The organism is Spiroplasma endosymbiont of Cleonymus obscurus (assembly GCF_964273375.1).
GTDB lineage: Bacteria > Bacillota_I > Bacilli_A > Mycoplasmatales > VBWQ01 > Spiroplasma_E.
The window spans coordinates 980,414-1,066,981 of record NZ_CAXWWA010000002.1; the positions used below are offsets into that span (position 1 = coordinate 980,414).

90 protein-coding genes and 6 pseudogenes are annotated in these 86,568 nt (G+C 23.9%); 62 read left to right on the forward strand and 34 right to left on the reverse strand.

The features are described from left to right. Nucleotides 1-45: 45 nt before the first annotated feature. The 5 genes from ACI2WJ_RS06235 to ACI2WJ_RS06255 all read right to left on the reverse strand — a co-directional run bounded on the left by ACI2WJ_RS06235 (nt 46) and on the right by ACI2WJ_RS06255 (nt 5,646). On the reverse strand, nt 46-2,232 hold the full coding sequence (locus tag ACI2WJ_RS06235) for an ATP-dependent helicase (RefSeq protein WP_400255166.1): 2,187 nt from the start codon (nt 2,230-2,232) through the stop codon (nt 46-48). A gap of 35 nt (nt 2,233-2,267) precedes the next feature. After that, nucleotides 2,268-2,963, reverse strand: coding sequence for an RDD family protein (locus ACI2WJ_RS06240; RefSeq protein WP_400255167.1), 696 nt, complete (start codon nt 2,961-2,963; stop codon nt 2,268-2,270). A gap of 4 nt (nt 2,964-2,967) precedes the next feature. After that, entirely contained in the window at nt 2,968-3,966 is a 999-nt protein-coding gene (locus ACI2WJ_RS06245) for a glycosyltransferase family A protein (protein WP_338956955.1), read from the reverse strand. Between the two features lie 73 nt (nt 3,967-4,039). Then, on the reverse strand, nt 4,040-4,855 hold the full coding sequence (locus tag ACI2WJ_RS06250; protein ID WP_252320214.1) for a hypothetical protein: 816 nt from the start codon (nt 4,853-4,855) through the stop codon (nt 4,040-4,042). Between the two features lie 440 nt (nt 4,856-5,295). Continuing rightward, a complete protein-coding gene (locus ACI2WJ_RS06255; RefSeq protein WP_338956959.1) occupies nt 5,296-5,646 on the reverse strand; it encodes a beta propeller repeat protein in 351 nt (116 codons plus the stop codon). 25 nt (nt 5,647-5,671) lie between these two features. Between ACI2WJ_RS06255 and ACI2WJ_RS06260 the strand changes: the two genes are divergently transcribed. The 14 genes from ACI2WJ_RS06260 to ACI2WJ_RS06325 all read left to right on the forward strand — a co-directional run bounded on the left by ACI2WJ_RS06260 (nt 5,672) and on the right by ACI2WJ_RS06325 (nt 17,378). Continuing rightward, nucleotides 5,672-6,169 (forward strand): ATP-binding cassette domain-containing protein, encoded by a 498-nt coding sequence (locus tag ACI2WJ_RS06260; RefSeq protein ID WP_400255168.1) that lies wholly within the window; start codon nt 5,672-5,674, stop codon nt 6,167-6,169. Nucleotides 6,170-6,265: 96 nt separating this feature from the next. Continuing rightward, a complete protein-coding gene (locus ACI2WJ_RS06265; RefSeq protein WP_400255169.1) occupies nt 6,266-6,577 on the forward strand; it encodes a hypothetical protein in 312 nt (103 codons plus the stop codon). 46 nt (nt 6,578-6,623) lie between these two features. Further along, nucleotides 6,624-7,094: an rRNA maturation RNase YbeY gene (gene ybeY / locus ACI2WJ_RS06270; RefSeq protein ID WP_400255170.1), complete on the forward strand. Its 471-nt coding sequence runs from the start codon at nt 6,624-6,626 to the stop codon at nt 7,092-7,094. Nucleotides 7,095-7,105: 11 nt separating this feature from the next. Continuing rightward, entirely contained in the window at nt 7,106-7,537 is a 432-nt protein-coding gene (gene cdd, locus ACI2WJ_RS06275) for a cytidine deaminase (protein ID WP_400255171.1), read from the forward strand. A 3-nt stretch (nt 7,538-7,540) separates the two neighbouring features. Beyond that, nucleotides 7,541-8,437 carry a GTPase Era gene (gene era / locus ACI2WJ_RS06280; RefSeq protein WP_252320259.1) on the forward strand — a complete coding sequence of 299 codons (897 nt, stop codon included), beginning with the start codon at nt 7,541-7,543 and terminating at the stop codon, nt 8,435-8,437. A 3-nt stretch (nt 8,438-8,440) separates the two neighbouring features. After that, nucleotides 8,441-9,133 (forward strand): DNA repair protein RecO, encoded by a 693-nt coding sequence (locus ACI2WJ_RS06285; RefSeq protein WP_400255172.1) that lies wholly within the window; start codon nt 8,441-8,443, stop codon nt 9,131-9,133. A 164-nt stretch (nt 9,134-9,297) separates the two neighbouring features. Continuing rightward, entirely contained in the window at nt 9,298-10,713 is a 1,416-nt protein-coding gene (locus ACI2WJ_RS06290; RefSeq protein ID WP_400255173.1) for a glycine--tRNA ligase, read from the forward strand. Between the two features lie 16 nt (nt 10,714-10,729). Further along, on the forward strand, nt 10,730-12,505 hold the full coding sequence (gene dnaG / locus ACI2WJ_RS06295; RefSeq protein WP_400255174.1) for a DNA primase: 1,776 nt from the start codon (nt 10,730-10,732) through the stop codon (nt 12,503-12,505). Between the two features lie 32 nt (nt 12,506-12,537). Next, nucleotides 12,538-13,890 carry a sigma-70 family RNA polymerase sigma factor gene (locus ACI2WJ_RS06300; RefSeq protein ID WP_400255175.1) on the forward strand — a complete coding sequence of 451 codons (1,353 nt, stop codon included), beginning with the start codon at nt 12,538-12,540 and terminating at the stop codon, nt 13,888-13,890. An 8-nt stretch (nt 13,891-13,898) separates the two neighbouring features. After that, on the forward strand, nt 13,899-14,675 hold the full coding sequence (locus ACI2WJ_RS06305; RefSeq protein ID WP_400255176.1) for a Nif3-like dinuclear metal center hexameric protein: 777 nt from the start codon (nt 13,899-13,901) through the stop codon (nt 14,673-14,675). 67 nt (nt 14,676-14,742) lie between these two features. Further along, nucleotides 14,743-15,024, forward strand: coding sequence for a hypothetical protein (locus ACI2WJ_RS06310; RefSeq protein ID WP_338979794.1), 282 nt, complete (start codon nt 14,743-14,745; stop codon nt 15,022-15,024). Continuing rightward, the gene (radC, locus tag ACI2WJ_RS06315; RefSeq protein ID WP_400255177.1) at nt 15,014-15,628 is read left to right on the forward strand and encodes a RadC family protein; all 615 of its coding nucleotides are present in this window, start codon (nt 15,014-15,016) and stop codon (nt 15,626-15,628) included. Before ACI2WJ_RS06310 ends, radC begins: the two co-directional genes overlap by 11 nt. A gap of 217 nt (nt 15,629-15,845) precedes the next feature. Next, complete coding sequence (locus ACI2WJ_RS06320; protein ID WP_400255178.1) at nt 15,846-16,445, forward strand: LemA family protein; 600 nt, start codon at nt 15,846-15,848, stop codon at nt 16,443-16,445. Nucleotides 16,446-16,697: 252 nt separating this feature from the next. Then, on the forward strand, nt 16,698-17,378 hold the full coding sequence (locus tag ACI2WJ_RS06325; protein WP_400255179.1) for a hypothetical protein: 681 nt from the start codon (nt 16,698-16,700) through the stop codon (nt 17,376-17,378). A 71-nt stretch (nt 17,379-17,449) separates the two neighbouring features. On the opposite strand, the gene ACI2WJ_RS06330 is transcribed toward ACI2WJ_RS06325, so the two are convergent. Continuing rightward, the gene (locus tag ACI2WJ_RS06330; RefSeq protein ID WP_400255180.1) at nt 17,450-17,938 is read right to left on the reverse strand and encodes a hypothetical protein; all 489 of its coding nucleotides are present in this window, start codon (nt 17,936-17,938) and stop codon (nt 17,450-17,452) included. A 404-nt stretch (nt 17,939-18,342) separates the two neighbouring features. On the opposite strand from ACI2WJ_RS06330, the gene rpsB reads away from it, so the two are divergent. The 14 genes from rpsB to ACI2WJ_RS06400 all read left to right on the forward strand — a co-directional run bounded on the left by rpsB (nt 18,343) and on the right by ACI2WJ_RS06400 (nt 30,465). Continuing rightward, nucleotides 18,343-19,119: a 30S ribosomal protein S2 gene (rpsB, locus tag ACI2WJ_RS06335; RefSeq protein ID WP_400255181.1), complete on the forward strand. Its 777-nt coding sequence runs from the start codon at nt 18,343-18,345 to the stop codon at nt 19,117-19,119. Nucleotides 19,120-19,134: 15 nt separating this feature from the next. Then, a complete protein-coding gene (gene tsf, locus ACI2WJ_RS06340) occupies nt 19,135-20,013 on the forward strand; it encodes a translation elongation factor Ts (protein WP_400255182.1) in 879 nt (292 codons plus the stop codon). 20 nt (nt 20,014-20,033) lie between these two features. Then, the gene (locus ACI2WJ_RS06345) at nt 20,034-20,615 is read left to right on the forward strand and encodes a hypothetical protein (protein ID WP_400255183.1); all 582 of its coding nucleotides are present in this window, start codon (nt 20,034-20,036) and stop codon (nt 20,613-20,615) included. 63 nt (nt 20,616-20,678) lie between these two features. Next, nucleotides 20,679-21,407, forward strand: coding sequence for a UMP kinase (gene pyrH / locus ACI2WJ_RS06350; protein WP_338957346.1), 729 nt, complete (start codon nt 20,679-20,681; stop codon nt 21,405-21,407). A 23-nt stretch (nt 21,408-21,430) separates the two neighbouring features. Next, nucleotides 21,431-22,423 carry a phosphate acetyltransferase gene (gene pta, locus ACI2WJ_RS06355; RefSeq protein WP_400255184.1) on the forward strand — a complete coding sequence of 331 codons (993 nt, stop codon included), beginning with the start codon at nt 21,431-21,433 and terminating at the stop codon, nt 22,421-22,423. An 18-nt stretch (nt 22,424-22,441) separates the two neighbouring features. Next, nucleotides 22,442-23,695: an acetate kinase gene (locus tag ACI2WJ_RS06360; RefSeq protein WP_252319743.1), complete on the forward strand. Its 1,254-nt coding sequence runs from the start codon at nt 22,442-22,444 to the stop codon at nt 23,693-23,695. A gap of 124 nt (nt 23,696-23,819) precedes the next feature. After that, nucleotides 23,820-24,035 carry a hypothetical protein gene (locus ACI2WJ_RS06365; RefSeq protein WP_174481599.1) on the forward strand — a complete coding sequence of 72 codons (216 nt, stop codon included), beginning with the start codon at nt 23,820-23,822 and terminating at the stop codon, nt 24,033-24,035. 136 nt (nt 24,036-24,171) lie between these two features. Then, nucleotides 24,172-25,722, forward strand: coding sequence for an FAD-dependent oxidoreductase (locus ACI2WJ_RS06370; protein ID WP_400255185.1), 1,551 nt, complete (start codon nt 24,172-24,174; stop codon nt 25,720-25,722). Next, entirely contained in the window at nt 25,715-26,851 is a 1,137-nt protein-coding gene (locus tag ACI2WJ_RS06375; RefSeq protein WP_338957284.1) for an alpha/beta hydrolase, read from the forward strand. The genes ACI2WJ_RS06370 and ACI2WJ_RS06375 overlap by 8 nt, the downstream gene beginning before the upstream one ends. 7 nt (nt 26,852-26,858) lie before the next feature. Continuing rightward, the gene (locus ACI2WJ_RS06380; RefSeq protein WP_338957282.1) at nt 26,859-27,851 is read left to right on the forward strand and encodes a lipoate--protein ligase; all 993 of its coding nucleotides are present in this window, start codon (nt 26,859-26,861) and stop codon (nt 27,849-27,851) included. 58 nt (nt 27,852-27,909) lie between these two features. Beyond that, entirely contained in the window at nt 27,910-28,578 is a 669-nt protein-coding gene (locus ACI2WJ_RS06385; RefSeq protein ID WP_400255186.1) for a hypothetical protein, read from the forward strand. Nucleotides 28,579-28,580: 2 nt separating this feature from the next. Beyond that, on the forward strand, nt 28,581-29,285 hold the full coding sequence (locus ACI2WJ_RS06390; protein WP_400255187.1) for an ATP-binding cassette domain-containing protein: 705 nt from the start codon (nt 28,581-28,583) through the stop codon (nt 29,283-29,285). Further along, the gene (locus ACI2WJ_RS06395; protein ID WP_400255188.1) at nt 29,266-30,144 is read left to right on the forward strand and encodes a hypothetical protein; all 879 of its coding nucleotides are present in this window, start codon (nt 29,266-29,268) and stop codon (nt 30,142-30,144) included. The genes ACI2WJ_RS06390 and ACI2WJ_RS06395 overlap by 20 nt, the downstream gene beginning before the upstream one ends. Before the next feature lie 6 nt (nt 30,145-30,150). Next, nucleotides 30,151-30,465, forward strand: a complete 315-nt coding sequence (locus ACI2WJ_RS06400) for a lipoprotein (protein ID WP_400255189.1) — start codon at nt 30,151-30,153, stop codon at nt 30,463-30,465. A 2-nt stretch (nt 30,466-30,467) separates the two neighbouring features. On the opposite strand, the pseudogene ACI2WJ_RS06405 reads toward ACI2WJ_RS06400, so the two are convergent. Beyond that, a pseudogene (locus tag ACI2WJ_RS06405) lies at nt 30,468-31,590 on the reverse strand (IS3 family transposase). 88 nt (nt 31,591-31,678) lie between these two features. Then, nucleotides 31,679-32,802, reverse strand: a pseudogene (locus ACI2WJ_RS06410) (IS3 family transposase). Nucleotides 32,803-32,905: 103 nt separating this feature from the next. On the opposite strand from ACI2WJ_RS06410, the gene ACI2WJ_RS06415 reads away from it, so the two are divergent. Next, nucleotides 32,906-33,241 carry an ankyrin repeat domain-containing protein gene (locus ACI2WJ_RS06415; RefSeq protein WP_400255258.1) on the forward strand — a complete coding sequence of 112 codons (336 nt, stop codon included), beginning with the start codon at nt 32,906-32,908 and terminating at the stop codon, nt 33,239-33,241. On the opposite strand, the gene ACI2WJ_RS06420 is transcribed toward ACI2WJ_RS06415, so the two are convergent. The 8 genes from ACI2WJ_RS06420 to ACI2WJ_RS06455 form a co-directional block, all read right to left on the reverse strand. Beyond that, the gene (locus tag ACI2WJ_RS06420) at nt 33,205-33,873 is read right to left on the reverse strand and encodes a copper homeostasis protein CutC (RefSeq protein ID WP_339039785.1); all 669 of its coding nucleotides are present in this window, start codon (nt 33,871-33,873) and stop codon (nt 33,205-33,207) included. The genes ACI2WJ_RS06415 and ACI2WJ_RS06420 overlap by 37 nt on opposite strands. A gap of 18 nt (nt 33,874-33,891) precedes the next feature. After that, nucleotides 33,892-35,067, reverse strand: a complete 1,176-nt coding sequence (gene metK, locus ACI2WJ_RS06425) for a methionine adenosyltransferase (RefSeq protein ID WP_400255259.1) — start codon at nt 35,065-35,067, stop codon at nt 33,892-33,894. A gap of 11 nt (nt 35,068-35,078) precedes the next feature. Next, complete coding sequence (locus ACI2WJ_RS06430; protein ID WP_338957768.1) at nt 35,079-36,065, reverse strand: alpha/beta fold hydrolase; 987 nt, start codon at nt 36,063-36,065, stop codon at nt 35,079-35,081. Nucleotides 36,066-36,095: 30 nt separating this feature from the next. Beyond that, a complete protein-coding gene (locus ACI2WJ_RS06435; RefSeq protein ID WP_174480992.1) occupies nt 36,096-36,923 on the reverse strand; it encodes a TIGR00282 family metallophosphoesterase in 828 nt (275 codons plus the stop codon). Nucleotides 36,924-36,938: 15 nt separating this feature from the next. Then, nucleotides 36,939-37,253: a YlxM family DNA-binding protein gene (gene ylxM / locus ACI2WJ_RS06440; protein WP_174481096.1), complete on the reverse strand. Its 315-nt coding sequence runs from the start codon at nt 37,251-37,253 to the stop codon at nt 36,939-36,941. Then, complete coding sequence (ftsY, locus tag ACI2WJ_RS06445) at nt 37,246-38,229, reverse strand: signal recognition particle-docking protein FtsY (RefSeq protein ID WP_400255190.1); 984 nt, start codon at nt 38,227-38,229, stop codon at nt 37,246-37,248. Before ftsY ends, ylxM begins: the two co-directional genes overlap by 8 nt. Nucleotides 38,230-38,448: 219 nt before the next feature. Continuing rightward, on the reverse strand, nt 38,449-39,426 hold the full coding sequence (locus ACI2WJ_RS06450) for a DnaJ domain-containing protein (protein WP_338957772.1): 978 nt from the start codon (nt 39,424-39,426) through the stop codon (nt 38,449-38,451). A gap of 162 nt (nt 39,427-39,588) precedes the next feature. Then, nucleotides 39,589-44,316 carry an ABC transporter permease gene (locus ACI2WJ_RS06455; RefSeq protein WP_400255191.1) on the reverse strand — a complete coding sequence of 1,576 codons (4,728 nt, stop codon included), beginning with the start codon at nt 44,314-44,316 and terminating at the stop codon, nt 39,589-39,591. A gap of 324 nt (nt 44,317-44,640) precedes the next feature. Between ACI2WJ_RS06455 and ACI2WJ_RS06460 the strand changes: the two genes are divergently transcribed. Continuing rightward, nucleotides 44,641-46,776, forward strand: a complete 2,136-nt coding sequence (locus ACI2WJ_RS06460) for a hypothetical protein (protein ID WP_400255192.1) — start codon at nt 44,641-44,643, stop codon at nt 46,774-46,776. 210 nt (nt 46,777-46,986) lie between these two features. After that, nucleotides 46,987-47,259 carry a hypothetical protein gene (locus ACI2WJ_RS06465; protein WP_174480642.1) on the forward strand — a complete coding sequence of 91 codons (273 nt, stop codon included), beginning with the start codon at nt 46,987-46,989 and terminating at the stop codon, nt 47,257-47,259. Between the two features lie 100 nt (nt 47,260-47,359). On the opposite strand, the gene ACI2WJ_RS06470 is transcribed toward ACI2WJ_RS06465, so the two are convergent. From ACI2WJ_RS06470 to ACI2WJ_RS06490, 5 genes and pseudogenes are all read right to left on the reverse strand, one after another. After that, nucleotides 47,360-48,895, reverse strand: coding sequence for an ABC-F family ATP-binding cassette domain-containing protein (locus ACI2WJ_RS06470; protein ID WP_338957779.1), 1,536 nt, complete (start codon nt 48,893-48,895; stop codon nt 47,360-47,362). A gap of 135 nt (nt 48,896-49,030) precedes the next feature. Then, the gene (locus tag ACI2WJ_RS06475) at nt 49,031-49,555 is read right to left on the reverse strand and encodes a hypothetical protein (RefSeq protein WP_400255193.1); all 525 of its coding nucleotides are present in this window, start codon (nt 49,553-49,555) and stop codon (nt 49,031-49,033) included. Further along, the gene (locus ACI2WJ_RS06480) at nt 49,479-50,075 is read right to left on the reverse strand and encodes a hypothetical protein (protein WP_400255194.1); all 597 of its coding nucleotides are present in this window, start codon (nt 50,073-50,075) and stop codon (nt 49,479-49,481) included. The genes ACI2WJ_RS06475 and ACI2WJ_RS06480 overlap by 77 nt, the downstream gene beginning before the upstream one ends. 129 nt (nt 50,076-50,204) lie before the next feature. Then, entirely contained in the window at nt 50,205-50,375 is a 171-nt protein-coding gene (locus ACI2WJ_RS06485) for a hypothetical protein (RefSeq protein ID WP_400255195.1), read from the reverse strand. Nucleotides 50,376-50,721: 346 nt separating this feature from the next. Further along, nucleotides 50,722-51,845: pseudogene (locus ACI2WJ_RS06490) on the reverse strand (IS3 family transposase). A gap of 727 nt (nt 51,846-52,572) precedes the next feature. Between ACI2WJ_RS06490 and polA the strand changes: the two are divergent. From polA to ACI2WJ_RS06595, 21 genes are all read left to right on the forward strand, one after another. Next, nucleotides 52,573-55,197: a DNA polymerase I gene (gene polA / locus ACI2WJ_RS06495; RefSeq protein ID WP_400255196.1), complete on the forward strand. Its 2,625-nt coding sequence runs from the start codon at nt 52,573-52,575 to the stop codon at nt 55,195-55,197. A gap of 67 nt (nt 55,198-55,264) precedes the next feature. Then, on the forward strand, nt 55,265-56,095 hold the full coding sequence (gene mutM, locus ACI2WJ_RS06500) for a DNA-formamidopyrimidine glycosylase (RefSeq protein ID WP_252319020.1): 831 nt from the start codon (nt 55,265-55,267) through the stop codon (nt 56,093-56,095). 172 nt (nt 56,096-56,267) lie between these two features. Next, the gene (locus tag ACI2WJ_RS06505) at nt 56,268-57,386 is read left to right on the forward strand and encodes a DnaD domain protein (RefSeq protein ID WP_400255197.1); all 1,119 of its coding nucleotides are present in this window, start codon (nt 56,268-56,270) and stop codon (nt 57,384-57,386) included. A gap of 45 nt (nt 57,387-57,431) precedes the next feature. Beyond that, nucleotides 57,432-58,364: an ATP-binding protein gene (locus tag ACI2WJ_RS06510; protein WP_342266894.1), complete on the forward strand. Its 933-nt coding sequence runs from the start codon at nt 57,432-57,434 to the stop codon at nt 58,362-58,364. Between the two features lie 180 nt (nt 58,365-58,544). Continuing rightward, nucleotides 58,545-59,552: a type I glyceraldehyde-3-phosphate dehydrogenase gene (gap, locus tag ACI2WJ_RS06515; protein WP_342266864.1), complete on the forward strand. Its 1,008-nt coding sequence runs from the start codon at nt 58,545-58,547 to the stop codon at nt 59,550-59,552. Nucleotides 59,553-59,678: 126 nt separating this feature from the next. Next, nucleotides 59,679-60,869 (forward strand): phosphoglycerate kinase, encoded by a 1,191-nt coding sequence (locus ACI2WJ_RS06520; protein ID WP_400255198.1) that lies wholly within the window; start codon nt 59,679-59,681, stop codon nt 60,867-60,869. A 9-nt stretch (nt 60,870-60,878) separates the two neighbouring features. After that, nucleotides 60,879-61,535 (forward strand): hypothetical protein, encoded by a 657-nt coding sequence (locus tag ACI2WJ_RS06525; RefSeq protein ID WP_342257985.1) that lies wholly within the window; start codon nt 60,879-60,881, stop codon nt 61,533-61,535. A gap of 346 nt (nt 61,536-61,881) precedes the next feature. Beyond that, a protein-coding gene (locus ACI2WJ_RS06530; RefSeq protein WP_400254701.1) for an IS5 family transposase occupies nt 61,882-62,671 on the forward strand; the annotation gives its coding sequence in 2 pieces (ribosomal slippage) (nt 61,882-62,142 and nt 62,144-62,671; 789 coding nt in all). Between the two features lie 93 nt (nt 62,672-62,764). Then, nucleotides 62,765-62,992, forward strand: coding sequence for a hypothetical protein (locus ACI2WJ_RS06535; protein WP_400255199.1), 228 nt, complete (start codon nt 62,765-62,767; stop codon nt 62,990-62,992). 280 nt (nt 62,993-63,272) lie between these two features. Then, the gene (locus ACI2WJ_RS06540; protein WP_338957798.1) at nt 63,273-63,650 is read left to right on the forward strand and encodes a hypothetical protein; all 378 of its coding nucleotides are present in this window, start codon (nt 63,273-63,275) and stop codon (nt 63,648-63,650) included. A 161-nt stretch (nt 63,651-63,811) separates the two neighbouring features. Next, on the forward strand, nt 63,812-64,054 hold the full coding sequence (locus tag ACI2WJ_RS06545; protein WP_400255200.1) for a hypothetical protein: 243 nt from the start codon (nt 63,812-63,814) through the stop codon (nt 64,052-64,054). A gap of 511 nt (nt 64,055-64,565) precedes the next feature. Further along, a complete protein-coding gene (locus tag ACI2WJ_RS06550; RefSeq protein ID WP_338958814.1) occupies nt 64,566-65,084 on the forward strand; it encodes a hypothetical protein in 519 nt (172 codons plus the stop codon). A 134-nt stretch (nt 65,085-65,218) separates the two neighbouring features. Next, the gene (locus tag ACI2WJ_RS06555; RefSeq protein WP_400255201.1) at nt 65,219-65,362 is read left to right on the forward strand and encodes a hypothetical protein; all 144 of its coding nucleotides are present in this window, start codon (nt 65,219-65,221) and stop codon (nt 65,360-65,362) included. 21 nt (nt 65,363-65,383) lie between these two features. Then, nucleotides 65,384-65,857, forward strand: a complete 474-nt coding sequence (locus ACI2WJ_RS06560) for a hypothetical protein (RefSeq protein WP_338957806.1) — start codon at nt 65,384-65,386, stop codon at nt 65,855-65,857. Further along, the gene (locus ACI2WJ_RS06565; protein WP_338957808.1) at nt 65,811-66,104 is read left to right on the forward strand and encodes a hypothetical protein; all 294 of its coding nucleotides are present in this window, start codon (nt 65,811-65,813) and stop codon (nt 66,102-66,104) included. The genes ACI2WJ_RS06560 and ACI2WJ_RS06565 overlap by 47 nt, the downstream gene beginning before the upstream one ends. A gap of 3 nt (nt 66,105-66,107) precedes the next feature. Continuing rightward, entirely contained in the window at nt 66,108-66,269 is a 162-nt protein-coding gene (locus ACI2WJ_RS06570) for a hypothetical protein (RefSeq protein WP_338957563.1), read from the forward strand. Nucleotides 66,270-66,316: 47 nt separating this feature from the next. After that, nucleotides 66,317-66,493: a hypothetical protein gene (locus ACI2WJ_RS06575; RefSeq protein WP_400255202.1), complete on the forward strand. Its 177-nt coding sequence runs from the start codon at nt 66,317-66,319 to the stop codon at nt 66,491-66,493. Then, nucleotides 66,493-66,636, forward strand: a complete 144-nt coding sequence (locus tag ACI2WJ_RS06580; protein WP_338957559.1) for a hypothetical protein — start codon at nt 66,493-66,495, stop codon at nt 66,634-66,636. Before ACI2WJ_RS06575 ends, ACI2WJ_RS06580 begins: the two co-directional genes overlap by 1 nt. Next, nucleotides 66,629-66,904, forward strand: a complete 276-nt coding sequence (locus ACI2WJ_RS06585; RefSeq protein WP_339039747.1) for a hypothetical protein — start codon at nt 66,629-66,631, stop codon at nt 66,902-66,904. Before ACI2WJ_RS06580 ends, ACI2WJ_RS06585 begins: the two co-directional genes overlap by 8 nt. Further along, on the forward strand, nt 66,873-67,463 hold the full coding sequence (locus ACI2WJ_RS06590; protein WP_400255203.1) for a hypothetical protein: 591 nt from the start codon (nt 66,873-66,875) through the stop codon (nt 67,461-67,463). The genes ACI2WJ_RS06585 and ACI2WJ_RS06590 overlap by 32 nt, the downstream gene beginning before the upstream one ends. A 39-nt stretch (nt 67,464-67,502) precedes the next feature. Next, nucleotides 67,503-68,623, forward strand: a protein-coding gene (locus ACI2WJ_RS06595) for an IS3 family transposase (RefSeq protein ID WP_400254545.1) whose coding sequence is annotated in 2 segments (ribosomal slippage) — nt 67,503-67,746 and nt 67,746-68,623 — 1,122 coding nt in all. Because the reading frame shifts where the segments join, the coding sequence is not laid out codon by codon here. Between the two features lie 51 nt (nt 68,624-68,674). Here the strand turns inward: ACI2WJ_RS06595 and ACI2WJ_RS06600 are convergent. The 6 genes from ACI2WJ_RS06600 to ACI2WJ_RS06625 all read right to left on the reverse strand — a co-directional run bounded on the left by ACI2WJ_RS06600 (nt 68,675) and on the right by ACI2WJ_RS06625 (nt 74,163). Beyond that, on the reverse strand, nt 68,675-69,313 hold the full coding sequence (locus ACI2WJ_RS06600) for a hypothetical protein (protein WP_400255204.1): 639 nt from the start codon (nt 69,311-69,313) through the stop codon (nt 68,675-68,677). 205 nt (nt 69,314-69,518) lie between these two features. After that, a complete protein-coding gene (gene argF / locus ACI2WJ_RS06605) occupies nt 69,519-70,523 on the reverse strand; it encodes an ornithine carbamoyltransferase (protein WP_400255205.1) in 1,005 nt (334 codons plus the stop codon). Nucleotides 70,524-70,705: 182 nt separating this feature from the next. After that, nucleotides 70,706-70,954, reverse strand: coding sequence for a hypothetical protein (locus ACI2WJ_RS06610; protein ID WP_174481147.1), 249 nt, complete (start codon nt 70,952-70,954; stop codon nt 70,706-70,708). A gap of 364 nt (nt 70,955-71,318) precedes the next feature. Then, on the reverse strand, nt 71,319-72,134 hold the full coding sequence (locus ACI2WJ_RS06615) for a hypothetical protein (RefSeq protein ID WP_400255206.1): 816 nt from the start codon (nt 72,132-72,134) through the stop codon (nt 71,319-71,321). A 53-nt stretch (nt 72,135-72,187) separates the two neighbouring features. Further along, nucleotides 72,188-73,846: a DAK2 domain-containing protein gene (locus tag ACI2WJ_RS06620; RefSeq protein WP_400255207.1), complete on the reverse strand. Its 1,659-nt coding sequence runs from the start codon at nt 73,844-73,846 to the stop codon at nt 72,188-72,190. 23 nt (nt 73,847-73,869) lie between these two features. Then, nucleotides 73,870-74,163, reverse strand: a complete 294-nt coding sequence (locus ACI2WJ_RS06625; protein WP_174481144.1) for a hypothetical protein — start codon at nt 74,161-74,163, stop codon at nt 73,870-73,872. Between the two features lie 742 nt (nt 74,164-74,905). On the opposite strand from ACI2WJ_RS06625, the gene ACI2WJ_RS06630 reads away from it, so the two are divergent. The 4 genes and pseudogenes from ACI2WJ_RS06630 to ACI2WJ_RS08135 form a co-directional block, all read left to right on the forward strand. Then, nucleotides 74,906-75,445: a hypothetical protein gene (locus ACI2WJ_RS06630; RefSeq protein WP_400255208.1), complete on the forward strand. Its 540-nt coding sequence runs from the start codon at nt 74,906-74,908 to the stop codon at nt 75,443-75,445. Between the two features lie 189 nt (nt 75,446-75,634). Further along, a complete protein-coding gene (locus ACI2WJ_RS08125) occupies nt 75,635-75,913 on the forward strand; it encodes a transposase (RefSeq protein ID WP_450097636.1) in 279 nt (92 codons plus the stop codon). A 7-nt stretch (nt 75,914-75,920) separates the two neighbouring features. After that, the gene (locus ACI2WJ_RS08130) at nt 75,921-76,124 is read left to right on the forward strand and encodes a transposase (RefSeq protein WP_450097637.1); all 204 of its coding nucleotides are present in this window, start codon (nt 75,921-75,923) and stop codon (nt 76,122-76,124) included. Then, nucleotides 76,070-76,306: pseudogene (locus ACI2WJ_RS08135) on the forward strand (transposase); the annotation flags it as partial. The gene ACI2WJ_RS08130 and the pseudogene ACI2WJ_RS08135, both read left to right, overlap by 55 nt. A gap of 55 nt (nt 76,307-76,361) precedes the next feature. Here the strand turns inward: ACI2WJ_RS08135 and hpf are convergent. Next, nucleotides 76,362-76,754 carry a ribosome hibernation-promoting factor, HPF/YfiA family gene (hpf, locus tag ACI2WJ_RS06640; protein ID WP_400255209.1) on the reverse strand — a complete coding sequence of 131 codons (393 nt, stop codon included), beginning with the start codon at nt 76,752-76,754 and terminating at the stop codon, nt 76,362-76,364. Nucleotides 76,755-76,920: 166 nt separating this feature from the next. Then, nucleotides 76,921-78,075 (reverse strand): hypothetical protein, encoded by a 1,155-nt coding sequence (locus ACI2WJ_RS06645; protein ID WP_400255210.1) that lies wholly within the window; start codon nt 78,073-78,075, stop codon nt 76,921-76,923. A 192-nt stretch (nt 78,076-78,267) separates the two neighbouring features. Between ACI2WJ_RS06645 and ACI2WJ_RS06650 the strand changes: the two are divergent. Then, nucleotides 78,268-79,392 (forward strand): annotated as a pseudogene (locus tag ACI2WJ_RS06650) (IS3 family transposase). A gap of 85 nt (nt 79,393-79,477) precedes the next feature. Here ACI2WJ_RS06650 and ACI2WJ_RS06655 read toward each other — a convergent pair. Both ACI2WJ_RS06655 and ACI2WJ_RS06660 read right to left on the reverse strand, forming a co-directional pair. Beyond that, complete coding sequence (locus ACI2WJ_RS06655; protein ID WP_339039704.1) at nt 79,478-79,822, reverse strand: hypothetical protein; 345 nt, start codon at nt 79,820-79,822, stop codon at nt 79,478-79,480. A 119-nt stretch (nt 79,823-79,941) separates the two neighbouring features. Beyond that, nucleotides 79,942-80,067 (reverse strand): hypothetical protein, encoded by a 126-nt coding sequence (locus tag ACI2WJ_RS06660; protein ID WP_338958999.1) that lies wholly within the window; start codon nt 80,065-80,067, stop codon nt 79,942-79,944. Nucleotides 80,068-80,282: 215 nt separating this feature from the next. Here ACI2WJ_RS06660 and ACI2WJ_RS06665 point away from each other — a divergent pair. From ACI2WJ_RS06665 to ACI2WJ_RS06675, 3 genes and pseudogenes are all read left to right on the forward strand, one after another. Next, nucleotides 80,283-80,946: pseudogene (locus ACI2WJ_RS06665) on the forward strand (IS5 family transposase). Between the two features lie 135 nt (nt 80,947-81,081). Then, nucleotides 81,082-81,405, forward strand: a complete 324-nt coding sequence (locus ACI2WJ_RS06670) for a hypothetical protein (protein ID WP_400255211.1) — start codon at nt 81,082-81,084, stop codon at nt 81,403-81,405. 203 nt (nt 81,406-81,608) lie between these two features. After that, nucleotides 81,609-82,007 (forward strand): hypothetical protein, encoded by a 399-nt coding sequence (locus tag ACI2WJ_RS06675; RefSeq protein ID WP_400255212.1) that lies wholly within the window; start codon nt 81,609-81,611, stop codon nt 82,005-82,007. 13 nt (nt 82,008-82,020) lie between these two features. On the opposite strand, the gene ACI2WJ_RS06680 is transcribed toward ACI2WJ_RS06675, so the two are convergent. Together ACI2WJ_RS06680 and ACI2WJ_RS06685 are read right to left on the reverse strand one after the other, a co-directional pair. Beyond that, on the reverse strand, nt 82,021-83,844 hold the full coding sequence (locus ACI2WJ_RS06680; RefSeq protein ID WP_400255213.1) for an MATE family efflux transporter: 1,824 nt from the start codon (nt 83,842-83,844) through the stop codon (nt 82,021-82,023). Nucleotides 83,845-83,944: 100 nt separating this feature from the next. Next, on the reverse strand, nt 83,945-84,793 hold the full coding sequence (locus tag ACI2WJ_RS06685; protein ID WP_400255214.1) for a hypothetical protein: 849 nt from the start codon (nt 84,791-84,793) through the stop codon (nt 83,945-83,947). On the opposite strand from ACI2WJ_RS06685, the gene ACI2WJ_RS06690 reads away from it, so the two are divergent. Both ACI2WJ_RS06690 and ACI2WJ_RS06695 read left to right on the forward strand, forming a co-directional pair. Then, nucleotides 84,777-84,905, forward strand: a complete 129-nt coding sequence (locus tag ACI2WJ_RS06690; protein ID WP_400255215.1) for a hypothetical protein — start codon at nt 84,777-84,779, stop codon at nt 84,903-84,905. The two genes, ACI2WJ_RS06685 and ACI2WJ_RS06690, sit on opposite strands and share 17 nt — an antisense overlap. Before the next feature lie 89 nt (nt 84,906-84,994). Beyond that, on the forward strand, nt 84,995-86,233 hold the full coding sequence (locus ACI2WJ_RS06695) for an IS256 family transposase (protein ID WP_400255219.1): 1,239 nt from the start codon (nt 84,995-84,997) through the stop codon (nt 86,231-86,233). A 26-nt stretch (nt 86,234-86,259) separates the two neighbouring features. On the opposite strand, the gene ACI2WJ_RS06700 is transcribed toward ACI2WJ_RS06695, so the two are convergent. Continuing rightward, on the reverse strand, nt 86,260-86,568 hold a 309-nt coding region (locus ACI2WJ_RS06700; RefSeq protein WP_400255216.1), incomplete at its 5' end, for an ABC transporter permease.

Below are 86,568 nucleotides of genomic sequence, written 5' to 3' on the forward strand. Positions count from 1 at the left end.
ATACTTAAAAATGTCCAAAAAATAGACATTTTTAATAAAAAAAATTTATACAAATTTTTTAATAGCAATATGATTAGAACTAATAATTCTAATACCACCATGATTTTTATGAAAAGCAACTTGAATTTTATCACCAATTAATTTAGTAATAATACCTTTTCCAAAAATTTCATGAATAATTATATCTCCAACATTTCAATTATTAGTTATTTCAACCTTATCTTTATTATCAGCTTTATAGTAATTAAATTTAGAATGATTACGATTTTGATAAGTTGCTGCCATTTCTTGGTGTTCGTTATTAATGATTTTTAAATATTTAAGATCTAAATCTTTTAAGAAACGAGATGGTTGTTTCATACGATCCAAGATATATGAATATCCACTGGCACTAGATAAAAATAATCATTTTTTTGCCCTAGTAATTGAAACATAAAAAAGTCGTCGTTCTTCTTCAATTTTATCTAAGTTTTCTATACTAAATTTACCTATTCCAGGTAAAATACCTTCATTAATGCCAACTATAAAAACAACATCAAATTCTAGACCTTTAGCACTGTGAATTGTCATTAAGTTAACGGCTTTATTAGTACTATTTTCATCTAAATCAGTATATAAACTTACTTCTTGTAAAAATGACGTTAATAATTCTTCGCCTTGTAATTCATTATTACTACTATCATATTCAAGCAATTGTTCTAATAATTGTTGAACATTTTCAATTCTTTCTTTTTCAAGATTATCTTCTAGTTTTTTTAAATAATTAGTTTTATTTAATAAATTTTCAACCATGTTATGTAAAGAGGTAACATCTTTGATATTAGTTTGCATCTCATTAATTAAATTAATTAAAGGTTGTAAATGTTGACGATAATTTTTTGGTAATCCATACTGAAATTTAAATAAGTATTCATTTAAAGTTAGTAATTGTTCATTAGCAAGTAATAATAAGTTATCAATAGTTTTTGGTCCAATTTTAGGTGTTGCATTTAAAATTCTAATCATTGATATATTATCATTTCAAACAATAATTTTTAAATATGCCAAAATGTCTTTAATCTCTTTACGTTCAAAAAATTTATAACCACCAAAAATTTTATAATTTATATTATTATTAATCAAAGCTTGTTCTAAATCTTTTGATAAATAATTATTACGATAAAGAATAGCAATTTTATTCAAATCTAAATGATATTTTAAATGAATTTTTTTAACAGTTGTTGCAACTCAATGTGCTTCTTGATCACTACTACTAGCATGATACATAACAATATCATTACCAAGATCATTTTTAGTAAACAGTTCTTTTTCAATACGTTGAACATTATTTTTAATTAAACTATTAGCTGTATTTAAAATCTTAGTTGTTGAACGATAATTTTGATTTAAAATAAATGTTTGTGTATTAGGAAATTGTTTAGTAAAATTCAATTTTAAATTAATATTTGCTCCTCTTCAACTATAAATAGTTTGATCAGGATCACCAACTACAGTAATATTTTTATGATTTTTAGCAAGTGATAATAAAATATTATATTGAATATCATTAGTGTCTTGAAATTCATCAACTAAAATAAAATCAAATTTCTTTTCTCATTTTGTTAAAATATGTGGAAATTCTTTAAATAGACGTTCAACTAATAATAATAAATCATCAAAATCTAAACATGAATTAATAAATTGATATTTTTTATACGATTCAAAAACTTTGATACGTAAAATTCACTCATCTTGATTTTGATAATCAGCTAATAATTGATCTTGAGAAAGATAATTATTTTTTCAGTTAGAAATATTAGAACTTAATAATCTTAACTCCTGCAATTCAGCTTTATGTGAAAATTCTTTTTGAAAAATATCTTTTAATATTTTTCGTTGATCTTCTTGATCAATAATATTAAAATTATTATTAATATTTAAATGATGAATATCTCTTCTTAATATTTTGGCACATAATGCATGATAAGTAACAATATTAACATTAATGTTAGTATCATTTAAAAGTTGCATTATTCGTTCTTTCATTTCACGTGCTGCTTTATTAGTAAAAGTTAATGCCAATATTTTTTCACTAGCAATTTTAATTACATTAATTAAGTAAGCAATCTTATATGTTATAACCCGCGTCTTTCCAACTCCAGCCCCCGCAATAATACGACATGGGCCATCAACATTAATAATTGCTTGTAGTTGTTGTTCATTTAGATTTTCTAAAAGTTTTGTTTTATCCATGTTATTTATCCTTAAGTTAGTAAGAGTATATACTATTAAAGACTATTTATATTTTCTAATTCGTCATCATTAATATTTCCTGGTTGAGAATAAACTAAATGAATATGTGGATCATTAACGTTAGTTGATATCTTCCTTTTATTAGTTGCAAGTGGTTTCTTGTTAATGACAAAAGTTTTATGATAACGATCAAAGAATAGCTGATGATATTTATCAATTTTAGTGACGATCATAATCCCACAATACCAAGCAAAATCAAAACTAACTACAGAACGAATAAGAATATTTAATCAAGAATTTAAAGTACTATTACTATTAATAGTAGCAATGTTTTCATTAAAAGTCAATTTCATAAAAAGAATTATTGAAGTGGTTAATAATAGAGGAATAAAAACTAAAAATAGTTCACGATAAAAAAAATGTTTTAACTTTAAATCTTGATTTTTTTCATTTACTAATCTTATTTGAAAAATTAATTTTCCCAAAGTTTGACCCTTACATTTTCATGGGATAATAACAAAATATATAATGACAACAATTATATTAATAATAAAAATAATTATTAATTGTCATGATTCTTGATTACCTTTATTATCAAAATAATGGATTGCTAATCCAATTATTAATGGGATTAAACTAACAAAAATCACGTCAAAAATACGTGCAATAATACGTTTTCATGTTTTAGCTATTATATATGTTTCGGTTGTATCTAATTTTTTAATATTCATTTTTTTACTCTCAATATTTTGAATCATCTCTAATATTATTATCTTTAAAATATTTCTTAAAATAAGTACTTAGATCAGGAGCATAAGTGGTAAATTTATCATTTGGATTAATAGTATTAAAATAAGAATTTTTTTTAAAATTTTTAAATTTAAATTCAATAATTTCTTTGACACGATTATATGTTTTTTCAATTAATGCAGGTTTTTTAGAAATACTAATAAATCTTAAAAGAGTATATAGATAGTATCTAACAAAAGCATATTCCAACTCTTCATATAAAACTTTTTTAATTTTATAATTATTATAATAGTTTAAAATATGTATTCATTGATGCATTAGTTCAAAAATATTATCATTTTCCAATGTGTTATTTTTAGACGTTAATAATGTTTCATTAATTGCATAATATGTTTTACAATGTGCTAAAAATGAGTATAAAAATAAACTATCAAATTGGATTTCTTTACGAAATTGTAAATTATATTCATTAATAATACTAACTTTCATGATTTTTGTTGTTAAAACTGGTGTTGTTAAAGCAAAGACTATTTTTCCTTGTGTTGTATTTAAATTATATATTTTATTAACTTCAGTTCTAATTGTTGAATGAAAAACATTATTTATATCAAATTCATAACGAACACAATATTCAATACAATCTAAATCCTTATTATTATCTAAAATTTTATTAACTGTTTCAACAAAATTAACGCTAAGAATTTCAGTTGGATTTAAAATAACTACATATTGTCCGGAAATATATTTAAGGCCAAGATTACGACTAATGGCAATACCTGATACTTGATAATTAGTAATCATTTTTAAATTTTGTGGATATAATTTAAAATATTTACTAAATATCTCCAAATTTTCATTGTTAATGCCATCATCAACAACAACAACTTCAAAATTAGTTTTTTTATTTACAAAAATCTTTGCTAAAAAAGAATCTAAGTGCTCGGATTCAAATGAAGTTGTATATAAAATAAAACTTAGTAGCATAATAAATATTTCCTCTCTTTTATAAATAATTATAACACTTCTTTAACAATTTTAAGTGAAGGTTTATCAACATTTATTTTTTATTTTTTTGATTACTATTTTTAAGTTTATTTTTAGATACTAAAGTAGATTTTTCTATATTATCTGTTTCTTTAATAACTTTAACAGTCATATTTTTATGATCAAAAATAGTTTTTAAATTACCTTCAATAATAACAGTTTCAGTATTATTAGGTTTAATAACGTTTCGTTTTGCGGGCTTGCTAACTTTTTTCTTTTTTTGTCCTTTTAATATTTCTGCTCTTAATAAAGCACGTGTTTTTCTAATTTCAAATTTTTCAAATTTAAAAAGAAATGATTTAATAAACTTTTTATACGAATTAACAAAATATCGAAGTCTTTTCTTGCTTCGAGCATGATTATCATATTTTAATAAAATACAAACATAGTTTAATTCATTTCTTGCTTCTGATTCAATTAATGAATTAAAAAAACTGTGATAATTATGACTTAAGTTATATGGTTGACCAGATATTGGGCTTTTATAAGGAGTAAAACCTAGATTACCAGTAGTTTTATAATACTTAAAATCAGCAACTCGTGTTGTCATTTGTCCCTTAGGATGCTCTGGTGATTTAATTTCTGATATTTTAAAAATATTATTTGTATCAAATTCTAAAAAATAGCAATATACCTTATGAACAAAGTTACCTGCAGTTTTAAAAGCAATATATAAATCTACTTTTGCTTCATAATTTAAATTATCAAAAATACTAACGTATGGTTGATAAAAATCATATTTTTTATCAATAATTTCTCATCCTTGTTTTTTAATAGTAAGTTCAATCTCATCAGCACAAATATTTGGATTTAAAATAATTTTCTTCATTTTCTACTCCTAACTCTAATATTTTCTAAGTCTATTTTATCAAATTATATATAAAGTGTGGTCTAAGAAAATTTTTCACTTTGATTAATAATTAAAGTACTTTTATTTTTACTATTAAACAACTAACAATACATCATAAAATTATCTTTAAACTATATGAATATATCATATATTTCTACACATATTAAAGTTATTCTTTTTTAAAAACTTTTAGCAAAAATTATATTAAACTTTATTTATTACTTTTTCTAAAATAATATAGAAATGATGAATATATTATTAATAAATAAATAAAATACTAGAAAACTATATATTAATTAAAAAAGAATACTAACATTAATATTAGTATTCTTTTTTAATTAATAATTTTTCTTCATCTATAACTTATTTCTTTTATTTTTTTGCAAAAATAATAGTAATAATAAAAATATCTAATTTACTTAATCTGAAAAATAAACACCATTACTACTTCCAATATATATTTTTTTAGTTGCACAATTGAATATTAATTTTTTAATACTAATATTAACTTTAAATTGAAGTTTATCAAAGGTTGATGATCCATAACTTTTTCAAAGATTACCAGTATTATCACCAACATATATACAGTTATCATTATTAATGACAATAGATGTTAAACAATTTGATAATGGATGTAATTGAAATCTAAAAAAAGAATTCTTATTATTATCTTTTTTTCAAACTTGCCCTGACATCTCAGTAGCATAAACATTACCTAAATTATCAAATGTTAAATCAGTAATTTTACTACCAGTAGTAAGAAGTTCCACAAATTTTTGATCACCACTGAAATATGTGCCTTTTAAAGGTAAAATTTTAATTAATAATGAAATTGGATTAGATAATATTTCATATGAATTTTGACAAAAAAAATGTATTTATTTACATTCAAATTCTATTATTCATAACGGTACAGTTTTAGAAAATATTTTATCATTTAATATTACAAAAGAAAAATTAATAAATTTTCAAAAATTAGGATTTAATGATCTCTTGGGCAGTTTAGGTTTAACAACATTTTATTATTGTCAAGAATATGGGGCTAATCTTAGTCAAGGTCAAAAACAAATAATTATTTTCTTAAGTTTATTTTTTTATGATTGAAAAGTAATTTTATTAGATGAAATTTTGAGTAACATCAATAATGATTTAATAATAAAGTTAATAACTTTATTATTAAATCATTATAAAAAAATAATTATTATTTATGCAGGTCATGATTTAACACTAGTAAAATTATTTAAAAATGTAATTGATTTAAATAATTATAAAAGTATAGATGGTAATGAATAATGATTTTTTTTAGAAAAAGTACTTATTTATTAGGAAGTAGTTCAATTTTTCTTTTTTTAGGACTCTTATTAGGTTTAAAAATTATCAATATTCCTCATGTTTGTTTATGCTGTTAATGGTCAAACTATTTTTATAAGTGAGACAAGATATGAAAATAAGGGACACTTTGCTTATTTATTAGATTTTAAAAGAGAAGAATGTTTAAAGTTTAATAGTTTTAATCAAATTACTATTTTTTTCTCTATTAATAAATGTTATTTAACAATTTTTTTTCCAAAATGAAATGATAATAATCAACTTTTAATTGAAGAAAACATTAATTCTAATACATATTTAAATCAAATGGTATTAATAATTATTGGTAAAGAAAGTTTGTTAACATTTATTTGAAATAATATTACAACATAAATGTAAATATTGATATAATTTAATCAAAAAGAAGTTAGGTAGATAAATGCCAACAAAAATTAATATTGTAAATATTTACAATGATCATAACTATGACATTAAAAATTTTAATATTTTATCAGAAAATATTTTAAATGCAGTAGCTATTAAGTTAAAACAGAAAATTACATGGTGTATTGCTGTTATTTTTAATGACGAACAGACTAGTATTGAATTAAATAAAATGTATCGTCATAAAGATTATGTTCCTGATGTTTTATCATTTGGAAATAATGATGATGATTTTCCAAATATTAATATTGATATTAGAGATTTAGGCGATGTTTATATTTGTTATTCAAAGGCAGTAGCGCAAGCACAAGAATATGGTCATAGTTTAATTAGAGAATTATCATTTCTTTTTATTCATGGATTACTTCATACATTAGGATATGATCATCAAAATAGCGTAGAAGAAAAGGTTATGTTTGATTTACAAGATGAAATTTTAAATATTCTTGGTATTACTAGAAAATAAGGAGTGGTATAATGGAACAAGATATAGATTTATTAGTATTATTGAAAAAAGCAAAAGTAATACAAAAAAATGCTTATGCGCCTTATTCTTTATTTAGAGTTGCTGCAATAGTAATTTTGAAAAATAGTAAAGAAGTGTTAGGAGTAAATGTTGAAAATGCTGCATACTCAGTAGGTATTTGTGCTGAAAGAGCAGCTTTGTCACAAGTTATTGCTCAAGGTTATAAAGAAGATATTATTAGTCTATTTTTAATTACTGATAGTGAAACGGTTGGTTCTCCTTGTGGTATGTGTCGTCAATTTATGATTGAAATTATGCCAGAAACATGCCCTGTTTATATTAGTAATAAAAATGAAAATAATGATACTAAAACAATTTGTAAAATATTAGTAAAAGACTTATTACCTTTAGCGTTTAAACCAAGTTCATTGAAAGGGAATTAATTTATGACTAATAATTTTAAATCAGGTTTTGTTAGTTTTATTGGTAGAAGTAATGTTGGAAAATCAACTTTATTAAATACCATTCTTCAAGAAAAAAAGGCAATTGTGTCTAATAAACCACAAACAACCAGAAATCAAATTCAAGGTATTTATAATAGTGATGATATGCAAATCATATTTTTTGATACTCCCGGCATTCATAAACATAATAACCAACTTGGACGAATGATGAATCGCGATGCTAACCGTGCCACTAAAGAAACTAACATTATTTGTTTATTAGCGCCATGTAATGAATACATTGGAAATAGCGATAAACATATTATTAAATTATTATCAGAAAGGGTAAATACAACTATTCTACTTTTATTAACTAAGGTTGATTTAGTAACAAAAGAAAAATTAATGGATAAAATTAATGAGTGAAAAGATTTATTACCATTTAAAGAAATAATTCCAATTTCTGCTATAAAAGAAATGAACTTAGATATATTATTGAAAAAACTATATGAGTATTTACCAATTGGTGAAAAGAATTATTTAATTGAAAATAACGATGATGTTTCAGATAATACTTTAATTAAGGAAATTATTCGTGAAAAAATTTTAAATTTAACAGAAGAAGAAATTCCTTATAGTGTAGCAGTATTAATTGAAAGTATTAATTATAATCCAAATACTAATATTACTGATATTAATGCTGTTATTGTTGTTGAACGCGACTCACAAAAAGGAATTATTATTGGTAAAGGAGGTAGTATGATTAAAGAAATTGGAATAAGAGCTAGAACAGATTTAGAAAGTATTTTTGATTCTCATATTATATTAAAAACTTTTGTAAAAGTAATACCTGATTGAAGAAATAATCCTAGAAAATTAAAAGAGTTAGGTTATAGTTAAAATATGTTTAATATTGATACTGGTTTGATTTTAAACATTAACTACATTAAATCAATAAATAATGTTACCATTTTAACATCAAATTATGGTGTTAAAATAGTTTCTTTACCAGAAATAAAAATCAATTTAAATAAATATAGTCTTTTAGATTGTTGAATTTTTATTTTTAATCAAAATTATGATTGTTCAAACTTATGTATAACATATAAAAAAATAAAAAGTTTTAATAGTTTTATAAATGAAAAAAGTTATCAATTGATTAAAAGTTTTAACAAGATAATTATTAATTATTTAGAAAAAATTAGTATTAATAAAAATATCTTTTCTTTTTTATTTAATTTATATGAACAGTTAATGATAAATAGTAACTTTAAGAAAGTTTATGTTTTTTTCTTATTTCATAGTTTAATATTTCAAGGAATTCAGTTTAACTTTACTAATTGTATTAATTGTAATCAAATAACTAATTTGTATTTAATTAATTATGATTTGGGTGGTATTTTTTGTAAAAATTGTTCTTTAGAATTAGCTATAATTAATTTTGACATTGTTTTGTTTAAAAAAATATATCAACTTTATTTATTAAATTATCAAGATATTAATAAATGAAAAGTTGAAAAAGAAGAACTTAATAAAATTCTTAATATTTTAGAAAACCACTGTCAAAAATATAATAATAAATTAATAATTACATAAATATTTTAATAATTAGTTGTTATATTGTTTTTGATAATATATAACACTTATAATAGGTTGACAAAACCTATCTATGAACATATTATTAACAAGATTATTCTTTTTAGAGATTTTATGTATTATTTAAGATATTTAAGAAAATTTTTATGATTAATGGAGGGGCAATGATTAATAAAATTATCAATGATAAGTCAATGAAGGAAATAATTACTCATTTAAAAGAAAATGGTTTTATTTTTCAAGGATCAGAAATTTATTCAGGTCTTGCTAATAGTTGAGATTATGGTCCGCTTGGTGTAGCACTTAAAAATAATATTAAGAAAAGTTGATGAGTTTTTTTTGTCGAAAAAAATCCATACAATGTTGGGTTAGATAGTTCAATTATTATGAAATCTAAAGTTTGAGAAGCTTCAGGGCATTTGAGTAATTTTAGTGATCCATTAATTGATTGTAAAAAATGTAAGTCTCGATTTCGAGTTGATAATTTAATTAATCATTATTTTCCTAGTATTAATTGTGATAATTGAAGTAATGAAAAATTAGAAACATATATTAATCAAAATCATATTAAATGTATTAAATGCAATAATGAAGATTGAACTAAAGTTAGACAATTTCAATTAATGTTTGAAACATATCAAGGTGTTTTAAAAGAAGATAAAAATAAAATTTATTTAAGACCTGAAACTGCACAAGGAATATTTATAAATTTTAATAATGTAAGAAATAGTTGTAATAAAAAAGTACCATTTGGTATTGGTCAAATTGGTAAAAGTTTTAGAAATGAGATAACTCCTGGTAATTTTATTTTTCGTACTAGAGAATTTGAACAAATGGAATTAGAATTTTTCTTTATTCCAAAGGATAAAAATGATAACACTTGATTTAATTATTGAGTTGATCAATGTAAAGAATTTCTCTCTCTAGTAGGTTTATTGAATTCAAAAAATATAAAATTTAAAAATCATGAACAAAATCAACTAGCACATTATGCATTAGCAACTACTGATATTGAATATAATTTTCCTTTTGGTATGAGTGAATTATGTGGTATAGCTAATCGTGGGAATTATGATTTAACAAAACATAGTGAGAATTCTGGTGTAAATTTTGAAATTCAAGATCCTAATGTTACAGTAAAAAGAATGGTTATTCCTTCAGTTATTGAACCTTCAATTGGTGTTGAAAGGCTTTTATTAGCTTTAGTTTGTGAAGCATTTACAAAAGAAGTTTTAAAAGACGATAAAGAACGGTTAGTGTTAAAATTAAATAAGAGTATTTGCCCTTATCAAGTAGCTGTTATGTCTTTAAATAAAACAAAATTGGGTAAAGAGGCATATGAAATTTTTGAAATGTTAAATAAAACACAATTAAGAGTAATTTATGAAGCATCATCAAGTGTTGGTAAATCTTATCGTTATCAAGATGGTATTGGTACTATGTATTGTGTAACAATTGATTATGACACAAAAACTAAAGGTACTGTTACAATTAGAGATCGTGATACTACAAATCAAGTTATAGTTAAAGTTGATCAACTTAAAGAAAATTTATATGACAAATTAGACATTATTTGTTAGAATTGTGTGAAAAAATATGGATATCGAGTTTAATAAAAAAATTAATGAAGTTAAAGCAAAAATTAATATTGTTGAAGTTATGGGTAAATATTTAAATTTGATCCGTAAAGGCAATAATTTTTGAGCTATCTGTCCTTTTCACGAAGACTCTACTCCTTCATTATCAATTTCACAAGAAAAACAAATTTATAAATGTTTTTCTTGTGGTGAACAAGGAAACGTTTTTATTTTTTTACAAAAATATAAAAATATTAATTTTATTAATGCTCTTAAAGAAGCAGCAGATAATGCTAATTTAAATTTAAAAGAGTTTGATATTAATTTATCTGAATTTAATGTTGAAACTAAAAAAAATCCACTAAAAATTTTAAATAATATTACAATGAATTTTTTTAGTTATCAGTTACTAACTGATATTGGTCAAGAAGCAATGAAATATTTACAAAATCGTAATATTACTACTGAAAATATTAAATATTTTAATATTGGTTATGCACCTATTAATAATGAATTAATAGATTATCTTAATGCACAAGGTTATAAAGATAATATTGAATTTGTAAAATTAGGACTTATGAAAATTAATAATAAGGATCAACTTCTTCCTACCTTTTCAAATCGAATTATGTTTGCTATTAAAGATGAAGATGGAGATTGTGTTGGTTTTTCTGCAAGAAATTATAATAGAGAAGATAAAAGTTATAAATATATTAATAGTCCAGAAACAGATTTTTTTAAGAAAAGTAAAATTTTATATAACTTTAATAATGTTAAAAATTATATTAAAAAAAATGAAGTTATTTATTTGACTGAAGGTTTTATGGATGTTATTGCTCTAAATAATCAAAATATTAAAAATGTTGTTGCTTTAATGGGAACAAATTTAACAAAAGAACATATTTTACTTTTAAAAAAAATTACTATTAATATTATTATTTTTTTAGATGGTGATTTACCAGGAAAAATAGCATCTTTAAAAATAGCTAGTGTTTTATTATCAAATAATTTTAAAGTACAAATTATCAATAATGATACTAAATTTGATCCTGATGAATTAATAAATAAATTTCCTCAAAAATTTTATGAAATAATAAAAAAAACCATTCATCCTTTTGAATTTGCAATTAATTTATCATTAACTAAATATAACATTAAAAAAGATAGTTATGAACTTAATGAATTTTTAAAATCATTAGTTCCAATTTGAACAAAAATCAATGATGTTATTACTAAAAAGTTTTACTTAAATATGTTAGCAAAAATAACTAATTTATCCACTGAAGACTTAATACAAATTTTAAATATTGATAATAATTTAGTAACTACAACTTTTAGTATCAAAAATAAATCTAAAATAGAAGTAAAAAATATTTTTTTTGAAGCACAAGAACAACTTATTTTTTTAGTAATGTTATCAAAAAATGTTTATTTAATTTTAGAAAAAGAAAAATTTATTTTTCCAAATCAAGATTTTATGAATTTATACTTTTTAATTAGTCAAAAATATCAAAATAATCAAATAGAAGCAATTAATTTTGATTTAATTTTAGAAGAACTTAAAGGTAATTCACTTTTAAATATTTTAGAAAAACTTCTTGATAAGTATAAAAATAAAAAGTTTGATTTAAAACCTCAAATTATTAATGATTACTTAAAAATTATTAATAATCAACTAATTGATTATGAAATAAAAATGATCAATGATAAATTGAAATCTGAAAAAAATATTGAAAAACAAATATTGTTATTAAAAGAAATATCAGTATTAAAAAATAAAATAAAGAAAAAATAAGTATGATGATAAATTAAGGATAAGGTGAAAATATGGCTGTTATACAACAAAAAACAAAATTGAAAAAACTTTTAACTTTAGAGGAAGTAGAAAATAATTTAATTAAAAAATTAGAAAAGAGTCAAACAAAAGAATTAAAACAAGAAGATGTCATTAAAGAGTTTGCACATTTAAAATTAGATGATGATACGATTGAGGAAATTTTTGATCGGTTAGAAAAAGAAGGAGTAGTCTTTACTGATATTTTGATGGATGAAGTTGAAGATGATGCTAATTTTACCGATATTGATGATGAACAATTACCTGATGATTTAGATATTGATATTTTAGTTAGTGATTTGAATTTTAAAAATACAATGGGGATCTCTAATGATACAAGAAGAAAAGATGGAATTAAGTCTTATTTTAATATTTTGGGAACGAGTCAAATATTGAGTCAAGGTGAGGAAATTAAATATGCTAAAATGTTAGAATCAAAAGATGTTGAGGAAAGAACATATGGTCGTGAGCAATTAATTAAATCAAATTTAAAATTAGTAGTTTCTGTTGCTAGAAAACATTTAAATCGTGGTTTAGATTTTGCTGATTTAATTGAAGAAGGTAATATTGGTCTTATTAAAGCAGTTGATAAATTTGATTATCGCCGTGGTTTTAAATTTTCAACTTATGCTACTTGATGAATTAGACAATCAATTACACGAAGTTTAGCTGATCAAGGTAAAATGGTTCGTGTACCTGTTCATATGGTTGAAAGAATTAATAAATTAACAAGAATTGAAAGAAACTTAACACAAGAATTAGGTCGTGATCCTACTCATGAGGAAATTGCCAATAAAATGGGACAAAACATGACAGCCGATCGTGTTCGTGAAATTAAAAAACTTGCTATTGAACCAGTATCTTTAGAAAAACCAATTGGTGAAGAAGATGATACACATTTTGGTGATTTTATTAAAGATAAAAATATGCTATCTCCCGATGAATATGCTGAAAGACATTGATTAAGAGAACAATTGGATCGTGTTTTTGCTGAAGTATTAACAAAACGAGAAGAAAAAGTTATTAGAATGCGTTTTGGAATTTTACCAACAAAATTAAGAAGATTATTAGAACTTTGTGAAGATGAAAAAGAAATTACTGAATTAAAAACAGTAGTTAATAATTTACAGTTACACTATGATACTAGTTTAGATAAAACAGAATTGTTAAGTGATAAGGTTGTTCATCGTCATATTACTAAGTACGATTCTCCAAAAACTCTAGAAGAAGTTGGTAAAGAATTTATTGTTACAAGAGAAAGAATTAGACAAATAGAAGCAAAGGCAATTAGAAAATTAAAACATCCGTCTAAATCTAAACATATTAAAGAATTTTATAAAGGATAATAGTTAAAATGTTAACTATCAATAATATAATTAATGTTTTAGAAACATATTTTCCTTTAAAAGATGTTTGTGAATGAGATTTTTCAGGAATACAAATTAAATCAAAAACAAAGACCAATATTAATAAAATTTTAGTTTGTTTGGATGTTACTAATGAAGTTTTAACTGAGGCCATTAATAATAATATTGATTTAATAATTTCTCATCATCCATTAATTTTTGCCAAAGATATTAATCAATCTAATATTTCAAATTGAAAAAAAGAATTATATAGTAAAATACTAATAGCAGATATTAATGTATATTCATTACATACTAATTTTGATATATCATTAGTAGGTATGAATATGTTGATGGCTAAAGAATTAAAAATTAAAAATATTCATTTTATTAATGAAGAAAAGTTGGCAATAGTTGGTAAATTTGATAGACAAATGCCATTAAAAGAATTGATTAATAACTTAAAAAAATATTTTAATGTTGCAAATATACAATTGGTTAATAATAAATTGAGTGATAACAATATAGTGACTGTTGCTTTATCTGCTGGTGCTGGTGGTGATATTATTAGTAATTTATCTAACAATATTGATTTATTAATTACTGGAGAAATGAAATGAAACTATATTATGGAAGCTAAAGATAGAAAAATTAATGTTATTTTGGTTGGTCATTATATGGAGCAAAAATTTGTTGATTTTCTTTTTCAATTACTTATTGAAAAATTATCAACAAAAGTTAAAGTTTTTAAATATAATCTAGAAAATCCTATTACTTTTTTTTAAACTTATAAAATTTAAAAAGGAAAAAACTATTTTTTAAATAAAAATAAGTTTTAGGGGGTTGATAAATATGATTTTAGAAGATTTAGAACCAATGACTGATCAAGAGTGTCAGGCAGTTAGTGGTGGTTTTGCTCAATTTTTAATGGGTGCCATGTTAGCAGGGATAGCAATTCCTGTTATTAAAAATTTATGAAATAGTGTTTCAGGAAGTATTAAGTTACCAGGTGGTATTGAAAGTAAATGAGATAGTTCTAAAGATGAAAGTAAAGATTTAACAAAAATTAAAGATGAATTTAATAAATTTCAAGAAAAATTAACACATTTAATACCGCCTTTTTATGAATTTTAAAGAACTTAATAATACAAAAAAACCAAGAGAAAAAGCCATTAAATATGGCTTTGACGCTCTTAGTGATAATGAATTATTAGCAATTATTTTGCGAACAGGAACTAAAGAAAAAAATGTATTATTTTTAGCGCAAGAAATAATTACTAATTTTAATGGTCTTGAAAATTTAAATAAAGTAACTATTAAATCTTTGATGAGTATTAAAGGTATTGGTGTTAGTAAGGCTTTAGAAATTTTAAGTTGTTTAGAAATAGTAAAAAGAATAAGAACTATTGAAAGTCAAAAAAAATATTTTAAAATTATTATTCCTGAAGATGTTTTTAATTTAGTTAATGCATATTATCAAAATTTAACGCAAGAACATTTTTATTTATTATTATTAAATAATCAAAATAAATTAATTCATCAAAATTTATTATATAAGGGTACTAATGATACTATGAAAATTGATGTTAAAGATATGTTGCATCTGGCACTTATTCATAAATCAAGTAAAGTAATTTGTATTCATAATCATCCTAGTGGTAATAGTGAACCCTCACTATCTGATTTATATATCACCGAAGAAATTAAAAAAATTTTCAGGTTTTTAATATTACCTTAGTTGATCATATTATTATTGGCAAAGGTAATTATTTTAGTATAAATTTAAATAAAAAATATTATAAGTTTAAATAAAAACCTAAAAAAATACATTACTTAAATTTAAAAATATAGTAAAATTATTATGGTTTAGTGTGTAAATAATATTTAACTTACCAAGAATGGACTAGTTATTAAACAAAGTTTGTTATTAGATATTGATAAGAAAGGAGAAAATTATGTCAACAATTAAACCAAGCAATGAATCATTTACTGCCCAACCGTCACTATTTGGAAAAATTATGGTTTATTTATCTTTTGTTTTAATATTTCCAATAATTTTATTTATTGTTTCTCGTAATAATTTTCTAAGATTACAACAATCAATTGAAGAAACTTCTTCTGATATTGATGTGCAATTAAAGCGTCGTTTTGATTTATTAACAAAATTAGTAGATGCTACTAAAGGTTATATGAAATTTGAAAAAAGTACATTAACAGATGTTGTATCTTTACGAAGTGGAAAAATGGAAACAATGAGTGATCTTTCAAAAGCAGATAGTGGACTTAATGCAGCTTTTGGAAAATTTAATGCTTTATTAGAAAATTATCCTGATTTAAAAGCAAATACTACTGTTTTACAATTACAATCAGGTGCCAAAGATTGTGAAGATAATATTGCTGCTGCTAGAAGATTTTATAATGCTAATGTTAAGGTGTTCAATAGTAAAATTAAAACCTTTCCAAGTAATGTTGTAGCATCAACATTAAATTTAGTTTCAAAAGATTACTTTCTTGCATCAGATAGCGATCGTCAAGATATTAAAATTGATTTATAAAATTAAATTTATTTTTGAAAATATATTTAAATTAGTTATTTACCCCTTTCTTTAGACAAATAAATTGTTTTGAATAAACATTTATGATTTGTTTAAAGAAAGGGTATTTTATTTAAAATTAAAATTTATATTAATTAGATTTAATTCTTTTATTATTTATTTCATTTTTTATTTAAGAAAAATTATATTTTGGTATAATCTAACTCATTAAGTAAGTTCTTAATAAATACAAATGCTAATTCACTAGTTAAATTGAGTATTGATATTAATGCAACTAGTAAATTAGCATCATGAAAATCTGAACAATTAGCAATTACTGCGACAGCTTTATTAAAAGGTAATACTGGTGAGCAAAAAGCTAAGTCAAATGATGCTGCGAATTTTTTAGTTAATGTTTTAAAAATTGAAGCAAAAACCGGTGAAGGTGAAAACAGAATATTTGAGGTTAAAAAAACAAATGAAATTAGTATCAATGTTCAATCATATTCACCTGCAATTTCTAAGAAGGCAGGTAATGCTGATTATGTAGTTACTGATGGAACACTAATTTTTAATTTTCAAAAAAATGATAAATCATTAGGTGATAATTTCTCATTAGATATTTTGGGTCAATCAGATCAAGGATTAGTTACATCAATTTTACCAACTACAATATCAAATGCTAATTTTGAATCTATTCCTGGATTTGTAGCTGGGGAACCAAAATCAAAATTTCCAGTTGGTACAGATTTAACACAATATTTTAAAACTACTGAACTTGAAGGTAAAACAGTAAAAAGTATTGCTGACCTTATTAAACAAGGTGCTTTAAAAATTAAAGTTAGTGAAGCTGCAGAAGGTACAGGAAATTTTGTTAAAGGAAATACCATAAAAGTAAAAATATCAATTGGTGATATTCAATTTGCTACTGAAGAGACTTTATTTATATCTTAATTATTAAAATTAATAAATATAACAAAGAAGAGTGAAATTTCACTCTTCTTTTTATATAGTTATATTTAATTTTATTTAAATGGAGAACTAAAAGGATTACTATTTTGTTTTCTATCTCAATGAGAACTTCCAGCATCTTGATTACTTTTATTTTTCATTTCTTCATTTCATTGTCTAACTTGTTTTTTAGGGCTTCACATTGAATGTGTAGAAGGTGGAGCATAATAAACAGTTCTTATGTTTTGTGCTATTTTACTTTTACTTGCTTTTATTTCTTTATCATATAAAACATCACTAGAACAAATGCCAGCATTTGTTGTTCCTTTAGTCTTTGTTTCTATGGCAAATCTATTTCTTAATCTTTGATCTATTTCTAAATTAGTTATCTCATTTCTATTAGCATAGTTGTGCTTTTTTAATTGTTGTTCAGTAAGTTTCACAAATGATTCTGTAACTCCACATATTGTTTGTTCTTTTAGTACAGTTTCTTTTAATCTATTTTGTTGATTTTGCAAATGATATTTAAGTTGTTGTCTTTCTTGAGTTTTAGATTTAAACATTTTTCTTTCATCTTCCCTTTTAAATATAAAAAAACTATTTACTTTTAAAATTAAAGTAATTAGTTTAAAAAAACTTAATATTAAGTTTTTAGTATTTTATATCATAAATGAATATTTTATATGTGTAATTTACTTTTTATTTTTATAATATATTGTGTGTTTTTATTGGTATTATTTTTTTAAGAAAACTAAAAAATATTTTTATAATATAGTTTATTAAAATACAATTCTATTTTTATGTTTAAAAATAATTTGTTTAAAATATAAAAAATATGCTACAATATACAGGCTTAATTTAATGAAAATAAGCAACACATTTGTGAATTCATTGCCTAGTGCTTTTTAATTAAAAAGTGGCCAATGTTAGAAATAAATGGAAGAAAAACAAATTAGAAGGAGACAATATGTCAGTTGTAACACGTGAACAACTCCTTGAAGCGGGAGTTCAGTTTGGTCACCAAACTAAAAGATGAGATCCAAAGATGCGTAAATATATTTTTGGTCAAAGAAATGGTATTCATATTATTGATTTACAAAAATCAATGTGTAAATTAGATGAAGCTTGTCACTTTGTTAAAGAAACTAGTGAAAATGGTGGAAAAGTTTTATTTGTAGGTACAAAAAAACAAGCCAAAGAAGCTGTGCAAGAACTTGCAATTAGTTGTAATTCACCTTATGTAACAGAACGTTGATTAGGTGGTAATTTAACTAATTTTAAAACTATTAAATCAAGTATTAAAAAGTTAATTGATATTGAAAATAAAAAAAAAAGTGGAGAAATTAAACTTTTAACAAAAAAAGAGCAAATGCTAGTAATTAAAGAAAAAGCACGTTTAGAACGTAATCTTGGTGGTATTAGAAATATGTATAAATTACCAGAAGCTATTTTTGTTACTGATACTATTACTAATAAAATTGCTGTCGAAGAAGCAGTTAAACTTGGTATCAAAATTATTGCGATTTGTGATAGTAATTCAAATCCAGATAATATTGATTATATTATTCCTGGTAATGATGATGCTACAAAATCAATTACTTTAATTACAAAGAAAATTGCTGAAGCTATTAATGAAGGACAAAGTGTAAAACCAGTTATTGATAAAAAAGAAATAGTAGTAGAAGAAACTATTAGTCTTGATGAAAATAAAACTGAAAATGTAATTGAAAAAAATAAAGAATAAAGGAGAATAGTTTATATGTCAGAAGTTAAAGTAGATGTTAAATTATTGAAAAGATTAAGAGATACAACCGATTTACCAATTACTGATTGTAAAGAAGCTTTGATGGAAAAAAATAATATTTTTGAAGCAGCACTTTCCCTATTAAAAATTAAAGGTTTAGCAAAAGCAGAGAAAAAAAGTATTAATAAAGCTACTGAAGGGGTTACTAAAGTTGTTATTAGTGGTAATAATGCAATTATTGGTGAATTAAATTGTCAAACTGAACAAGTTGCTGATTTAGAAGATTTTAATGATTTATTTACTAAGATTTTAGAAACAATTTTAAAACATCAACCTAAAACTATTGAAGAAGCTTTAATGTTAAAAGCTGATGGAAGTAGTGAAAGTTTAAATGATGAGATAAGATTTGCTATCGCTAAATTAGGTGAAAATATTGTTTTAAATCGTTTTCAATATTTAAGTAAAAATAGTGATGAAGTTTTTGGTTCATATGTCCATGGTGGTGGTAAATATAGTGGTTTAGTTATTATCAAAGGTGTTGATAAGGAAAGTGATATTCCAAATAATGTTGCTATGCAATTAGTATCAGCAGATGCTAAATACATTGATATTGATCACATACCTGCAACAGTTCGTGATAAAGAATTATCAATTATTAGTGAAAAAACAAAAGAAGAAGAAAAATTGAAAGCAAAAAAACGTCCTGATAATATTCTTGAAAATATTATAAGAGGTCGTTTTGAAAAAGTATTATCTGAATTAACTATTGTTGATCAACTTTATATTAAAGATAATACAATTAAGGTTAAAGAGTATTTAACTAAAAATCATGCTACAATTATAGCTATGATACGTTATCAATTAGGTGAAAAAATTGATAGTTCTGCCAAATAAACATTTAGGAGGTAAATAAAGTGAATTTTCAAATTATATATTATATTGCATTAGTAATGTTTATATTATTATTAGTTATTCTTTGTTGAGGATGATATAGTTTTAATAAACCAAAAACAACTATTAAATTTTTGAATTTAAAATTATTAGTAGCAACATTAATAGTTGGTGTAATTGGTTTAGTTATCTCGATTGTTCCAATTGGAATGCAAGTTTGAACATTTGAACCAGAATATATTAAATCTGATCCTGCTTTTTTAACTTTATTAATAGTAGAGTATATATTTTTAGTTATCATGTTAGGATTAGCATATATTTTTAGTTTTGATTTTGGTATCGCAGTTGATGAACATAATATTTATTTCTTTGGACAAAGCGTTAATACTAGTAAAATTGTTGCATTGGAACAAAAGAAAAATGTTTTAAAAATTGTTTATGAACAGGGTATTAAAAAAATTAAAAAACGTTTAACAATTATTACTCCACAAGCACAACTTTTTGTTAAAGATCATTTAGCACAAAAAGTTATTGCTAACGTTGAATTAGAAACCGTCGCTGAAAGCGCAAATAATGATTCATTATCTAGTGATAACAGTAAATAAATAAGAAGCCACAAAGCAATCTGTGGCTTTTTATAATATTAAATTTAAGGAGGATGATCAAAAATGGAACAATTTAAATATAAACGAATATTATTAAAAATTAGTGGTGAAGCTTTAGGTGATGGTAGTAATGAATTATATAATAATGAAAGTATTGATAATGTTTGTCAACAAATTCAAACCCTAGTTAAGGCAAAAGTAGAAGTTGGTTTAGTAGTTGGCGGTGGTAATATTTGACGTGGTGCTAAACAAGGAGAAAAGATTGGTTTAAAAAGAATTAATGCTGATTATATGGGAATGTTAGCGACTATTATGAATGCTTTGGTAATTGAATCAAAGTTAAAAGCGCTTAACGTAAAAGTTATTGTGCAAACATCATTAGAGATTAATCAAGTTGCTGAACCTTTTTATTACAAAAAAGCTATTAGTAGTTTTGAAAAAGGCTATGTTTGTATTTTTGCTGGTGGTACTGGTTCACCATACTTTACAACGGATACTGCAGCAGCACTTCGTGCTACTGAAATTAATGCGGATATATTATTAATGGCAAAAAATGGCGTTGATGGTGTTTATGATAAAGATCCAAACATTAACAAAAATGCTATTCGTTATTCACATTTATCATATCAAGATATTACTAATAAACAATTAAAAGTAATGGATTTAACTGCTTCAACAATGTGCATGGAAGCTAACTTGAAAATTATGGTATTTGATATTAAGGTTGAAAACAATATCATTAAAGCAGTACAAAATAAAGCAATTGCAACTATTATTAGCAATCAAAATTAACAAATTAAAGGAGAGAAGATAATATGAAACTATTAGATTTTATTTTATCTATTTTACAAAAAAGCAAAACACCAATCAGAATTTTATTTCCAGAAGGAGATAATGAAAAAGTACAGGCAATAGCTTTAAAAATTATTAATGATAATTCACCTGTTAAAAATTTTATTACACCGGTTTTATTATTTAATAATGATAAAGAAATTCCTAGTAATATTAAAAATTCTAATATTAAAACATTATCTATTGAAGAAAATCAAGTAACAAATTTTACTAATCAATTATATGAATTAAGAAAAGCAAAGGGTTTAACTTTAGAAGCAGCTAATAAATTGGTATTAAGTCGTAATTACTATGGAATGATGTTATTAAATAATAAAGAGGTTAATGGTTTTGTTGGTGGTATTACTTTTACTACTGCTGATATTTTACGTCCAGCTTTGCAAATTATTGGACCAAAAGCAGGTACTAAAACTGTTTCAAGTACATTTATTATGAATAAAAATGAAGAAATATTTTTATTTAGTGATGGTTCAATTAATTTAAATCCAACAGCTGAACAATTAGCAGATATTGCAAAATCTACAATTCACTTTGGTGAACTTTTAGAATTTAATCCAATTAAATTAGCAATGTTATCTTATTCTACTAATACTAGTGGTAGTGGTGAAAGTGTTGATAAAGTACGTAATGCTACTAACTTTGTTCAACAATTAAAATTAAAAAACGTGCAAGTAGCAGGACCAATTCAATTTGATGCTGCTTGAGATCAAGAAGTGCGAAATAAAAAATTCCCAGAATTAACAATTAAAAATCATTGTAATGCATTTATTTTCCCAACTTTAGATGCTGCTAATATTGGTTATAAAATTGCCCAAAGATTAGGTGATTATAAAGCTATTGGTCCTATTGTTTTGGGTTTAAATCAGCCAGTTAATGATCTTTCTCGTGGTGCTACTATTGATGACATTTATTACACAGCATTGATCACTGCTATTCAAACATTAATTAAGAATTAATAAGGAGATAAAACAAATATGTCAGAACAAAATAAAATTTTAGTTATTAATGCCGGAAGTAGTTCTATTAAATTTCAACTTTTTAATGCTATTAATAATGATAAACAACCTCATTTTACTATTCTTTGTAAAGGTTTAGTTGAAAGGATAGCTATTAAAAATAGTAATTTTATTATTGAAATTGCTAATGGTGATAACTTTATTAAACATGAAGTAACAAAAGATATTGCTGATCATGTTATAGGAGCGCAAACAGTAATTGATGCATTAATTGAGTATAAGGTCATTAATAATTTTGATGATATTAAACGAATTGGTCATCGTATGGTTCACGGTGGTCAAAAATTTAATAACTCAATTGTTATTGATGAGAAAGTCATTGCTGGTATCAAAGCATGTATTCCTTTAGCACCATTACATAATCCACCAGCTTTAAAAGGATTATCATCTTTCCAAAAATTAGTTCCACATGCTAAACATGTGGCAGTATTTGATACTTCATTTCATAGTACTATTCCTGAAGAAAAATATCTTTACTCAGTTCCATATGATTGATATAAAACATATGAGGTAAGAAGATATGGATTTCATGGTACTAGTTATCGTTATATTTTAGATAAATTAACTAATATTTTAAATAAACCAAAAGATAAGATTAATGCTATTATTTGTCATTTAGGTAATGGTGCTAGTATTTGTGCTATTAAAAATGGTAAAAGTTTTAATACTAGCATGGGATTAACACCGTTAGATGGTTTAATTATGGGTTCTAGAAGTGGTATCATTGACCCTTCTATTCATGGTTATATGTGTAATGTTAAAGCAGAAGCAACTATTGAAACTGTTACTAATGATTTAAATAAAAGTTCGGGTTTATTAGGAATTAGTGGACATTCTTCTGATTTACGTGATGTTCTTGCAAGTAGTAATGATAAAAACCATAAGTATCATTTACAATCACAATTAGCAATAAAAATGTTTGTGCAAAGAATTGCTAATTATATTGTTCAATATGGTAATGATTTAGATAGTAATATTGATGCATTAGTATTTACTGCAGGTATTGGTGAAAATTCTGCAATTATTCGTCAATTAGTTATTGAGGAAATTAAAGTGTTTACTTTAAAATTAGTAACTAATAAAAATAATGATAAGTATAATGATTACTTAGAAATTAGTGATAAACAATCAGAAGTTCCTATTTTTAAAATTAGAACAAATGAAGAATTAATGATTTGTCAAGATACATATAATTTATTAAAAAATATTTAAAAAATAAAAAAATATATTAAGGTTTTTTATTTTGATATATAATGTTTAAATTAAGTGAAAATACTTAATAATTATCAAATTTTAATTAAAAATAAATACTTTAAAGATTCAAGGAGAAAAAAGTATGGAATTTAAATACATTAAAGAAAAAAATAATCATAAAATTAGTGAGGAAAATCAATATAAAAATTTTGATAAAAATATGATAAATGAAATTAATAAATTAACTAAGAAGTCATCATCAAGTCGTAGTAGGGTTACTTGTCGTGATTGAAAAGAAGAAAGTAATAAAGATAATTATCATGATGGAAATTGACCAATTGCAATTTTAGGTTTTTAAAATGAATGGTATATTGTCTACCGAAAGAAAGAGTTGTAACTATTAAATAAAAAGTGATAAAATAATATATATTTGTATTTGTGATTACACAATAAAAGAAATTGAAAAAAAGTAATAAGTAAGAGAGGATTTTAGCATGGAAAGAAAACAAAAGATAGTTGTTATAGGTGTTAATCATGCCGGAACAACAGCACTAAAGGCAATTATGAGGTCTAATCCAAATAGTGAAGTAGTAGCATATGATCGTAATGATAATATTTCATTTTTAGGATGTGGAATTGCGCTTTGAGTTGGTAAAGAATTTACTGATCCAAAAGGATTATTTTATGCCACAATTGAAAAGTTAAGAGCATTAGGTGTTAAAATTAAAGAAAAACATGAAATGATTAAATATGATAGTAAAGCTAAAATTGTTACTATTAAAAATTTAGATACTAATGAAGTATTTACTGAAAGTTATGATAAGTTAGTATTAGGGATTGGTTCATGACCAATCTTAAATCCAGGTGGTAAAGAAATTCCCGGTTTAATTGCTCATAAAGATGGCGTAGTTGTTAAAGATACTTTAAATGGTGTTAAATTAACAAATGGCATTCATTTATCAAAACTATACCAACATGCTCAAGAAATTATTTCTGATTTGAGTAAACCAGAAGTAAAAAAAGTAGTAGTAATTGGTGCAGGTTATATTGGTATTGAATTAGTAGAAGCTTTTTATAAAGATAAAAAAGAAGTTACTTTAATTGATTTTGAAAATCGTATTATGCCTCGTTATTATGATGAAGAATTTACAAATGATGTTGAAGCAGATATGAAAAAAGTAGGAGTAAAATTACAATTAGGAGAAACTTTACAAGAATTTATTATTAAAGATGATAAAGTGAGTGAAGTAAAAACTAATAAAGGAACATATAAAGCTGATTTAGTAATTATGGCTGTTGGTTTCTTACCAAATACTGCTATCTTGAAAGATGAGAATGGTAAAGTTCAACTTAGCTTAGATCCCCGTGGTGCAATTGAAGTTAATGAATATTTTCAAACTTCAGATCCTAATGTTTATGCAATTGGTGATTGTATTAATATTCGTTCAAATGCTTGAAATAAAAATGTTAATATTGCCTTAGCAACTAATGCTGTACGTAGTGGTTTAATTGCTGGATTAAATGTTGCAAAAACAGATCCTAAAACAAGAATCGCCTTTCCTGGTGTTCAAGGAACAAATGCAATTGCTGTTTTTGGTTGAAAACTATGTGCTACTGGTTTATCAGAAGTTTCTGCAAAAGCAATTTTAGGATCTAATAATGTAGAAGCATATTTTTATCAAGATACAGTGTTTCCACCTTTTATGAGTGAAAATCATGAAGTAAAAATTAAAATTATATGAGAAAAGAGTTCTCGTCGTATTGTTGGAGCTGAAATTGGTTCAACTCATGATCATACAGAAACAATTGCAATGTTTTCATTAGCAATATTGAAAAAGGTTACTATTGATGAAATTCCATTAATTGATATGTATTTCTTACCACACTTTAATAAGCCTTATAACTTTGTTACTGCGGCAGCACTTTTAGCAACAGGAATTTTAACAAAAGAAGATGTTACATATCCAGATCCATATTTAAAAGGTAAGAAAAAAATAGATTGCCTTATCAAATTAATTTTGAGAGGAATAAAATATAATGGTTAGTAATGAAAAATATTTAAAACTTAGAGCAAGAATGACTTTACCAGTTAAAGAAAGTAAATATAAAATTGCTTGATGATTAAAAATTATTTTGATATTTACTTTTCCATTATGGATTATTCCTTTTTTAATTACTAATTTTTTTATTGGTTTGATGATGCGAAATGTTATGGAAAATTTTCAACGAATTGGACGAAGTACTAATCCAAATTTTGCTAAAATTGATCTCAATACTTTGAGTTTTTATAATCGAGATATGGAATTACAAAATGCTCTACAACTAATGATTGATGATAGTAATTGGGATATGATGGAAGCACAAGATATGACGATAACTACTTATGATAATCGCTTGTTATCAGCTTTTTTCATTAATAATCATCAATCTAATAAAAATCATAAATGAATAATTGCAACTCATGGTTGACAACAAAATCGCTATAGCATTTTATATTTAGTTAAACATTTTTATGAACAAGGATATAGTATTGTTACTTATGATACAAGAGGTCATGGTAGTAATAATATCCATGATGCAATTACTTTTGGTAATAAAGAAGCAGATGATTTATATGCTGTTATTTTAAGTCTTAATAATTATTTAGCAGAAACAGATTTTAAACAACCTCCTAATATTACTTTAATTGGTAATAGTATGGGTGCCAGTACTGTTTTGGAAACAATATCTCGATTTGATACTGGTAAATTTGGTGTTAAATGTGCAATTTCTGATTGTGGATTTGATAGTTTTAGTCATATTATTAAAATTATGGGTAAACAATACTTTAACCTTCATTGATTTTGATTTTATTATGGTGTTAAATTTTTCTTTAGGTTAAAAGATAAATTTAATATTAATAGTATTGATCCTATTAATAAATTAAAATATTGTTCTTCAATTCCTGTATTATTTATTCATGGTAATGATGATGAAACTGTACCAGCAACAATGGCACAAAAAATGTATGAAGAGAAAATAAATTATGAAGAAGAAACAATAAGTGAATTATTAATTATGCCATCTGCTAAACATATAAGAGCCGTCACTACCGATTATGATACATATTGCAAAACTACTTTAAAATTTGTTAATAAATGAACAAATTTTAAAACCGAAGATAAAGGAGATTAAATTAATAATGATTTATTATATTAATAATAGCAAAGACCCATATTTTAATTTAGCAGCCGAAGAATATTTGATTACTAATCCTTATATAACTGATGAAATCTTATTATTATGACAAAATAATAATACTATTGTTGTTGGTAGAAACCAAAATACAATTGAAGAAATTAATAATGAATATGTAAGAACAAAAAAAGTTAATGTTGTACGAAGATTATCTGGTGGTGGAGCTGTTTATCAAGATTTAGGAAATTTAAATTTTACTTTTATTCTTGATAAAAATAAAGATAATGCTCGTAATTATGCTCTTTTTACAAAACCAATAGTTAATGTTTTACAAAATCTAGGTTTAAATGCTCAATTTAGTGGTAAAAATGATATTTTAGTTGATGATAAAAAAATATCGGGTAATGCCCAATATACATATAAAAATCGAATTTTACATCATGGTACTATTCTTTTTAATGTTGATATGCAAATGTTACCAAAAGTATTAAAACCTGATTTGGATAAATTAAAATCAAAAGGTATTAAATCAGTACAAGCACGAGTAACAAATATTTTACCATTATTAAATCCACCAATAACAATTGAAGAATTTCAAAATTTAATTATTGAACAATTAAAAAGTACAAAAAATACAAAGATTATGGAATTTTCTGAAAAAATGATTGCTGATATTGAATCATTAGCAAATACTAAATATCGAACTTGAGATTGAGTTTATGGTAAATCTCCAGATTTTGATTTAAAACATAAAACACTTTTTCCTAGTAAAGGAACTATTCACGTTTGAATGAATGTTAAGGCAGGAATTATTGAAAATATTAAAATATATGGTGATTTCCTAGGCTCAGCAGGTACTACTAGTTTAGAAAAAAAACTAGAAAAACAAAAATATAATGTAGCAACTATTACTAATATCATTGAAAATGCTAATATTAACGAAATTTTTGGTGAAAATTTTCTTGCTGAAGAAATCATAAAAAGTATCATAAAATAATGAATAAAATTCTTATTTATGATATCCTTACTTTTATAACTAATATTAAAGAGGAAATATGAAGAAATATTTATGGATTTTATTTATAATGTTTATTTTTATAACACCAATTAGCAATGTTATTACATTTTTAGTAAATAATAGTTTTGATCAAACAAATAGTATAAATGATATTCTTTATCCAACACGTGGTTGACCAAAAAAAGATAGAAATCAATTAAATGTTTGACAATTTTTATATCAAGATGCTATTGATAAAGTAGGTAAACCTGGCTATGATGAAATTGGTATACCAACAGCAGATATTAATGATTATATTAATAATAAAATTATTCATTCACAATCAATGCAAATATACATGGCCTTAACATTGCGAACATATTTTATTGAGTTTACTATTAATAAAATTAATGATCCAAGTAGTAATTATATTAATGCAAATGAATATTTAAACTTATGAGTTATGAAGTATTTTGAAGCTGGTTTTTATTTTCAATGAGTAAAAATTTGAATTCAAGATTTAGGTAGAACAATTGAAAAATCAATTGATATTGATTTTTATACTTTTGATAAATATGTGGAACGAAATAACAAAGGTGAATATATGTGAAATAAACCACCCAGTGACAATACAGTAAAGCCACTATTAATTTTGGATTCTGATATGAAAAAAATGTTTAATCAATTATATGAAGAAATTTTAAATAATAATTTACAAGGAAAATAAAAATGATTATTCTAGAAAATATAAGTAAAAATTATGGTAAAAATCAGGTTTTAAAAAATATTAATTTAGAGATACCTGCTTCACAATCGCTTGCTATTTTAGGTGCTAATGGTTCTGGCAAAACTACTTTGGTTGAAATTATTTCACAAGTTTTAAAATCAACATCAGGTAAAGTATTATTTCTTGATGATGTTGGTAAAAAGGTTAGTCGGAAAATTGGTGTTCAATTTCAAGAAGGTTATTGACCAGTTGGTACACGAATTATTGATTTAATTAAATTTTATAAAAATAAAAAATATATTAAAAGTGAAGAAGGCAAAGGATTAATTGATGTTTTTGAGTTAAATGATATTTTGAAAAAAGAAATTTCTTTACTTTCGGGTGGTCAAAGACAAAGATTTAATTGTTTTTTATCAATTTTAAATGATCCTGAAATTTTAATTTTAGATGAGTTAGTTACTGGTTTAGATTTAAAAATGCAAATTAAACTTGTTAATTTTATTAAGTCATGAAAAGAAATTAAAAAAATTAATTTATTAATTGTTTCACACACACCAGAAGAAGTTGAATTACTTTGTGATCGGGTAGTAATTTTAAAAAATGGTGAAATTTATCAAGACCAAAGTATTGATGCAATTATAAAAAAATATGGTAGTTTACGTAAAATGATGGTGGAGTATTATCAAAATGAAGTTAATGGTAACTAAAGAATTATTCAAACAAAGTACTGTTTCTAAATTTTCAAGACTTTTTTCTTTAATTTCAAAAGTAATTTTTGGAAATCCTAGAACTTATATTTTTGTATTTTTATTAGGTTTTTTAATTTCTGCATTATCATCGTGATTATGAAATAATTATAGTTATTATCAAATTTTACCCCCCATTTTGTTAAATTTTTTATCAATATCAGTTTTTATTTCATCTTTTTATTTAGGAATATTTATGATTGAATGGCGAAAGAAAAACTTTTTAAAAAGAATAAAAATAATTGGTATTAATGAATATTATATTATTTTAACAATTTTTTTATCAAATTTAATAATGGTATCATTATCAGTAAGTATTAATATTATTTGTTATAATATTTATTCTTTAATTTCAATATTTAATTTTCATCTAAATTTACTTTCTAATATTAGATGATTTATTTGAATTTTCTATATATTTGTTATGATATTATTAACATTTTTTTTAACAGTTGCTAACATATTTATTACAACATTTTTTTCTAAGTTTAATTTATCATTTGTAATGCTTGCTATTTTTACCATATTTTTCATTATTTTTTCGGATGTTTTAATTCAACCAACAGTAACTAACAATAATTTAATATTTATTGTTATTGGTTATTTGTGTCCAACTAAATATTTTATTTGGTTTAATATGTTGATTACTTCATATCAATTTTTAGATTCACTAGGAATAAGTCAAATTATTCAAAATTATAATGAAATATCATTTGTTGTTTTTACTAGTATTTGGCAAACATTAATTGGAATCTTGATATTTACTATGTTGTTTTCTTATTTATCAAAAAGATTTTTTAATTGAGGAATGAAAGGATAAAAATTGATGAAAAAAATATTATTACTTTTTAGTGTTTTTAGTTTAATTTCTGCTCCTGCTAGTTTAGTAGTTGCTTGTAATATTGGTAGTTTAGATGGTAGTGATTATTTAAATGGTTTACCAAATTTTGACTGAACAAATTCAGATTATGGAGATGGTATTAATTTTGATAATACTAACTCGCAAAATGTTATTAATAATATTGGTAATATTAATGATTTGGGAAATGTTAAACCAAGCAATACTGGTCATTATTTAAATTATTCAAAATTTAATACTGGTTTTCAATGAACACAAAACTGGAATGGCAACCCTTTTTAGGACTATTTTTTGGTAGACATTTTTTCATGATATTTAACTGGAGTTAGGTAGTTTAAAGTGCTGTGGATTCGTATGTTGTTGTATCAATTGATATAATCAAATAATTCTAATTTTAATTGGATTAATGATGTAAAATTTTTATCATTAATAAATTCAGTTTTGAAAGTTTTGAAAGTTGCTTCAGCAACAGCATTATCATAAGGACAACCTTTTTTGCTTAAAGAACGGGTAATATTGAATGCTAATAAAAGTTTATCAATAGTTTTATTATTGAATTCATTACCGCGATCACTATGAAATATTTGAATATCTTTTAAATAGCGATTTGATTGCATAAATGCTTGATATACTAATGATGCATCTTTTTTAGTACCTACACACTATGTCCAATAATTTCGCGGTTAAATAGGTCGATTAATAAGCAAATATAGTTTCACTTACCATTAACTTGAACATAAGTTAAATCACTAACAATAACTTCATTTTTAAGCCTATTATTAAAGTTTCTATTCACAAGATTGCTTATTTGGCTATCATTGACTTTGTTATGATGATTTTTAAATGATAATTTAGTGTATTTTGATATTAAATTATGCTGATTCATAATTTCTTTAATTTTTTTGCGTGATAAATAAATTTCTTTATTTTCTAGACTGACTTTTAATCTTCTTGTTCCATAAACTTCTTTATTTTGTTTAAAAGCACTAATAACAGCTTCATCATACATATTATTTTTGATTTTATCTTCTTTTTTCTTTAAATTAAAATAATATGTTGATTTAGAAAGTTTTAAAAAACGACAAATTGGACGAATTTTATATTTAGATTTATTATTTGTAATAATCTCTACTTTCTGCCTATTATTAGTGCTGCTTGCTTTAAAATATCATTCTCCATTCTTAATTGTTTTAATTCTTTATTTGCTTGAATTAATTGTTTTTCTAAATCCGAAAGATTATCTTTAGTTTTAAAACTGCCTGAATTTGTAAATTGCTTAATTCATTTATAAGTAGCTGCTCTTGTAACGTTGTATTCTTTAGCAAGGCAAGATACTGATTTGCCATTTTGATATAAAGATACTATTTGTTTTTTAAATTCATCATTATATGAGTTAATATTGGCCATAATTATATTTCCTTTCTTTTAACTAATTTGTTCACTTGTCTACGTAATTAGTGTCCAATAAAGTGTAACCCATCCACCCTTTTTAGGACTATTTTTTGGTAGACATTTTTTCATGATATTTAACTGGAGTTAGGTAGTTTAAAGTGCTGTGGATTCGTATGTTGTTGTATCAATTGATATAATCAAATAATTCTAATTTTAATTGGATTAATGATGTAAAATTTTTATCATTAATAAATTCAGTTTTGAAAGTTTTGAAAGTTGCTTCAGCAACAGCATTATCATAAGGACAACCTTTTTTGCTTAAAGAACGGGTAATATTGAATGCTAATAAAAGTTTATCAATAGTTTTATTATTGAATTCATTACCGCGATCACTATGAAATATTTGAATATCTTTTAAACAGCGATTTGATTGCATAAATGCTTGATATACTAATGATGCATCTTTTTTAGTACACCTACACTATGTCCAATAATTTCGCGGTTAAATAGGTCGATTAATAAGCAAATATAGTTTCACTTACCATTAACTTGAACATAAGTTAAATCACTAACAATAACTTCATTTTTAAGCCTATTATTAAAGTTTCTATTCACAAGATTGCTTATTTGGCTATCATTGACTTTGTTATGATGATTTTTAAATGATAATTTAGTGTATTTTGATATTAAATTATGCTGATTCATAATTTCTTTAATTTTTTTTGCGTGATAAATAAATTTCTTTATTTTCTAGACTGACTTTTAATCTTCTTGTTCCATAAACTTCTTTATTTTGTTTAAAAGCACTAATAACAGCTTCATCATACATATTATTTTTGATTTTATCTTCTTTTTTCTTTAAATTAAAATAATATGTTGATTTAGAAAGTTTTAAAAAACGACAAATTGGACGAATTTTATATTTAGATTTATTATTTGTAATAATCTCTACTTTCTGCCTATTATTAGTGCTGCTTGCTTTAAAATATCATTCTCCATTCTTAATTGTTTTAATTCTTTATTTGCTTGAATTAATTGTTTTTCTAAATCCGAAAGATTATCTTTAGTTTTAAAACTGCCTGAATTTGTAAATTGCTTAATTCATTTATAAGTAGCTGCTCTTGTAACGTTGTATTCTTTAGCAAGGCAAGATACTGATTTGCCATTTTGATATAAAGATACTATTTGTTTTTTAAATTCATCATTATATGAGTTAATATTGGCCATAATTATATTTCCTTTCTTTTAACTAATTTGTTCACTTGTCTACGTAATTAGTGTCCAATAAAGTGTAACCCATCCACATAAAACAAAATTTGGCAATACTGCTTTAACAAAGGCCGCTAAAAATGGCCATTTAAATGTAGTTGATTTATTAATAGCCAATGGTGCTGATATTAATCAAATAAATTTACGTGGTGAAACTGCTTTAATAAGAGCACAAAAACAAAAACATACAAAAGTAGAAAAAATTTTAACAAAACAATGTTCTTTAGAATCTAATAAAAATGAAATCAATGCAACTAATTATAATAATAAACCATCAATAAAGGTTACTGTTCTTTTAAAACAAAAGAACAGTAACCTTGTTAAATGTTTAATCTTATCTATTATAAAACTTTTTATTATTTATGCCATATTTTTAATATTATTAATTAATTGATAATTAATAGGATTATTAAAATTATTATCTTCGTGCACACATTTTCCAACGTGAATATCATTAATACCATTTTTTAATAAAACATTAACATTTTCTAAATTAACTCCACCACCAGCAAGAATTTTTATTGGTAAATTTAATTTCTTTAATTCTTTAAATTTATTAATATTATTTACAATATTATCTTGACCACCAGAAGTTAAAACTGTAGTAACACCTAATTTTACTAACTGTTCTAAAGCTTGTTTTTTATTAAAAATTTCATCAAAAGCACGATGAAAAGTTATTTTTAAAGGCTTTGCTAATTTAATAATTTCACTCATTCTTTCAACATCAATATTATTATCTTTAGTTAAAATACCACAAACAATACCTGATGCATGAGTTGTTTTAATAAATTCAATATCTCTTTTAAAGATTTTAAAATCATTATCAGTAATATTAAAACCATTATTATTATTTCTAACCATAACCATTACTGGTTTCAATGAAATTTTACATGCTTCAGCAATCAATTCATAATTTGGAGTATAACCACCAAATTCCATAGCAGTACAAAGTTCAACTTGATTAGCTAAAGAATTATTAATTTTTTCTATATCTTTTAAAGATGTAGCTATTACTTCTAAAAACATAAAATATCTCTCCCCATCTTATTTTTTTGATAAATAAGTTTTCAATAAACTAACTTTATCTAATTTCTCTCAAGGTAATTGTAAATCATTTCTACCAAAATGACCATAAGTTGATAATTGTTGATAATTTTGTTTAAATAACTCTAATTTATCAATCATAGCACTAGCAGAACAATCAAAGACTTGATAAATTATTTCTGTTAATTTTGCCTCTGTTAAACCGGAAATAATAGTTTGATGAGTATTAACAAATATTGCAATTGGTTCAGGAGTTCCAATTGCATAAGCTAATTGTACTTCACAAATCTTTGCTAAGTTAGCAGCAACAATATTTTTAGCAATATACCTAGCATAATAAGCACCCGTTCTATCAACTTTAGTGGGATCTTTTCCTGAAAAAGCTCCCCCGCCATGACAAGCAGCTCCACCATAAGTATCAACCATTAATTTTCTTCCTGTTAAACCAGTATCACCAGCAGGTCCACCAATTACAAATTTACCAGTTGGATTAATTAAATATTTAAAATCAAAATTTAAATGATATTTATTAACAATATATTGCATAATTTCTTTATGAATAAATGTTTTAAATTGTTTTTCATCATAATTTGCTTGATGTTGAATGCTCATTAAAATAGTATGTATTTTTAAATTTTTAGGGTCTTCTTGATCAATAGTAACTTGCGCTTTCATATCAAGAAGTGCATACTTAAATTTTTTTTCCTTTCGTAATTTTGTAGCTCGTTTAATTAATTCATGTGCTAAAACAATTGCTAATGGCATATATTCTGATGTTTGCTGACATGCATAACCAAACATTATTCCTTGATCACCAGCACCAATTTGATGATTTTTTAATTCAACACCTTGTAAAATATCAGGTGATTGTTCATGAATTAACACTTTAATTTCACAAGTAAAACCATTAAATCCAATTTCATCATTTATATAACCAATTTCAGTAATAACTTTTCGCGCAATTGCTTGATAATCAACTTGAGCATGACTATGAACTTCACCACCAATTAAAACAAAATTTGTAGTAATAAAAACCTCACATGCTACTTTGGCATGTGGATCTTGTTTTAAAAAAGCATCTAAAATTGCATCAGCAATTTGATCGCAAATCTTATCAGGATGACCAGGAGCAACAGACTCACTAGTAAAAAGAGGATGGGTAATATTAGGTATTAATTTCATATTTTTTAACCTTTCTCAAGTAAAATTTTTTTTGTAATTCATGGCATAATTTCATTATCAAATATATCTTTAATATTAGGTTCATTAATTAAAGCATGTTTACCATCAAAAATAAAAACATAACTATGATGTTTCTTCCAATATTTTTTATTAATTTTAAGTTGATGAAAATCACTAAATACATCATCAGCACTTTGCAAGATTAACGTTGGAAGTTTTGAATTACTAATTTCCATTATACTTTTTTTATTAATTTTTTTAAATTGTAGTAAAAAACGTAATGATCAATTTTGACGATTACTATATCTTTGATTTATATTAGTAATATGAGCATTATTACTAGAAATATCTTGATTTTCAACATAGATTGGCATTTGAATATTAGAATTAAAAATAAAAGCAAAACAAAAACAAATAATAAAACTTAATGAAAATTGATAAAGATTTTTTTTAGTTACTAAATTACTAGTAATTAATGCTGATACTTGTGAATTATTTTTAACAGCATGACTAGCAATAGCTGCGCCTAATGATTCACCAAAAATAATAATTTTTTGATTAGGATATTTAGATTTTACTGCACTTATTATATCTTTTAAATCATTAATATCAGTACCTAATGATTTAAATTTTCAATCTTGTCCATTTTTACCATTACCTCTTCGATCATAAGTAATTAAAGATAGTTGTGATTTTTTACAAAAAGAACTTAATAATTTAAAATCATCTTTTTGACCTTGCAAGCCATGAGCACCAATAATAATGACTGTACTTTTATCAACCATTTGTTTAAATAATTTTACTTCATAACCATCACGTAAAATAATTACCTTTTCTCGTATTTCAGCAGCTTGTTGTACATGAACATTATCTTTAATTTTTGCCATTAATAAAATTCTTAAAATTATTAAAATAATTAATATACTAATCCCAATTAAAATCGAATATAAACCATTTTTATCAGTAAAAAAATTAGCATTGTTTCATATCATGTTAAAGTTAGTCCCTTCCTATATTTGTAATTATTCGTAAATTTTAAAATTAGGTGCTTGTGGATGAATAAAAATACGTTCAATTTTTTGTGCTTTATTTGTCTCATCATTAATAGTTAATAAAACAGCTGAAAATTGACCTTCACCATCAGCTGGACTAAATTTTGCCGGCATACTTTTTTTATCACGAATAATAACTTCTTCAGCTTTAGCACCAATAATAGAATAAAACGGACCTGTCATTCCAACATCACTAATAAAAGCAGTACCTTTTGGTAATAAACGATTATCTGCTGTTTGAACATGAGTATGAGTTCCTACCACACAAGTAACTTGACCATCAAAATTTCAAGCAAAAGATAACTTTTCCGCTGTTGCTTCAGCATGAAAATCAATAATATGAATGTCACTTTTTTCTTCACTATTTTGTTTATCAATCGTAATAAGTTGTTCAAGAGCAAAATAAGGATTATCAGATTTATCCATGAAAGTACGACCAATTAAGTTTGTTACACGTACTTTTTTATTACCAACTTTAACTAAAATTGTACCATTACCTGGATGATAAGGATTATAATTTAAAGGACGCAATAAATCGGGAGTTGTATTAATATACTTAGCAACATCAGGATGACCAAAAATATGATTACCGGTAGTAATAATATCAATACCAGCATTTTTTAATTCATCATAGTGTTTTTTACATAATGATTTACCATGAGTAGTATTTTCACCATTCGCAACTACTAAATCAATCTTAAATTGATTTTCATATTCCTTTTTTATTTTAGGAATTCAATATTTAACCATTTGTCTACCAACAATACTGTAAATATCACCAATTATTAAAATCTTCATTAATTTCCACTTGCTTTATTCTATTTTATCAATTTCTTGTAAAACTTTAATAAAATTATACTTTTCTGTATATTTTTCATATATTACTTGTCGTTGTTTATATTTTTCATAAAGATGCAACTTACTTTCATATTTATTTAATAAAATAATAACTTTTTGTAGACTATCATGAACAGCCGTTCGTGATACTTTTTGTAAATCAGCGATTTCTTGTAAAGATAAATTCTCAATAAAGTAATTTGTAAAATATTGTTTTTGTTTTGCTGTTAATAATGTATTATAAAAAGCAAATAAACTATAATATAAAACTTGTTTTTCTAAACTATTCATTTTCATACTCCACAAACAAATTACTTGTTAAACTAAAAATATACTTATCTAAATCAAACTCTTCCAAGTCATTAATACCTTCACCAAAACCCATTAATTTAACAGGAATATCTAATTCTTCCTTAATAGCAAGAATAATGCCACCTTTAGCAGTGCCATCCATTTTTGTTAAAATAATGCCAGTCAAAGAAACAATTTTCATAAATTCTTGCGCTTGATTAATACCATTTTGTCCAGTTGTACCATCAATTACAAACAATGTTTCATTAGCTTCATGTCCTAATTTCTGAGTAATAATTTTATTAATCTTTTTTAACTCCTGCATCAAATTAACTTTATTTTCTAATCTCCCTGCTGTATCAACAATAATAACATCACAACCTTCAGATTTAGCTGCTTCAATTCCAGCATAAACAACACTAGCTGGATCTTGCTTTGGTGTTCCTAAATAACAAGGAATACCAATTCTTTCTGCTCAAATTTGCAATTGTTCAACTGCACCAGCACGAAAAGTATCAGCAGCAACTAGAATTGGTTTTTTACCTTGTGTTTTTAATTTAGCTGCTAATTTAGCTGCTGATGTTGTCTTACCATTACCATTAACACCAACAACTAAAAATAACGAAATATTATTACTACTAAAATTTAATCTTGTAGAAACCAACTGACCATCAGTATAAATAACAAACATTTTATCAATAATAATATCATTAATATCTTTTGGTTTTGTTAATTTTTGGATTTTAGCTTCATGACGAATTTCATCAGTAATAGTTTCTGCCATTTTGTATCCAACATCTGCTAAAATTAATACTTCAGTTAATTCTTCAAAATATTGTTCATCAAGTTGATGATAACGCGCTGCTAATGCTTTAATTTTAGATGCAAATAATGTTCTTGACTTTTTAAGGCCCTGATCATATTTAGTTGTCTTTTGACCAAATAATTTTGTCTTTAAATTTTTAAAAAATGCCATATTTTCACCTACATTGTTTATTATACCAATAAATAACTAGTTATTTATGACATTAATACTTTAATTTTATTAAAATATTAATAGTACGATTTAAAAGTTTTATTTAATAAGTAATTTATTATATTTTAATTTAATAATAAATCCAAAAAATATCAATCATTTTTTCTTGATTTTAGCTAAAAATAAAAGATTGCTTTTGCAATCTTTTAACTTGTTTTATTAAATACATGATGAATTTGATGGGTTATATCCACTTGTTGAAGGTTGATTTTGTAAATCCATTGCATTTATTTTTTTAGTTTTATTAAAATTTAATCGGTTTATTTTTTCTTTAAATACATGTTTCTCATTATTAACAATTTCTTTTTCTAATAATAAATTTTTAAGTTGATCAGTCTTAATTAAAATATCCTTATTTATATCTTTGTTCTTATTAACACAACCAAAAGTAAAAATAATAATAATATAATTTAATAGTGAATTTATTTTTTTCTGTTCAAAATGTGCAATATCTCTTTCAATATTGGTAATTTCTCTTTCAATATTAGTAATTCTTTTAGTTATATTTAATAAGATTTGTTGATTTTGTTTTATTCTTAATTTTTTCATTTTTTTTAAAAAAAATTTAGAAACTTTCTTATCTTTTGAAAAATCTTTGGCAAAAGATAAACTATCATTACCCATTTTATCTTTCTCAATAAAATTAGCACCTTTATCAATTAATAAATTAATAAATTTTAAATCAGCATTACCCATTATAGCATAATGTAAAGGAGTATTATCTCTATTATTTTTGGCATTTATATTAACGCCATATTTAATTAATAGATCTGCAGCTTCTAAAAAATTATGAAAACATGCATAATGTAAAGGAGTATTACCAGAATTATCTTTTTCATTTATATTTAAATTATTTATTTTATTAGTAAGAAAATAAATAACTTCCTTATTATTACCATTTTGTAAAAAGTAAATAAAAAGTTTTTGATCAAAAACTTTTCTTAAGTTTTCATCCGTTAATATTCTTTTTGCTTCATTCAATTCTTGCATTTTAAGTTTTGATTGAGGATTATTATTTTTATCTGGGTGAGTTTTTAGAGCAGTCTGTTTGAATTTTTTTTTAATTTCTGCTACTGATGCTGTTGGTAATACATTTAATATATCATAATAATTAGAAATTAATGATTCATCTTTCAAAATTCTTTTTTTCTCCTTTCAAAATAAAAAACCCATTTACTTTAAAATAAAGTAATGAGTTAAAAACTATATTTAGTTTTCAAATAAAGTATACATATTTGACTATTAATTTGGTAAATTTAAATATTTAAATTTACCAAACATTCTTTAGTGAACTTTATTTTATTCATCAGATTTTAATAATTCAATTAAATTCATTTTATTTAATTCATGATTATTGATAATAAATGTTGATATATATATACCACCAATTATGGTAAAACTTACTGGTAATATTCATCATGTTATTGTAAATGGTAAAGCCACACCAACAAAACTAGTAAGAATAGAAATTAAACCATAAATTGCAAGGAAACCTAGGGCAAATCCTACAATATAACCAAGTAATGCTCAAGGTGTAAAAATACCTAAAGTAAAAGAATTAATTTCTCAATTAGTATATCCTTCTGCTTTCATATGAGCCATAAAACGACGAAATTGATCGGTAAATAAATCAGTAATCATAATAACAATTAATATTGAACAAATAATCGTTGTCACAATAAATAAAGCACTAGCACTGAAAGCAATATCTGACATTTTAGTAAGCATTGCTTGTTGTTTTGATAATAAATAATTTTTTTTGACCATTGGTATATTTTGATTACCACTTAAACTAGTGGTTGCATAAATAGTATAATCATCTAAATTTGATTTAAAACTCATTCTTCCAATTAAATCAAAAACATTAGCATTAGCACTTAACTTACCATTAAATCATTGAAATACATCCGTTCCTGAATAATAAGGATTATCATCAATATAACTATAACCCATAATTTCATTAGCTCATTTTTGATCAACATAGGCTTTAGGAGTATCATAAGAATCTTGAATTCCCACAACTTGATATGTATGAAGTGGATTATCATTACCCGTAATATTTTTTCATCATGTTGGCATATTATTTTTAATATCTGCTTGTAAACTATCAGCATTAATATTATTTTCTTTAGTTAAAATATTATTATTAACCATTCCCATAAATCATTCTGCTGGACGGTTTAATAAAATACTTAATGGATCTTTAGGATCAAATCCATTATATGGCTTTACCAAATCATATGAAAAAGGTCTAATTCATTCACCTGTTGAATCGGAAATACGTGATAAATCAAAATCAATAGTTTTAGCATTATCAGCTGTTGGAATTTTACCCTTTATAGCATGATGATCAATATCAGAAGGCAATTTTAATCAAATATCATTAACATTATTTCAAGTACTAGGTTCATTATTTATAATTGGTTGTCCTTTTTCATCATACATACCATTATACCTAGTGCCGTGGATATCACTATATTCTTTACTATTATCAGATAATTTTATTTTTTGATCACCACGATAATTTCATTTTGTTCCACTTTTTGATCAAATGCCACCATTTGTAGTATAAGAATCTGTTGGTGGTGTTTCACCGTAATATCAATTTTCTTTTGGTAAAGGAATACTTTTACCATCAATATTTTTATAACATAGAGTATTAACTTGTGGTACACCACTAAATTGTGAACCAACATCTAATCCAAATTTAGATTGAAAAGCACGATTGATAACCATTGGAATAGCATTAGCATTAGCATTATATTTTAAAGCTTTAACTTCATCATTTTTTAATACCAACATCGCAGTATTGGGATTAATACCAATAACATCCATTAGTTCTTTTTTAGCAATTTTTGTACTTTCATCAACACCAACTTTAAACTGTGTTACTAATTCTTCATCTGGTCCATTAATATCACCATTATTAGTAGTTTTTGGATTAAAAGCAATAGTATTATGACCAATACTAAAATAATCATAAGGATCTTCTTTAATATTAGTTCTTGGCAAACTATCAATACTCTGACGAACAAAGCCTGGTAATACTTGCTTTAAAATTTCTTTAATTGCCTCTGGACCAGGTGGCACTCCAGGATTGGGAACTTGCAAAATATTAGGTAATTGGCCACTTGCAAAATTAACAATATTATATGAAAATATTTTTGATGGTGTATTATCTTCTTTACTTAAATCAGTTATTAACTGATTACTAAAATCTTTGCCACCTAATCAACTATATGATCAAACTAAATCATTAAGATCTAATGTCCCTGTTGATTGTTCTTGATAATAAGAGGACATTTTTTTTATAAACTCTGCTCTTTCAGATTCAGGAAAAGATGAATCAAAAGTAAAAATATCAGCAAAATTATTAGTTAATTTTTCTTTTTTAAACAATAATGGATTATATCATCCAACACGTGCCTTTTTCTCATCATAAACAATTTTATCTTCAGGTCAAGGCATAGCACCATAAGTTGGATAATATTTCTCACCGCTTGGTCGATTAAAAAAATCTCATGAATATAATCCATATTTACTCATTGGCATATTCGGCATTGGTGTTTGATACTCATAATAATTTTTATATTTTTGAGTTTTGAAATAATTAACTTTTAAACTATTAATAGTGGCAGGAACTAGTGTTGTTGCTACAATTGAAAGTGAAGCTAAAGTAATAACTCCTGAAGTAACTAAAATTTTTTTTCAACTAGTTTTTGATAACGATAATAAAAAGCGAAGACGAAAATTATTTTGTAAAAACTTGCTAGTTCTACTTTTAGGAACACCTAAAGCTAAATCACTATCTTTTTTAATTAAAAATAAAGGATCACGTTTTAAAAGACGAAAGGCAGTTAATAAAGTAACAATTGAAATAAAACCAATAATTAAAACAATTGAAATAAATAATGGAACAACATCAAAGTTAAAAACATTATATGGTAAAACAAATAAAGTATTAAAAATCTCAGTTAAATATACCTGAATTACAAGACCAACAATTCAGCCAATTGGAATTGCAATTAATAGTGTTAATAATGGATATGCCAAATAAGAAATCGTAATTTGTCATGTTTTATAACCTATTGATTTTAAAATACCCATTGAAACTTGTCCATGTTGGATTGCTTTTTTAACAATTAAAGTAGTAATAAAAATAACAACCGTTAGTAAAAATAATACTCCTGCTATTGCTGCAAATAAAAATCCAATTATTGCTGAATTAAATATCTTTTCTTTACTATTATAAAGCGAAAACTGACTATTACTACTTGTAACTACAGGATTTGGATTAATAAGGTATGTAGAAGACGATTGTGGTATTGGAACTGTATTACCATATTTCTCAACTAAATACTTATTATAATCATATTGATTTAAATCACTAACACCATTATCACTAAATATTGTTTTTTGAAAAAAATCATTAAATAAATCAACATCAAATTCATGAATACTATTTTTAGGAACATTATTTCATTTTGTAAAATACATTAAAGTATTATCAGTTTTATCTGCTGTCTTATATCAATTTCCATCATTTCATGCTGAAGGTATAACATAAGCAATAAATTCAGTTCTTGTATTGGGAATTGGATCTAAGTCACTAATCGTTGGATAAATATCATAAGCATCACCACCAATACCACTAACAATAAAGTCAGTACCATTAATATTAATATGATCGCCTGGTTTATACGCTTTATTACTTTTATTTTTTCTTGCATATTGTGGCGTAATAACTATTTCATTTTTACTTGTTGGTGCAACACCTTCAAATACTTTTAGATTAGTATGATTTAAAGCATTAGGTAAACCAATATCAATAATTTTAGTATTAATTTGAGTATTATTAATTACTCCAGCACTGGCAGTAAATTGATTACGAACATATAAATCACGCATTTGTAATGCTGCAACCGCACGAATTAAATATGAAGAAAAAGCGTCTCTTTCAGTGCCATCACTAATCATATTATAGTTAAAAGGTGAATGATAACCAATAGAAGTATTAGTAAAATTAGTATAAATGTTACTATCTGATTCTGTTGCAGAAAAATTACGATAAATTCTCATTCATTGACCATTCATACCATAATCATTATCTAATCTTGGATCAGGTTCAGTTTCCTTAACTACTTTAATAAAAAGTTCATTTCTTTCTGTTTGATCTTGTAAATTAACACTATAAGGAATAGTAGCATCATTAGAAGAAGATCTAAAATTTATTTTATTTTCTAAAATTCAAGTGGTAACTTTATCATTATCAGTCTCCTTTAATATCGGATCTGTTGAATGTTTTGTAATCCATTCCTTAATAAAAGTATTAATAGATTGAAGAATATTGGGTGCTGTTTTTTTTAAAAAAACATCACGATATAAATCATCTGCTGCTGTTTTAAAATGGTTTTTTAAATTCTCATTAGCAGCATTTTTTGACTTTAATAATAATTGACCATAGATGCTTGCTTTAACATTATTATTATTCAAATTAAAAATTAAAGGATTATCTGGGTTTGTTCATCTTATATCATTAAACCCAGTAATATTACCTATATTATCACGAGTATAATCAATAGTTAAGTTATCTTTAGTGATTGGTAGGATTTCTTGATCTGTCCCTATTTTTGTATCATCAAAATAAAGAACTTTAATACTTTTACTATTAGTTCCATCTTGAACATAAAATCGACCTAACTTTAAACTAAAAGCTTGATTAGCAATTTGTTTAATACCTTGCGACACTGGTGAATAAGGTAAAACAGCATCAAACTTAAGATCATTTAATCCTAATTGATTGCTTCCTTCAATCATTCTAACGTACGAAATTCAAGTTCCAGTAACCAACGAAGTTGCAAAAGCAGTAAGTAATAATAAAATAACTAATTGTAATTTACTTTTTCATGTAGCAACTAAAGTCTGCTTTAATAGTAACGCATTCTTAAATAAACTTTTTTTTGTTTTTTTATTAGTAGACACCATTTTTTTATTATTCGCTTTTTCGCGTTTATTTAACCTTGCCATTACAGTTCTCCCTAATTCCTGAAATTAAAATTTTACATTTAATTTTAATTATTAAGTTCACATATGGATTAATAATATCACACTTATACAAAATTAATATATAGGATAATTTTAAAATAAATAATAGATAGTTTTTATAATGTTTAATTTTTCTCTGTTTGATATATTACCATATTTAAATTGTTTATTTAAATAAATTTTAAAATTAAAATAACTAATGATACAATTTGTAAGAAATGAATTTAATTATTTTCAGAGTTAAATGTATTAAATTTTAGTAAAATAAAATTGACAAAAATAACACTTTATTTAAGGAGAACTGCTATGAAAAAAGTATTTACCAAGTTAGGAATTATCTTAATAGCAAGTGCCACTATTTTACCTCTATCAGCTTGTACCTTTAATTTTTATGTTAACCGTGTAACTAATAGTATCGCTAAAAGTTTTGCTGACCAAACTTCTGCTTTAATTAAAAGTATGGTTATGTCAAAAGAGTTAGGTGCTGATACTAGTAGTACTAATGATGATATTATGGGAAAAATTAAAAATAATAGTATTAATAATTTAACTAAAAATACTAGTTTAGATAATTGAGGTGATTTACAAACACGTTGAGGGGAAAATGGAAAAATTGATGTAAATAATTTTGATCGTGATAATTTTTTTAAAGCTTCTGGAACAGGTGAATTAACTAAAACCATCAATAGTAAAAAACAAGTTAATGATGTTTTTTCATCACTTGATTATATTAGAACTATATCAATTATGGCTAACCCACAATTAGAAAATATAGTTGTAGGTGCTGGTATGGACCCCATTTCTAGTTTTTTAAAATCATTACAAGGTGACTTAAGCACTTTACCAGCTGGATTACAATTAGTTGCTAATTTAATTAATAACTATGGTCCTAATTTTTTAAATCCGCTAACTAGAATATTTGGTAATTTAGTCAATGGCAGTTGATCTGATCAACAAACTTCTACACCCACTGATGAAGAAACATTAATTAAATTTATGAATAATTGAAAAGATGATAGTGGTCAACCTTATAGCGCTTGAAATAATGGAGAAAGATGAAAAATAAGTCCAACTTTAGGTAAACTTCCTGATCACAAAGTAAGTGTTTGAAAGTCAAAACAAGATTATGATTTATATCATGGTGGCACTTTAATTAATTACTTGTTTTGAAAAATGAGTGAAGACAATAAAATTTTTGGTAAAGATGGTAAAAGTCCACGATATTTAGGTGGCGTTCTTTCAGAACATATAACACTTGATGGAAGTTTACTGGATAGAGGTAACATAAAAGTTCATTTTGATGATAAAGGTTTTTTTGCTGATATAGAAGGATACCTTCCCTATCTTTTAACTAACCCACTTTATATCTTAACAATTATTGAAGCAATTATTCCTGTTATTAAAAAATGAATATTAGATATGCCAGATATTACTGAAGGTGTTAAAAACTTAACAATTGGTAATGGTTATCCATCAAAGCCAAGTGCTGGTAGCTATAATTTACTTGATATTATTAATACTATAAAATCTTTAATTAGCCAACCAGAAAAATTAAAACAAATACTTCTAACCGTATTTGGTAAAACTACAGCAGAAACTCGTGGTTTTGATACATTTCTTTATGATCTTAAACTTAATTTAACAATACCAAAACCACCAAATTCTTTACCGGTAAATTTATCTTTAGGAGGACTGATTGGTGATGAAATATATAAACCTGATGACTTAATTGATACCATTATTAAAGCAATTAATACAGATAGTGTTAAAAATACTATTGATAGCATTACTGATCTAATTACCAAAATTTCAGAACAATATCCAGGTAATGAAGGTATTAATATTGATTTACAAGATTTAGAGAATTTTTTATTTAATAATACTACTGGTCTCTTAATAATTTTTAAAAATGATACTATTGTTACTCTAAAAAACATAATTAATAAAAGTGATGTAACAGCAACCGATGTCGAAGAATTATATAAATCATTAGGTGGGCACATTAATAAAGATGATCCAGAATATCCAACTTTTACTCAAGGTTCAATACTGGATATTTTACAAAAAACTATGCTTGAACCACACAGTCAACTAAATAATATTTTAAATTTATTACTTGGTACTACTGATGAAAGTCATAAATTAGGAATTAAAAATATTATTACTGCTAATAATAATCAATGAATTAAAGATAACTATGAAGTTTATTTTGATGCTGATAACACAACCGGCATTAATAAAAAAATAGGTAATACTTCTAATATTACTATGACTAAAACTACCATCAATAATATTGAAACAATTAATTTAAAATATGATTTTACATATAAAATTAAAAACACTACATATCATTTTATTATCACTGCTATTGATATTGAAAATTTAATTGATTTTCAAGGTATACGTACTTTTAAATTTAAAAGTATTACTTTAGTAAAATAAAAAACTAATTTTAATAATATTATTTACTAGATATTTAATAAAAAATAATAGTTATCATAATAATAATTATTTTTAACTATAAAATATATGACTATATACTATACAATTTTAATTTTAATGCTATACTTAATTAAGTGCTTATTAATCTCATTATATCAGATATTATTATCAGATTTATCAATTAGGCGCCAGAAAGAAGAGGCATTGTTAATGGAAAACAATCAAACAATCGAAGCATTATTAGAAGAAATTAAAGTTTTAAAAGAAACAGTAATTACTATTAATGCAAGTTTAACAACACTTGTAAAAATCACAGAAGAACGTGAAAAACGTTTTGCTGAACGTGGAGCAAGAACACAAGGGGATAGAAATTCTTCTGATCGTGGAAACTTTAGACCACGTTCTGACCGTGGTGATTCTAGTTGAGGAAACAGTGGTGGATTTAGCAGACGAGACCGTGACGACCGTAATCGTAAAGGATAATTTAAACAAATAAAAAAACTTATAACTAAATCTTAGTTATAAGTTTTTTTATTTGTTTAAATGTATAAATTAAATATTAAAAATAACTATTTTAATTTCACTAATTTGTTAATTTTTCAAAATCTAAAACACCATCAACTCAACTATTATTAAAATTAGTATCATGAGTTGTCAATAATACAGTGCCTTCAAATTCTTGCAATGCTTTTAATAAAGACTCTTTAGCTAAAACATCAATATGATTAGTTGGTTCATCTAAAATTAATAAGTTGTAAGGTTTTAATGCCAATGCTGCTAATCTAACCTTAGTTTGTTCACCACCAGAAAGTAAGTTCATTGGTTTCATTACTAAATTACTACGCAAGCCAAAACTTGCTAAAATTCTTCTAATCTCAACATCATTTAATTTAATATCTAACTCTTTTAAATAATTAAATGGAGTAGTACTAGTCATTACTTCAGTCTGATGAAAATATGCTACTTGCATTCGATCATCTAAATTAATATTTCCAGCAAGTGCTGGAATATTACCAGCTAATGTTTGCAAGAAAGTAGTTTTACCAATTCCATTATACCCTTTAACAACTCACTTACTACCAGTCTTAATAACAAAAGTAAGTGGCTTAATTAATGGTTTATGATAACCTATTTCAAGGTTTTTAGCTTGCACAGCAATTGAACTCGTTGTTTTATAATACTTAAAATAAAACTTTGGAGGAGACTGGATTTGCTGTTTTTCTAAAACATTAATTTTAGATAATTGTTTTCTTCTTGATTCAGCACTTTTAGCAGTTGAAGCACGTGCTGCATTTTTACTAATATAAGTTTCTAATTTTTCAATTAATTTCTTTTGATTTGAATATGCTGATTCATATTGACGATGATGTAAACTTTTTTGTTCTAAAAAACTTTCAAAATTACCAACATAACGAGTAATCATATAATTATCAATATCGAAAATAATATTACATGTTGTATTAATAAAATTACGATCATGTGACACCAATAAAAATGCACTAGGGTAATTTTGTAAAAACTTAGCTAATCAATTAATTTGTTCAATATCCAAAAAATTAGTTGGTTCATCAAGTAATAAAAAATCATCTTCATTTAATAATAATTTTGCTAATAACACTTTTGCTCTTTGACCACCACTTAAACTACCTAAAGTTTGTTCTAAAAGCTGTAAATTAATACCCAATCCATCAACTAAACGACCAATTTTTTTACTAATAGTATCAAATCCTTGGTGTGTCAATTCATCTTGAATTTTCATTGCTTTCGTTAATAACTCTTCACTATAATTATTAGCCATTTCTGCATATAAGTTTTCCATTTGTTGTTCACGTTCAAAAAGTTTTTGATAACTTTCACGCAAATATTGTAAAACTGTTAATTCTAAATTAACCTCTTGATGTTGATCCAAATACCCAATTTTAATTTTAGGATGAATATTTAAATTAATATGATCTGCAGATACTGTTCCATTAATAATATTTAATAATGTTGTTTTACCAACACCATTCATACCAATTAATGCCACATGTTCACCTTTATTAATTTGTAAAGTGGCGTTTTTATATAAAACTTTTCCACCATTAGCATGTGTTAAATTCTCAATTGTGACAATACTCATCTTATACCTCATTAATATTTTTTTAATTACTTAGTAATAATAACATGAATATTAGCCATAAAATAAGAGAAAAGAGAAAATAGTATTAATTTTATAGATTAAAATTTTATTATTATCAACAAAATTGTTAACTTATTAATTATGTTGAAATAAACATTTTACTTTATTTCAAGTATTAGCTGAAATTGGAATATTATTAATACTCTTTGCATCAAATTTTTCTTGAGTTTGATGAGACAATTTTCTATTTTTAATTATATTAATATTTTGTTCAAAACTTGGTCTAATTTCATCAAAAGGTATGTTTTTTTGAGAACTTAAATAGTTTTTTAAAACTCTAGAATTGATATTATGAAAATCTATTTCTTTTAAGTCCTCCATTTCTAGTTTTTTTGCTTTTTTTAATTCCACCAAGTTTCACATTTTTTTTAATAAAGGTTTAATTCCATATTCTTTTAGTATCTGAACACCTAATACTGCTACAATTGCTAAAACTACACATCAACCTATAGGCAAAGCAGTAAGTGTTGCTATTCCTAAAGCCGCAGGAGTTCATCAACAAAGCGCCATTGCAAAAGAAATTTTAAGTGCAAGAACAGAAATAATTCCTGAAACAACACCAAAAATAAAAGTTTCAAAGGCAAAAATAAAATTTTCCAACTCACCTACCTAATCGTTTACCTAAAGTATTTTTACTTTCTTTAATCTTTTCATCATTATTATTGACACCATTAATATTTTCTTTATTTTTAAAATCTAAAATAGATTTTTTTCTAATAACTACTTGCTTATCATTTTCATTTTTTATGAATTGACTTTCTTCTAAAAGTTCTTTTTTACAAAAATAAACTCTATATTGTTCTATTATTTTTTGTTCAACATCAGTTTCTTTATTATTAATATATACTATCTTTTCTCATATCTCATCATTACTAAAATAAATTCTAGTCACAATGCAAGAACCAATATCTTTATCTTTTATTTTCTCAAAAAAATATTCATAAATTATAATATCCTTATTAATTTCTGTTTTATATACAAAATCATTTTCTGATTTTAGTTTATATGTTATTAATTCTCTCTGTATTTTCTCTTTATTTTGATGTAAAGGTTCATCTCTAGTAATTCATGCACCTTGTTTTACAATATTACTTAGGGCTTTTGATAATATCGGTTTCATTTTTTTCTCCTTATTTGATTAAAAAATAAAAAACCCATTTACTTTAAAATAATAAAGTAATAGGTTTCAATAAAAACTCATATACAGACCAAATATCTTGTTATATTTTATATAATTTTTAAAACAAATTTATTTTTTCAAACTAGATCCCGCTTTGTTTTGTTTTTGTTGTTTTTTTTCTTCTTCTTCTTTTTCTCTTTTTCATCTTTCTCTAGTTTCATTCACATCATTAATTTCCCATTTAGCAACTTTGCTTAAATCTGTTGGGCCATTAGTTTCTGTTTTTCATGGGTTTGGCATTTTTTAATTTTCTCCTTACTTCAATTTGAATATTTTTTCTCAATTTTAAATATTAAATATTCGACATCATTATATATCTTTTTTATTTTTTTTAAATAATTTTTTACAAAATTTTTATAACTAAAATTAAAACTATAAGACTATAAGTTTAACCACATATTTTTGTTTTATTACTTTTATTAGTGCTTAAAAATTTCATAATATGTAAAAATTTTTACTAACAATAAACACTCCATTAATGCACTAATATTTTTTATAAAACTAAGATAAGTAGGGTAAAAATATTGCAATTTTTCCAAAAATATTTATCAAAAAAATAAAAATGGAATGGCAACCCTTTTTAGGACTATTTTTTGGTAGACATTTTTTCATGATATTTAACTGGAGTTAGGTAGTTTAAAGTGCTGTGGATTCGTATGTTGTTGTATCAATTGATATAATCAAATAATTCTAATTTTAATTGGATTAATGATGTAAAATTTTTATCATTAATAAATTCAGTTTTGAAAGTTTTGAAAGTTGCTTCAGCAACAGCATTATCATAAGGACAACCTTTTTTGCTTAAAAAACGGGTAATATTGAATGCTAATAAAAGTTTATCAATAGTTTTATTATTGAATTCATTACCGCGATCACTATGAAATATTTGAATATCTTTTAAACAGCGATTTGATTGCATAAATGCTTGATATACTAATGATGCATCTTTTTTAGTACCTACACACTATGTCCAATAATTTCGCGGTTAAATAGGTCGATTAATAAGCAAATATAGTTTCACTTACCATTAACTTGAACATAAGTTAAATCACTAACAATAACTTCATTTTTAAGCCTATTATTAAAGTTTCTATTCACAAGATTGCTTATTTGGCTATCATTGACTTTGTTATGATGATTTTTAAATGATAATTTAGTGTATTTTGATATTAAATTATGCTGATTCATAATTTCTTTAATTTTTTTTGCGTGATAAATAAATTTCTTTATTTTCTAGACTGACTTTTAATCTTCTTGTTCCATAAACTTCTTTATTTTGTTTAAAAGCACTAATAACAGCTTCATCATACATATTATTTTTGATTTTATCTTCTTTTTTCTTTAAATTAAAATAATATGTTGATTTAGAAAGTTTTAAAAAACGACAAATTGGACGAATTTTATATTTAGATTTATTATTTGTAATAATCTCTACTTTCTGCCTATTATTAGTGCTGCTTGCTTTAAAATATCATTCTCCATTCTTAATTGTTTTAATTCTTTATTTGCTTGAATTAATTGTTTTTCTAAATCCGAAAGATTATCTTTAGTTTTAAAACTGCCTGAATTTGTAAATTGCTTAATTCATTTATAAGTAGCTGCTCTTGTAACGTTGTATTCTTTAGCAAGGCAAGATACTGATTTGCCATTTTGATATAAAGATACTATTTGTTTTTTAAATTCATCATTATATGAGTTAATATTGGCCATAATTATATTTCCTTTCTTTTAACTAATTTGTTCACTTGTCTACGTAATTAGTGTCCAATAAAGTGTAACCCATCCAGTATGAATATATTTTTTAAAAAAAACTGAAAATATAAATTATTTCTAAAAATAATAACAAATTTCCTTGCAATTTAAATATTATTTGTTATTATTCTTATAAGGATTTAGATAGCCTAGGTCCTTTAAAATTAAGGTAATATGTCAAAACATTATTCAATTATAATATTTTTAAATATAAAAAATTTAAAATTAATCTAAAACCCCTAATTTAAACTCTATAACTCCAATAACCTTAAGTTTTATTTATAAATAACCCCCCCCTTTTTTTTATAAATGACATATTACCTTAGCAATAATTCTTGTGTAGACAAGAGCTGAAAAGCTCTTGTTTTTTATATATAAAAAAGAAAAAATGAATTTAAAAATTAAAAATTGAATGTTATAATAAAAGTTAAGGATCTATTTATAAATATCCTTAATATTTAAATAATTAAGTTACAGAACTCTAATCACTATAAATATAATAATTCTCTTAAAATTAACCCTAAAACCTTATATTTATAATGTTTTCTACACAATTAAATCTGTAACTTAATTATTGTTCGATAGCAAGAAAAAAATCTTGTTTTTTTTATATGCTAATTTTTTAATTTTATATGAAGTTATACTTACTTATTGTTATAATAGTTTTATGAAATTAGGTGAATAAATGAAAAAAGCATTAATTATTGATGGTAACAATTTATTATTTAAAGCATATTATGCTACTGCATACCAAGGAGTTAATCTACATTCGCTACAGGGTATTCCAACTAATGCCGTCTATGCTTTTATTAGAATGTTGACTAAGTACTTAAAATCTAACAACTATGCTAGTGTTTTTGTTGCATTTGATGCTGGTCGTAAAACATTTCGTCATGAAACTTTAGCAACATATAAAGGAAAAAGAAGTGAAACTCCGGTTGAGTTAATTGAACAATTTAATTTAGTTAAAATATTTTTAGACTTAGCACAAATTCCTTGGGGACAAATAAATAATTATGAAGCTGATGATATTATTGGCAGCATTGTTAAAAATAAAGTTGCTAGTAATTATCAAATTGATATTATGAGTAGTGATAAAGATTTATTACAACTATTAGATAACAATATTAAAATTCTTAATCCACAAAAAGGGATGAGTGATTTAAAGGTTATTACTATTTCTACATTTCAATCAGAATATGAATTATTACCTTATCAAGTTACCGATTTAAAGGGATTAATGGGTGATAGTTCTGATAATTTACCTGGCATTAAAGGAATTGGTCAAAAAACTGCTATTAGTTTATTAAAAGAATATGACACATTAGAAAACATTATTGAAAATGTAGAACAATTAAAACCAAATGTTAGTAAACTAATTAAACTTAACTTTAATAATGGTATTATTTGTAAACAACTAGCACAACTTAATTTAAATACACCAATTACTGGTAATTTAGAAACGTTTAATTATAATGTTGAAAATTTAAATAATGAAAAGTTACAAGACTTTTACAAACAATATAATATGAACTCTTTATTAACACAAGACACTAATCCTAAAACTAATAAAAATAGTACATCTCACGTTCAAATTATAAATAAGTGAAATCAAGAATGAAATTGTGATTCAAATTACTTATGATTAGAAATTTTTGGTGATAATTATAATCGTGATAATATTATTGGTTTTGGTATTAAAAATGAAAAAGGAACATTTTATATTAATAAAATTAATGCAATTAATTGTCCTAATTTTCAACATTTCTTACAAAATAAAAAACTACAAAAAATAACTTGAGATTTAAAAAAGGTTATTATCGCAGGACTACGTTTAAAATTGATAATAAATAATATTATTTTTGACCATATGTTAGCTGCTTACCTTCTTTATGCTAATGAAAAAATATTACCAGAAAACATTGCTGTTATGCTCAATGTCAATGTTAAAGATAATTTAAGCGCTGATGATTTCTATGGCAAAGGTATTAAAAAAAATATTCCCAATGATGAAAAAGAAATAGCTATTTTTTTAGAAAAAAAATTAAATTTTTTAACAGATTCTCATCTCATTCTTATAAAAAAATTAAAAGATACTAATAACTGAAATTTATATCAAGAGATTGAACTACCTGCTGCTTTTGTATTAGTAAATATGGAGTGTAATGGTGTTAACATTGATCAAAAAAAATTAAAACTACTAACTGATAAAACTTTACTAAAAATCCAAGATTTAGAATTACAAATTAAAAAAGAAAGTAATAGTAATTTAAATCCAAATTCACCAAAACAAATTAGTGAATACTTATTTAAAGAATTAAAATTACCTAATTATAAAAAAGGTAGTACTGCTTTTGAAGTTTTAATTAGTTTAAAAAATCAACATCCAATCATCGATATTCTTTTAGAATATCGTAAATTACAAAAATTATATTCCACTTACTTACTTGGTTTACAAAAATATATTTTTGATGATGGTAAAATTCATAGCATTTATAATCAAGTACAAACCAGTACTGGCAGGTTATCTTCATTAGATCCTAATATGCAAAATATTAGTATTCGCGATAAAGAACAAAGAGAAGTTCGCAAAATCTTTATTCCAAGCAAACCACATACTAAAATACTATCCTGTGATTATTCGCAAATTGAATTAAGAATATTAGCTCATATTAGTGAAGATGAAAATTTAATTAAAGCTTTTCAACAAAAGCATGATATTCATCGCGAAACTGCAAGTAAAATATTAAATATACCTTTAGCAGAAGTTACTAACGAACAAAGACAAAATGCAAAAGCTATTAATTTTGGCATTGTTTATGGCATTTCTAGTTTTGGTTTATCACAACAAATAGGAATTAAAGTTGAAGATGCTAAAATATTTATTAATAAATATTTTTCAGTTTTTCCAAAAATTAAAAGTTATATTAATAATATAATTGATTTTTGTGAAAAAAATGGATATGTTCAAACAATTTTTAATCGTAGAAGAGAAGTAATGGAAATTACAAATAAAAATAAGGTGATTCAAAATTTTGGTAAACGAATAGCAATGAACATGCCAATTCAAGGTAGTGCTGCTGATATTTTAAAATTAGCAATGAATAAAATTTATGAAGAAATAAAAAAACAAAATATTGATGCAATATTAATTGCACAAATTCATGATGAATTAATTTTTGAAGTTGAAGATAATAAAGTTAATGATGTTATTACTAAAATTACTAAAATTATGTCTAATGTTACTAAATTAAAAGTTCCCTTATTAATTAATACTAGTATTGGTGATAACTGATTTGAATTAAAATAAATTTTTAAAAATTTATTAATATTTAAAACAAATTAGTTTATTATATTTTATTGGAAGGAAAATAAAAATGCCAGAATTACCCGAAGTTGAAACTGTTCGCAAAACTTTACAACCACTTTTAACTAATCATAAAATTATTGGTGTTAGAATTCTTTTAAATAAAATTATCAAAACACCAAGTATTGAACAATTCACAAAACAAATTATTGGACAAACAATTAATGATGTTCAAAGAGTTGGTAAATTATTAATATTTATATTAGATGATTATGTATTATTAAGTCATTTACGAATGGAAGGAAAATATTATTTTCAACAAAATAATCAATCAATAAATTGAAAACATGTCTTATTAATATTAGAATTAGACAATAAATACGAATTAAGATATCATGACACAAGACAGTTTGGAACCTTTCATTTGCAAACTAAAAATGAATATCAAAACATAAAACCTTATATTAATATTGGTCCAGAACCTTTTAATAAAAATGTTACTGCTGAATATTTAAAAAATAAATGAAAAAATAAAAGTCAAAGTATTAAAGCAACATTATTAGAACAAAATGTTATGAGTGGTTTAGGAAATATTTATGCAGATGAAGTATTATTTTATGCTAGTATTCATCCGCAAAGTATTACTAAAAATTTAACACTTAAACAATTACAAGAAATCATTAATAAAGCAAGATTTGTGCTTGATAAATCAATAAAACTTGGTGGATCAACAATTAGTAGTTATACTTCAAGCCTTGGTGTAACAGGTTACTATCAACAAGAATTACAAGTTCATACTAGAGCAAAAATGCCTTGTTTTAAATGCCATACTATTATTAAAAAAATAAAAATAAACCTTCGTGGAACTTACTTTTGTAATCACTGTCAAATTAAATATTAACTGTGGAAAACTCAAAAGTATATATTAATAAAGAATATTTTTAATAAAAAAAGTGGAATAAATGTGGATAAGTATGTGTTTTAATCATTTCACTTTATTTATATTCTTTATGTGCATATAATTATCATACCATGAAAGAAATGGATAGTAAAAAGAAAGTTAGGGAATGAATATGAACAGAACAATAAATGATATTGATATTTTTAAGTTGAACCAATCAGAATATATTAGTAACGAAGATTACCAAATTTTATTTATGTTATATCAACCAATAATTGGTATTGAAGCAATAAATTTATATTTAACTTTAGTTCAAGAAAAGTTATTAACAAAACGTATTAATCTTGATTTCAATCATGGACGAATTAAATCTTTATTAAAAATAACTTCCACTCAATTACTTGTTGCTTTCCAACAACTTGAATCTGTTAACCTTATTAATACTTACTACTATTCTTTAAAATCTACTTACATTTATCAATTGTGTTCTCCCTTATCTGCTGATGATTTTTTTGCTAATACCCATTTAAACTCAGAACTACTTAAACAATTAGGAACTTTAAATTACGAAAGACAAAAATTTTATTTTTTGAAAAATGATATTGAAATTACAGAAAATTATGTTAATATTACTCAACAGGAAAATACTATCCCTCAATCTTTAAAATTAAAAACAGCACTTAATAATATTTATGCTAAACAAGAGCAAACATCAATTTCTAGACCAATTTATTCATTTCAAAATAAAAATCAAATTAATACTATGAAAGTTAATTTAAATTCTAATGGTAATACAATTATATCTAAAGATAATTCTGATGTTATTAATACCACATTAAATTTAATGCAACAAAAATTACCTGAAGAATATTTAAAAAATTTAACTGGTAAAATACCAACTGATAAATTAAAAACAACATTAGAAATATTAACTAATAACTTTCAATTAAATAATGCTGTAATTAACTGCTTAATTGAATATGTTTGATTTAAAAATAATAAACGTTTAGAACCAAACTATATTATTAAAATTGCTGAAACCTTTCAAGAAAATCAAATTAATAGTATTGATGATGCTTTATCTCATTTAAAACTTGCTTATGCTCGTAGCAAAAAAAATCCACAGCAACAATTTCAACAAGAATCATTATGATCTACTACAGAACAATCAACAACAAATAATTTCAATAAAAAATTAATTAAAAAATATAAGGTTGATAATATTAAAAAAGATATAAAATTAACTCAAGAAGAAATAAAGAATATTTTAAAGGAATTTGATGCCCATTAATTTAATTATTAAAAGACACTATTATTAAGTAAGGAAATGATTATCATGAAACTTAAAGCGACAACTATCTTAAAAGAAAACATTAACAATGCTGAACTTCATGACTTTATTAAAAAAAACAACTTAACTAACAGCAAACTAGAACCATATGTTGATTTATTAAAAACTTATATTGATAGCTACAATTTATGTAAAAAACGAGAGAATCTTAGCAAATGTCTACAAAATGTTAAAGGATATCGTTATAAACTAGTAATGTTACCTAATCAAAAAATAAGTTTAGTACTAACGGATTGTCTTCATTCTATTAATAGATCTGTCCAACAACAAGTACATAATAATTTTTTAATTAAATACTATGATGATAAACTTTTATCACTTTCATGAAGTAAAAATTTTAATGCCTCAACTAATGCAAGAAAAGAAATCATCCAGTATTTACATCAATCTTTAAAACACAAAAGTTATCAAGGTTTATACTTATATGGTGACACAGGTAGTGGCAAAACTTTTATTTTTATCTTATTTGCAAATAAATTAATTCAAAAAAATCAAACTGTTTGTTTTATTGTATGACCTGAATTTGTTATGGACATTAAAAAAAGTTTTAAAAATGATACTGATACTAATCAGCAAATTGAACAATTAAAATCATGTGACTTATTATTTATTGATGATTTAGGCGGTGAAACTGTTAGCGCTTGAGAGCGTGATGAATTATTATTTAGTATTCTTAATGCACGAATTTTACCATTAAAAACTACATTTATTAATTCTAACTATAGTATTAGTGAACTATATCAACATTATTATTTAAAAAATAGTAAATCAGAAGAAATTAAAGTTAAACGTTTATTAGAACGTATTCAAACTTTAACTATACCAATTGAATTAACTATTGAAGAATCACAAACTACCATTGAAAATAATATTAATATTGACAATATTAATAATGAAATAGAATATATACCAATATAAATTTCATAAAAAAATAAAATAATGAAAACTATAATTAAAATAAAGGAAATAATTTACTAATAAAATAAATGTTTTATAAATAAATCCATATTTTATGACAAATATTAACAATATTTGTTTATAATATACCTAGTCATTAATCAATATAAAAAACAAACACATAAAAGGAGTGACTTAATAATGGCAATTAAAATTGCAATTAATGGATTTGGGCGCATTGGCCGCCTTGCCTTTCGTCAATTATTTGACAAAAAAGAAATTGATATTGTTGCTATCAATGATTTAGGAAATGTAGAAGCTCTAGCATATCTATTACAATATGATTCAGCACATAGAACTTGAAAACATGGAAAAATCAAAGCAGACAAATCAAAAAATACTATTAATGTTGATGGTAAAATAATTAAAGTTTGTCAAGAAAAAGACCCAAAAGCATTACCATGAAAAGCCAATGATGTTGATATCGTAATTGAAGCAACTGGACGTTTTACAACAAAAGAATTAGCACAAGCACATATTGATGCTGGAGCTAAAAAAGTTGTGATTTCAGCACCCGCTAAAGGAGACTTAAAAACTATTGTTTATAATGTTAACCATGATATTCTAAAAAGTACTGATAATATTATTTCTGGTGCTTCATGTACTACTAATTGTCTTGCTCCTGTTGTTCATGCTCTAGAATCAGAATTTGGAATTATTAAGGGATGAATGACAACAGTTCATGCTGCAACTAATGACCAACGTTTACTAGACTTAGAACATTCAGATTTTAGAAGAGGACGTAGTGCTATGTCTAATATTGTTCCTGCAGCTACAGGTGCTGCTGCAGCTATTGGTTTAGTTATCCCTTCTGTTAAAGGAAAACTAGATGGTTCAGCAATGCGTGTTCCAATTATTACTGGTTCAATTGTTGATTTAACAATTGAATTAAAGAAAAATGTTACTGTTGAACAAGTTAATGCAGCAATGAAAAAACATAGTAGCGAATCATTTGCTTATAATGAAGATCCAATTGTTTCAACTGATATTATTGGTTCAAGTTTTGGTTCAATTTTTGATGCAACATTAACAAAAGTTATTGAAGTTGAAGGCAAACAAATTGTTAAAGTTTTTGCTTGATATGATAATGAAATGTCATATGTATCGCAATTAGTAAGAACAGTAATACACTTAGCAAAGCTAAAATAATTTTTAAATAGTTTAATTAAAATATTAAACTACAAAAATGCATCTTACCAATTACAAGATGCATTTTTATTAATAGCTTTAAAAATATATTAAAATTATAATATGAAAAAAGGAGATGAAAATTATATGAATAAAAAAACATTAAAGGATCTTGATTTTAAAAATAAAAAAGTTATTGTTCGTTTTGACTTCAATGTACCATTAGAAAATGGTAAAATTACCGATGATACAAGAATAAAAGCAAGCATCGAAACTATTAAGTATTTACAAAATCAAGATGCAAAAATAATCATGTTATCACATCTTGGAAGAATTAAATCTGAAGCTGATAAAGAGAATAATACTTTAGCGCCCGTTGCAAAAAGACTAAGTGAAATCTTAAAAGAAAATGTAATATTCATTAATGAAACTCGTGGTACAAATCTTGAAACAGCTATTAATAATCTTAAAAACAAAGAATTACTTTTAATAGAAAATACTCGTTTTGAAGATTTAAATGGTAATAAAGAATCTACTAATAATCCCGAATTAGGTAAATATTGAGCACATTTAGGTGATGTATTTGTTAATGATGCTTTTGGTACTGCACACCGTGCTCATGCATCTAACGTTGGTATTGCTACTAATATCAAAAATAGTTGTGTTGGTTTATTAATTGAAAAAGAATTAACAATGCTTAATAAAATCACCGTTAATCTAGAACATCCTTTTATAGCAGTACTTGGTGGTGCTAAAGTATCAGATAAAATTGATGTTATCAAACAATTATTAACAAAAGCTGATAAAGTTCTTGTTGGTGGCGGTATGGCTTATACTTTTATGAAAGCATTGAATTATAAAATTGGTGATTCATTATTAGAAAAAGATAAAATTGATATTGCTAAAGAAATTATTGAATTAGGAAAAGGAAAATTAATACTACCTATTGACTTTGTAATTGCTCCGGAATTTAAAGATATCAAAGGTAAAATTACTAATAATGAAAACATTGATGATGGATATGAAGGAATGGATATTGGTCCAAAAACAATTAAATTATTTGAAAATACTTTAATTAATGCTAAAACTGTTTTTTGAAATGGACCATTAGGAGTTTTTGAAATGAGTAACTTTGTTAATGGAACAAAAAATATTTGTAAAACTATTTCACAATTAAAAGGTGCATTTACACTAATTGGTGGTGGTGATAGTGCAGCAGCAGCAGTTAAATTTGGATATGAAAATAAATTTAGCCATATTTCAACTGGTGGAGGTGCTTCATTAGAATATCTAGAAGGTAAGGATTTACCTGGTATTAATGCTATAGAAAATAAATAGTGAAAATATATGATTACTCAAGATCAAACAACAAGTGTTTTTATTCTTATTAGTTTATTTTTAATTACGATGGTTTTAATATTTCAATTATTCCAATTTATTTTTTGATTAATTATTATTTTAAAAACTAAAAAAAATGATACTAAATTAAAACCTAGCTATCAACAAGCATTATCCAATGAAAATATTAATTGTCAAATAGTTAAAAGTAAATTTACTTTTAAATATCTTAACTATAATTTTAAAAAAAATATTTTAAAATTAAAAAGTCGTGATTTTAATGAAACTACTACTTGAAATAAATATCAAACTTTAAGTAGTGTACTTGTTATTAAGTGAAAAAATAATTCTCAAAAATGAAGTAATTTAGCTCTACCAATTATTAATTTATTTTTTATAAATGGTGTTATTATTACTATTATTTGTGCTTTATTATATTACATTCCAATTCAAAATAATAATATTAACAAGGAAATCTTAGCAATTTTTAGTTTCCTTAGCTTACTTATTATTACTATGAGTTGATTATTTTGAACAATGTTTTATGAAAAATTTCGTAAGCAATTAATGACATTAAATACAGAATTAAATTATAATGAACAAAAAACTATTAAATATATTACCCTATTTAAATCTTGTTTTCCATTTTCTGATTTAATGTTTTAAATAAAATAAAATTATTTTAATTAAGTATCAAATTTACACTTGTGGTAAAAATTGATACTTTTTTTATTATTTTTAATTAAATTTAAACTTAATTTTTATTAATAAATGATTATTAAATAAATTTCTATTATCTAAAATACAAACCAAAAATAAACCTAGTAATTATAGCGATAAAACTATAATATACATTTAAATTTCATTTACAAAAGTATAGTAATTTGCTTTAAATTATATACCATGTTTATTATTATCAAAGCATTATAAAAGCAAATATCCTAAGAACCTGTTTAAAATCTTTTAGAGAAATAGGGTAAAATGATTATATATTTTAAGATAAGAGGTATATATGCGTAAAAATTATCCTAGTAATGTTAGCAAAGAGCAATTTGAAAATATAAAATCAATTTTAGAAAATACTAAAAAGAGAACTAAACCAAGAAGCTTAGATTTATATGAAGTATTTTGTGCAGTTTTATATGTATTAAAAAGTGGTTGTCAATGAAGAATGTTACCAAAAGATTTTCCAAAATGACAAATTGTATATTATTATTTTCAAGTTTGAAGTAAAAATAATGGTAAAGAACCTAGTGTATTACAATTAGTTTTAAAAAAAATTAGTCATGGCATTTCGTATCAATAATGGTAGAAAAGAACAAACTAGTTTTTGTATAATTGATTCACAAAGTGTTAAAAATACAGATACTACTAAAAACAAAGGTTATGATGCTGGTAAAAAGATTTCAGGAATAAAGCGTCATATTGCTGTTGATTCTCAAGGTTTACCACATGCAATTTACATAACCACAGCAGAAAAAACAGATCGTAACAGTGCTATAATAATGATTGAAAATGAAAAAGAGAATCTTTCTGCAGTTCAAAAAATACTAGTAGATGCTGGTTATACTGGTGAAAAATTTGCTTCTAAAATTAAAACAATTATAAATGCAAATGTTGAAGTTATAAAACGTAATGAATTACATTCTTTTGTAATATTACCAAAAAGATGAGTTGTAGAACGAAGTTTTGCATGATTAGAAAAATGCAGAAGATTATGAAAAAATTGTGAAAAAAAATTAAATACTAGCTTACAAATGGTTGTTCTTGCCTTTATTTCAATTTTATTGAAAAGATTTTAAACAGGTTCTAAGAAAAATAAAAAAATGTTAAAATAAATACATAATTTTAGATATATTTTTATTAATAATTATTATTTTGAAAGGGGTGTTAAAATGAAATATTTTAATCCAAGTTTTTTATTTAAATTATGAATATTAATTATTCCATTATTTCATAATGAAAAACAAAAAGTACAATCTATGCCAATAAAATCATTAACTAACCCAACAACCTTACAAGAATCATTAACCAATTTACAAGAACTACCAATTAATTTAAAACAAGCCGAAATTTTTAATCATAAACATCGTCATAAAAAACATAAAAAAAAGAAATATTAATAGTAACTTAAAAAATTCAACATTTTTTAATGGTACATGTACAAATGAAGGAACTACTTTCGTAAAATTAATTAAAGAAGACTTTTACTGTGGTGTTGAAGAGCCTTGAACTAATAATAAAGGTGTTGCAATATTACCCTATGTTTTAAAAGATAATGAATATTATTATTTACTAGTTAAAGAAAATAATCCGTTATTTAAAAATAAACAAATTAGTGAATATAGCACTATTATTGGGGGAGTAGAAAAAAAATATCTTAACACCACAGTAGTAAATGAAATGAAAGAAGAAGCTAATATTGATGTTAATAATACAAAAGCAAAAATTTATTATTTGGGTAAACATTATTCAAACAAAATAAGTACCAAAGAATGACATTTGTATGGAATTGATTTAACAAATATGAATTTAGATTTAAATAAGCCCTACAAAGGTGGTGGAGATGGTTCTATTGCTGAAAAAACAATTACTGCCAAATTTGTAAATAAAACTATTTTAGGCATGTGCAATGATGTTTTAAGTTTAGCTATTTATGGAAAATTAAATTTAGATAAAAAAATCGAATCAAATTTAAATATTGATAAAATTAATTCAATGGAATTAGGAGATTTTTCAAATCAATCTTTAACAAGTATAAATAACAACTCTTCATTATAAAAATAAGTTATTTATATTATTGATAGATATCAACTAAAAACTCATTTGTTGACTATGAACCAAAACTTAACTGCAATAAGAAACAAAGTTTCTATTATCTATTAGTAGTTATGATACGAAGCATATTTTTAATAAAATAAATTGAAAGGGAAAAAAAGATAATGTTAAAAAAATTATTTATGGAAATTAAACAAAGAAAAACTAAGAAAAAAATAAATAAAATAAAAGAAAATTTAGTTTTTATTGAAAGAATAAATTTACTTATAGAAAAAATTGAAAATTTTAAAATTAAGTTTATCGAAATTACAATATATGCACAAGATATAGACTTAACTTCTTACTATCTCTCACAACATAATCTTATTGGGAGCGTACCGATGTTGTCGGTAACTAAAAAGTTTTAAAAATAGCTCCTTTCTTTTTTAAACCCTTAAATTAAAAATAAATGATAAAAGATGAGAATAAAATTCTTGTCTTTTTTTGTAATTGTAAAATTTTAAAATTTTAATAACCGTCTTTAGCACTATTATCAACACGTGTTAGGGAACTAAAAAAGTGAACTACAACACAGTTGTTAAAAATAGTAGCTAGCATGTGGACTTGCATGAATAAATAAAAAGTGGAGTGATACCTAATAAAATATACTAACCAGAAATGGTAATCCTTGGGGTGGGAGCGGATTGGAAACTAGTATATATAGACCCGGAGTGGGGACCAACTATTATTATTTATTTAACCAACCTTGCCACTACCAAGTGAGCAAGTGTTGGTTTTATTTTTTATTTTTTTTAAAAAATTTTTGAGCCCAGAATTGCTGGAATGAATAAAACGAATAGTGGGATTATTAATAATCTAAAAATCAAAATATATGTTCTTTATGCTAGAAGCAACAGAACATATTAGGAAAGGATTATTATGCAAATAGAATTTAAAAAAGAACAAATTGTAAAAGATAAACCACAATCTATTCTTATTGATTATGGTGAATATAAATTACAATGTCCAAAATGAATGGTTAAAAATAATACTTTTATTGCTGATGATAAATATACATATTGAGTTTTTAATTTAGAAAATATTAAAAGAGAATTAAGTGGTAATGAATTAATAAAATTATTAGAACCATATATTAAAGACCAAAAAATAACTGTTAATAAAGCAACTGCTCCAAAAGAATATTATCTTAATGATGTAAAACTTGAACAACTAACATTTTATGAACAGCATAATAGTTGATTTATTGGTGAAATAACAGATAACAAAACTAAAATTACTAATCCTTGTTTTAAATATAACATTACGTGAGAAGAGAATAGAAAAGGTTTTAAAATAAATAATCCATATAAACATGATGATTTACCAACTAATTATATAATTACTTCCTATAAAGAAATTTCAACTCATAATGAAAAAGTATTTTTGTTGAACATGTAAACAAAATAAATTAGATTATTTATTCTTTAATACTAATGATATAAAAACAAAAAAATATTTTTTAAGAGATAAAAATGGTAAAGCAATTTGTTATGACTGTATTTTAAATATTAGGTTAAGTAGGAGGTATAAATATGAATAAAGAAAAAATACTTGAATATCTTAAAGATGAATGAGAATGAAATAAAGAAATGAGAGACGATGAAAAAGTAACTAAACTTTGAAAAAGTTGTTTTAATGGAAGATTAAATCCTATCTCAATTAAATCAAAAAATTAAAAATGGTGAATTTGATTAATAATGCAATATGACTTAATTATTGGGATTGACCCCGCTGGTATTGGTAATAATGGAATTGTTATATATTCAAATGAAACTAATAATATTGTTTTTAATGAAACATTTAATACATTAACTGTTTTATGAACTAAAAATATGTATAAAGAAAAATTTCAATTAATTAAAGAAAAATTTATTGATAAAAAAATATTAGTTATTGTAGAAAATTTCTTTTTAAGTTCAAAACAATTATTAACTAATCCATTAGCAACACCTAAAATTATTGGTGCATTAATGGTATTAGTAGAAGATATTATGAACTGAGATTATTTAGAAAATCATCCTAAAAATAAAACTAAAATAGAAAATTATAAAGGAAATATAAAATTAACAAAACATGAACAAGATGCTTATAAGCATATTCAATATTATTTAAGGAATTATAAAAATGAAAGAGAAAGCAAATTATGTCAAATTAACAGTAAAACTAAGTAACACTATTGAAGCAAAATATTACGAAAAAGGTAATAAAGAATTATATTATAGTGTTCGTGGTCAATGAAATGGTTTAAACTATGTTACTTTAATTTTTAATAACCCAAAACTTTATAGACGCTGTATTTTATTAAACAAAAACGATGAAATTATTGTAACTGGTCAAATTTTTAATACTTTAAACATTCCTAAAAATCGTGTATTTTGTTCAATTAATGTTAAATGATTTAAAAAATGAAAAGAGTAAAAAATGATATGATGAGAAATTTTATTAATAGCACCAATATTAATAACAAGTATAACACTAATAATATTTTTAATATTTATTATTAAAGAATTAAAAAATGAATATAAAGTATTAAAAATATTAAGTGAAATTGCTAATCAAATTGAAAATAAGGAGAATAAATAATGAAATGTTTTCTTTGCATGCATGGAGAAATATATTCTCCAAAAACCTTGTATAAAATAAAAAAATTGAAAAAAATAATTTACCAAGATAGAGATATTGATAGTGAAGATTTTAAGAAAAGATATGAATATCTTTTAAAAAAATTAGGTGATGGTGATAATAAAATTATTTGAATAAATTTATTAATAAAGCAAGAAAGAAATAATAGAAAGGAGAATAAATAATGAATAAAGAAAAATTACTTAAATATATGAAAGATATAATTAAATGAACTAAAAAAATTAATTATACAAACTCTGATTTGGACAAAAATATTTTAAATTTATTAATTGAAAAAATAGAAAAAGGTGAATTTGATAATGATTAAATTAAAAGATTTATTTGGTCAAGATAAAATAGAAATATTTTCACCAAATCCCAAAGATTTAACAGATAGTAATGATATAAAAGCAATTATTTTATGAAAATATCCTAATGTTATTGCTGAATATTTAGTTGTTTCTCAACCACATGCAAATACTGCTATTTTAGTTGGTGATAACGTTCACTATACAGGTTGAGTTGAAGTGTTTATTAAACCAAAAAATGAAGGAGTAAATGAAAATGCCAAATGACACGAATGTACAATCAAATAACTATACTTTATTAAAAATAATAAGAATTGGAATAAGTCCATTATCAGCAATGATTGGTACAAGTGCTTATTATGGTCAAATTATTGGTAATCCAGTATTAGGAAGTATTAATGCTTTATTTTTTAGTAAAAAGTTAGGAATTGATATATGAAACTTAAATCAAATGCCAAGTACTAAAAAGAAAATATTAAATTCAAGTAAAAAAATATTATTAGGTTTAGGAACTATTGGTTTAATTAATTATGCAAAATTTACAAAAATCAATCCTAATCCTGAACCACCACCTTGATTAACAACTACTACCACAGAAACACCACCATGACCATTATTATTAACTAATGATAATAAACAACAAATGGATTGAGATACATATATTAGTTTAAGTACTTATGGTATATCAAATCTAATTGGTGGGTTAAGTGAATTAATACCTAATAGATTTGAAGTAATAAGAAAAATATGTAATATGGCAACTAGTGGATGTCTAATTTCAAGTGGTGTAGCTATGGGTATAAATAATGATGGATGGGTTACACTTTATTGGACACTAATTACGTAGACAAGTGAACAAATTAGTTAAAAGAAAGGAAATATAATTATGGCCAATATTAACTCATATAATGATGAATTTAAAAAACAAATAGTATCTTTATATCAAAATGGCAAATCAGTATCTTGCCTTGCTAAAGAATACAACGTTACAAGAGCAGCTACTTATAAATGAATTAAGCAATTTACAAATTCAGGCAGTTTTAAAACTAAAGATAATCTTTCGGATTTAGAAAAACAATTAATTCAAGCAAATAAAGAATTAAAACAATTAAGAATGGAGAATGATATTTTAAAGCAAGCAGCACTAATAATAGGCAGAAAGTAGAGATTATTACAAATAATAAATCTAAATATAAAATTCGTCCAATTTGTCGTTTTTTAAAACTTTCTAAATCAACATATTATTTTAATTTAAAGAAAAAAGAAGATAAAATCAAAAATAATATGTATGATGAAGCTGTTATTAGTGCTTTTAAACAAAATAAAGAAGTTTATGGAACAAGAAGATTAAAAGTCAGTCTAGAAAATAAAGAAATTTATTTATCACGCAAAAAAATTAAAGAAATTATGAATAAACATAATTTAATATCAAAATACACTAAATTATCATTTAAAAATCATCATAACAAAGTCAATGATAGCCAAATAAGCAATCTTGTGAATAGAAACTTTAATAATAGGCTTAAAAATGAAGTTATTGTTAGTGATTTAACTTATGTTCAAGTTAATGGTAAGTGAAACTATATTTGCTTATTAATCGACCTATTTAACCGCGAAATTATTGGACATAGTGTAGGTACTAAAAAAGATGCATCATTAGTATATCAAGCATTTATGCAATCAAATCGCTGTTTAAAAGATATTCAAATATTTCATAGTGATCGCGGTAATGAATTCAATAATAAAACTATTGATAAACTTTTATTAGCATTCAATATTACCCGTTCTTTAAGCAAAAAAGGTTGTCCTTATGATAATGCTGTTGCTGAAGCAACTTTCAAAACTTTCAAAACTGAATTTATTAATGATAAAAATTTTACATCATTAATCCAATTAAAATTAGAATTATTTGATTATATCAATTGATACAACAACATACGAATCCACAGCACTTTAAACTACCTAACTCCAGTTAAATATCATGAAAAAATGTCTACCAAAAAATAGTCCTAAAAAGGGTTGCCATTCCACTTTTTTTAATTTAAAAGAATAACATTTTTAATAACAAATTAAAGATTGACTACTATCATTTAATTCTGAATTATTATCTCAATTATCCAACATATCATTAATTGCTCTAATTGAAATAGGATCAAATCTAATTAATTGATTATTAACATCAATAATTAAATTATCTACCATTCTTTCCAATTCTCAATGAAACATTAATGGTTTTTCTTTATTTTGTAATTCTTCTTTTTTATTGTTCAATTTTGTTAATATTTCCATTAAGCTAACTGTACTATTTTCATTTCAGTTATTATTTATATTTACAAAATCATTTCTTAAATTTTCAATTTCACTAATAGTTTTATTTATATACCTTGCTTCTGCTCTCTTTTCATATCATTCAGGAAATAATTTTTTGTGTACAAATGGCCCCATAATAAATAATACTAATAATGAACTAGTAGCAGCACCAATTAGCATTCGAATTGGTAATGAAAATTTATTTTCATTACTACCAAGTGCTTTAACAATTTTTTCATTACATAAATATGTTATACCAATTCCTGGTATTGTACTAAGCAAAAACCCACTACCAATAATACCCACTTTTTCTCATATATTTAATCCTTGATAATTATATATTAATTGTTGTCTACTATCTTCTGATATTCTTTCTTGTCTTATCATAATTTACTCCTATTTTTCTAATTTGAGTTAATAAAATTAATTATTAATATCTTAACATAAAAACTAACATTAATATTTTATTAAACAATTAATTAATATATTTAATATTCTAAAATAAGAATAATAAAAACTAATTAATGGAAATAAGTTTATTAAATAATAAAATAATTAAAGCTTCTTTTCATTATTAATATACTCTCATATATTATCCTTTCAAAGTTGCTAACATTACAGCTTTAATAGTATGTAAACAATTTTCTGATTGTTGAAATACCTTTGATGCAGAAGATCGAAATACTTCATCAGTAACTTCTAATTCACCTGTTCCACCATATTGTTTAACAATATCTTGAGTAATTTGTGTATTACCATCATGAAAACTTGGTAAAGAATGTAAAAATATAACATCTGATTTTGCAATTTTCATTTTTTCATCATTAACTTGATATGGCATTAATTCTTTAATTCGTTGTTTTAATAAAATTTTATCTTCACATACAGATGTTCAAACATCAGTAGCAACTACATCAGCATCTTTACTTGCTGTTTTATAATCTTCTGTTAAAATAATAGAACCACCCGTTTCTTGAGCAATTTCTTGACATTGTTTTAATAGTTGAGGATATGGTCATAAATTTTTATTAGTACAGATTACTAAATTCATTCCTAATTTTGCACTAATAATCATATAACTATTAGCCATATTAAAACGAGCATCTCCAAAATAAACAAATTTAATACCTTTAACATCTTTATTTTTTTTACACTCTTGAATTGTCATAATATCAGCTAGTATTTGTGTTGGATGATATAAGTCAGTTAAGCCATTTCATATCGGAACACCGGCATTTTCAGCTAATTCTTCAACATCAGTTTGTTTATATCCACGAAATTGAATACCATTATAAATTCTACCAAGAAATTTAGCGGTATCAATAATTGATTCTTTAACTCCTAATTTACTACTAGTTGGATCAAAATATGTTGAATGCATTCCTAAATCACAAGCAGCAACTTCAAACGCGCTTCTTGTTCTTAATGAATCTTTTCGATATAATAAAGCAACACTATAGCCTTTTAATGGCTGTTTTTCTATTCCTTTTTGTTTTGCAATTTTTAAAGTAGCAGCTAATTCTAATAAGTAATAAATTTCTTCTGAAGTAAAATCTAATAAACAAATAAAATTTCTGCCTTTTAAATTAATAGCCATGATATGTTTTCTTCCTTTCAGTTCCTAATATCTTTATTTAATTTAACATTAATATACAATATGGGCAACACTCTGGCCACATGACAATTCAGAATTAGTAATTTCATAAACATGGATATGTATTATTATATTTAATTTTTAACTCAAATTTATTAACAGCAAGTAATTATTTTGTTAATAAATTATTGAACTGAAAGTTGTTTTAAATATTTTTCTAGTGAAATAATATATTCTTTTTTAGAATTCCATTCTTTTAAAATTTGATTGATTAAGTAAGAACATATTTTTTTATCTTGGATAATACTCATTACAACAAACTTTTTAATATAAAATACTCCAATACCATTTCTGATAAAAATTTTAGCAAGTAATAAAACTATTTTTAATTTATTAATTTCTGAATATATATTAATAGCAGACTTACTTTGCATTCAGTATTCTCCTTAACTTAAAATATTCTTTTTTCTCTCTCATAGTTAACATTTAAAACCTTTTTTTATATTTTTGCAATAAATATACAAAAAATTACTAATGAATATGTATATATTAAATTAATAAGTGTATTTTATTGTATATTTAAAATTTAAAACTATCAAAATAAAATTTTAAATATACAATAATAAATGAAAATGAAAAATATTAGTTTAGTAATTAAATGTAAAATTAAAAAACAAAACTTTAAAACTTACTAAAATAGAATATTTTATAAAAGTTTTGAAAATAATGTTTTATCAATAAAACTTAATATAATTTTAAATTTAAAATTTGTACCTAAATTATAGGTACAAATTTTTATTATTTCTCATTTTGCTGTGTGTACATCACAATACGTAAAATAAGTTGTAATATTTCATAAATCATACGAATCAAGTAATAAATAAACTTAATTTGGAAAATTCAACTAATAGCACGTATTTCTTTTTCATTTAAAATACCAACAAGATTTTGACAAATTTCTTTTCTTGATTTAGCATAAAAAATCATTTGCATTGAAGAAAAAAGAATTAATAAAATACTACCTAAAATTGATAAAACAATTGAAAGTATATTTGCGCTCGCTGCTGGTAAAGTAATTCAAGAATTAGCAGGTGAAAGAGCAAATAGAATAGCAAGTGCAAAAGGAATTAAAACAAAAAATAATGTTATTTTACGAGAAAAATCTCATCAAAAAGTATTAAAACGACTACTATTTGAACTACTTACTGCCCAAGTACTTTCCATTGCCATTGCTAAAGTATAAATAGAACGACGGTGATAAGTTCATGGTAATAGTCTTAAAGAAAAATTACCATTATTAAATAAATATGGCCTTAAATAAAAAAACCTAGGTTCAACAGTAATACTATTAATATTACCAAATCCCTTAAATTTTATTCTTTTTGCATTAATACCGTATGTTTTTAAATATTTTTGAGATAACTCGCCACCAGTTAAATTAGCACTATTTTCACGATGGAATCAAGAATACTTAATTCAAGTGAAAAATCAAATCATAGTAACAACAAACAAAATTACACCAACAATAGCTAATAAGCTTGCTAAAACAATTAAACTAGTTGATCAAGTCTTTGGATCATTTGGATTAACTGAGGATAATAATAAATTAGTCATAATCTTCTCCTTTCTAACTATTTGAATAGAGTCTACAATATTATAACATAGTATTATTCCACCACGAAAAGAAAGTTATAAACTTCTTGATCACCATCAACAATTTCATATTCAATATCATAATCTTCATCTAAAATTTTTTTCATAAAATTAATTTGATCTTTTGAATAACCTTTACCTTTAAAAATAGTAATTATTTCTGCACCATCTCAAATTAATTTAGTAAACAATACTTTAATTACATTAAATAAATTTTCATTTGAAGCAATAATTTTTTCTTTACCATCTTTATTACGAAAACTAACAGCAGAAAAAAAGTGTTTTTTTCCAATTTTAATACCATCTATTTCAACATCACGATCAGCAACTGTTACATAACCAAAAGCAGCATATTTAATTTCACTTCACATATTTTTATTATTTTCTTTTGCACTTAATTCAGGATTGAAATTTAAAGCGGCACGCATACCTTGAGCAATATTTTTAGCAGGTAATACAAAAACTTTTGATTTTTTTTCTAATTTTCTTGCTTGTTCTGCTGCTAAAAATAAATTACTATCATTTGGCAAAATAAAGACATTTTTTGCATCGACAATTTCAATTGCCTTTAAAAAGTCATCTGTTGATGGATTAATTCTTTTTGAATACATAATAATATTGTTAACCTTTAATTCATCTCTAAAAAAGGTTTCAATTCCTCTACCAGGAACAGCAGCAATTAAAGCAAATTTATTATTTAATTTACAAATTGGTTTAATAGTTTGTGTATGTGCTTTTGCCTGTTCGGTCATATTTTCAATTTTTACTTTTAAAATTTCACCAAATTTCTGAAAATAATTTAAAATTTGACCTGGTTTTAAAGTATGAACATGAACTTTGATTAAATCTTCATCATCTACTAAAACTATTGATTGACCATCCATTGTTTCTAAATCAGTTCGTGTTTTGCTTAAATTAAAATCTAACTTACTAACTTTATTTAGTTTTACAATAACTTCTGAACAATAACCAAAGTTTTCTTGATTTAAAACCATTTCTAATTTTGCTGTATCTTGTTGTTCTAATTTTTTCTTTGGTGAAATAGCTTTACCGTGCTTTAAACCATACACCATACCTTCAACAATATAAACTAAACCAGCACCACCCGAATCAACAACTCCTACTTTTTTTAAAATTGGCAATAAATCAGGTGTTCTTTTTAATGATTCATTCATTCCTTCTAGTAATTTTTCAAAAATATAAAGCGAATCTTTGCCTGTTATTTCTAATTCATTAATATAATTAGCACCATCTTTAATAATAGTAAGAATAGTACCTTCTACTGGTTTCATAACTGCACGATATGCATAATCTTGCGCACTTTTTCAAGATTTTAATAAATCCTCATTACTAATGAAATCATTTTTTAAATCTTTTGTTTTTATAGTTTGAAAAAAACCACGAAAAATTTGAGATAAAATAACTCCAGAATTACCACGCGCACCCATCATTAAACCACGAGAAAAAGTAGTAGCAAATGTTTTTAAACTATCATATTCTTTGCCATTTAATTCTTTTATACCATTCATCATTGTTAAATTCATATTTGTTCCAGTATCACCATCAGGTACTGGGAAAACATTTAATTTATCAACTTCAAAATGATGATTATAAAGATTATTAGCACCGCTAATAAGCATAACTTTTAAGGTTTTAATATCAATTTTTTTCATTTAATTTCACCTTATATTTTCTTTTATTCTTCAATTAAATCATGAACAAAAATGTTAAGTACTATATAGTCTTGATGTTTAATAATCTTTTCAACAATATATTTTAAATTTTTCTGAGTTTGATTCATAATATTTCAAATATTATTATTAAAAAAACAAACTATATTAATATCAATAATTCAACCTAAATCAGACTTGTTAACTTTAATTCCATAATTATTATCTTTTTCATAAATATTGGCAACACCTGGTACAGATAAAATACTTTCTGATAATGCTTTTTTAATAATGTTCATAATATCTTTATCTTTCTCCACATAATCACCCCTATTATATTAATAATAAATTAAATTTATATAAAATAAAATCTCTTATAATTTTTATAGTCTTTTATATTATACCTAATATAATATATCAAGACAATAATAATCTTAAAGATAAAGATATTATATATTGATAATGGTTTTTTCTATATAAAAACATAATTAAGAAAAACTAAACTACCTAATTATTAAATATAAAATACTATCTATAATTTTAAAAATTAATATTAATATTACTTTTAGTAAAGTAATACAATAATAATTAAATAATTACTTATTCTTAACTGTCTTATTTTTATACTTAAACATTATATAATAGAAAATAATAAAATTTAAAATATATAAAATACTAACTAACCAAAAGTATAATTAATAATTAAACTATACTTCAAAAATTTACTATATAAATTTTAGGAATTTTTGTGTTTTTAATCGTAATCTTATTTTTTGTAGAAATTTCAATTACAATTTTCATAATAACAATTACATATTTCAATAAATTACCTCCTATTTTATATAAAAAGATTATCACTTTTTAAAATAAAAATTAATTTAATGATAACGAAAATATATTAACTTCTTAATAACTAAATTTAATGTTCAACCACTTATTAACAATTGTAATTTTATATAATATAAAATAATATTTTAATTGTTAACATTCAAAAGTGTTAACTATAATAAGTATTGAAATTTTATATACATAAAATTTAATGATTTTTAAAGGAACAATAATATGTTAAAAATATCTACTAATTATTTACCAGATCCCACTGAATATGCTAAAGTTTTTTGTGAATATATATTCAAAACTTTAATAGAAAAAATTATATATTTTTATACAACAGTCAATGGGTTTCTAGATCAAAAATTTATTACATTTTTGACTAATGAAAAAATTGCTAATGAATTTAATAAAACAAAAAATATGGATTTAGAAACATTAATAAAAGAATTTTATGATACACATCATAAAATTAAAATTCCACTAATAACAATAAATAAAAAATTAACAAAAGAAATTGAAAAAGAAGTAAGTGAAGTATTTAATAATACAACTACTTTAACTATAATTTTTTATAAAATTTGTATAAAAGATAACGCAACTAATAGTGATATTAGTGATTTTTTTATTGAAAAATATACAAAAAAAATTATTAATACTTTTAAAAATCTCTATTATATTTTTTATTACTATAACTATATCAAACATTTTAGAATTAGAGATAACAAAAAAAGAAACATATTTCAACAAAAAACTATCAAGATAATTTAAATATACAATTAATTAAAGAAATAAAAAAAAGTCTTGAATATGCCATTTTAATAATAAACAAAATGGATACAAATATTTATAAGCGAAATTTAAAAATAACACCAGAAAAAGAAAAGGTAATGTTTAGTAATCTGTGTAACTTACAAAAATAACTATGTTTAATTAATTCTAGTAAATATAATTAATTAAATGACTAGAAAGAGTGAGTTACAGATGGCTAAAAAAGATAACTTTAATAATAATGATCCAATATCAAAAGCAGTAGATTTATTATTAGAAAATACTGAAGATTTAACAACAGTTTTTAAAGAAGGGGGTTTATATAAAGAATTAACAAAACGTTTAGTTGAAAAAATGTTGAATTCTGAGATGCAAAATTATTTAGGATATGAAAAAAATCAACATAGTAATAGTGACAATGCTCGTAATGGTATAAGTTCAAAAAAAATTAATAACTCAACAAGGTAAAATTGAGATTGATGTACCACGAGATCGTAATAGTAATTTTACTCCTGTAATAGTGCCAAAAAGACAGAGAAGATTTGATGGTTTTGATCAACAAGTTCTTTCCTTATATGCAAAAGGTATGACATTATCAGATATTAGTGTAACTCATCCATTAGTTATCCTCCAGAAATCAAAAGAGTGATTTATACTACAAATTCTATTGAATCTGTAAATAGTCAATTACGAAAAATTATCAGAAATAAAAAAGTTTTTCCTAATGATATGGCAGTTTTTAAAATATTTTATTTAGCAATTGAAAATATAACAAAAAAATGAACAATGCCCATTCAAAATTGAAATACAGCAATTGCTCATTTTATGATAAAATTTGAAGACAGAATTAATCTGAACTAGTACTTTGCAAAACAAAGATACACAGATTATTAAAAAGCCTCTAAACGCGTTTTCTTTAATTTTTATTTTCTGTTACGTCAATAATAACTTCACTATTATCATCAAGAATTTCTTTAGTTATAAATTGACCAACGCTTTCAGCACCAGTTTTATCAGCAACCGTTTTTAAACGACTTAATTGTTTTTCCAACGGAACTAATGTTTTATTAATGCCAACATAAAGATCGTGATTTTCTACTAAACACTGTAAAAAATTATTATTTAATAACTGAATATGAACGGAAATATTATATGTATGATTACTATTTCTTTCAATACCAACTTTAGCAATCATATCTTTTTTAATATATTTAGAATACTTTTCTTGTAAATAATTAAAATTTTTATCAACAGCATTTTTAATTTCATAAGTAATATTAATATTTTTTCCATGGACAATAACTTGCATGATTAATTGCTCCTATCTTTTAATTATTATATACATTTTCCCATAAACAAATAAATTTTAAAAGATAATAGTGTAATTAAATTTAAATTATTAACAACTAAGCAAAATACCAATTATATTTATAATATGCTTAATATCATCTTCAGTTAAATTAATGATTAATACTCTATTTTTTATCTTTTCATGATTTTTGTTTTAAAAAATTTTGTTTTCCATTAAAAGTAATAGCTGTTTTTCAACGTGGATAATTATTACCTTTAGTAATAGCATTAGTATTATTCATTGGTTGTAAATTACTAATATCAGAAGTGCCTCCATGAAATAAAGGTCGTTGATGTATAATAGTTCAATTATAACTTTTAGGATCATCATTAAGTTTAACATTACTAATAAAGTTATTTTTAAACATTAGCGCACCCGCATAGTCTTTTCGATATAACTGTGGATTATAATCATCAATAATTTCTCCTTTATTTCATACTTCTTCAATTTGTTGTGGTGTTCAAGTTACTTCACTATTAACAACATTACTACTGTTATTACTACTGTTATTAGTTTGAACAGGATTTGGATTACTAGTTACTTGATTATCAAGTAATTTTGATTGTGGAAGTGCACCTCCACCAGTATTATTATTAATAACTATATTTATACCTTGTGTTGATTTATCATGTTCATTAAAAAATCGATCTGTAAATGATGGTCCAATAGTTTGTTCACCAAAAAGAGAATTTTGTTCAACACTTGCGGGTATTTCTGTTGCTGATAAAGCATTATTATTTGTCAATGATAATGCTTTTTTTGATTTATTTCTTAAATTAGCCATTATTAATCATAAAGAAAAAAGTACTAAAAAGAAACTACAAATTAATGCAAAGCCTCAAGGTAAAATAAAAAATAAAACATTAATAATTTTTTTGTCCATAACATAACTATAAATTTTTTTATAACCATAACTTATTAATAATCCTGAACCAATAAGTAAAACAAGCGAAATTACTACTACTATTAATGCTCATACTAAAGTTATTATTCCATATTTATTTAAAAAAATAAATGGAATTGTAATAAACACTAGAGTAATAACCGAAAAAATTAAAGTAAAAATTGTTAAAATCTGAAAAGTAAGAGTAAATGTAATGCCTTTACTATTAATTACTTCAGTTAAAATTGCTAAAATCTCATTAACATTAGTACGATAAAGTATAAGTCATAATACTCAACTTATAATCAAAGTTATTGCCATTAATCCCGAACTAACAATAATTCCTCAACGATTATGAGAATTAATGTTTCTATAATTCTCTGCTGACACTTCCATACTAAAACCTCACAACTCTAAAATCTCATATATTAAATTCTATCATAAATGATGATTAACATGTTTAACGACAATTATGAAATATAAATGAAAATATAACCTTTATAAAAATACTTTGGATGGGTTACACTTTATTGGACACTAATTACGTAGACAAGTGAACAAATTAGTTAAAAGAAAGGAAATATAATTATGACCAATATTAACTCATATAATGATGAATTTAAAAAACAAATAGTATCTTTATATCAAAATGGCAAATCAGTATCTTGCCTTGCTAAAGAATACAACGTTACAAGAGCAGCTACTTATAAATGAATTAAGCAATTTACAAATTCAGGCAGTTTTAAAACTAAAGATAATCTTTCGGATTTAGAAAAACAATTAATTCAAGCAAATAAAGAATTAAAACAATTAAGAATGGAGAATGATATTTTAAAGCAAGCAGCACTAATAATAGGCAGAAAGTAGAGATTATTACAAATAATAAATCTAAATATAAAATTCGTCCAATTTGTCGTTTTTTAAAACTTTCTAAATCAACATATTATTTTAATTTAAAGAAAAAAGAAGATAAAATCAAAAATAATATGTATGATGAAGCTGTTATTAGTGCTTTTAAACAAAATAAAGAAGTTTATGGAACAAGAAGATTAAAAGTCAGTCTAGAAAATAAAGAAATTTATTTATCACGCAAAAAAATTAAAGAAATTATGAATCAGCATAATTTAATATCAAAATACACTAAATTATCATTTAAAAATCATCATAACAAAGTCAATGATAGCCAAATAAGCAATCTTGTGAATAGAAACTTTAATAATAGGCTTAAAAATGAAGTTATTGTTAGTGATTTAACTTATGTTCAAGTTAATGGTAAGTGAAACTATATTTGCTTATTAATCGACCTATTTAACCGCGAAATTATTGGACATAGTGTAGAGGTGTACTAAAAAAGATGCATCATTAGTATATCAAGCATTTATGCAATCAAATCGCTGTTTAAAAGATATTCAAATATTTCATAGTGATCGCGGTAATGAATTCAATAATAAAACTATTGATAAACTTTTATTAGCATTCAATATTACCCATTCTTTAAGCAAAAAAGGTTGTCCTTATGATAATGCTGTTGCTGAAGCAACTTTCAAAACTTTCAAAACTGAATTTATTAATGATAAAAATTTTACATCATTAATCCAATTAAAATTAGAATTATTTGATTATATCAATTGATACAACAACATACGAATCCACAGCACTTTAAACTACCTAACTCCAGTTAAATATCATGAAAAAATGTCTACCAAAAAATAGTCCTAAAAAGGGTTGCCATTCCACATTTAAATTTTGCAATTCTGTTTTCATATCTTTTATCCTTTTCAATTGTTTATTTACATTTTTATATATATGTACTTATTTTTTTATGAATTGATAATGAACAATTATTACTTGTTTCTACATTTACTACTTTTGCTAAATTTAATTCTTGAGGGATCGGTGATGAAGTAATATTTAAACTAGTTATGTTATTAAGTTTTGCTAATTTTTCTCTTGCTTTAACTAATTCAAGTTCAACTTTAGTTCTTTCTAATTGTTTTTTAAGAATTTTTGCTCCTACTGTTTCTAATTGTAATTCTTCTAATTTTCTCTGAAGAATACTTGATTTTTCATTATTGTCATCTTCTAATTCTACTTTCTCTTGTTTATTTTGTTTAATCGTAGCTTTAATAACTGCACCCATCATAGCAGCAGATGTACCTGCACTAGCTGCTATTCCTAAATCAGAACATTGAAAGCCATCAATTCCACCAACCGCTAATGTTACTACTGTAGCAGTACCGGCAGTTATTATAGGTAAATTTTTTACAAAATTTTTTTTAAATTTCTTTCGAAAACTTTTTTTCTTGATAGTGAAGGTTTAACAACTTCCACTACATAATTATTTTCATCTTGCATTGAAGAAGCAAATGAAGATTTACTAATATCCATTTTTATTTCTCTCTTTCTAATCTATGAAAAATATCCTTCTAATTAATATAATTTAATAAAAAACTAATATAAATAAAAAATACTTATATTAGTAATGAACATATATTAAATTATTAATAATACTATCACAAATATTGATTTTAATAAAATTTAATATTTCATTTTATTACTAAAATAATTTCTTATAATAAATATTAGAACCTGTTTAAAATCTTTTAGAAAATACTAAAAAGAGAACTAAACCAAGAAGCTTAGATTTATATGAAGTATTTTGTGCAGTTTTATATGTATTAAAAAGTGGTTGTCAATGAAGAATGTTACCAAAAGATTTTCCAAAATGACAAATTGTTTTCTTTTTATTTTCAAGTTTGAAGTAAAAATAATGGTAGAAAAGAACAAACTAGTTTTTGTATAATTGATTCACAAAGTGTTAAAAATACAGATACTACTAAAAACAAAGGTTATGATGCTGGTAAAAAGATTTCAGGAATAAAGCGTCATATTGCTGTTGATTCTCAAGGTTTACCACATGCAATTTACATAACCACAGCAGAAAAAACAGATCGTAACAGTGCTATAATAATGATTGAAAATGAAAAAGAGAATCTTTCTGCAGTTCAAAAAATACTAGTAGATGCTGGTTATACTGGTGAAAAATTTGCTTCTAAAATTAAAACAATTATAAATGCAAATGTTGAAGTTATAAAACGTAATGAATTACATTCTTTTGTAGTATTACCAAAAAGATGAGTTGTAGAACGAAGTTTTGCATGATTAGAAAAATGCAGAAGATTATGAAAAAATTGTGAAAAAAAATTAAATACTAGCTTACAAATGGTTGTTCTTGCCTTTATTTCAATTTTATTGAAAAGATTTTAAACAGGTTCTTACAAATAAAGTAATTTCTCGTTTACAAAAAAATATTAGATATAATACTTGTAAACTAAAGATATAGTTTTTGACCTATTGTTTTATTTTTTAACAAATAGGTTTTTATTTTAAAAGGGGGACAAAATGAAAACAATTAAAAAAGAACAAATATTTACTAACAAAGCATATTTAATAAATTATGAAACTGTAGAAAAAATTAAAAAACAATTACTAAATTTAAAAGGAGAAAAAATAAAACTTATTGAAAAAAGTGAGAAAATTGAAAAAGAAATTAATAATTATCAAAAAACTATTCAATTTTGAATTAAACAAAATAAAGAAATAGAAGATAAAGTATTTCAATTTAATATTCAAATCTATAAATTAAAGGAACAAAAAATTAACAAAATTAAAAATTTTTTTATTAATCTTTTGGATGGGTTACACTTTTTTCATTTGGAAAAATAAATAAAAATAAAAGTATTAATAATTTAATTGAAACAGAAGAAATAAATTGTGAATTATTTAAAAAAACAAAATTAAATAATCAATAAAAAATTAATATTTTAAATTCAAATTATATTGAAAAACAAACAAAATACGCAAATTTAATAACTAATATTAATCAAATAACTGAACATGAAAACAAATTATTAGAAGATAAAAATAATTTGTTAAATAATAATAATAATTTATTAATTGATTTAATAAATCAAAAAGAACAGCAAGAAAAAGAAACAATTGTCGAAGTCAATGAGCAAATGGTTGAACAATTTGAATCAGAAATATTTCAACTTAGTGAAAAAATTTGTGATTTGGAAAATCAATTATTATCTAACAGTAGTGATGAAGGCTTTAATTCAAAATCTACATCAACAGATTCTTTAAATTCAGATATTTCAGTACCTCTAAAAATACAACCAAAATCACAAATATCTAACCCTATTAATAAACAAAAAGAAAAAGACATCCCTTGAGAACAAACACTACGTAAATATGAAAATGATATTCCAACAAAAAATTATAAGCAAAGAATAAAGCCAACTAATTCAAGAATAATAAAATTTTAAAAATTAAACATATTTAGAAATTAGCAATATCAACTTTATCTTTTGCTTTTGGTATATCAATTACTGGTGGAGATTCTGGATATACTTTATTCATACTACTTGCTAAATTTCTTACTCATTTACCACGATGATAAATAAATAAAGAAATAATCATTTTAATAACATCACAAGAACGCATAATAGCATAAATATAAACAATATCTAAAGGACTATAATGTACCTCAATAAATAAAATTAATATTGAAAAACATCAAGTAAAACAACTATCAACAAGTAAAACAGTAATTGCTAAGCCACCAGCACGAAATGCATAAATACAAGTATACAAAATAGTATAAGCACTAAAAACTATAGCATCAACACGCATCATTCAACTAGAAATTTGTAAGGCTTCTGTTGTTGCATTAAATAATAATTGTGGTAAAAAAAATGAAGATAAAACTAATAAGCCAGCAAAAAATAATGATACAAAAAAGCCTAACCTAATTAAATGTTTAGCATTATATTTAGCACCAATCAAATCATCGGCACCTAAACGATTGGCAATTAACACCGAAGAAGCAATACCAAATCCAATATATAAAGTATAGAACATGGTATTAATCGTGGAAGCAATTGCCGAACCACTTAATGCTTCAAAGCTTCATTGCGAAATTAATCTAATAATCATTGTCGTAGCAACTGCAAATAATAAATCATTTAACATTAATGGCCATGTTTTAATTATAATTTTTTTAAATAAATCACCCCTAATCTTAAACATTTTCAAAACTTTTGGTTGAAATTCATATTTCTTTCATATAATAAAACTACTAATTAATGCCAACTGAGCAATTCTCGCTGTTAAAGTAGCAACTGCTGAACCTCGTGCTCCAATTCCTGCAACTGCACCAATACCATTAATTAATAATAAATTTAATAAAAAGTTAATAAATACTGAAACAAAAGTTAATATTAATGGAATATAACCACGTTTTGTTTCACGAAATACTGAAACAAAAGCAAAGTTTATTCCTAACAATGGATAAGAAAAAACAATTCATTGATTATAATCAATACCTTGTGCTGTTGCTAAAGATGCTGAATGAAATTCATAATAACGTAAAATAATTTGTACAAATTGGGGAACGTTTTTATCAATATTATGAACATTCATAAAATTAATAAGTGAATTTTCATCAAAAGCATGATTATAATTTAAAATGTCCTTTAACTCATTAATATCATTAAGAGTTAATCCTTTAGCAGCACATAATTGATTAAATTTATCCAATGCACTACTAGGACTAGTAGTATAAGAAATTAAATATTCACCCACTGTATAAGATAAAATAATAACTATCACTCCAATTAAAAATCCAAAAATAATTCTCATTCTTACTGTTTGTCTTAAAGAACCATATCTTCCAGCTCCATAAAATTGAGCACCAAAAATACTAACACCGTTGATAAAACCTCCCATAACGGCATAAATAATAACAAAAATTTGATTAGAAGCAGTAACTCCCGAAACAGCAATTTGTCCTGCTGAATATTGCAAATGATAAAAATGTTCTAAACCATTATCTTTTCATCAACTTCAATTATCTCAAAGTCCTAATGAAGTAAAAATATCCCTAATATGTTCATTCATTGGCTTTAAATCACTAATAAAACTATCCTTTAATTCTCCAACCATAATATTATCTAGTAAATTCATTGATGCTGATAATATTTGTTGCAATACTGCCGGAATAATAATCATTAATGCTAATAAATACCATTTTTTAGTAGCAAAAAAATTACTAATTTTATGTGGATTTGCTCTATTATTAATTTTAAATCCACTAATTTTCATAATTTCACCCTTATCATTAATTTGCTCTATATTATAATAATAATTTTACATCATTTAAATAATGAGGTTTGAAATTTAATATATAAAAAATACTAAACTGCTAAGTAAAATCTCTACGATTAAATACTAATCATGAAGCACTCAATAAACCAATACCAAGCAAAACATACACAGTCAATAAAACTGGAAAATTAAGAATTTTACTATTAGTTGCTTTATTGGTATCAACTTGATAATTTGTGTTAACTTTATTAAAACTAACTAAATAAGGATCTGCTGTCATAGCATACTCACTTGGATAAGCAAAGATTGAACTTTGTTCAGTCGATATTCCATCTCAAATATATTTTAATTGATAAAAAATATTTAAATAACGCATTGCTTTAACTTGTGATGTCTTAGTATTAAGAGCATCATATTGTGATTGAGAAAGAGATGTATTTAAACCCGTAATCATAAGATTTACTGAATAATCAACATTATTGCTACCAACACCATTTGATCTTTTGGGACCAAGGTTATCTAGTCCAACTTTTTTACCTGTCATTAATTCTTCAAAACTTTGTTCTTTTCATTGACGAAAAGCATTACTAATATTGTAAATATGAGTAACTAAGTCCTTAGGAGCATCAGTAGTTGGTGGAGTACTAGTACTACCATTCTTAATTGCTAATACTATTGTTTGTTCTTTTTGATAATCATAATTATTAGGATACTTAACTTCTTTAATATATGTATCGTAAATACTAAACATAGCCTTTTGAATAGATTCAATAGTAGTTGTTGGGTCTTTTCTATATACGTCATTAATTCAATCAATATCAGTTTTATCTAATTTAGCTTTTACATTATTATAAACTGCTAATGACTGTGAAACAACATAATATGTAGGATCAAATGTTACTAAACCATTAATTAATGTCCCAAAAATATTGAATAAAGCAGCCATTCCAATCATAATTGCAACTAAAGCCTTAGCATTTAAAATTAATGAAAATAAAATAGCAATTGAAGAAATAATTAAATCAAAAATAATAGCAACACCAAATAAAATTCGGTAATGTTTAGTAATCTGTGTAACTTACAAAAATAACTATGTTTAATTAATTCTAGTAAATATAATTAAATGACTAGAAAGAGTGAGTTACAGATGGCTAAAAAAGATAACTTTAATAATAATGATCCAATATCAAAAGCAGTAGATTTATTATTAGAAAATACTGAAGATTTAACAACAGTTTTTAAAGAAGGGGGTTTATATAAAGAATTAACAAAACGTTTAGTTGAAAAAATGTTGAATTCTGAGATGCAAAATTATTTAGGATATGAAAAAAATCAACATAGTAATAGTGACAATGCTCGTAATGGTATAAGTTCAAAAAAATTAATAACTCAACAAGGTAAAATTGAGATTGATGTACCACGAGATCGTAATAGTAATTTTACTCCTGTAATAGTGCCAAAAAGACAGAGAAGATTTGATGGTTTTGATCAACAAGTTCTTTCCTTATATGCAAAAGGTATGACATTATCAGATATTAGAATGCAGTTACAAGAGTTATATCAGGGTGCTGATATTAGTGAAAGTATTATTAGTCAAATTACTGATGATGTGATTGATGATGTCAAAGCATGACAAAATAGACCATTAGAAGGCATTTATCCCATTGTTTATTTTGATTGTATAGTAGTTAAAGTACGACAAGATAAACGCATTATTAACAAATCAGTTTATATAGCTTTAGGAGTTGATTTAGAAGGTAAAAAAGATGTTTTAGGTTTATGAATTAGTGAAAATGAAGGTGCTAAATTTTGATTAGCAAATTTAACAGAAATGAAAAATCGTGGCTTAAATGATATTCTTATTGCCTGCAGTGATAATTTAACAGGCATGTCAGAAGCAATACAATCAGTTTATCTTAAAACAGAACATCAATTATGCATAGTTCATCAAATTAGAAATAGTTTGAAATATGTCTCATATAAGCATAGAAAATCTCTAGTTGCAGATTTAAAACCAATTTATACTGCATGTAGTGAAGAACAAGCAATGCAGGCTTTAGAATCCTTTGAAAATAAGTGAAATAAACACTATCCTCAAATTGCTAAATCTTGATATAAAAATTGAGATAATTTAATGGTTTTTATTAGTTATCCTGCAGAAATTAAAAGAGTGATTTATACAACAAATGCTATTGAATCTGTAAATAGTCAATTACGAAAAATTATCAGAAATAAAAAAGTTTTTCCTAATGATATGGCAGTTTTTAAAATATTTTATTTAGCAATTGAAAATATAACAAAAAAATGAACAATGCCCATTCAAAATTGAAATACAGCAATTGCTCATTTTATGATAAAATTTGAAGATAGAATTAATCTGAACTAGTACTTTGTAAAACAAAGATACACAGATTACATAAAAGCCTCTAAAATTCATAAATAAGGAAATACCGCATTATAAATAGTTGAGCTACCAATGCCAGGAATAGTAATAACAAAACTAGCAATAAAAATAGATAAAAATAAATATAAAATAATTACCACTTGTAAAGATAATAACTTTTCAGTTCAAATTCTAGTTCTACTAACTGGCTTTGATACTAAAATCAATAAAGTACCATCATCAATTTCATCACGAAAAACTTGTGTTGCTTTAACTGAAATAAATACAAAAATCATAATTGATAAAAGTACCGAGAACGATAATACTTTTCATTGTGG